Annotated in this window: 110 protein-coding genes (1 of these 110 only partly in view); 50 read left to right on the forward strand and 60 right to left on the reverse strand. The window is 73.6% G+C overall.

From position 1 onward, the window contains the following. Positions 1-381: cation:proton antiporter domain-containing protein (locus EUS26_RS02480; protein ID WP_202865018.1), on the reverse strand; the 381-nt coding region annotated here is incomplete at its 3' end. A 77-nt stretch (positions 382-458) separates the two neighbouring features. On the opposite strand from EUS26_RS02480, the gene EUS26_RS02485 reads away from it, so the two are divergent. Together EUS26_RS02485 and EUS26_RS02490 are read left to right on the forward strand one after the other, a co-directional pair. Continuing rightward, positions 459-881, forward strand: coding sequence for an SAM-dependent methyltransferase (locus tag EUS26_RS02485; protein WP_130011610.1), 423 nt, complete (start codon positions 459-461; stop codon positions 879-881). A 10-nt stretch (positions 882-891) separates the two neighbouring features. Next, positions 892-1,863, forward strand: coding sequence for a hypothetical protein (locus EUS26_RS02490; protein WP_130011611.1), 972 nt, complete (start codon positions 892-894; stop codon positions 1,861-1,863). 13 nt (positions 1,864-1,876) lie between these two features. Here EUS26_RS02490 and EUS26_RS02495 read toward each other — a convergent pair whose 3' ends face one another. Next, positions 1,877-2,488 carry a biotin transporter BioY gene (locus EUS26_RS02495; protein WP_130011612.1) on the reverse strand — a complete coding sequence of 204 codons (612 nt, stop codon included), beginning with the start codon at positions 2,486-2,488 and terminating at the stop codon, positions 1,877-1,879. A 189-nt stretch (positions 2,489-2,677) separates the two neighbouring features. Here EUS26_RS02495 and EUS26_RS02500 point away from each other — a divergent pair, with 189 nt between their 5' ends. Next, a complete protein-coding gene (locus EUS26_RS02500; RefSeq protein WP_130011613.1) occupies positions 2,678-3,697 on the forward strand; it encodes a 6-phosphofructokinase in 1,020 nt (339 codons plus the stop codon). A 23-nt stretch (positions 3,698-3,720) separates the two neighbouring features. Here EUS26_RS02500 and EUS26_RS02505 read toward each other — a convergent pair whose 3' ends face one another. From EUS26_RS02505 to EUS26_RS02515, 3 genes are read right to left on the reverse strand one after another with little or no spacing between them, the layout of a single operon-like run. Then, entirely contained in the window at positions 3,721-4,566 is an 846-nt protein-coding gene (locus tag EUS26_RS02505) for a carbohydrate ABC transporter permease (protein WP_238148780.1), read from the reverse strand. Continuing rightward, positions 4,563-5,438, reverse strand: a complete 876-nt coding sequence (locus EUS26_RS02510) for a carbohydrate ABC transporter permease (protein WP_130011614.1) — start codon at positions 5,436-5,438, stop codon at positions 4,563-4,565. The genes EUS26_RS02505 and EUS26_RS02510 overlap by 4 nt, the downstream gene beginning before the upstream one ends. Beyond that, positions 5,435-6,709, reverse strand: coding sequence for an ABC transporter substrate-binding protein (locus EUS26_RS02515; RefSeq protein WP_165368478.1), 1,275 nt, complete (start codon positions 6,707-6,709; stop codon positions 5,435-5,437). Before EUS26_RS02515 ends, EUS26_RS02510 begins: the two co-directional genes overlap by 4 nt. A gap of 221 nt (positions 6,710-6,930) precedes the next feature. Here EUS26_RS02515 and ilvA point away from each other — a divergent pair, with 221 nt between their 5' ends. Then, entirely contained in the window at positions 6,931-8,253 is a 1,323-nt protein-coding gene (ilvA, locus tag EUS26_RS02520) for a threonine ammonia-lyase IlvA (protein WP_238148781.1), read from the forward strand. Between the two features lie 24 nt (positions 8,254-8,277). Here the strand turns inward: ilvA and EUS26_RS02525 are convergent, their stop codons facing one another. Next, a complete protein-coding gene (locus EUS26_RS02525) occupies positions 8,278-9,108 on the reverse strand; it encodes a siderophore-interacting protein (RefSeq protein WP_130011616.1) in 831 nt (276 codons plus the stop codon). A 103-nt stretch (positions 9,109-9,211) separates the two neighbouring features. Here EUS26_RS02525 and EUS26_RS02530 point away from each other — a divergent pair, with 103 nt between their 5' ends. The 5 genes from EUS26_RS02530 to EUS26_RS02550 all read left to right on the forward strand — a co-directional run bounded on the left by EUS26_RS02530 (position 9,212) and on the right by EUS26_RS02550 (position 13,842). Next, positions 9,212-10,276, forward strand: coding sequence for an iron-siderophore ABC transporter substrate-binding protein (locus EUS26_RS02530; protein WP_130011617.1), 1,065 nt, complete (start codon positions 9,212-9,214; stop codon positions 10,274-10,276). Then, positions 10,273-11,331, forward strand: coding sequence for a FecCD family ABC transporter permease (locus EUS26_RS02535; RefSeq protein WP_130011618.1), 1,059 nt, complete (start codon positions 10,273-10,275; stop codon positions 11,329-11,331). The genes EUS26_RS02530 and EUS26_RS02535 overlap by 4 nt, the downstream gene beginning before the upstream one ends. Continuing rightward, on the forward strand, positions 11,328-12,377 hold the full coding sequence (locus EUS26_RS17265) for a FecCD family ABC transporter permease (RefSeq protein WP_130011619.1): 1,050 nt from the start codon (positions 11,328-11,330) through the stop codon (positions 12,375-12,377). Before EUS26_RS02535 ends, EUS26_RS17265 begins: the two co-directional genes overlap by 4 nt. After that, positions 12,374-13,192, forward strand: a complete 819-nt coding sequence (locus tag EUS26_RS02545; protein WP_130011620.1) for an ABC transporter ATP-binding protein — start codon at positions 12,374-12,376, stop codon at positions 13,190-13,192. The genes EUS26_RS17265 and EUS26_RS02545 overlap by 4 nt, the downstream gene beginning before the upstream one ends. A 236-nt stretch (positions 13,193-13,428) precedes the next feature. Continuing rightward, the gene (locus EUS26_RS02550) at positions 13,429-13,842 is read left to right on the forward strand and encodes a hypothetical protein (protein ID WP_130011621.1); all 414 of its coding nucleotides are present in this window, start codon (positions 13,429-13,431) and stop codon (positions 13,840-13,842) included. A gap of 94 nt (positions 13,843-13,936) precedes the next feature. Here the strand turns inward: EUS26_RS02550 and EUS26_RS02555 are convergent, their stop codons facing one another. Further along, positions 13,937-16,276, reverse strand: a complete 2,340-nt coding sequence (locus EUS26_RS02555) for an MMPL family transporter (RefSeq protein ID WP_130011622.1) — start codon at positions 16,274-16,276, stop codon at positions 13,937-13,939. Between the two features lie 66 nt (positions 16,277-16,342). Here EUS26_RS02555 and EUS26_RS02560 point away from each other — a divergent pair, with 66 nt between their 5' ends. From EUS26_RS02560 to moaA, 3 genes are read left to right on the forward strand one after another with little or no spacing between them, the layout of a single operon-like run. After that, positions 16,343-16,894: a MarR family winged helix-turn-helix transcriptional regulator gene (locus EUS26_RS02560; protein ID WP_238148782.1), complete on the forward strand. Its 552-nt coding sequence runs from the start codon at positions 16,343-16,345 to the stop codon at positions 16,892-16,894. Between the two features lie 20 nt (positions 16,895-16,914). Beyond that, entirely contained in the window at positions 16,915-17,463 is a 549-nt protein-coding gene (locus EUS26_RS02565) for a MogA/MoaB family molybdenum cofactor biosynthesis protein (RefSeq protein WP_130011623.1), read from the forward strand. Further along, a complete protein-coding gene (gene moaA / locus EUS26_RS02570) occupies positions 17,457-18,488 on the forward strand; it encodes a GTP 3',8-cyclase MoaA (RefSeq protein ID WP_130011624.1) in 1,032 nt (343 codons plus the stop codon). The genes EUS26_RS02565 and moaA overlap by 7 nt, the downstream gene beginning before the upstream one ends. Before the next feature lie 54 nt (positions 18,489-18,542). Here moaA and EUS26_RS02575 read toward each other — a convergent pair whose 3' ends face one another. The 6 genes from EUS26_RS02575 to EUS26_RS02600 all read right to left on the reverse strand — a co-directional run bounded on the left by EUS26_RS02575 (position 18,543) and on the right by EUS26_RS02600 (position 25,005). Continuing rightward, positions 18,543-20,348: a purine-cytosine permease family protein gene (locus tag EUS26_RS02575; RefSeq protein WP_202865019.1), complete on the reverse strand. Its 1,806-nt coding sequence runs from the start codon at positions 20,346-20,348 to the stop codon at positions 18,543-18,545. Between the two features lie 5 nt (positions 20,349-20,353). After that, complete coding sequence (locus tag EUS26_RS02580) at positions 20,354-21,769, reverse strand: ABC transporter substrate-binding protein (RefSeq protein ID WP_130011625.1); 1,416 nt, start codon at positions 21,767-21,769, stop codon at positions 20,354-20,356. Between the two features lie 219 nt (positions 21,770-21,988). Then, positions 21,989-22,228: a MoaD/ThiS family protein gene (locus EUS26_RS02585; RefSeq protein WP_130011626.1), complete on the reverse strand. Its 240-nt coding sequence runs from the start codon at positions 22,226-22,228 to the stop codon at positions 21,989-21,991. 65 nt (positions 22,229-22,293) lie between these two features. Then, a complete protein-coding gene (gene mobA, locus EUS26_RS02590; RefSeq protein ID WP_130011627.1) occupies positions 22,294-22,878 on the reverse strand; it encodes a molybdenum cofactor guanylyltransferase in 585 nt (194 codons plus the stop codon). After that, entirely contained in the window at positions 22,878-24,107 is a 1,230-nt protein-coding gene (locus tag EUS26_RS02595; protein ID WP_130011628.1) for a ThiF family adenylyltransferase, read from the reverse strand. The genes mobA and EUS26_RS02595 overlap by 1 nt, the downstream gene beginning before the upstream one ends. Before the next feature lie 31 nt (positions 24,108-24,138). Beyond that, positions 24,139-25,005, reverse strand: a complete 867-nt coding sequence (locus tag EUS26_RS02600) for a glycosyltransferase family 2 protein (RefSeq protein ID WP_130011629.1) — start codon at positions 25,003-25,005, stop codon at positions 24,139-24,141. A 119-nt stretch (positions 25,006-25,124) separates the two neighbouring features. On the opposite strand from EUS26_RS02600, the gene EUS26_RS02605 reads away from it, so the two are divergent. Beyond that, complete coding sequence (locus EUS26_RS02605; RefSeq protein ID WP_130011630.1) at positions 25,125-25,817, forward strand: response regulator transcription factor; 693 nt, start codon at positions 25,125-25,127, stop codon at positions 25,815-25,817. Here EUS26_RS02605 and EUS26_RS02610 read toward each other — a convergent pair. Together EUS26_RS02610 and EUS26_RS02615 are read right to left on the reverse strand one after the other, a co-directional pair. Continuing rightward, the gene (locus EUS26_RS02610) at positions 25,802-27,538 is read right to left on the reverse strand and encodes an alpha-amylase family glycosyl hydrolase (protein ID WP_238148783.1); all 1,737 of its coding nucleotides are present in this window, start codon (positions 27,536-27,538) and stop codon (positions 25,802-25,804) included. The two genes, EUS26_RS02605 and EUS26_RS02610, sit on opposite strands and share 16 nt — an antisense overlap. Positions 27,539-27,640: 102 nt before the next feature. Then, on the reverse strand, positions 27,641-28,438 hold the full coding sequence (locus tag EUS26_RS02615; RefSeq protein WP_165368479.1) for a VOC family protein: 798 nt from the start codon (positions 28,436-28,438) through the stop codon (positions 27,641-27,643). Positions 28,439-28,536: 98 nt separating this feature from the next. Between EUS26_RS02615 and EUS26_RS02620 the strand changes: the two genes are divergently transcribed. Further along, the gene (locus EUS26_RS02620) at positions 28,537-29,835 is read left to right on the forward strand and encodes a multidrug effflux MFS transporter (protein ID WP_130011632.1); all 1,299 of its coding nucleotides are present in this window, start codon (positions 28,537-28,539) and stop codon (positions 29,833-29,835) included. Positions 29,836-29,896: 61 nt separating this feature from the next. Here the strand turns inward: EUS26_RS02620 and EUS26_RS02625 are convergent, their stop codons facing one another. The 4 genes from EUS26_RS02625 to EUS26_RS02645 are packed head-to-tail and all read right to left on the reverse strand — an operon-like array spanning position 29,897 to position 35,431. Next, positions 29,897-30,295, reverse strand: a complete 399-nt coding sequence (locus EUS26_RS02625) for a formate dehydrogenase subunit delta (RefSeq protein WP_130011633.1) — start codon at positions 30,293-30,295, stop codon at positions 29,897-29,899. Then, the gene (gene fdhF, locus EUS26_RS02630) at positions 30,292-33,420 is read right to left on the reverse strand and encodes a formate dehydrogenase subunit alpha (RefSeq protein ID WP_202865020.1); all 3,129 of its coding nucleotides are present in this window, start codon (positions 33,418-33,420) and stop codon (positions 30,292-30,294) included. Before fdhF ends, EUS26_RS02625 begins: the two co-directional genes overlap by 4 nt. Beyond that, the gene (locus EUS26_RS02640) at positions 33,417-34,952 is read right to left on the reverse strand and encodes a formate dehydrogenase beta subunit (RefSeq protein ID WP_130011634.1); all 1,536 of its coding nucleotides are present in this window, start codon (positions 34,950-34,952) and stop codon (positions 33,417-33,419) included. The genes fdhF and EUS26_RS02640 overlap by 4 nt, the downstream gene beginning before the upstream one ends. After that, entirely contained in the window at positions 34,949-35,431 is a 483-nt protein-coding gene (locus EUS26_RS02645; protein ID WP_130011635.1) for an NADH-quinone oxidoreductase subunit NuoE family protein, read from the reverse strand. Before EUS26_RS02645 ends, EUS26_RS02640 begins: the two co-directional genes overlap by 4 nt. A 197-nt stretch (positions 35,432-35,628) precedes the next feature. On the opposite strand from EUS26_RS02645, the gene EUS26_RS02650 reads away from it, so the two are divergent. After that, entirely contained in the window at positions 35,629-37,149 is a 1,521-nt protein-coding gene (locus EUS26_RS02650) for an HNH endonuclease signature motif containing protein (protein WP_130011636.1), read from the forward strand. Between the two features lie 139 nt (positions 37,150-37,288). Here EUS26_RS02650 and EUS26_RS02655 read toward each other — a convergent pair whose 3' ends face one another. The 3 genes from EUS26_RS02655 to EUS26_RS02665 form a co-directional block, all read right to left on the reverse strand. Continuing rightward, a complete protein-coding gene (locus EUS26_RS02655) occupies positions 37,289-37,843 on the reverse strand; it encodes a DinB family protein (RefSeq protein ID WP_130011637.1) in 555 nt (184 codons plus the stop codon). A 74-nt stretch (positions 37,844-37,917) separates the two neighbouring features. Then, on the reverse strand, positions 37,918-38,328 hold the full coding sequence (locus EUS26_RS02660) for a hypothetical protein (protein WP_130011638.1): 411 nt from the start codon (positions 38,326-38,328) through the stop codon (positions 37,918-37,920). Next, the gene (locus tag EUS26_RS02665; RefSeq protein WP_130011639.1) at positions 38,325-39,194 is read right to left on the reverse strand and encodes an MOSC domain-containing protein; all 870 of its coding nucleotides are present in this window, start codon (positions 39,192-39,194) and stop codon (positions 38,325-38,327) included. Before EUS26_RS02665 ends, EUS26_RS02660 begins: the two co-directional genes overlap by 4 nt. Before the next feature lie 78 nt (positions 39,195-39,272). On the opposite strand from EUS26_RS02665, the gene EUS26_RS02670 reads away from it, so the two are divergent. Together EUS26_RS02670 and EUS26_RS02675 are read left to right on the forward strand one after the other, a co-directional pair. Next, positions 39,273-40,541 carry an Nramp family divalent metal transporter gene (locus EUS26_RS02670; RefSeq protein WP_130011640.1) on the forward strand — a complete coding sequence of 423 codons (1,269 nt, stop codon included), beginning with the start codon at positions 39,273-39,275 and terminating at the stop codon, positions 40,539-40,541. Positions 40,542-40,677: 136 nt separating this feature from the next. Next, the gene (locus tag EUS26_RS02675; protein WP_130011641.1) at positions 40,678-41,109 is read left to right on the forward strand and encodes a pyridoxamine 5'-phosphate oxidase family protein; all 432 of its coding nucleotides are present in this window, start codon (positions 40,678-40,680) and stop codon (positions 41,107-41,109) included. Here EUS26_RS02675 and EUS26_RS02680 read toward each other — a convergent pair. Next, complete coding sequence (locus EUS26_RS02680; RefSeq protein ID WP_130011642.1) at positions 41,051-41,965, reverse strand: sulfite exporter TauE/SafE family protein; 915 nt, start codon at positions 41,963-41,965, stop codon at positions 41,051-41,053. The genes EUS26_RS02675 and EUS26_RS02680 overlap by 59 nt on opposite strands. Before the next feature lie 138 nt (positions 41,966-42,103). On the opposite strand from EUS26_RS02680, the gene EUS26_RS02685 reads away from it, so the two are divergent. After that, entirely contained in the window at positions 42,104-42,580 is a 477-nt protein-coding gene (locus tag EUS26_RS02685; protein WP_130011643.1) for an RrF2 family transcriptional regulator, read from the forward strand. Positions 42,581-42,689: 109 nt separating this feature from the next. Here the strand turns inward: EUS26_RS02685 and acs are convergent, their stop codons facing one another. Next, complete coding sequence (gene acs, locus EUS26_RS02690) at positions 42,690-44,663, reverse strand: acetate--CoA ligase (RefSeq protein ID WP_130011644.1); 1,974 nt, start codon at positions 44,661-44,663, stop codon at positions 42,690-42,692. A gap of 257 nt (positions 44,664-44,920) precedes the next feature. Between acs and EUS26_RS02695 the strand changes: the two genes are divergently transcribed. Continuing rightward, entirely contained in the window at positions 44,921-45,724 is an 804-nt protein-coding gene (locus tag EUS26_RS02695; RefSeq protein WP_165368480.1) for a SurA N-terminal domain-containing protein, read from the forward strand. A 12-nt stretch (positions 45,725-45,736) separates the two neighbouring features. Here EUS26_RS02695 and EUS26_RS02700 read toward each other — a convergent pair whose 3' ends face one another. The 8 genes from EUS26_RS02700 to EUS26_RS02735 are packed head-to-tail and all read right to left on the reverse strand — an operon-like array spanning position 45,737 to position 56,170. Then, positions 45,737-47,248 carry a sodium/solute symporter gene (locus tag EUS26_RS02700; protein ID WP_130011646.1) on the reverse strand — a complete coding sequence of 504 codons (1,512 nt, stop codon included), beginning with the start codon at positions 47,246-47,248 and terminating at the stop codon, positions 45,737-45,739. 2 nt (positions 47,249-47,250) lie between these two features. Next, positions 47,251-47,637 (reverse strand): hypothetical protein, encoded by a 387-nt coding sequence (locus EUS26_RS02705; protein ID WP_130011647.1) that lies wholly within the window; start codon positions 47,635-47,637, stop codon positions 47,251-47,253. Continuing rightward, entirely contained in the window at positions 47,634-48,401 is a 768-nt protein-coding gene (locus EUS26_RS02710; protein ID WP_130011648.1) for a LytR/AlgR family response regulator transcription factor, read from the reverse strand. The genes EUS26_RS02705 and EUS26_RS02710 overlap by 4 nt, the downstream gene beginning before the upstream one ends. Positions 48,402-48,422: 21 nt before the next feature. Next, positions 48,423-49,640, reverse strand: coding sequence for a GAF domain-containing sensor histidine kinase (locus EUS26_RS02715; RefSeq protein ID WP_202865021.1), 1,218 nt, complete (start codon positions 49,638-49,640; stop codon positions 48,423-48,425). A 52-nt stretch (positions 49,641-49,692) separates the two neighbouring features. Beyond that, positions 49,693-50,748, reverse strand: coding sequence for an ABC transporter ATP-binding protein (locus EUS26_RS02720; protein WP_130011649.1), 1,056 nt, complete (start codon positions 50,746-50,748; stop codon positions 49,693-49,695). A gap of 16 nt (positions 50,749-50,764) precedes the next feature. Continuing rightward, positions 50,765-52,405: an ABC transporter permease gene (locus tag EUS26_RS02725; RefSeq protein ID WP_130011650.1), complete on the reverse strand. Its 1,641-nt coding sequence runs from the start codon at positions 52,403-52,405 to the stop codon at positions 50,765-50,767. After that, the gene (locus EUS26_RS02730; RefSeq protein WP_337590206.1) at positions 52,389-53,414 is read right to left on the reverse strand and encodes an iron ABC transporter substrate-binding protein; all 1,026 of its coding nucleotides are present in this window, start codon (positions 53,412-53,414) and stop codon (positions 52,389-52,391) included. Before EUS26_RS02730 ends, EUS26_RS02725 begins: the two co-directional genes overlap by 17 nt. Continuing rightward, a complete protein-coding gene (locus tag EUS26_RS02735; RefSeq protein ID WP_165368481.1) occupies positions 53,411-56,170 on the reverse strand; it encodes an AMP-binding protein in 2,760 nt (919 codons plus the stop codon). The genes EUS26_RS02730 and EUS26_RS02735 overlap by 4 nt, the downstream gene beginning before the upstream one ends. A 51-nt stretch (positions 56,171-56,221) precedes the next feature. Here EUS26_RS02735 and EUS26_RS02740 point away from each other — a divergent pair, with 51 nt between their 5' ends. After that, on the forward strand, positions 56,222-56,821 hold the full coding sequence (locus tag EUS26_RS02740; protein WP_130011652.1) for a 4'-phosphopantetheinyl transferase family protein: 600 nt from the start codon (positions 56,222-56,224) through the stop codon (positions 56,819-56,821). A 34-nt stretch (positions 56,822-56,855) separates the two neighbouring features. Beyond that, positions 56,856-57,860, forward strand: coding sequence for a phosphotransferase enzyme family protein (locus EUS26_RS02745; RefSeq protein WP_165368482.1), 1,005 nt, complete (start codon positions 56,856-56,858; stop codon positions 57,858-57,860). A gap of 39 nt (positions 57,861-57,899) precedes the next feature. On the opposite strand, the gene EUS26_RS02750 is transcribed toward EUS26_RS02745, so the two are convergent. Together EUS26_RS02750 and EUS26_RS02755 are read right to left on the reverse strand one after the other, a co-directional pair. After that, entirely contained in the window at positions 57,900-59,540 is a 1,641-nt protein-coding gene (locus tag EUS26_RS02750) for an MDR family MFS transporter (RefSeq protein ID WP_238148784.1), read from the reverse strand. A gap of 61 nt (positions 59,541-59,601) precedes the next feature. Next, positions 59,602-60,039: a MarR family winged helix-turn-helix transcriptional regulator gene (locus tag EUS26_RS02755; protein ID WP_130011654.1), complete on the reverse strand. Its 438-nt coding sequence runs from the start codon at positions 60,037-60,039 to the stop codon at positions 59,602-59,604. 100 nt (positions 60,040-60,139) lie between these two features. Between EUS26_RS02755 and EUS26_RS02760 the strand changes: the two genes are divergently transcribed. Further along, the gene (locus EUS26_RS02760) at positions 60,140-61,156 is read left to right on the forward strand and encodes a sigma-70 family RNA polymerase sigma factor (protein ID WP_130011655.1); all 1,017 of its coding nucleotides are present in this window, start codon (positions 60,140-60,142) and stop codon (positions 61,154-61,156) included. 153 nt (positions 61,157-61,309) lie between these two features. Then, positions 61,310-62,422 (forward strand): ScyD/ScyE family protein, encoded by a 1,113-nt coding sequence (locus tag EUS26_RS02765; protein ID WP_130011656.1) that lies wholly within the window; start codon positions 61,310-61,312, stop codon positions 62,420-62,422. A gap of 9 nt (positions 62,423-62,431) precedes the next feature. Here EUS26_RS02765 and EUS26_RS02770 read toward each other — a convergent pair whose 3' ends face one another. Next, the gene (locus tag EUS26_RS02770) at positions 62,432-63,034 is read right to left on the reverse strand and encodes a DUF5701 family protein (protein WP_130011657.1); all 603 of its coding nucleotides are present in this window, start codon (positions 63,032-63,034) and stop codon (positions 62,432-62,434) included. 117 nt (positions 63,035-63,151) lie between these two features. Here EUS26_RS02770 and EUS26_RS02775 point away from each other — a divergent pair, with 117 nt between their 5' ends. Together EUS26_RS02775 and EUS26_RS02780 are read left to right on the forward strand one after the other, a co-directional pair. Next, on the forward strand, positions 63,152-64,156 hold the full coding sequence (locus EUS26_RS02775) for an aldo/keto reductase family protein (protein WP_130011658.1): 1,005 nt from the start codon (positions 63,152-63,154) through the stop codon (positions 64,154-64,156). Positions 64,157-64,250: 94 nt separating this feature from the next. Further along, positions 64,251-64,874 (forward strand): hypothetical protein, encoded by a 624-nt coding sequence (locus EUS26_RS02780; protein WP_130011659.1) that lies wholly within the window; start codon positions 64,251-64,253, stop codon positions 64,872-64,874. 19 nt (positions 64,875-64,893) lie between these two features. Here the strand turns inward: EUS26_RS02780 and EUS26_RS02785 are convergent, their stop codons facing one another. After that, a complete protein-coding gene (locus EUS26_RS02785) occupies positions 64,894-66,090 on the reverse strand; it encodes a glycoside hydrolase family 32 protein (protein WP_165368483.1) in 1,197 nt (398 codons plus the stop codon). A 106-nt stretch (positions 66,091-66,196) separates the two neighbouring features. Here EUS26_RS02785 and EUS26_RS02790 point away from each other — a divergent pair, with 106 nt between their 5' ends. Further along, a complete protein-coding gene (locus EUS26_RS02790; protein WP_130011661.1) occupies positions 66,197-67,348 on the forward strand; it encodes a MalY/PatB family protein in 1,152 nt (383 codons plus the stop codon). Between the two features lie 150 nt (positions 67,349-67,498). On the opposite strand, the gene EUS26_RS02795 is transcribed toward EUS26_RS02790, so the two are convergent. The 3 genes from EUS26_RS02795 to EUS26_RS02805 all read right to left on the reverse strand — a co-directional run bounded on the left by EUS26_RS02795 (position 67,499) and on the right by EUS26_RS02805 (position 71,423). Beyond that, a complete protein-coding gene (locus tag EUS26_RS02795) occupies positions 67,499-68,419 on the reverse strand; it encodes a matrixin family metalloprotease (RefSeq protein WP_130011662.1) in 921 nt (306 codons plus the stop codon). Positions 68,420-68,491: 72 nt separating this feature from the next. Then, positions 68,492-69,760, reverse strand: coding sequence for an MFS transporter (locus EUS26_RS02800; protein ID WP_130011663.1), 1,269 nt, complete (start codon positions 69,758-69,760; stop codon positions 68,492-68,494). A gap of 52 nt (positions 69,761-69,812) precedes the next feature. Then, entirely contained in the window at positions 69,813-71,423 is a 1,611-nt protein-coding gene (locus EUS26_RS02805) for an SLC13 family permease (protein WP_130011664.1), read from the reverse strand. Between the two features lie 101 nt (positions 71,424-71,524). Here EUS26_RS02805 and EUS26_RS02810 point away from each other — a divergent pair, with 101 nt between their 5' ends. Beyond that, complete coding sequence (locus tag EUS26_RS02810) at positions 71,525-72,562, forward strand: saccharopine dehydrogenase (protein WP_130011665.1); 1,038 nt, start codon at positions 71,525-71,527, stop codon at positions 72,560-72,562. Between the two features lie 166 nt (positions 72,563-72,728). On the opposite strand, the gene EUS26_RS02815 is transcribed toward EUS26_RS02810, so the two are convergent. From EUS26_RS02815 to EUS26_RS02830, 4 genes are all read right to left on the reverse strand, one after another. Then, positions 72,729-73,301, reverse strand: a complete 573-nt coding sequence (locus EUS26_RS02815; RefSeq protein ID WP_130011666.1) for a LiaF domain-containing protein — start codon at positions 73,299-73,301, stop codon at positions 72,729-72,731. Positions 73,302-73,374: 73 nt separating this feature from the next. Continuing rightward, positions 73,375-74,610, reverse strand: coding sequence for an acyl-CoA dehydrogenase family protein (locus EUS26_RS02820; protein ID WP_238148785.1), 1,236 nt, complete (start codon positions 74,608-74,610; stop codon positions 73,375-73,377). A 32-nt stretch (positions 74,611-74,642) separates the two neighbouring features. Continuing rightward, complete coding sequence (locus tag EUS26_RS02825) at positions 74,643-75,437, reverse strand: PIG-L deacetylase family protein (protein ID WP_130011667.1); 795 nt, start codon at positions 75,435-75,437, stop codon at positions 74,643-74,645. Between the two features lie 94 nt (positions 75,438-75,531). After that, a complete protein-coding gene (locus tag EUS26_RS02830) occupies positions 75,532-77,304 on the reverse strand; it encodes an AMP-binding protein (RefSeq protein WP_130011668.1) in 1,773 nt (590 codons plus the stop codon). A 132-nt stretch (positions 77,305-77,436) separates the two neighbouring features. Between EUS26_RS02830 and EUS26_RS02835 the strand changes: the two genes are divergently transcribed. Beyond that, positions 77,437-77,721, forward strand: coding sequence for a DUF3072 domain-containing protein (locus EUS26_RS02835; protein WP_130011669.1), 285 nt, complete (start codon positions 77,437-77,439; stop codon positions 77,719-77,721). Positions 77,722-77,739: 18 nt separating this feature from the next. Here the strand turns inward: EUS26_RS02835 and EUS26_RS02840 are convergent, their stop codons facing one another. The 4 genes from EUS26_RS02840 to EUS26_RS02855 all read right to left on the reverse strand — a co-directional run bounded on the left by EUS26_RS02840 (position 77,740) and on the right by EUS26_RS02855 (position 81,917). Beyond that, positions 77,740-78,648 (reverse strand): LysR substrate-binding domain-containing protein, encoded by a 909-nt coding sequence (locus tag EUS26_RS02840; RefSeq protein WP_130011670.1) that lies wholly within the window; start codon positions 78,646-78,648, stop codon positions 77,740-77,742. A gap of 696 nt (positions 78,649-79,344) precedes the next feature. Then, positions 79,345-80,055: a matrixin family metalloprotease gene (locus EUS26_RS02845; RefSeq protein WP_130011671.1), complete on the reverse strand. Its 711-nt coding sequence runs from the start codon at positions 80,053-80,055 to the stop codon at positions 79,345-79,347. A 30-nt stretch (positions 80,056-80,085) separates the two neighbouring features. Continuing rightward, on the reverse strand, positions 80,086-80,733 hold the full coding sequence (locus tag EUS26_RS02850) for a CE1759 family FMN reductase (RefSeq protein WP_130011672.1): 648 nt from the start codon (positions 80,731-80,733) through the stop codon (positions 80,086-80,088). Positions 80,734-80,765: 32 nt separating this feature from the next. Beyond that, the gene (locus tag EUS26_RS02855; protein WP_130011673.1) at positions 80,766-81,917 is read right to left on the reverse strand and encodes an LLM class flavin-dependent oxidoreductase; all 1,152 of its coding nucleotides are present in this window, start codon (positions 81,915-81,917) and stop codon (positions 80,766-80,768) included. 294 nt (positions 81,918-82,211) lie between these two features. On the opposite strand from EUS26_RS02855, the gene EUS26_RS02860 reads away from it, so the two are divergent. After that, a complete protein-coding gene (locus EUS26_RS02860; protein WP_130011674.1) occupies positions 82,212-83,144 on the forward strand; it encodes a LysR substrate-binding domain-containing protein in 933 nt (310 codons plus the stop codon). 54 nt (positions 83,145-83,198) lie between these two features. On the opposite strand, the gene EUS26_RS02865 is transcribed toward EUS26_RS02860, so the two are convergent. Both EUS26_RS02865 and EUS26_RS02870 read right to left on the reverse strand, forming a co-directional pair. After that, positions 83,199-83,600: an ankyrin repeat domain-containing protein gene (locus EUS26_RS02865; protein WP_130011675.1), complete on the reverse strand. Its 402-nt coding sequence runs from the start codon at positions 83,598-83,600 to the stop codon at positions 83,199-83,201. Positions 83,601-83,632: 32 nt separating this feature from the next. Continuing rightward, a complete protein-coding gene (locus EUS26_RS02870; RefSeq protein ID WP_130011676.1) occupies positions 83,633-84,574 on the reverse strand; it encodes a cation diffusion facilitator family transporter in 942 nt (313 codons plus the stop codon). A gap of 203 nt (positions 84,575-84,777) precedes the next feature. Between EUS26_RS02870 and EUS26_RS02875 the strand changes: the two genes are divergently transcribed. Together EUS26_RS02875 and EUS26_RS02880 are read left to right on the forward strand one after the other, a co-directional pair. Continuing rightward, positions 84,778-85,557, forward strand: a complete 780-nt coding sequence (locus tag EUS26_RS02875) for a HEAT repeat domain-containing protein (protein WP_130011677.1) — start codon at positions 84,778-84,780, stop codon at positions 85,555-85,557. Between the two features lie 62 nt (positions 85,558-85,619). Continuing rightward, the gene (locus EUS26_RS02880; protein WP_130011678.1) at positions 85,620-86,843 is read left to right on the forward strand and encodes an AAA family ATPase; all 1,224 of its coding nucleotides are present in this window, start codon (positions 85,620-85,622) and stop codon (positions 86,841-86,843) included. 87 nt (positions 86,844-86,930) lie between these two features. Here the strand turns inward: EUS26_RS02880 and EUS26_RS02885 are convergent, their stop codons facing one another. Both EUS26_RS02885 and EUS26_RS02890 read right to left on the reverse strand, forming a co-directional pair. Further along, on the reverse strand, positions 86,931-87,755 hold the full coding sequence (locus EUS26_RS02885) for an SGNH/GDSL hydrolase family protein (protein ID WP_130011679.1): 825 nt from the start codon (positions 87,753-87,755) through the stop codon (positions 86,931-86,933). 158 nt (positions 87,756-87,913) lie between these two features. Then, on the reverse strand, positions 87,914-88,186 hold the full coding sequence (locus EUS26_RS02890; protein WP_058892695.1) for an HU family DNA-binding protein: 273 nt from the start codon (positions 88,184-88,186) through the stop codon (positions 87,914-87,916). A gap of 176 nt (positions 88,187-88,362) precedes the next feature. On the opposite strand from EUS26_RS02890, the gene EUS26_RS02895 reads away from it, so the two are divergent. The 15 genes from EUS26_RS02895 to EUS26_RS02965 all read left to right on the forward strand — a co-directional run bounded on the left by EUS26_RS02895 (position 88,363) and on the right by EUS26_RS02965 (position 102,543). After that, entirely contained in the window at positions 88,363-88,893 is a 531-nt protein-coding gene (locus EUS26_RS02895; protein ID WP_130011680.1) for a hypothetical protein, read from the forward strand. An 8-nt stretch (positions 88,894-88,901) separates the two neighbouring features. Next, positions 88,902-89,798 carry an aminotransferase class I/II-fold pyridoxal phosphate-dependent enzyme gene (locus tag EUS26_RS02900; RefSeq protein ID WP_130011681.1) on the forward strand — a complete coding sequence of 299 codons (897 nt, stop codon included), beginning with the start codon at positions 88,902-88,904 and terminating at the stop codon, positions 89,796-89,798. Between the two features lie 328 nt (positions 89,799-90,126). Then, positions 90,127-91,158 carry an ABC transporter substrate-binding protein gene (locus EUS26_RS02905; protein WP_130011682.1) on the forward strand — a complete coding sequence of 344 codons (1,032 nt, stop codon included), beginning with the start codon at positions 90,127-90,129 and terminating at the stop codon, positions 91,156-91,158. Between the two features lie 14 nt (positions 91,159-91,172). Continuing rightward, positions 91,173-92,252 carry a FecCD family ABC transporter permease gene (locus EUS26_RS02910; protein WP_130011683.1) on the forward strand — a complete coding sequence of 360 codons (1,080 nt, stop codon included), beginning with the start codon at positions 91,173-91,175 and terminating at the stop codon, positions 92,250-92,252. Next, positions 92,249-93,175 carry an ABC transporter ATP-binding protein gene (locus EUS26_RS02915; protein ID WP_238148786.1) on the forward strand — a complete coding sequence of 309 codons (927 nt, stop codon included), beginning with the start codon at positions 92,249-92,251 and terminating at the stop codon, positions 93,173-93,175. The genes EUS26_RS02910 and EUS26_RS02915 overlap by 4 nt, the downstream gene beginning before the upstream one ends. Further along, on the forward strand, positions 93,172-93,783 hold the full coding sequence (gene cobO, locus EUS26_RS02920; protein ID WP_130011684.1) for a cob(I)yrinic acid a,c-diamide adenosyltransferase: 612 nt from the start codon (positions 93,172-93,174) through the stop codon (positions 93,781-93,783). The genes EUS26_RS02915 and cobO overlap by 4 nt, the downstream gene beginning before the upstream one ends. Further along, on the forward strand, positions 93,784-95,349 hold the full coding sequence (locus EUS26_RS02925; protein ID WP_130011685.1) for a cobyric acid synthase: 1,566 nt from the start codon (positions 93,784-93,786) through the stop codon (positions 95,347-95,349). Then, on the forward strand, positions 95,346-96,134 hold the full coding sequence (locus EUS26_RS02930) for an adenosylcobinamide amidohydrolase (RefSeq protein WP_130011686.1): 789 nt from the start codon (positions 95,346-95,348) through the stop codon (positions 96,132-96,134). Before EUS26_RS02925 ends, EUS26_RS02930 begins: the two co-directional genes overlap by 4 nt. Then, the gene (gene cbiB / locus EUS26_RS02935) at positions 96,131-97,117 is read left to right on the forward strand and encodes an adenosylcobinamide-phosphate synthase CbiB (protein ID WP_130011687.1); all 987 of its coding nucleotides are present in this window, start codon (positions 96,131-96,133) and stop codon (positions 97,115-97,117) included. Before EUS26_RS02930 ends, cbiB begins: the two co-directional genes overlap by 4 nt. Next, positions 97,114-97,638, forward strand: coding sequence for a bifunctional adenosylcobinamide kinase/adenosylcobinamide-phosphate guanylyltransferase (gene cobU / locus EUS26_RS02940; protein ID WP_130011688.1), 525 nt, complete (start codon positions 97,114-97,116; stop codon positions 97,636-97,638). The genes cbiB and cobU overlap by 4 nt, the downstream gene beginning before the upstream one ends. Before the next feature lie 4 nt (positions 97,639-97,642). After that, positions 97,643-98,818, forward strand: a complete 1,176-nt coding sequence (gene cobT / locus EUS26_RS02945; protein WP_130011689.1) for a nicotinate-nucleotide--dimethylbenzimidazole phosphoribosyltransferase — start codon at positions 97,643-97,645, stop codon at positions 98,816-98,818. 18 nt (positions 98,819-98,836) lie between these two features. Continuing rightward, complete coding sequence (cobS, locus tag EUS26_RS02950; RefSeq protein ID WP_165368484.1) at positions 98,837-99,574, forward strand: adenosylcobinamide-GDP ribazoletransferase; 738 nt, start codon at positions 98,837-98,839, stop codon at positions 99,572-99,574. Between the two features lie 29 nt (positions 99,575-99,603). Next, a complete protein-coding gene (locus EUS26_RS02955) occupies positions 99,604-100,527 on the forward strand; it encodes a phosphodiesterase (RefSeq protein ID WP_130011691.1) in 924 nt (307 codons plus the stop codon). Positions 100,528-100,595: 68 nt separating this feature from the next. Further along, positions 100,596-101,558, forward strand: a complete 963-nt coding sequence (locus tag EUS26_RS02960; RefSeq protein WP_130011692.1) for an aminoglycoside phosphotransferase family protein — start codon at positions 100,596-100,598, stop codon at positions 101,556-101,558. Positions 101,559-101,664: 106 nt separating this feature from the next. Continuing rightward, positions 101,665-102,543 carry an aldo/keto reductase gene (locus EUS26_RS02965; RefSeq protein ID WP_130011693.1) on the forward strand — a complete coding sequence of 293 codons (879 nt, stop codon included), beginning with the start codon at positions 101,665-101,667 and terminating at the stop codon, positions 102,541-102,543. Between the two features lie 12 nt (positions 102,544-102,555). Here the strand turns inward: EUS26_RS02965 and EUS26_RS02970 are convergent, their stop codons facing one another. Next, a complete protein-coding gene (locus EUS26_RS02970) occupies positions 102,556-103,923 on the reverse strand; it encodes a cryptochrome/photolyase family protein (RefSeq protein ID WP_130011694.1) in 1,368 nt (455 codons plus the stop codon). 109 nt (positions 103,924-104,032) lie between these two features. Here EUS26_RS02970 and ald point away from each other — a divergent pair, with 109 nt between their 5' ends. Next, positions 104,033-105,148, forward strand: coding sequence for an alanine dehydrogenase (ald, locus tag EUS26_RS02975; protein WP_130011695.1), 1,116 nt, complete (start codon positions 104,033-104,035; stop codon positions 105,146-105,148). 116 nt (positions 105,149-105,264) lie between these two features. On the opposite strand, the gene EUS26_RS02980 is transcribed toward ald, so the two are convergent. Beyond that, positions 105,265-105,624 (reverse strand): type II toxin-antitoxin system death-on-curing family toxin, encoded by a 360-nt coding sequence (locus tag EUS26_RS02980; RefSeq protein ID WP_130011696.1) that lies wholly within the window; start codon positions 105,622-105,624, stop codon positions 105,265-105,267. Positions 105,625-105,627: 3 nt separating this feature from the next. Then, positions 105,628-105,762: a hypothetical protein gene (locus tag EUS26_RS17515; protein WP_269087266.1), complete on the reverse strand. Its 135-nt coding sequence runs from the start codon at positions 105,760-105,762 to the stop codon at positions 105,628-105,630. Between the two features lie 180 nt (positions 105,763-105,942). On the opposite strand from EUS26_RS17515, the gene EUS26_RS02990 reads away from it, so the two are divergent. Next, the gene (locus EUS26_RS02990) at positions 105,943-106,746 is read left to right on the forward strand and encodes a hypothetical protein (RefSeq protein ID WP_130011698.1); all 804 of its coding nucleotides are present in this window, start codon (positions 105,943-105,945) and stop codon (positions 106,744-106,746) included. A 393-nt stretch (positions 106,747-107,139) separates the two neighbouring features. On the opposite strand, the gene EUS26_RS03000 is transcribed toward EUS26_RS02990, so the two are convergent. Beyond that, complete coding sequence (locus tag EUS26_RS03000; protein ID WP_130011699.1) at positions 107,140-107,454, reverse strand: hypothetical protein; 315 nt, start codon at positions 107,452-107,454, stop codon at positions 107,140-107,142. 167 nt (positions 107,455-107,621) lie between these two features. Between EUS26_RS03000 and EUS26_RS03005 the strand changes: the two genes are divergently transcribed. After that, complete coding sequence (locus EUS26_RS03005) at positions 107,622-107,924, forward strand: hypothetical protein (RefSeq protein ID WP_130011700.1); 303 nt, start codon at positions 107,622-107,624, stop codon at positions 107,922-107,924. A gap of 98 nt (positions 107,925-108,022) precedes the next feature. On the opposite strand, the gene EUS26_RS03010 is transcribed toward EUS26_RS03005, so the two are convergent. Continuing rightward, positions 108,023-108,571 (reverse strand): hypothetical protein, encoded by a 549-nt coding sequence (locus tag EUS26_RS03010; protein WP_130011701.1) that lies wholly within the window; start codon positions 108,569-108,571, stop codon positions 108,023-108,025. A 62-nt stretch (positions 108,572-108,633) separates the two neighbouring features. Between EUS26_RS03010 and EUS26_RS03015 the strand changes: the two genes are divergently transcribed. Next, on the forward strand, positions 108,634-109,044 hold the full coding sequence (locus tag EUS26_RS03015) for a VOC family protein (protein WP_130011702.1): 411 nt from the start codon (positions 108,634-108,636) through the stop codon (positions 109,042-109,044). A 12-nt stretch (positions 109,045-109,056) separates the two neighbouring features. Here EUS26_RS03015 and EUS26_RS03020 read toward each other — a convergent pair whose 3' ends face one another. The 4 genes from EUS26_RS03020 to EUS26_RS03035 form a co-directional block, all read right to left on the reverse strand. Beyond that, positions 109,057-110,364 carry a DUF418 domain-containing protein gene (locus tag EUS26_RS03020; protein ID WP_130011703.1) on the reverse strand — a complete coding sequence of 436 codons (1,308 nt, stop codon included), beginning with the start codon at positions 110,362-110,364 and terminating at the stop codon, positions 109,057-109,059. A gap of 112 nt (positions 110,365-110,476) precedes the next feature. Next, on the reverse strand, positions 110,477-111,031 hold the full coding sequence (locus tag EUS26_RS03025; protein WP_202865022.1) for a GNAT family N-acetyltransferase: 555 nt from the start codon (positions 111,029-111,031) through the stop codon (positions 110,477-110,479). Positions 111,032-111,061: 30 nt separating this feature from the next. Next, entirely contained in the window at positions 111,062-111,475 is a 414-nt protein-coding gene (locus EUS26_RS03030) for a VOC family protein (protein WP_130011704.1), read from the reverse strand. Between the two features lie 86 nt (positions 111,476-111,561). Beyond that, a protein-coding gene (locus EUS26_RS03035; RefSeq protein WP_130011836.1) for a succinylglutamate desuccinylase/aspartoacylase family protein crosses the window boundary here: on the reverse strand, positions 111,562-111,771 show its end. It continues 783 nt past the right edge of the window; 210 of the gene's 993 nt are visible here — the last part of the coding sequence; its start codon lies off the right edge, out of view; it ends in the stop codon at positions 111,562-111,564.

Genomic DNA, 111,771 nt, shown 5'->3' on the forward strand with positions numbered 1-111,771 from the left:
GGTCGGGCCGGTGACCACGAGCAGCGCGCCGATGAGCAGCGCGAGCTGCCACTCGACCCCGGCCACGATGGCGGCCAGGGTGGTCAGCCCCCACGCCAGGAGCACCGTGACCGAGCAGAGCCGGACGACGGCTGTGCTCAGGCCCCGCAGGTCGCGGAACCGCAGCGACAGCGACCCCTCGAAGAGGATGACGCCGACGGCCAGGTTGACCCCGGCGAAGAGCAGGTCGCGGCCGAGCACGCTCTCCGGGCTGACGAACTGCCCCAGCCCGAAGCCCACCACGAGCAGCAGCAGGATCGAGGGCACCCGCAGCCGGTATGCCGCGAGCTGGCACACGATGGCCACCCCGAGCACGAGGGCGAGGTACGGGGCGGGGGGCACGCTCGCAGTCTGCCAGCCCCGCGCCCCCTCGCCCCGTTCACCGGCGCGTCGGGATGCCTCGGCCCTAGGCTGGCCGGATGGCGCTGTCACCACGACTTGCCGCGGTCGTCGACGCCCTCCCGCTGCGCCCGGGGATGCGCGTCCTCGAGATCGGAGGGGCACCGGGGGCGGCGGCGCGCGAGGTCGCGCGGCGCATCGGCGCGGGCCACGTGCACGTCGTCGACCGGTCACCCGCGGGCGTCCGCCTCGTCGAGCGCACCTGCGCGGTCGAGATCGCGGCGGGGCTGCTGTCCGTGCGCTGCGTGGACGCCGCCGACCTCGACCTGGGCGGGCAGGCGCCCTTCGACCTCGCCTTCGCCTGCCGGGTCGGGGTCTTCGACGGTCGCCACCCGGGGGATGCGGCGCGTCGGCGGGTCGCGGCCGTGCTGACCCCGGGCGGCCGCTTCCTGATCGACGGGGGCGACCCGCTGCGCGAGGTCGACCTGGGCGACGCTGGCTAGCGTGGGCCCCGTGGACGAGCACGCGGACGAGGCCGACGAGGCGCTGCGCGAGGCGGTCTCCGCCGTGTATGCCGTCCCACCCGCCGAGTTCGTCGCGACCCGCAAGGAGTGGGTCGCCCGGCTGCGGTCGCAGGGGCGCAGGGACCTGGCCACGCAGGTCGGGGCGCTGCGCAAGCCCAGCGTGTCGGCGGCGGCGGTCAACGCCCTGGTCCGCGCGGAGGACCCGGCCGCCGAGAGGCTGCGCGAGGTCGGGGCCCGGCTGCGGCACGCCCAGTCGGCGATGGACGTGACCGGGCTGCAGGAGCTGCGCGCCGAGCGCGACACGGTGCTCGCCGACTGGGTGGCGGCCGCCCGACGGCACGCGCCGGCGCCGCTCACGGCGGGCGGCGAGAGCGAGGTCCGCGACACGGGGGTGGCGGCCCTGGCCGGGGCGGACGCGACCGAGGTGGTCCTCGGGGGGACGTTGACCCGGGCGCTGGCCTACAGCGGCTTCGGCGAGGTGGACGTCGCCGACGCGGTGGCCCGCACCAGCACCGGGGTCGTGCTCACCCGCATCGAGGGTGGTGGCGCCGGGGCTGACGCGCACGCGGAGGAGCGCGACGAGGCGGGCAGTGATGACGAGGCGGGCACGCACGCTGTCGATGACTCCGGGCCCGGGTCGGACGACGAGGCCGACGCCGTGCTGGGACGGCTCCAGGAGGAGCTGGAGAACGCCGAGGCGCAGGTCGGCCGGGCGCGCGAGGCCCGGAAGCAGGCAGCGGCGGCGGCGGGGCGGCGGCAGGACGAGCTGGACGTCGCCCGGTCCGGGGTGGAGCAGGCCCGCCGCCTGCTGGCCCAGGCCGAACAGCACGAGGCCACCGCGCAGGAGCGCGCGGACGCCGCGCAGGAGCAGCAGGAGGCCGCCGACCAGGACCTGGACGAAGCCCGCGCCGCCCGGGACGAGGCCCGGCGCCGGCTCGAGGAGGCGCAGGACGCCGGGTGACGGCGCAGGTCGCTCAGTCGCGCCCGGAGTCCAGGCGACGCACGAGCGCCCACACGGCCGGGAAGATCGCCGCGGCGACCCCGGCCTTGATGATGCCCGGGACGATGAACGGGGTGATGCCCGCCGCGGCGATGACGGCCGGGTCGGTCATGCCGAGGATGCCGGCCATGTAGGGCACGCCGACGAGGAAGGGGGCGGCCGTGGCGAGCAGGAAGCCGACCATGGCCAGCCCGACGTGCCGGTCCCAGGCGCGCTCCGCGGCCCACCCGGCGATCGCCGCGGCGGCGACGAAGCCGATGATGAAGCCGAAGGACGGGGCCAGGAGGTAGGCCGGGCCGCCCGCACCGCCGGCGAAGATCGGCGCCCCGGCCAGGCCCGCCAGCATGTAGGTCGTCAGGGCCGCGGCGCCGCGGCGCATGCCCAGCGCCGACCCGACGAGCATGACGCCCAGCGTCTGCCCGGTGATGGGGACCGGCCCGATGCGGAGCTCCACCAGGGCCAGCAGCGAGACCACCACCACGCCACCGGCGACGAGCCCGATGTCGGTGAGCACCCCTCGCCGCGGCAGCAGCCGGTCGGCGAGGACGAGCGAGGGGGCGTGGGAGGAGGCGGAGGCGGTCGACATGGGGCACAGGATGCCACAGCCGCGTCCGCGCGGCGGGACGTCGTGACGGCACGCGGAGCCCCGTGGGTGACTGGCACCCGGGTGACGTCACGTCATACCCTGGGACCCGCACTGGCGCCGGTCACCGCCCCCTGGGGTGGCCGGCGCGATGTCGTTGCCGCCCTGTGAGACCCCGACGAAGGACACTGCATGAAGATCGGCCTGCTGACCTCGGGCGGCGACTGCCCCGGCCTCAACGCCGTCATCCGCGGGGTGGTCCTCAAGGGTGACCGCATCTACGAGCACGAGTTCGTCGGCATCAAGGACGGGTTCCGCGGGCTGGTCGAGGACGACGTCGTCCCGCTGCCGCGCAAGCGGGTGCGCGGCCTCTCCAAGGTCGGCGGCACCATCCTGGGCACCTCCCGGATCAGCCCGATCCGCACCGGCGGCATCGACCGGGTCAAGGAGGTCATGGAGAAGCACGAGATCGACGCCCTGGTGGCGATCGGCGGTGAGGGGACGCTGACCGTGGCCCGGATGTTCCACGACGAGGGCATCAACGTCGTCGGCGTGCCCAAGACCATCGACAACGACCTCTCCGCGACCGACCGGACCTTCGGCTTCGACACCGCCGTCTCCATCGCGACCGAGTCCATCGACCGGCTGCGCACCACCGGCGAGGCCCACTCCCGGTGCATGGTCGTCGAGGTCATGGGCCGCCACGTCGGGTGGATCGCCCTGCACGCCGGCATCGCGAGCGGGGCGCACGCCATCCTCATCCCCGAGGTGCCGGTCAGCACCGACCAGCTGTGCCAGTGGGTGCAGAGCGCCATGGACCGCGGCCGCGCCCCGACCATCGTGGTCGCCGAGGGCTTCACCTTCGCCGGGGCCGAGCAGGTGGCCAGCGACCGGGTCGACGGCTTCGGCCGGCCGCTGCTCGGCGGCATCGGCGAGGCCGTCACCCGGGCCATCGAGGAGCACACCGGCATCGAGACCCGCAACACCACCCTCGGGCACCTGCAGCGCGGCGGCGTGCCCAGCTCCTACGACCGGGTGCTCGCCACCCGTTTCGGCACCGCGGCGATCGACTCGGTCAGCGCGAAGAAGTGGGGCACCATGGTCGCGCTCTCCGGCATGGACATCGTCAACGTCAACCTGCGCGACGCCACGAGCGAGCTCAAGCTCGTGCCGCGCGACCAGTGGGACGAGGCCGCGATCATGTTCGGCTGAGGCCCCTCAGCCCGCGGTGTGCCTCACTTGAGCCCGCTGCGCGCGAGGCCGGCGACGAAGAACCGCTGCGCCACGACGAAGAGCAGCAGGATCGGCAGCATCGACAGCAGCGCGCCGGCCATGAGCGTCGGGTAGTCGGTGGCGTACTGCCCCTGCAGGAAGGCCAGTCCGACCGGCAGGGTGTAGAGGTCCGGGTCGCGCAGCGCGACCAGCGGCCAGGCGAACTCGTTCCAGCGGTACATGAAGGTCATGACGACCAGGACCGCGACCAGGGGCCGCGCCAGCGGCAGGATCACCCGGGTGAAGACCTGCCACTGGTTGGCGCCGTCCAGCCGCGCCGCCTCGAGCAGCTCGTCCGGGATCGACATGAGGTACTGCCGGGCCAGGAAGATGCCGAAGGCCTCCGCCGACCGCGGCACGATGACCGCCCAGTAGGAGTTGACCCACCCGAGCCGGGCCACCAGCTCGAACTGCGGGATGAGCAGGACCTGCACCGGGATCATCAGGGTCGCGACGATCGCCATGAGCACCACGGCCCGACCGGGGAAGCGCCGCTTGGCCAGCACGTAGCCCGCCAGCAGGTCCACCACGACGGTGAGCACGACGGCGACGACCGCGATGGCGAGCGAGTTCACCGCCCACGTGGTCACCGGGTAGGTGGCGACCGCCTCGCGCACCGTGGTGAGGCCCAGGTCGCCGAGCCGTGGCAGGCCGCCGCCGACGAGGCTGCCCGGCGGGGATAGCGCGGTGAGGGTCATCCACACCAGCGGGAAGAGCCAGACCAGCGAGATGAGCAGCAGCGCGGCGAAGCGCCAGCGGCGCCCCGTGCGCTCCCGGCGCTCGGTCGGGGTGGCGGTCGTGGTGCTCACAGGGACTCCTCCGCATCACGCTGGGCCCGCCACCACAGGACCGTGGCGGCGAGGATGACGACGAAGACGACCACGCCCAGCGCCGTCCCGTAGCCGAGCTGGCGGGCCTCGAAACCCTCGGCGTAGGCATACGTCACGAGCAGCTCGGTCGCCCGCCCCGGGCCGCCGCCGGTCATCACCCACACCAGGTCGAAGACCTGGAAGGTCTCGATGACGAGGATGACCGTGAGGAAGAAGGTCGTCGGCTGGATCTGCGGGACGGTCACGTGCCGCAGCCGATGCCACCATCCGGCGCCGTCGAGGGCGGCCGCCTCGTGCAGGTTGTCGTCGACGTTCTGCAGCGCCCCGAGGTAGATGATCGCGGCCAGCCCGACCCGTGACCAGGTGAGCATGAGCAGGACGACGAGCATGGCCGGGCCACCGCCGGACTGCCACGACACCGGCCCCAGGCCGACCCAGCCGAGCGCGGTGTTCACCACGCCGACGTTCTCGTCGAAGATGAACCGCCCCGCCATCGCGACGACGACACCTGAGATGACGACCGGCGCCAGGACGATGCTGCGGAAGAGCGCCCGGCCCCGGACCTCGCCCTGCAGCAGCATGGCGATGCCCAGCCCGAGCCCGAGCGCCAGCGGCACCGAGACTCCCGCGAGCAGGACGGTGTTGAAGGACGCCCGCCAGAAGGCGTCGTCGTCGAGCATCCGGCGGTAGTTGCCCAGCCCGACCCACTCCGGAGCCCCCACCCCGCTGTCGGAGGTGAAGCTCGTGACGACAGCGCTGACGAGCGGCGCGAAGAGGAAGACGCCGAAGAGCACGAGCGCCGGGAGCAGCATGGCGTAGGACGTGAGGTGCTCCCGGACGCGCGCGGTCACCGGGCCACCTCCGCGGCCACGGCCCGGAGCAGGTCGTCGGCGACCTGGTCCGCGGGGCGCTCCCCGGCGAGGAACGCGAGCTCGAGCTGGTCGACGAGGGTGCTGTTGACCGCGTTGAACTGCGGCACCGTCACCTGCCGGACCAGGTCCGGCTGCACGACCGTGACCTGCTCGACGTACTGCTGCATCACCTCGGGGTAGGCCGGGAAGTCCAGCCCGGCGGCGTCGACGTCGGTGCGGGTCGGCAGCACCCCGGTGGCGGTGCAGAAGTCCGCCTGCTGCTGGGCGCCGACGCAGTATGCCGCGAACGCGGCCGCGGCCTCGGCGCGCGGCCCGTCGACGACGGCGAGGGCGTTGCCGCCCAGGTCGGCGCTGGCCCGCCGCTGCCGTGGCAGGGGGGTCGCGACCCAGTCGAAGGGCACCTCGAGGCCCGGCAGCGTGAAGCTGCCGACGAACGCCATGGCGACGGTCTGCGCACCGAAGAGCTGGTCGGTGTACTGGCTGCTCTTGGGCAGCGCCGAGCTGGGCGTCAGCCCCTCCCGGAAGAAGGTGCGGGTGACGTCGAGCGCTGCGACGACGGCGGAGGGGTCCGGGGCGGCGTCGTCCAGCCCCTCGGAGAGCAGCCGCCCGTCGGCCTGGTCGACCCAGTTGAGCCACCGGTACGCCCCCGCCTGCTGCCAGTTGACGGCCAGCGCGGTCCGGCCTGCGCCGGCGCTGTCGGCCACCCGGCGGGAGACGTCGAGGAACTCCTCCCAGGTCCAGGCGTCGTCGAGCCTCTCCGGCACGTCGGTGACGCCGGCGGCCTCGGCGGCCGCGGTGTTGACGAGGACCATCGAGGTGTCGGTGTGGTGCGGCACCCCGAAGGTGCCGTCCTCGTCGGTCACCGCCGCCCAGAACTGCTCGGCGACCGCAGGCTCCAGCTCGGCGGCCACCGAGGGGTCCAGGGCGCGCAGCACGCCCTGGCTGCGGTAGAGCCCGATGTCGTTGTAGGTCACCCGGAACAGGTCGGGCGGCGCGCCGGTGCGCAGGCCGGTGTCGACGGTGGTGAGGGTCTGGGAGAACGGCACGATCTGCAGCCGCACCTCGACCCCGGTCTCCGCGCGGAAGCCGTCGGCCAGGGCGCGGAAGGCGGCCTCCTCCTCGGGCCCGGCCCACAGGGTCAGCTGCAGCACGTCGGTGGGCCGGTCGGCGCCGGAGTCCGGCAGCCGGAACCCGGTGCAGCCGGACAGGCATGCGGTGGCGGCGCCCAGCAGAGCGGCCCTGCGTGTCACGCGCAGGGATCGTCCGGCCGGCGCCGTGGTGCCGTCCCTCACCTCGGTCTGGGAGTCGCGAGGAGTCGGACGGTGTCGTGTCGTGTCATGTGCGCTCCAGGGGTCGGTCCGGAGCGGGGCACGGTCACGGTATGCGAGCCCCGGGGCGGGGGCGACTCCAAGCGGCCACACCCGACGCAATGCCTGCCTGACGTCACGTCAGCCGGGCTTAGGATCGGGGTATGCCCTCCCCCACCTCAGCCTCGAGCCCGGCCGGTGGGTCGGCGGGCGCCCGGACCGCACCGGCGGCCGCGACTCTCGGGCCGCTGCCGACCGCGGCCGACATCGAGGAGGCCGCGCAGCGGATCGCCGACCGGGTGGGCCGCACGGCTCTCGAGCGCAGCACCCGGCTGTCGGAGCAGACCGGTGCCAGCGTATGGCTCAAGCGGGAGGACCAGCAGCCGGTGCGGTCCTACAAGGGCCGCGGCGCCGCCAACCTCATCGGCCAGCTCGACAGCGAGCAGATCTGGGCGGGGGTCGTGTGCGCGAGCGCCGGCAACCACGCCCAGGGCGTCGCCCACGCCTGCGCGACCCTGGGCGTCGGCGCCCGGATCTACCTGCCCGCCACCACGCCCCGGCAGAAGCGCGACCGGGTGGCCGACATCGGTGGCGACTGGGTGGAGGTCGTGGTCGGCGGCCGGACCTACGACGAGGCCGCGGCGGCTGCGCTGGCCGACGCCGAGCGGACCGGCGCCACCCTCGTGCCGGCCTTCGACCACCCGCACACCATCGCGGGACAGGGCACCATCGCCCGCGAGATCAGCGAGGACCTGCCCGGACCGCCGGACGTCGTCGTCGTGCCGTGCGGCGGCGGCGGGCTGCTCGCCGGGTGCCTCACCTGGTTCGGGGAGCAGGCGCCGGGGGTCCGCGTCGTCGCGGCGGAGCCGGCCGGCGCCGCGAGCATGATGGCGGCGACCCGGGCCGGCGAGCCGGTCGCCCTGGCGGAGATCGACCGCTTCGTGGACGGGGCCGCGGTGCAGAAGGTCGGGCGGCACACCTTCGAGGTGGTGCGACGGCATACCCCCGAGCTCGTCGCGGTCCCCGAGGGCCGCATCTGCACGGAGATGATCCGGCTCTACCAGAGCGAGGGGATCATCGCCGAGCCCGCCGGCGCGTTGGCCCCCGCCGCGCTGGACGCCCTGGGCGACCTCGGCGGGCTGACCGTGGTGGTCGTGGTGTCCGGCGGCAACAACGACCTGTTGCGCTACCCCGAGGTCATGGAGCGCTCGCTCATCCACGAGGGCCTCAAGCACTACTTCCTCGTCGACTTCCCGCAGGAGCCGGGGATGCTGCGGCAGTTCCTCGACGAGGTGCTCGGGCCGGACGACGACATCGCGCTGTTCGAGTACGTCAAGCGCAACAACCGCGAGACCGGGCCCGCGCTGGTGGGCATCGAGCTCGGCGCGCGCGACGACCTCGCGCCGCTGCTCGACCGGATGCGGGCCAGCTCGCTGCAGATCGAGCCCATCCAGCCGGACAGCCCGCTCTTCCGCTTCATCCTCTGAGCCCCGACGCGAGGCGCCGGCGGGTCAGTGGCTGGTGCCGGCCTTCCAGTAGCCGCAGAAGCTGATGTGCGACTTGGGTATGCCGTGCCGTACCCAGTGGCGACGCGCGGCGGTCGCGAGGTCGGACTCGCCGGCGACCCAGGCATACACGGGCCCCTCGGGCACCGGCACGTCCCGCAGCGTCGCGAGGACGGCGGCGCCGGGCCTGCTCCCCGCCGGCCGCACGACCCAGCGGACGTCGATGCCCTCCGGCGCCGCGAGCGCCTGGCGGTCGTCGGGGTGCGGCACCTCGACGACGGCGGTGCCGCGGGCGTCGCTCGGGGCGTCCCGCAGGATGCCGGCGAGCGCCGGCAGGGCCGACTCGTCGGCGGCGAGCAGGAGGGCCGCGTCCTCGACCGGGTGGTAGATCGCCCCCTCGTCGATGACGGCGACCTCGTCCCCCACCTCGCACCGCTGCGCCCACAGGGACGCCGGCCCGGCGTCACCGGCCGCCTCGCTGCCGTGGACGACGAAGTCGACGTCCAGCTCGGGCCCGTCCACCCCGTGCTCGCGGTAGGCCCGCACCGTGTAGTTGCGGATGACCGGGCGCTCCGCGGCCGGGACGAGCATGAAGCGGGCGTAGGCCGCCGTGCTCAGCTGATCCGGCACGTGGCGCAGCGACTCCGGGCCCCCGGTGGGCAGGAAGAGCCGGAACCACTGGTCGTCACCCATCGGCTCGAAGTCGGCCAGGTCGTCCCCGCCCAGGGTGATCCGGGCGTAGGTCGGGGTGGGCCGGTACGCACCGCGCACCCGCAGGCGCAGCGCCCGCGCGGCCCGGGGCTTGCGCCGGGTGGCCTGGAGGTTGCTCTTCGCCATGCGGATCCTTCTCCTGCGGTGTGGGCGACGGGGCTGGTGGTACCGACCACCGGGGCCAGCATATACATTAGGTTCGCCTTGCCTAACTCGACTAAGGAGATCCATGCGTTCCTCTCGCGGCCGTGTCCTCGGCGCCGCCTCGGCGCTCACCCTCGCCCTGGCGCTGTCCGCCTGCGGTGACTCCAGCGGTTCGGACGACCCCGGCGACGGAGCGGGCGGTGAGACCTCCGGCAGCACCGGCGAGGCCTCCGACAGCGCCTTCCCGGTCACCGTCGAGCACGCCTTCGGCGAGACCACCATCGAGGAGGAGCCCGAGCGGGTCGCCACCGTGGCCTGGGCCAACCACGAGGTGCCGCTCGCCCTCGGCGTGGTGCCGGTGGGCATGAGCGAGGCGACCTGGGGTGACGACGACGGCGACGGCGTGCTGCCGTGGGTCGAGGACGCGCTCGCCGAGATGGACGCCGAGACCCCGGTCCTCTTCGACGAGACGGACGGCATCGACTTCGAGGCCGTGGCCGACACCCAGCCCGACGTCATCCTGGCCGCCTACTCCGGCCTGACCCAGGAGGAGTACGACACCCTCAGCCAGATCGCGCCGGTGGTGGCCTACCCGGAGCTCGCGTGGGGCACGACCTGGCAGCAGATGGTCGAGCTCAACAGCCAGGCGCTGGGCATGGCCGACGAGGGCGACGCGCTCGTCGAGGAGCTGGAGGGCTACGTCTCCGACACCGTGGCCGACTACCCGGAGCTGGAGGGCATGAGCGCGATGTTCAGCTCGCACAGCACCGACGACCTGAGCCAGGTCGGCTTCTACACCACCCACGACCCGCGGGCGCTGTTCCTCGAGGAGCTCGGGATGACGACCCCCGAGCTGGTCGCCGAGCGCTCCGCCGAGAGCGAGACGTTCTACGAGACGGTCAGCGCGGAGAACGCCGACCTGTTCGGGGACGTCGACCTGCTGGTGACCTACGGGGACGACGCCCTGCTGGCCCAGCTGCAGGACGACGCCCTCGTGTCGGAGATCCCGGCCGTCGAGGACGGCGCCGTCGTCATGCTGGAGAACGACACCCCCCTCGCCGCCGCCGCGAACCCCTCGCCGCTCGCCCTCGAGTGGGGTCTGACCGACTTCCTCGACCTGGTCTCCGCCGCCGCAGAGAAGAGCCGGTGACCGACACCCTCACCGCCGCCCCGCCGGACGCGCCTGCCCCCGCAGCGCGCCGGCGGGTCGGCACGCGCGCCTACCGCGTCACGACCCTGGTCGTGGCGCTCGGCGCGCTGCTGGTGGCCGGCATCCTGTCGGTCACCTTCGGCGCCCGGGAGATCGCATATGCCGACCTCGTCGCCGCCCTCGGCGGCGCGCAGGACAACATCTCACAGGCGGCCGTCGCCCAGCGCATCCCGCGCACCGTCCTGGCCATGCTCGTCGGCGCCGCGCTCGGCCTGGCCGGCGCGGTCATGCAGGGCGTGACCCGCAACCCCCTCGCCGACCCGGGGATCCTCGGGGTGACCTCCGGCGCCTCCCTGGCGGTCGTCATCGGCATCGCCTTCTTCGGTCTCGGCACCGCCACCGGCTACGTCTGGGTGGCGATCGTGGGCGCCGCGCTCGCCGCGGCCGTCGTCTACGCCATCGGCTCGATGGGCCGCGGCGGTGCCACCCCGCTCAAGCTGGCGCTGGCCGGCGCGGCCCTGTCGGCCGCCTTCTCCTCGCTGGTCAGCGCGATCCTGCTGCCGCGCATCCAGGTGATGGACTCCTTCCGCTTCTGGCAGATCGGCGGGGTCGGCGGTGCGACCCCGGAGAAGATCCTCGTCGCCCTGCCCTTCCTCCTCGCCGGCACCCTCATGTCGTTCGCCGTGGCGCGCGGCCTCAACTCGCTGGCGCTGGGCGACGACCTGGCCGCCGGCCTGGGGGAGCGGGTGGCGCTGACCCGCGCGCTGGCCGCGGTCGGGGCGGTCACGCTCTGCGGCGCGGCCACCGCGGTGGCCGGACCCATCGGGTTCGTGGGGCTCGTCGTGCCGCACGCCTGCCGGCTCGTCGTCGGCACCGACCACCGGTGGCTGCTCCCGCTCTCGCTGCTGGTCGGCGCGGTCCTGCTGACGCTGGCCGACGTCGTCGGGCGCGTGGTGGCGCGGCCCGCGGAGGTCGACGTGGGCATCATCACCGCGCTCATCGGGGCGCCGGTCTTCATCGCCATCGTGCGCCGCATGCGGGCGAGGGCGCTGTGAGCACGGCATACACGACCCGTCCCGACCCCTCCCCGCTGCGCGCAGGCCGGCGGCGGCGCGCCGCGAGCCGCCGCCGCGCCGCCGGGCTCCTCGGCGTGCTGGTGCTCGTCCTCTTCGTCGTCAGCCTCATGGTCGGGCAGACGTTCTACGGACCCGGCGAGGTGTGGCGGGTCGTGCTCGGCCAGGACGTTCCCGGCGCGTCCTTCACCGTCGGCACCCTGCGGCTGCCGCGCGCCGTCCTCGGGCTCGTCGCCGGGGCCGCGCTGGGGATGGCGGGCGTGACCTTCCAGACCATGCTGCGCAACCCGCTCGCCTCCCCCGACATCATCGGCATCAGCGCGGGCGCGAGCGCGGCGGCCGTCGTCGGCATCGTCGTGCTGCGGGTGGACGAGGCGCTGGTGTCCGCGATGGCCATCGCGGCCGCCCTCGTGACGGCGCTGGTCATCTACCTGCTGGCCTACCGGGACGGGGTCCTCGGCACCCGGCTCATCCTCATCGGCATCGGCATCGCGGCGATGCTGGACTCGCTCGTCGCCTACGTCATCGTGCGCGCGGCCGCGTGGGACCTGCAGGTCGCGATGCGCTGGCTGACCGGCAGTCTCAACGGCGCCACCTGGGGCATCGTCCTGCCCCTCGTCGTGGCCGCGCTCGTGCTCATGCCGGCCCTGCTCTCCCAGTCCCGTCAGCTGGACCTGCTGCAGCACGGCGACGACACCGCCAGCGCCCTCGGGGTGCGCGTCGAGCGCACCCGGCTGACGGTCATCGTGGCGGCGGTCGCGCTCATCGCGTTCGCCACGGCGGCCGCCGGGCCCATCGCGTTCGTCGCCTTCCTCGCCGGGCCGATCGCCGCGCGTGTCGTGGGACCCGGCGGGTCGCTCATGGCCCCTGCCGCCCTCACCGGCGCGCTGCTCGTGCTCGCCGCCGACCTGGCGGGCCAGCACCTCTTCGGCACCCGCTACCCGGTCGGGGTCATCACCGGGGTGCTGGGTGCGCCCTACCTCGTCTACCTGCTCGTCCGCACCAACCGCGCCGGAGGCTCGCTGTGACCGACTCCCACACCCTCGTCGCCGAGCACGTCAGCCTTGGCTACGGCGACCGCACCGTCGTCGACGGCCTCGACCTCACCGTCCCCCCGGGCCGCATCACGACCATCGTCGGCGCCAACGCCTGCGGCAAGTCCACGTTGCTGCGCGCGCTGTCGAGGCTTCTCGCGCCGACCCAGGGCCACGTGCTGCTGGACGGCAAGGCCGTGCACACCCAGCCCACCAAGGCGGTGGCCCGCACCATGGGGCTGCTGCCCCAGAGCCCGATCGCGCCCGAGGGCATCGCGGTCGCCGACCTCGTGGCCCGCGGACGCAGCCCGCACCAGCGGATGCTGTCGCGGTGGGCGGTCGCCGACGAGCAGGCGGTCGAGGAGGCGCTCGAGCTCACCGGGACGACCGACCTGGTCGACCGGTCCGTGGACGAGCTGTCCGGGGGCCAGCGGCAGCGGGTCTGGATCGCCATGGCCCTGGCCCAGCAGACCGACATCCTGCTCCTCGACGAGCCGACGACCTTCCTCGACATCTGTCACCAGATCGAGGTGCTCGACCTGCTCACCGACCTCAACCGCACCCGCGGCACGACGATCGTCATGGTGCTGCACGACCTCAACCTCGCCGCGCGCTACGCCGACCACCTCGTCGCGATGTGCGACGGCCGGCTGCTCGCGGGCGGGCCGCCCGAGGAGGTGCTCACGACCGAGACCGTCGAGCGGGTCTTCGGCATGCGCAGCCAGGTGGTGGCCGACCCCGTCTCCAGCAAGCCGATGGTCCTGCCCATCGGCCGCCACCACGCCGCCCAGCCCGTCGGGCACGCCTGAACCGCACAGGACGCGCGGTCAGGACGCACAGGACGCGCAGTCAGGACACACAGGACGCGCGGTCAGGACACACAGGACGCGCAGACAGGACGCACAGGACGCGCGGTCAGGGCGCACAGGACGTGCGGTCAGGACGCACAGGACTCACGGTGCGCACCAGACCCGTCTCGTGGGCATGCCTGGCGCGGACGATGTGACGGCAGGAGCAGCGGCGTCGTGACTGTCACGATGGGGGTATGCCGCGCGTCCAGATCCCTCCGACCCGCACCTGGTACTGGTGCACGGTCGGCCTGTGGTCCCTCCTCCTCGCCGGGAACGTGCTCCGCCTGGCCGGCGGTGGTCGGGACGGCACCGTCTGGACGGTCCTGGACCTCGTCTTCGTGCTGGGCACGGCCGCGCTGCTCGTCCTGACGCTGACCGGTGCGCTGACCGTCACCGCCGATTCCGAAGGCCTGCACCGCCACTGGTTCTACGGCCGTCGCCTGGTCCCGTGGAGCGAGGTCACCGAGATCCGGCCGGCTCCTAGCTACCCGGAGCGCCTGGTCATCCGCGGTGAGGCCCGCAGGACCCTGGTCGAGGGGATGAAGCCGGCCGACGACGAGGTGGCGCTGCTGCATACCTGGCACGAGAAGGCGATCAGCGGCCCCTGACCATCCTCACCGCGCGTCCTGTGCGGCCCTATCGCGCGTCCTGTGCGGCCCTACCGCGCGTCCTGTGCGGCCCTACCGCGCGTCCTGTGCGGCCCTACCGCGCGTCCGGTGCGCCGGCGGGGGCCAGCTCGGCCCCGCCCGCATCCCCGGCCGCCGGGCCCGTCTCCTCGTCGGGGCGGTGCCGGCCGGCGTGGTCCACCCGCCGCGGCCACCAGAAGCGCTCCCCGAGCACCCGGACGATCGCGGGCACGAGCACCGTCCGCACCAGCAGCGTGTCGAGCAGCACACCGATGCAGATGACGACACCGATCTGGGCCAGCACGACGAGCGGCAGCACGCCGAGCACGGCGAAGACCGCCGCCAGCAGGATGCCGGCCGAGGTGATGACGCCGCCGGTCGCGCCCAGCGCGCGCAGGACCCCGTCGCGGGTCCCGTGCACACCGGCCTCCTCCAACGTCCGGGTGATGAGGAAGATGTTGTAGTCCACGCCCAGCGCGACGAGGAAGAGGAAGGCCAGCAGCGGCATGCTGGCGTCGATCGCCCCGAAGCCGAAGACCCCGGTGAACAGCCACCACGAGACGCCGATGGCGGCGCAGAAGGTCGCGACGACCGAGGCGACGAGGATGATCGGCGCCAGCACCGAGCGCAGCAGCCCCATGAGCGCCAGCAGCACCAGCGCGAGGATGAGCGGCATGACGACGAAGCGGTCGCGGACGTTGCCGTCGGACTCGTCGAGCGCCGAGGCGTCTCCGCCGGTGACGTGGGTGTCGGCATACCCGTCCAGCGCGGCGCGCACCTCGCCCACGGTCTCCTGCGCGGCGTCGCTGCCGGGCTCCGCCTCCAGCACGACCTGCACCTGGCCGATGCCGTCGACCGGCTCGACCGGCGTCACCTGGGTCACGCCCTCGACGTCCTCGACCGCAGACGCGAGCTCGTCGACCTGCTCCTGGTCGCCTCGCGTGACGACGACGAGCGGGTCGGAGGTCCCGGCGGGGAAGGACTCGCCGAGCCGCTCCGCCGCGGTGATCGCCTCGGGCGTCTCGAGGAACTGGTCCTCCGGCGCCAGCCCGCTGCTGATCTGGGTGATGCCGAAGGCGAGGGCGGCGAGCAGCGTGAGGGTCCCGGCGATGTATGCCGCGGGCGCCTTCGCGACCGCGTCACCGATGCGGCGCCACAGCGAACGGGACTCGGCGAGGACCGCCTGCCCCTCGCGCGGCACCTGCGGCCAGAAGACCCACCGCCCGAAGACCACCAGCGCCCCGGGCAGCACGAGCAGGACGAAGGCCATGGCCACCAGGACGCCGACGGCGCAGGCCAGGCCCAGACCGCGGGTCGAGGGGAAGACCGAGAGCAGCAGGCAGAGCACCCCGACGACCACCGTGCTGGCGCTGGCGATGATGGCCTCGGAGGCCCGGCGCAGGGCCAGGGCCATGGCCTCGTGCCGCGAGGAGTGGGTGCGCAGCTCGTCGCGGTAGCGGCTGATGAGCAGCAGGGCGTAGTTGGTGCCGGCACCGAAGACGAGGACGGACAGGATGCCGATGGTCGACTCGTCCCACGGGATCCCGAAGAGCTTGAGCACGTGCGTCGCGGCGCTCGCCGCGGTCTGGTCGGCGACGCCGACGACGAGCAGCGGGATGATCCACAGCACCGGGCTGCGGTAGGTCACGATGAGCAGCAGCGCCACCACCGCGGCGGTCGTCCCCAGCAGGGTGATGTTGGCGCCGTCGAAGACGGAGGCCAGGTCGGCCTCGATCGCCGCCGGCCCGGTGACCTGGGCGGTGACCCCGTCGGGCACCCCGTCGGAAAGGTCCGTGCGCAGCTGGGTCACGACCTCCTGGGTGTCGGTCGCCGTCGGGGCGTCCAGCGCGATGACGCTGATCGCGGCCGTGCCGTCCTCGGACGGGATGACGGGGAACTCACCCGCGAGCCCCGGCGGAGGACCACCGGCCTCCTGCCCCGCACCCTCGGGCGCACCGGCCCCCTCGGACCCCTCGGGCGCACCGGCCCCCTCGGACCCCTCGGGCGCACCGCCTCCCTCGGCACCCTCGGGCGCACCGGCCCCCTCCGGCGCCGCGGTCGCGTCCACGCCATCACCGGCCGGGGCCCCCTCCCCCTCGCCGGACCCCCCGGTGGCAGGTGGCTCGGCCCCCTCGGGAGCGACGTCCTCCATGAGCCCTGCGAGGTCGGGCAGCTGCTCCTCGATCGCGGAGTCGGCCGTGAAGAGCACGATCGCGGTCTTGCTGCTCTCCTCGGGCAGCTCCTCCAGCAGCTCCTGGCCCTGCGTGCTGTCGAAGCCGGCCGGCAGGGTGTCCAGCGGCGAGGCGGTCCGCTCGGCCTGGCCCACGCCGGCGATGAGGAACACGCCGAGCAGCAGCCCGACCAGGGCGATGATCCAGGACCGGGGAGCGGTCAGCGTGGTCACGAGGCGAGACATCGGGTGTCCTCCGGCGTAGGCTGGGGCTCGGTCGTCAGGCAACTACCTAACTAAGTGAGCAATTTCGTGACCGAACGTAGCACGGACCGCCCGGCGGTGACGAGCCCGAGCACCGCATCTGCTGCCGGGCCGAGCACCGGCGAGGCCGTGGGCACACCCCCCGCTCTCGGCCCGCAGAGCCAGTGGGTCGACGCGTGGCAGCCCGGTCCGGTGCTCGACACCCTGCGACGCCTGCTCGACAGCGGCCGCCGCGCGACCCCGGCGCTCGCCCGCCGGGCCGGGCTCACGCATACCGAGCTGGCGGTGCTGGAGCACCTCATGGAGGACCCGGCCGGCCCGAGCGAGCTCGCCCAGCGGCTCGGGGTCACGACCGCCGCCGCGAGCGGCATCGTCGACCGGCTCGTCGCCCGCGGGCACGCGCAACGGCAGCCGCACCCGACGGACCGCCGCCGCACCGCCGTCGTGGCCACCCCCAGCGGTCGCGAGGAGCTCATGGGCCACCTCATGCCGATGTTCGCCGAGCTCGCGCAGGTCGAGGCCTCGCTCACCGAGGCCGAGCGCGAGGTCGTGCTGCGCTTCCTCACCGACGCGGACCGGGCCGTCGGGCGCCTGCTCTGACACGCACCTAGACTGGGCAGATGAGCCAGCAGGCTGGCGAGCACACGCAGGACGAGCTGCCCGGGCGCCCGGGGGCCGTGGCGATCACCGTCTCCGACCGCAGCTCCGACGGGCGCCGCGAGGACGAGAGCGGGCGACTCCTGGTCGCCGCGTTGCGCGACCTCGGGTATGCCGTCTCCTCCTCGGTCGTCGTCCCGGACGGCGTCGAGTCGGTCGCCGGGGCGCTGCGTGACGCCGTCGCCGACGGGGCCCGCCTCGTGGTGACCACCGGTGGCACCGGCATGGGCCCGCGTGACCTCACGCCGGAGGGGACCCGCCAGGTCATCACCCGGGAGAACCCCGGGATGGCCGAGCTTCTGCGCCGGGAGGGCTCCCGGCAGACCCCCTTCGCGGCGGTGTCCCGCGGCGTGGTGGGGGTCGTCGACTGGCCGCAGGAGCGCGGTGTCGGCGGCACCCTGGTCATCAACCTGCCCGGTCGCCCCGCGGCCGTCACGGAGGGGATGGACATCATCGGACCGCTGCTGCGGCACGTGCTGTCCCAGGTCAGCGGGGGTGACCACACGTGGTGACCCGTGAGCCCCTGGTCGACGGCTACGGCCGGGTGCACCGCGACCTGCGCATCTCGGTGACCGACCGCTGCTCGCTGCGCTGCACCTACTGCATGCCCGAGGACGGCGTGCCCTGGCTGCCCCGGGCGACGATGCTCACCACCGAGGAGGTCGTGCGCCTCGCCGGCGTCGCGGTCTCCATGGGCATCGAGGAGGTCCGGCTCACCGGCGGGGAGCCGCTGCTGCGCCGCGACCTCGTCGACGTCGTCGCCGGCATCTCCGCGCTGGACCCGGCGCCCGAGGTGTCCATGACGACCAACGCCATCGGCCTCGCCAAGAACGCCGCAGCTCTGCGCGAGGCCGGCCTAACCCGGGTCAACGTCAGCCTCGACACCCTGCGCCGTGACGTCTTCATCGCGCTCGCCAAGCGGGACCGCCTCGCCGACACCCTCGCCGGCATCCACGCGGCCGCCGAGGCCGGGCTCGTCCCGGTGAAGATCAACACCGTCCTCATGCGCGGGATCAACGACGCCGACGAGGACGTCGTGGCGCTCCTGACCTTCGCCCTGGAGCACGCCTACGAGCTGCGCTTCATCGAGCAGATGCCGCTGGACGCCCAGCACGGCTGGGACCGCTCGCAGATGATCAGCGGCGCGGAGATCCTCGCGAAGCTGCGCACCGGCTACGACCTCACCCCGCAACCGGACGAGTCGAGGGGCAGCGCACCGGCCGAGCTCTTCGACGTGCGGCCGTGGGGGGCCGGCCCCGAGGTCGAGCCGCTGGGCACGGTCGGCGCCATCGCCTCGGTGACCATGCCCTTCTGCGGCAGCTGCGACCGGGTGCGGCTCACCGCCGACGGCATGATCCGCAACTGCCTCTTCGCCGCCGGGGAGACCGACCTGCGCACCCCCCTGCGCGCCGGCGCCTCGGACGACGACCTCGCGGCGCTGCTGCGGGCCTCGATCACCGCCAAGCTGCCCGGGCACGGCATCAACCAGCCCGACTTCCTGCAGCCGCCCCGGCCGATGAGCGCCATCGGCGGCTGAGCACCTCTACGTCCGGGCGGGACCGAGGACACCACGCCACCGTGGCCGGCCGGGTCAGACCGCCGCGCCGACCGGCTCCTTCTCGCCGCCCTCGCCCCCGTCGCCACCGCTGCCGGCGTCGGCCCGGGCCTTCTCGTGCGCCCGCCGGTCGAGCGTCTTGCCCCGCCGCAGCTCCCAGTAGGCGGCCACGAAGTAGACCACCGTGCCGGTGATGGCGATGGTGTAGAACGTGTTGCGCTGCGTCAGGTAGGTGTAGATGTCCGGGCTGGCGAGGAAGACCACCAGGGCGTCGACGAGGATGACGGCGAGCGCGAGCATCCAGACCCCCCGCAGCACCCGGGTCAGCGTGGACGTGTCCTTGACGTGCCCCGGCAGGGACGTGGCCAGCTCGCGCTTGAACGCCTGGGCCCGTTCGAGGAACAGCTCGTTGTCCCTCACCTCGTCCGTGTAGTCGTCGGCTGCCCCGGCCCGTCGGGCCAGGGCGACGTAGAGCAGGCTGGCGACGATCCACGCGGGCACGAAGGCGAAGTAGGGCGAGATGATCTGGGTGATGTTGAGCACGGCCCCCAGGCCGAAGGCGGTGGCCCAGGCGATGATGGCGGGCACGTTGGTGACCCCCTTGAAGCGTGCCCAGTACTCCGTGAGGCCGAAGCGCGGGAACAGCTTGTGCTCGGCATACACGATGCCGCCGACCGGCGCCAGGAGGACCCCGGCCCAGGTGACCAGCGGCGCGTAGTTGCGGTAGACGAACGGGAAGCACGCGACGACCACGACGATGACGCCCACGATGAGGGTCGCCCGCCCGCGCGACATCGACGGGAAGACACCCTGGGTGGCCAGCCCCGCGCGGTAGAGGTTGGCGTTGGCGGTCGTCCAGCCCGCGACGACGACGGTGACGTAGCCGGCCCAGCCCAGCGCCACCCAGGAGACGTCACCCGGGGACAGCACGGTGATGCTCGTCAGCGTGAGCGCGGCGGTGGCGGCGCCCATGAGGCCGGCGGAGAACCAGGCGACGTAGTGTCCGAAGAGCATGCCGGTCGAGGTCATCAGCCCGTGCCACCCCTTCCGGGCGTAGCGCAGCAGCGCCATGTCGATCATGCCCGCGTGCGCGAAGCTGTTGGCCGCCCAGGCTAGGCCGGCCACCTCGATCATCCCGATGCCGGGCTCCCCCTCCGGCGTGACGCCGGTGAAGACCGTCGCCCCGGCGATGTCGACGAACTCGCCGAAGCTGCCGATCGTGGTCACCCCGGTGACGGACTCGGCGACGGCCGGCAGCAGCACGAGGCCACCGACGGTGAACATCGTCGCGAGCCAGGGCCCGCAGATGGTCGCGAACTCCGCGAGCGCGTTGAACCCGAAGACCGCGACGAGCACGGCGACGATGCTGAAGGCCACGACGAGGATGACGAATCCGAGGTGGGTGGGGTATGCCTCCGCCTGCGTCGGGATGCCGATCACCCGTTGGACCGCGGTCGCCGACACGGTGAGCATGGCGGCCGAGATCACGGCGAAGACGATGGCGTTGGCCAGGTTGTAGATCCGCGATATGGCGCCTCCCCCGAACCTCAGGAGGTAGGTGTAGACGCTCAGCCCGACCTCCCGTGCGACCGGGGTGGTGATGAGCCAGAAGGTGAGGACGGCCAGGGCGTTGCCGATGAGCAGGCCGATGAGGACGTCCCAGATCCCGGCGCCGAGGATGACGAAGGTGGCGCCGAAGACGAACTCGGTGCCGGCGACGTTCTCGGCGGCGTAGAGACCGGCGAAGTGCTTGGCCCCGTGCTTCTCGTGCTCGCCGACGGGCAGCAGCTCGGGGTCGGTGTTGGCGATCTGGCGGTCGATCTGCTCGGTGGTCCGTGCCATCGTCGTCAGTCCTCGGTGCTCTCGGAGTCGGCCGCGGCGTCTTCCTGGTCGGCGAGCAGTCGGGTCTGCTCGATGGTCTGGTCGGCGACCCACTGGCTGCGCTCCAGCGCCTCCTCCAGGTCGAGGTCACCGGTGATGGCCTGGGTCAGCTGCTGGCCGACGGCGTTGCCCAGGCTCTGGAAGGCCGGCACGTCGACGTACTGCATGCCGACGTAGGGCACCGGCTGGGTGCTCGGCTCCGCGATGTCGGAGCTGCGGATCGCCTCCAGGGTCAGCTCGGCGTAGGGCTCGGCCGCCTCCAGGTAGTCGGGGTTGTCGTAGAGGTCGACCCGGCTCCCCGGCGGGACCGCCGCCCAGCCCCGGTCCTGCGCGACGAGCGCGGCATACTCGCTCGACGTCGCCCAGGTGACGAACTCGCGCGCGAGCTCGGGGTTGTCCGAGGACGCGGGGATCGCCAGCGCCCACGACCACAGCCAGTTGCTCGGACGACCCTCGTCCGTGCCGGGCGCCCGGGCGAAGCCGACGTCCTCGGCGACGGACGAGGCGTCGGGGTCGGTCACGAATCCCGCGGCCGAGGTGGCGTCGACCCAGATCGCGCACTCACCCTCCTGGAACAGCGCGAGGTTCTCGGCGTAGCCGGCCTCGGCGACGCCGTCCGGGGCCAGCGCCGCGAGCGCGAGGTAGGTCTCGGCGGCCGAGCGCCACTGCTCGCTGTCGAGCTGTGCACGCCAGTCCTCGTCGAACCAGCGGGCGCCGTAGGAGTGGGCCATGGAGGTGAGGACGGCGCCGTTCTCACCCCATCCGGCCTTGCCGCGGATGCAGGCCCCGGCGGTGCCGGTCTGCTCCTCGACGGCGGTCGCGGCGGACACGACGTCGTCCCACGTGGGCTCGTCGGGCAGCTCGACGCCGGCCTCCTCGAGCAGGTCGGTGCGGTACATCGTCATGCTGGACTCGCCGTAGAACGGCGCCGCCTGCACGGCTCCGTCCGCGCTGAGCGCCTCGCGCACCTCGGGGACGAAGGCGTCGGGGTCGAACCCCTCCGGCATGTCCGTCAGCGGGGTCAGCAGCTCCTCACCGGCCCAGACCTGCGCCTCGTAGGTCCCCACCGAGGCGACGTCGAAACGGCCAGCCCCCGTCCCGACGTCGGTCGAGACCGTCTCGCGCAGCTCGTTCTCGCTCTCGCGGACCCACTCGATCTCGATGCCGGGGTGCTCGTCGAGGAAGGCCGTGCTGAGCTCCTGCAGCACGTCGAAGTCGCCGTTGTCGACGACGGCGACGGTGAGGGTGTCGGGGCCGGTGTCCTCCTCGCCGCTGCACCCGGCCAGCACCAGCAGCGTCAGCACGCCGACCAGGCCACCGGTCCGCCGCGCCGGACGCGGGAGGGCTCGCCGCCGAGCGGGTGAGGTCGGCCGTGGTCGCATGTGTCGACTCCTTCGTCAAGGACACCCGCACCGGCGGGAACGGATGACCGGCACCCCGGGCCTGGGTACCTACACCCCGCCCCGAGCTGACGGCACCAGCGCTCAGACGAGCATCATGCGATGCACAGATGAGACTGAGTCCAGCCAACGCCATAGGGCTGGGCGTGTCAACAGGGGGCGGATCGCGCCCGTGCGGCGACCGCGGTGGGGTGTGCGGGCTCAGCCACCGGCGAAGGGCGGCAGCACGTCGAGCACGTCGTCGTGGCCCAGGGGCAGGGCCGGGTCGGAGACGTACTGCCCGTCGTGCAGCACGGTGCTCAGCCCGAGGACCCGGGCCAGCTCGGCACCGTGGCGCTCGCGGAGCTCGGCGAGCAACGAGCCGAGGTCGTCGGCATCCACGCGCTCGCTCTCGGTGCCGGCGGCCTCGGCGGCCGCGGCGAAGAACCTCACCGTCGCCATGCCGCCAGTGTCGCAGACGGTCCTGCGGCAACGGTCGCGCGGATCCCCGTCGGGCTGACCGGGCGCTACTCCCAGCGTCGGAGGTCCTCCCGCGTGTCGATGTCACCCAGACGACCCGGGTCGACCTCGACCTCGCCCCACCGCAGGTCGGCGACCAGGGAGCGCACGGACGCGTGCCGTGGCGCTCCGAGGCGGCGCAGGGCGGCCTCGAGCGAGGCGCGCCGGTAGACCGCCAGCAACCACTGGCGGCGCCCGGTGCCGTCGGACGGGCACAGGGCGTCGACGCCACGGCCCACCCCGGGCAGCTCGGCCCTCAGCCGGGCGAGGACACCGGCGGCGTGTGGCTGGTCGACCGCGCAGACCGCGACCCAGGCCGTCTGACGGCGGGCCGGACCGATGAGCGCCGTGAGCCCGGCGGCGATCCCGGCCACCGGGCCGCCGCCGGGAGGGTCCTCCAGGGTGCGCCCGACACCCTCCGGGACGGGGGTGTCGCCGACCACGACGACCCGGCCGCCGAGGTCCACGTCGAGCACGCGGTCCAGCAGGCTCCGGCCCCCGACGACGAGGGCCGCCTTGTCGGCACCGCCGAGGCGGTCTCCCCGGCCCCCGGCGAGGACCAGCAGGTCGACGGCCGGCAGACGGGGAGCCATCAGTAGCTCGGCAGGCTCGGGTCGACCTGCTCGATCCACCCCAGGATCCCGCCGGTCATGACGGCCACGTCCGCGTGCCCGAGACGGACCAGGTGGGCGGCCGCCCGCTGGGCCCGCGGCCCCGCCTTGCAGTACACGACGACCGGCCCCGGCGGCAGGTGGTGGTCGAGGTCCTCCCAGCTGAGGACCTCGCCGACCGGGACGAGCAGGGCGCCGGGGACGGTGCCCAGCTCGTGCTCCGCCGGCTCGCGCACGTCCAGCACCACGGGTGCCACCGCACGGCCGTCACCCGTCGGGCACGAGCCGATGACGCCGGGGGCGGTGGGGGGCTCGCCGCCCGGCGCTGCTGGCGGCGCGACCGCGACGTCGGGCGCGCCGAGCATCGCAGCGACCTCCCGCGGGCCGACCTCGGGCAGCGGCACGACCGGCCGCAGCTGCTCGCGCTGCTCCGGCTGCACCACGGCACCGACCGGGCGCAACGGCACCTCCCGGGTGCGCTGTGTGAGCGCGTCGACCAGCAGCACCCGCCCGACCAGCGGCTCCCCGAAGCCGCAGACGAGCTTGACCACCTCCGCGGCCATGATCGAGCCGACCTGACCGACGAGCGCCCCCAGCACCCCCGCCTCGGAGCAGCTCGGGACGTCCTCCGCGCGGGGCGGGACCGGGAAGAGGTCTCGGAGCGACACGGCGTCCTCCACGCCGGGCACGAAGGTCGAGAGCTGGGCGTCGAAGCGCAGCACGGCCGCCCACACCAGCGGCAGCCCGAGCGCGACGCAGGCGTCGGACACGGCATACCGGGTGGGGAAGTTGTCGGCCCCGTCGAGCACCACGTCGTGCCCCCGCAGCAGCTCCTCCGCGTTGGCCGCCTCGATGCGGGTATGCCGCACCTCGACCTCCACGTCGGGGTTGAGACCGCGCACGAAGGCCGCGGCGGAGGCCCCCTTGGGGGTGCCCACGGACTCGGCGCGGTGGATGACCTGCCGCTGCAGGTTGGTGACGTCGACGTCGTCGTCGTCGATGACGGTCAGGTGACCGACGCCGGCGGCGGCCAGGTAGGCCAGGACCGGGCTGCCGAGGCCGCCCGCCCCGACGACGGCCACCCGGGCGGCCAGCAGCCGCCGCTGCGCGGCCATGCCCAGACCCGGCACCAGCAGGTGCCGCGAGTACCGCGAGACCTGCTCGGGCGTGAGCGGGGGGCCGGGCTCGACCAGCGGCGGCAGCGGGGTCATGCACCCAGTGTGCACGGCCGGGCCGGGGAGCTCAGCGCCGCGCCGGGACGGGGATGCGTCCGGAGGCGTCGCGCTTCACCACGCCCTCGGCGACCAACCGGGTGAGCCACGGGTGGTCCGGCTCCGAGCCCCACCGCTCCCGCCAGACCACGGCGTGGGCGCGGGCGTACTTCGCCTCCTGCTCGGGGGTCAGCGGCTCGGTGGGCTGCCGGTACGCCTCCGCGCCACCCACCCAGACCAGCGACCCACCCGCGCGGTCCACGACCCGGGCGAAGTCGTAGGCCTCCAGACCGGGCCCGACGTAGTCGGCGCAGAACCCACCCACCTCGCGGAAGTCCTCGGCGGTCAGGGCGAAGCAGGTGGGCGCGAAGAGGTGCAGCCTGTCGGTGACCCGGGTCTCGCCGGGCGCCAGGGCGGGGGCGCCGGGCGCGCGCAGGCTCAGCTCGTGCATCTGGCGCAGGGGGTAGCCCCGCGCCGGGTCCTCCAGCGCCGGCAGCCGCAGGACCGGGGCGCTCCACAGCACCGGGCCGGAAGGGCTGCCCGACTGCTGCTGATCGGTGATGGCGGCGACGAACCGCTCCAGGGTGCGCGGGCCGGGGATGACGGCCGCGTCGACGAAGACGAGGACGTCGGCCCCCTCCGCCATGGCGAGCTCCGCGGCCCGGTTGCGGGCGGCGGCGTAGGGCAGGGCGCGCCGGTCGGTGGCGACGGGCTTCACGATCGTCGTCCACCGGTCGGTGCCGAGCGGCAGGCGGCCCCGCGTGAGGTCGCGGTCGCCCATGGACATGACGACGTGCACGGCGGGGGGCGCCGAGCCCACGGACAGGCCGTCCACCTGGGCCAACAGGTGCTCATGATGCCCGCGCGTCATGGTCAGAACAGCAGGAGTCACGGGCACGGGGGGAGTATAGGCAGCCCTCCTCCGACGTCAATACCCCCGAAAGGGTGTACCCGCACGTCAACTGCTGCGGCAGTTCGCCGTGCCAGGCCCCCCGTGCCAGGCGTATCGTGCTGCGCATGGCTGGGACGGAGCCGCTGCGCGTGGCCCTGATGAACGACTTCGAGGTCGTCGTCCGGGGCCTGCAGGCGATGCTCGAACCCTTCGAGCACCGGGTGTCCGTCGTCGAGCTGGACGCCCAGGTGGAGGTCGCCAGGTCGGTCGATGTCACCCTCTACGACACCTTCTCCGAGCCGCAGGTCGACGGCGACGAGTTCGACAACGTGCTGGACAGCGACGACCCCGGTGCCGTCGTCGTCTACACGTGGAACGTCGACCCCGCGCTGGTGGAGATCGCGCTGGCCAAGGGGTGCCGCGGGTACATCGGCAAGACGGTGGGCGGCGCCGAGCTCGTGGAGTGCCTGGAGCGGGTGGCGTCCGGCGAGGTGGTCGTCGAACCGGCCACCAGCCGGGTCCCGACCCCCGAGTTCCACTCCCCCGGCGACTGGCCCGGCCGGGTGGAGGGCCTGTCCGCGCGGGAGGCCGAGATCGTCACGCTCATCACCCAGGGCCTGACCAACGTCGACATCGCGGCGCGGACCTTCCTGTCCATCAACTCGGTCAAGACCTACATCCGCACGGCCTACCGCAAGATGGGGGTCACGCGACGCTCGCAGGCGGTCCGGTGGGGCCTTCAGCACGGGCTGACGCCCGACACCATGCGCAAGCCCGGCAAGGACGCGGACGCCGGCACGGCTCAGACGGGCACGTAGACGACGACCGACCAGGGCCCGACGTCGAGCACCGCGACTCCGTCCTGGACCTCCGCGTCGGGCGTCTGGTGGTCGCCGAAGAGCTGGCTGTAGGTCCGGGCGTCGCTGTTGAAGAGGACCCGCCAGCGTCCGCCCGAGAGCTCGACCGGTCGGCGCACCGGCTGGGACGACAGGTTCACCGCCACCAGCACGTGCTGGTCGTCGTCGGTGGAGCGCACGTAGGTCAGCAACCCGGTGTCCTCGTCGGAGGTCACGACCGTGGTGTGCGGGCCGGCGAGCCCGGCGGTGGCGCCGTCCCGGTTCAACCGCATCCGGATGAGGTCGCGGAACAGCTGGGTGATGTCGCGGAACCTCCAGGCGCGTTCCCAGTCGAGCGGGACGTCGTCACGGAACCACTCGTCCTCGAGGAACTCCTGGCCCTGGAAGAGCATGGGCAGACCGGGTGCGGTGAGCACGAGGGCGGCGCCGAGGGTGGCCCGCTTCTGGGCGTCCCAGCCACCGGGGTCGTCCTGCTGCACCTCGGAGGGGATGCGCGACTTGCCGTTGGACACCTCGTCGTGGGACTCGGTGTAGACGACGCGGTCGAAGGCGTGCTGGTAGGTGTGCGTGACGGCCTGCGCGACCGCTCTGACGGAGCGCTGGTCGTCGTCGGCGACGAGGGCCTCCCGCACCGGGTGGACGAACTGGTTGTCCCACTGGGCGTGCATGGCCGCGCCCCCCGGTTCGGTGGAGGTGACGGCGGCGACGCCGTGGAGGTCCTCGGCGATGACGAGATGACGGGGGAACTCGGTGCGCACCATCTCCCCGATCTCACGCATCATGTCCCACCCCTCGGGGATCTCGTCCCCGTGCGTCCCGTCGACCCGACGCATGTAGGGGGTCATGTCCAGCCTCAGGCCGTCGGCGTGGAAGTCGCGCAACCACATCCGCGCGTTGTCGAGGATGAAGTCACGCACCTCCTGGCGCCCGTAGTCCGGGCGGGTGTCCCCCCAGGGGGTGGCGCTGCGGTGGTCGTTGTAGAAGTAGATGCCGCCCTTGTCGTTCTCCGACCAGCCGTCGAACTGCCAGGTGGGCAGGTCGCTCGGGCCGAAGTGGTTGTAGACGACGTCCACCAGGACCGCCAGACCGCGCCGGTGCGCCTCCCGGATGAAGGTCTTGAGGGCGTCCGGGCCGCCGTAGCTGGACTCCACCGCGAAGATGTGCGCCGGGTTGTACCCCCAGGAGTAGTCGCCGGCGAACTCCATGAGCGGCATGAGCTCGATGGCGTTGGCGCCCAGCTCGACGAGGTAGTCGAGCTTGCCCATGAGGTCGCCCAGGTCCGCCGACCCGCCGTGGTCGGTCGCCACGAAGGACCCGATGTGCGTCTCGTAGACCACCGTCTCGTGCTGGCGCGGCGGGGTGAAGTCGTCACCGTCCCAGTCGAAGGCGCCGTGGTCGTACAGCAGCCCGTTGCCGACCGAGGTGGTGACGGCGAGCGCCCGCGGGTCGATCCGGTGGAAGGTCTGCTCGCCGTTGGTCACCAGCAGCTGGTACTCCTGCCCGGTCTGCGCGCCCGGCACCTCGGCATACCAGTGGCCGTTGCCCTCGGACGTCATGCCGTGCGCCCCGGGGTCCCACCCGTTGAAGTCGCCCACCACGCTCACCGCGGTGGCGTGCGGGGCCCACACGCGGAAGGCGTAGCCACCCTCCATCGGGACGGCTCCCATGCCGGTGACGCTCACGAGGACTCCTTGCTGCAGGCGGACACGACAGAGGGCGCAGGTGCTGTCGTGCCCCGCGCCCAGGCTCTCGATGGTAGCCGTCGGGCGCCGATGGGACCTCGCTCAGTCCTGCGGCACCGGCTGCATGAGCATGAAGACCCCTCCCTGCGGGTCGGAGACGGTCGCCATGCGACCGACCCCGGCCATGTCGTCCGGGCCGTGGACCAGCGCACCCCCGAGCTCCTTGACCCTCTCGACGCTCGCGTCCAGGTCGGCGGTGGTGAAGTAGACCGTCCAGTAGCTGGGGATGTCGTCCGGGACGTTCGGCGGCATGGACATGAGGCCGCCGAGACCGCCCTCGTCGCCGCCGCGCACGACGCGGTAGGTGCCGTAGGGCATGGGCATGTCGTCGTACTCCCACCCGAAGACCGCGGAGTAGAACGCCGAGGCGGCCTCGAGGTCGCGCGTCATGAGCTCGTTCCAGGACCAGGTGCCCGGCTCGTTGCAGACCTGCGCGCCGCGGTGCGACCCGGCCTGCCAGGCACTGACCACCGCGCCGGCCGGGTCGCCGTAGATCGCCATGCGGCCGACGTCCATGACGTCCATCCCGGGCATCATCACCGTGCCACCGGCCTGCTCCACCCTGGCGGTCGTCGCGTCGACGTCGTCGGTCGCGACGTAGGTGGCCCAGGTCGGCGGCATCCCCGCCGCGGTCATCTCCTCCGGCTGCCGTCCGAGGCCCGCCGCGACCTTCCCGTCGAGCAGGAAGTTCGTGTAGATCCAGGTGTCGTCGTCGTCGTGGCTGTCCTCCGCCGTCCAGCCGAAGAGCGAGGTGTAGAACCTCGTCGCTGCCTCGACGTCGGAGGTCATCAGGTCGATCCAGCAGGGCGTCCCTGCCGCATATCCGTCACGGGTGGACATGGGTGCTCCTTCGCTCGTGGGCCACGTCCGGGTGGACATCCACGAATCTAGAACCGGCCACTGACGCACGTCCACCCTCGCGCGGCTACCGTGAGGCGGTGACCTCCCCCGACCGTGCCTCGCAGACCGGGGTGGCGGCATACCCCCGACGCGCGACCCTGCTGGTCACGACCACGCTCGCCGCCCTGGCGATGATCGGGCCGTTCACCATCGACACGATCTTCCCCGGGTTCGAGGCGATCGGCCGCGACTTCGACGCGGACGCGGCGGCGTTGCAGCAGATCACCAGCGTCTACCTCCTGAGCTTCGCGCTGATGAGCGTCTTCCACGGGCCGATCTCCGATGCGCTCGGGCGCAAACCGGTCATGATCGGCGGCCTGCTGGGGTATGTCGTGGCGTCCGTCGTCTGCGCGCTCGCGCCGACCCTGGGGGCGCTGCTCGTGGCGCGCGTCTTCCAGGGCCTGTTCGCCGGGGCCGCGACGATCGTCAGCCGCGCGGTCATCCGGGACCTCTTCTCCGGCGCCGAGGCGCAGCGGCTCATGGCCCGGGTCATGATGATCTTCGCCGTGGCCCCGGCCGTCGCACCGGTCATCGGCGGCGAGATCCTGCGCCTCGGGCCGTGGCACTGGATCTTCTGGTTCGTCGCCGTCTACGGGATCGGTGCCGCCGTGCTCACCGCCGTCGTGCTCCCGGAGACCCACCCGAGGGAGCGGCGCAGCCCGCTGCGGGTGGGCTCGGTGCTGCGGTCGCTGGGGCACGTCGCGCGGTCGGGCCGTTTCCAGCGGCTCGCCTTCTCCGCCGCCTTCGTCTTCGCCGCCTACTTCCTCTACGTCGTGGCCGCCCCCATCGTCGTCGTCGACCTGCTGGGACGGGGCGAGCAGGACTTCTGGATCCTCTTCGTGCCGATGATCGGTGGCATGGTCACCGGGTCGATGCTGACCAACCGGCTCGCCGGGCGGGTGGAGGGTCCCCGGATGGTCGACGTCACGATGGTCGGCCTCGTCCTGGCGGCGGCGCTCAACGTGCTGCTCTGCGCCGTCGCGCCGACGCTGCCGTGGGCGGTGCTGGGGCCGGCCGCGATGGGCGTGGCCATCGGTGTGGCCTTCCCGGTGCAGCAGCTGGCGATGCTCGACCTGTTCCCCGAGGCGCGGGGGGCGGCCGCCTCGATGGCCTCCTTCGCCGCGCTCGTCTTTAACGCGTTGCTGGCCGGCGTCATCAGCCCGCTGGTCACCGGCACCCTGCTCACGGCCGCGCTGACCAGCGCGTTCTTCGCCGTGGTGGGTGCGGCCCTCTGGGTGTGGCACCGCCGGGCGACGAGCGAGACGGCCACGGAGGCACCGACGCCGGCGTCGGCCGACGCACCGACCGGCGGGGCCGCCTCGGCGGACGCCGGCTGAGCCGACGCGGGGGCGAGACATGGCCCTCGGGAGGGCTCGGCGACCTCGGCGAGGCGGGACCTCAGCCGCCGGAGGGCTCGGCGACCTCGGCGCGGTCGATCTCGCCCTGGCGGTAGAGCTCGACCCCGGCCCGGAGCAGGTCGTCCATGTCCTCCCCGGCCTCGACTCGACCGACGATCGAGGCCCGCATCCGCGGGTCCCAGAACTTGCGCAGGTGCGTGGCGATCTCCTCGGCGGCCCGCTGCGGCGGGTGGTGCGCCATGGCGCGGGCGATGTCCTCGCCCAGCCGGATCTCCGAGGGCAGCTGCTGGCGGGCACGCGCGTCGGCGGACTGCCCGGTCGGCGGCCCCTGGGCGGGGACCGGGTCGGCGTCGGTCGGCGCGTCCAGGTCCGGCTCGTCGCGGTCGCGGCGCCGCCAGTCCTCGGGCAGCCCGCCCGAAGGCTCACGCGCCCCGCTCACCGGCGTGCCCCGACGACCTCGACCGCCGGGTCGACCGGGTCGTGACCGTCGCTGACCTCCTCGGCGACCTCCCGGCCGCGCCCGGCGTTGGCGACGCCGACCTGGACGGCGGTGACCTTGTACTCCGGGCAGTTGGTGGCCCAGTCGGAGTTCTCGGTGGTGACGACGTTGGCGCCGGTGACCGGGTGGTGGAAGGTCGTGTAGACCACGCCGGGCTGCATCCGGGTCGACACCAGCGCGGTGAGGGTCGTGGTCCCCACCCGGCTGGACAGCTCGACCCGGTCCCCGCTGCGGATCCCCCGCACCTCGGCGTCCGCGGGGTGCAGCTCGAGGACGTCCTCGGGGTGCCACGTGGAGTTGGCGGTGCGGCGGGTCTGGGCCCCGACGTTGTACTGGGTCAGGATGCGCCCGGTGGTGAGGATGAGCGGGTAGCGGCGGTTGGTCGTCTCGGTGGTCGGCACGAAGACGGTCGGGATGAGCCTGCCCTTGCCGCGCACGAACTCGTCGACGTGCATCGTCGGGGTCCCGTGCGGCGCCCGGTCGTTGACCGGCCACTGCATCGAGCCCTCGGCGTCGAGCCGCGCGAAGCTGACCCCCGCGAAGGTGGGGGTCGTGGCGGCGATCTCGTCCATGATCTCCGAGGCGGAGGCATACTCCATCGGGTAGCCCATCGCCGTGGCGATGTCGCACACCACCTTCCACTCGTCCTTGCCGACCCGGCTCGGCATGACCGGCCGCACGCGACCGAGGCGACGCTCGGCGTTGGTGAAGGTGCCGTCCTTCTCCAGGAAGCTGCTGCCGGGCAGGAAGACGTGGGCGTAGCGGGCGGTCTCGTTGAGGAAGAGGTCCTGGACCACCACCATCTCCATCGATGTCAGCGCCGCGCGCACGTGCCGCAGGTTGGGGTCGGACTGGGCGATGTCCTCGCCGTGCACGAAGAGCCCCTTGAAGCTGCCCCCGATCGCGGCGTCGAACATGTTGGGGATCCGCAGCCCGGGCTCCGGGTCGAGGGTGACGCCCCACCGGTCCTCGTAGATCGCCCGCGCGTCGGGCAGCGAGATGTGGCGGTACCCCGGCAGCTCGTGCGGGAAGGACCCCATGTCGCAGCTGCCCTGGACGTTGTTCTGGCCGCGCAGCGGGTTGACGCCGACGCCGGGCCGACCGATGTTGCCGGTGACCATGGCGAGGTTGGCCATGCCCATGACCATCGTCGAGCCCTGGCTGTGCTCGGTGACGCCGAGGCCGTAGTAGATCGAGCCGTTCGGTGCGGCGGCGTAGAGCCGGGCCGCCTCGCGCACGCGCTCCGGGTCCAGCCCGGTCGCCCCCGCGGTCGCCTCCGGCGAGTTCTCCGGCGCGCGGATGAAGTCGAGGTAGGCCTCGACGTCCTCGCAGCGCTCCTCGAGGAACCCCTTGTCGTGCAGGCCCTCGGTGACGATGGTGTGGGCCATCGCGTTGACGAAGGCGACGTTGGACCCGGGCAGCAGCGGGAGGTGGTGCGCGGCCTCGACGTGCGGGGAGCGGACCAGGGCGATCTCGCGCGGGTCGGCGACGATGATCTGCGCCCCCTCGCGCAGCCGCTGCTTCATCCGGGAGGCGAAGACCGGGTGGGCGTCGGTGGGGTTGGCCCCGATGAGCAGGACCACGTCGGTGTCCTCGACGGAGGCGAAGTCCTGGGTGCCGGCGGACGTGCCGAAGGTCTGGTTGAGGCCGTAGCCGGTGGGGCTGTGGCAGACCCGCGCACAGGTGTCGACGTTGTTGTTGCCGAAGGCCGCGCGCACCATCTTCTGGACGACGTAGACCTCCTCGTTGGTGCACCTGCTGGAGGAGATGCCGCCGATCGAGCCGACGCCGTGCCGCTCCTGGATCCCCCGGAAGCCCTCGGCCACCCGCGAGATCGCCTCCTCCCAGGAGACCGCGCGCCACTCGTCCTCGATGCTGTCGCGCACCATCGGGGACAGCTGGCGGTCCTCGTGGTCGGTGTAGCCGTAGGCGAACCGTCCCTTGACGCAGGAGTGGCCCTCGTTGGCCTTGCCGGCCTTGAGCGGCGTCATCCGGACGACCTGGGTCCGGGTCTGCCCCGTCTGCTCGTCCCGCGTGTCGGTGACCTCGGCGCGGAAGGAGCACCCGACCCCGCAGTAGGCGCACGTGGTCTCGACGGTGCGCTTCGGCATACCGAGGCTGACGACCGACTTCTCGGTCAGCGCGTCGGTCGGACAGGCCTGCACGCAGGCGCCGCAGGAGACGCACTCCGAGCTGAAGAAGTCGGTCGGCCCCGGGGCGATGCGCGAGGCCAGCCCGCGGCCCTCGACGGTGAGCGCGAAGGTGCCCTGGATGTCGGAGCAGGCGCGCACGCAGCGGGAGCAGGCGATGCAGGCGTCGGGGGTGTAGTCGAAGTAGGGGTTGGACGTGTCGACCGGGCCGCGCCCGAGGACGGGGCCGTGCCCGGCGCTGACCCGCTCACCGCTACCCCCGGCGGGGTCCTCCTCCTGGACCCCCCCGGACGGGACCTCCGCCTGCCTGCGCAGTGCGGGGGACCCGTCCCTCCGGGGGGTGGGAAGACCGTAACGTACCTCGGCGACCCCCGCCTGGTGAGCGAGCGCGGCCACCTGGCAGCTGCCGCGCGCGCAGCCCGCGCAGTCCGTCGGGTGGTCGGACAGGTAGAGCTCCATCACCCCACGACGGACCCGGCGGACCTCCTCCGTCTGGGTGCGGACGACGGCGCCGTCCGCGCAGGGCGTCGTGCACGAGGCGGGCGTGCCCTTGCCGCCCTCGACCTCGACGAGGCAGAGGCGGCAGGAGCCGAAGGCCTTGAGCGAGTCGGTCGTGCACAGGCTGGGGATCTGCACCCCGGCCTCGCGGGCCGCCCGCATGACCGACGTGCCCTCCGGCACCGTGACCTCGAGGTCGTCGATGGTGAGCGTGACGGTGGTGTCGCTGCGCACCGCCGGGGTGCCGAAGTCGGGCTCCGGCAGGTATGCCGCACCTGTCGCCCCGCCGGGGGCGCCGGTGGCGGCCCCCGGCATACCGGTGCCGTCGCCGTCCCGGCTGGCCTGGCCGAGCCGGCTGGCGACCTGCTCGGCGGTGGGGATGGTGGCGGTGGGGATGGTGGGGGTGGTGGCGGTCATCGCGGGCTCCCTCCGAAGTCCTCCGGGAAGTGGGTGAGCGCGCTGCGCACCGGGACGGGGGTGAGCCCGCCCATGGCGCACAGCGACCCGGTGGTCATGGTGGCGCAGAGGTCCTCGAGGAGGACGAAGAGCTGCTCACGGCCCTCGGTGCCGGCCGGTGTGCTGGTGATGCGGTCGATCGTCTCGACGCCGCGGGTGGAGCCGATGCGGCACGGGGTGCACTTGCCGCACGACTCGACGGCGCAGAACTCCATGGCGAAACGGGCCATCCGGGCCATGTCGACGGTGTCGTCGAAGACGACCAGACCCCCGTGCCCGAGCATGCCGCCGGCCTCGGCCAGCTCCTCGTAGCCCATCGGGACGTCGAGGCGGTCGGCCGGCAGGTAGGCGCCGAGGGGACCGCCGACCTGGACCGCACGCACCGGGCGTCCGCTGCGGGTGCCGCCGCCGACGTCCTCGACCAGCTCGCGGAGGCTGACGCCGAGCGGCGCCTCGTAGACGCCGCCGCGGGCGATGTTGCCGGCCAGCTGGAAGATCTGGGTGCCGCGGGACCGGCCGACGCCGCGTGCGGCATACGCCTCGCCCCCGTCGGCCAGGATCATCGGGATCGCGGCGAAGGACAGCAGGTTGTTGACGACCGTCGGGCTGTCCCACAGCCCGCGCAGGGCCGGGATCGGCGGCTTGGCGCGGACCTCCCCGCGACGGCCCTCGAGAGACTCCAGCATGGAGGTCTCCTCGCCGCAGATGTAGGCGCCGGCACCGACCCGGACCTGCAGCCGGAAGGACCGGCCGCTGCCGGCCACGTCGTCCCCGAGGTAGCCGTGCTCGGCGGCCACGGCGATGGCGTCGCGCAGCCGGGCCACGGCGTCCGGGTACTCGCTGCGGCAGTAGATGTAGCCCTCGGTCGCTCCGACGGTCACCGCGGCGATGGTCATGCCCTCGACCAGGGTGAACGGGTCGGCCTCGGCGAGGATGCGGTCGGCGAAGGTGCCCGAGTCGCCCTCGTCGAGGTTGCAGGCGACGAACTTCTGCTCCGCCTCCGCCTGCAGGACGGTGCGCCACTTGACGCCCGTGGGGAAACCGGCACCGCCACGGCCGCGCAGCCCGGACGCCACCACCTCCTCGACGACGTCGGCGGGGTCCAGCTCGAGCGCCCGGCGCAGTCCGGCCCACCCGCCCTGGGCCTCGTAGGCGCTGAGGTCGGTGGGCTCGGCCAGGCCGATCCGGGCCAGGCTGACCCGGTCCTGCGCGGTGAGCCACGGGTCCTCGTCGACGACCCCGATGCAGGACTCGTGCTCGGAGCCGACGAGCAGACCTGCCTCGAGCAGGGACGGGACGGCCTCCGCCGTCACCCCGGCGTAGCCGACCCGCCCCCGGTCGGTCTCGACCTCCACGAGCGGCTCGCGCCAGAGCATGCCGCGGGTGCCGTTGCGCCGGACCGTGACGCCGTCGACCGTGGCCAGCACGGCGGCCACCTCGTCGGCGCCGACGGCGCGCGCCGAGGAGTCCTGGGGCACCCACACGGTGGTCATCGGGACCAGCCTGACTCCGCCGCGGCGATGTCGTCAATGGTCACCCGGGCCCGCAACCGGCCGTCGATGCTCGCGCTGGGGCCGAGGGCGCAGTTGCCGAAGCAGAAGACCTCGCGGACCTCGACGTCCTCCCGGTGGGCGAAGTGGTCCTGGGCCGCGTCGAAGAGGGCTGCCGCACCGACGGACTGGCACGCCTCGGCGCGGCAGATCTGGACCTGGTGGTCGGGCGCGGGGCGCCGACGGAAGTCGTGGTAGAAGCTCACGGTGCCGTGGACCTCGGCCACCGAGAGGTTGAGCACGTCGGCGATCTCGCTGACGTCCTCGTCGGCGAGGTAGCCGTGCTCGGCCTGGACGGCGTGCAGGATCTCCAGGAGCGGCCCCCGCTCCCCGGCATACCCCTGCGCGACCTCCCGGGTGACCTCGGCCCGGGCCGACCTGGGGGTCAGCTCCTCCGTCTGCTGCCGACCTGCACGCGCCACGTCGCGCCTCCCGTCGTTGGGTGATGCACCAACTCTACGACGGCGGACCGACAGTGAGCAGGACCGAGATCCCGCGCCGTGCGCGGTGGGCACCGCGCTGGGGTCTGTGAGCAGGTGGGCCGGCTGGCCGACGTGGTCCTGGAGGAGGATCGCCGCAGGTCAGCAGGTATGTCGGTGGTCACTGGTTGAGTGTCGTCATGGAGAGGCGAGGGGGAGAGCAGCCGGGCCTGGAGGACGCGTGGTCGGCCGGGTCGCTCGCCGCTGCGGCCCCGCCAGAATGGGTGGGTGCGCCGTCGTGGGAGTCGGTGTCGCGGGAGGACGGGGCCCTCCGTGTCGTCGGTGGCGGGTGGCGTCACGGCGACGAGGGCGAGGACAGCGAGGACGCCGGGTGGTGGGACCCCGAGGACGAGATCGACGGTCTGGGTGCGGAGGCGTACGCCGCGTTCATGGCGGAGGTCTACGACGCGCTGGACGGGCGGGGTCGGGACCTGCCGGCGCGGGAGCTGCACGGTGGTCTGGTCGAGGCGCGGTCCGCGGTGGGGCGGGCGGCTCTGACGCCCGAGGAGGCCGTCACCGTCCTGGACGACGCCCTGGTGGAGGCGATCGAGTCGGTCGGGCGGTTGCACACGCAGCTGGGGGCGGTGGGGTTCACGCTGGCGAGGGAGGCCGCCGCCCGGGGCCTGCACCGGGAGGTCGCGCTGTCGTTGACGGACTGGTTGCGGGTGCGCTGCCCCTGGCTGAGCACGCAGGAGGCCGCGCAGGTCACCGATGTGGTGCGGGCGTGCGACTCACCGGTCACGGCGCAGATCGGTGACGCGGTCGCCGGCGGGACCGTGCCGGTGCACCGGGCGGCTCTGGTCGCGCGGACCATGAGGCGGCTGGAAGGGTGCCTGGACGTCGACCAGCGGGAGGCCTATGCCGAGATCGCCACCCGGGCCGCGGCGCGCCGGGACCTGCCGGACAAGGACCTGGCCCGGGTCTGCCACCAGCTCGTCGAGGACCTGCTGCACGAGGCGAGGCCAGGGGAGCGTGAGCGGGCCGCGCACGAGCTGCGGTCGGTCACCGCGCGTCGGGTCGGCCCGGGGCTGACCCGCTTCACGGTCGACGCCCCCGACGGCGTCGCCGCCACGATCAACGGGGTGCTGACCTCGGCGCTGGCCGCGCCTGCGCCCGTCAAGGACGACGGGGGCAAGGTCGTCGAGCCCGACGTCCGCACCCCCGCCCAGCGACGCTTCGACGCGCTGGCCACCACCATCGGACGAGGCATCGGCAACCCGGGGGCACCGCCCTCGACGGCACGGGCCACGGTCCTGCTCGTCATCCCCTTCGACCCCGCCCGCGGGGTGCCCTCCGGTCCGGCCACGACGGCCACCGGTGACTACGTGCCGCCCCGGCAGGCCGTCGAGATCGCGTGCGGTGCCGACGTGACGCCGGTGTGGCTGTCCGCCGACGGCGCTCCGCTCGCGCTCGGCCGCGACGCCCGCTATGCCACCCCCGCGCAGTGGAAGGCCCTGGCCGTGCGGGACGGAGGCTGCTCCTTCCCGGGGTGCAGCGCGCTCCCGCAGTGGTGCGACAGCCACCACGTCGACCACTGGGCCCGAGGCGGCCAGACCGACGTGGACCGCATGGCCCTGCTGTGCGGACGGCACCACACCCACGTGCACCAGCACGACCTCACCGCCACCATCAGCGGCGGCACCGTCACCTGGCACGTCTGACCACCCCGCCCCGCAGCCGACCCGAGCGGATCGGCGGCACGGGGGTGTCCGACGACAGGTCCAGGGCTCATGCGCCAGCCCGGCGCTGGCCCACTCACCCCTTGGTGCGTCGGCCGCCAGAAGCCCGGCGCTGGCCCACTCACCCCATGGTGCGTTGCCCGTCGATCGCCTCCCGGATGATGTCGGCGTGCCCGGCATGCTGGGAGATCTCGGCGATCAGGTGCAGGGCCACGCGGCGCACGGACCACGAGACACCCTCCTCGAACCACGGCGCGGCCGGGAGCGGGTGCGACAGGTCCAGGTCCGCCTCCTGCAGGAGGCGCGCCGTCTCTCGTCCCACGTCGAGGACCCGTTGCCGCAGGAAGGTCAGCGTCTCCTCGTCGGTCAGGTCGAAGCGGTGGTCCTCCCACTCGCCCCAGTCCTCACCGCCCTCCGCCGCGACGGCGTCGACCGCGTCCCAGTCGACGTCCTGGTCGTACGAGGCCCCGAACGCCTCGCCGCCGCGCAGGGCGAACTGCATCCACTCCGCCTCGGTGTCCGCGACGTGCTTGAGGATCGAGGCGATGCTGAGCGCGCTGACCGTGCTCGCCGTGCGGGCCTGCTCCTCCGTCAGCCCCTCACTGGTCTGCAGCAGAAAACCTCGGTGCCGGTCCAGCGCGGAGATGAGGTCGCTCCGCTCGGTGTGCGATGCCATGACCCGAATCTAGAGCTCCGCGGGGATGGTGACCAGGGCTCGGGTGACGGTGACCACGTCGGCCGGGGCCTGCGTCAGCCCTGCACCCGCCTGGGTGGTCGGTCGGCTCCGACCACCTTCTCAGGACTCCTGAGCAGCAGCGCGACGGTCAGCACGAAGCCCACCGGCCAGGCCGCCAGGAGCAGCAGCAGGATCAGGTCGGTGCCCGACCCGCCGAGGGTCGACCCCGGCTGCTCCAGCTCGGCCAGCCGTGAGCCGACGAGATGCACCCCCAACGCGACGCTCGCGAAGGCGAACAGCGCCGGGGCCCATCCGAGGGGGTGTCGAGGCGCCAGTGCCGTCACCACGAGCGCGACGGACGCTCCCCCGACCAGTCCGGAGGCCGTGGCGCGGGACGCGAGATGGTCGTCCACGAGCACCCACACGACACCGAGCACCACCAGGGTCGCGTAGCCCCACGTCGCCCAGACGACCCCTGACCTCATCGGCCGTCCGCCGCCCCCGCCGCCCGCGTCGTCTCAGTCGTCTCCGCCCTCTCCGGCACGAGCTCGTCCCCCACGGCGACGGTCCCCCGTCCACCGGTCAGTCCCACGGGCACCAGGCGGATGCCGAACCATGTCGAGCCGTCCCACCTGCGGTGCCGAGCGAGGGTGCGGATCGGCTCCTTGCCCGTCTCCAGCGTCTGCGTGTCGATCTGCGTCATGACGCAGCGGTCGCACAGCTCGGTGCGGCGGTAGCGGACCTCGCCGACCGTGACGAACGCCCAGGTGTCCTCGACGAAGGGCTCGACGCCCGGACCGTCGACGACGAGGTTAGGACGGAACCGGCTCATCGGCACCGGATCGCCACCGCCCTCGAGGATCCAGTCGCCGAGTCGGGCGAGCGACGCCTCCGTCGTCAGCAGCAGTGGCCCGGTGTCGGCGAGCGACACCGACTCCCCCTCCTGGCCGCCGTGCGCGCCGGAGATGCGGCGGACGGTGGGGTCCTCCTGCCACACCAGCCGCAGAGCGCGGCCCGCCCTGTCGCTGACCCACTCGCTGACGTCCTGGTCGGCCGGCGGCGCGAACCCCTGCCTCGAGTGGCCGACCGGCACGGGGGGCACCCCCAGCGGCGTCTCCACCAGGATCGACTCACCGTCCCGCGCGGCGATCCGGATGGTCTCCTCGTCGACGGTGGTGGCGGTCAGCCCCAGCAGCTCGTGGCACTCCCGCGCGGTCACCGGGAAGCCGTCCGGCCCGACGACACCCCACCGCCGGTCGCCCTCCAGCCCCCACGGCTCGACGACGGCCTCGTCCACCGCCTCCCCGCCGAAGGACTTGACCGGGTACCTCCACAGCTCGCTGACGCGCATACCTCAGCCTGTCACGACACCGGACCGCCTGCGCCGCAGCGCCACGGTCCCGCGCTCCCCCTCGTGTAGACAGGACCCATGACACCCCAGTCGCAGACCACCGAGGGCACCCGTGCGGGCTGGAGCCTCGTCGGCCCCGGCCTCATCGTCGCCGCCACCGGCGTGGGCGCCGCCGACCTCGTCGCCACCGTCATCGCCGGCCAGAAGTTCGGCTACGCGCTGCTCTGGGCGGTCATCGTGGGCTGCCTCCTCAAGGTGGTCCTCGTGGAAGGTGCCGGCCGCTACTCCCTCGCCACCGGCAACACGATCTACGAGGGGTGGGCGACGCTCGGCCGGTGGACGACCTGGTACTTCGCCCCGTACATCGTCATCTGGGGCTTCGTCTACGGCGCCGCCGCGATGGCCGGCACCGGACTGCCGCTGGCGAGCCTCTTCCCCTGGCTGTCGGTGACCGCCTGGGGCATCCTGTCCGGCCTGATCGGCGGCGCGCTGGTGTGGTTCGGCCGGTATGCCGTCTTCGAGAAGGTCTGCGCCGCCCTGGTCGGCATCATGTTCGTGACGATGTTCCTCGCCGCGCTGCTGACGCTGCCCAACATCCCCGAGCTCATCACCGGTCTCGTCCCCCGCATCCCCGAGGGTGGCCTCATCAACGTCCTGTCGGTCGCCGGAGGGGTCGGTGGGACCATCACGCTCGCCGCCTACGGCTACTGGATCCGGGAGAAGGGCTGGACCACCCCGGGCCACATGCGGGTCATGCGCCTGGACAACACCGTCGCCTACACCGTCACCGGCATCTTCGTCATCTCCACCCTCATCGTCGGTGCCGAGCTGCTCTACTCCGCCGGCATCGCCGTCGACACGGGTGACGAGGGGCTGCTGGACCTCTCCGAGGTGCTCCGCGACCGGTATGGCGCGTGGGCCGGCACGGTCTTCCTCGTCGGCTTCTGGGCGGCCGCCATGAGCTCGCTCGTCGGTGTGTGGAACGGCGTCTCGATGATGTTCGCCGACTTCGTCGGCCACGCCCGCCAGCTGCCCAAGGACCACCCCAGCACCCGGCTCGGCGGCACCTGGTACAAGGCCTACATCCTCTGGCTGACCTTCCCGCCGATGATCATGCTCTTCCTCGGCCGTCCGGTGTGGCTCATCCTGGCGTACGGCGTGCTCGGCGCCTTCTTCATGCCCTTCCTCGCCGTCACCCTGCTCTGGATCCTCAACACCGCCCGGACCCCGGAGGAGTGGCGCAACGGCCCGGTCGTCAACGTGCTCATGGGCGTCTGCGCCCTGCTGTTCGCCTGGCTCGCGGTCACCCAGGTCCAGGGCGCCGTCGAGCGGGCCCTCGGAGGGTGACCCCGCGCGCGACCGGCCGGGGCTCCGAACGGGGGCCGTCCGGTCGCCGGCCACGGCGTGAGGTCCGTGACGTACGGCCGGGCGACGTACGACCGCAGGTAGTAGCATGGTCCTACCCGGACGACAGGAGCAGATGATGAGCGACTCGCCCACGACCACCCTCTCCGAGCGGGAGTGCTGGGACCTCCTCGGCCAGCACGAGTTCGGCCGTCTGGCCTACCACCTCACCGACGAGGTGCACATCGCCCCGGTCAACTACGCCGTCGACCGGGACCGCCTCGTCTTCCGCACCGCGGAGGGCTCCAAGCTGCTCGGGGTGGTCATGGACTCCGACGTCGCCTTCGAGATCGACCAGGTCGACGACGACGCGGAGACCGCCTGGAGCGTCGTCGCCCGCGGCACCGCGGGGATCCTCGAGGGGCAGGAGGCCCGCGAGGTCGACAACCTGCGGCTGCGGCCGTGGGTCGGCACCGAGAAGTTCAACGTCGTCGCGATCACCGTGACGGAGGTCAGCGGGCGGAGCTTCGCTCTGAGCCGGCCGTGGAGGCATCTGCGGCGGCACGGCTGACCCGCAGCGCCGCCACGACGTAGCTCACCGCGCCCAGCCAGACCGCGACGATCACCGCATACACCAGCGAGCGGGTGACGTCGCCGGCGTCGATCGCCTCGGACCGCAGGAGCGTCCGCGCGTTGGTGAGCACGATGAGGCCACCGACGGCGACGCCGAGCAGACGCGCCGGCACGATCCGCACCAGGAAGGCGGCGATGGGCGCGGCCACGACGCCGCCCGCCAGCAGCGCCAGCACCCAGGTGGGGTTGATGCCCTGGTGGCCGAGGCCGATGAGGAATCCCAGGCTGGCCGCGAGGGCGACGAGGAACTCCGAGGCGCTGATCGAGCCGACCACCTTCCGGGGCTCCATGCGACCGCTCGCGAGCAGGGCGGGGGTGCCCACCGGACCCCAGCCGCCCCCTCCGGTCGCGTCGAGGAATCCCGCGAAGAGGCCCAGCGGCGCGAGGAAGCGGCGCCGCAACGGCTGACCGAGGCGGTCGGTCCGCATGCCGGTGCGGGTGAACCGTGCGAGCAGGTAGACCCCGAGCACCAGCAGGATCGTCGCCGTGATCGGTCGGGCCACCTCGGCGTCGATCGAGCTCAGCACGGTGGCGCCGAGGAAGGCGCCGACCGCGCCGGGCACACCCACCCGCAGCACGACCCTCCAGTCGACGTTGCCGAACCTCCAGTGGGCCGTGCCGGAGGCCAGGGTCGTGCCGATCTCGGCGAGGTGGACGGTGGCCGAGGCCGCCGCCGGGTTGGTGCCGAGCATGAGCAGCAGCGTGGTCGTCGTCACGCCGTAGGCCATGCCCAGGCCCCCGTCGACGAGCTGCGCGGCGAGGCCGACGAGGCTGAGCAGGATGAGCTGGCGCATGGGTCCCCTCCTGGGGGTCGAGCGGCACGGGGCAGGGCGTGGAGCGCCCTATTCCTGCTAATCCTGTCGGGTCAGTAGGATTAATGTCAAGCGCCGGTATGCCCGACCTCGCCCGGGCCGGTGCGAGACACTGGGGTGGTGGACATCTCGGCGCGCTCGGACTACGCGGTGCGGGCGATGCTGGCCCTGGCCGCCGACCACGACGACCCGGGCGCGGAGAAGCCCGCGCCCGTGTCGGTCGACCGGCTCGCCCAGGCGCAGGACCTACCGGTGAAGTTCCTGGAGGCCATCGTCGCCGACCTTCGACGGGCCGGGCTCGTCGCGTCTCGCCGCGGCGCCCGCGGCGGCTACCTGCTGTCCCGTCCTGCGGACCAGATCGCCGTCGGCGACATCATCCGCGCGGTGGACGGCCCGCTCGCCGAGGTGCGCGGCCTGCGCCCGCACGACACGGCATACCCGGGGGAGGCGGAGCACCTGCCCGCGCTGTGGGTCGCCACCCGGGCGGCGCTGCGCGCCGTGCTGGACGGCACGAGCCTCGACCAGCTGCGCCGCGGCGCCTGGCCGACCGAGGTCACTGCCCTGCTGCGCCAGCCCGACGCGTGGGAGAGCCGCTGAGCCGTCGCCGGGCTCCTGACCGAGCCGGCGCCACCCCCGACGAGGACGGCTCAGGGGCGCACGTGCGTCCCTGAGCCGTCGGCGACCGGCGCGTCCCCGGCCGGGCGGGTCAGCCCTCGCTCATCCCCTTGGTGATGAGGTCCATGACCGAGGAGTCGGCGAGCGTGGTGACATCGCCGACCTCGCGGTTCTCCGCGACGTCCTTGAGCAGGCGGCGCATGATCTTGCCCGACCGCGTCTTGGGCAGCTCGGGCACCACCATGATCTGTCGCGGCTTGGCGATCGCGCCGATCTCCTTGGCCACGTGCTGGCGCAGCTCGGCGACGAGGTCCTGCCCCTCGCCCTCCTCGTCGGCCTGCTCGACGGCCTCCTCGCGCAGGATGACGAAGGCGCAGATCGCCTGGCCGGTGGTCTCGTCGGCCGCTCCCACGACCGCCGCCTCGGCGACCTTGGGGTGGCTGACCAGCGCCGACTCGATCTCGGCGGTCGACATCCGGTGGCCGGAGACGTTCATGACGTCGTCGACGCGGCCGAGCACCCAGATGTTGCCGTCCTCGTCCAGCTTGGCGCCGTCACCAGCGAAGTACATGCCGTCGAACCGGCTCCAGTAGGTCTCCTGGTAGCGCTCCGGGTCGCCCCAGATGCCGCGCAGCATGGAGGGCCACGGGTCGGTGACGACGAGGTAGCCGCCCGACCCCTTCTCCACCGGCTGCCCCATGTCGTCGACGACGACCGCGTTGATGCCCGGGATGGGGTGCTGGGCCGAGCCCGGCCGCGTCTCGGTGACGCCCGGGATGGGGCTGATCATGATGGCGCCGGTCTCGGTCTGCCACCAGGTGTCGACGATGGGGCACCGGCCGCCGCCGATGACCTCGCGGTACCACATCCACGCCTCGGGGTTGATCGGCTCGCCCACCGACCCGAGCAGCTTGAGGCTCGACAGGTCGAACTTCTCCGGGATCTCCTTGCCCCACTTCATGAAGGTCCGGATCGCCGTGGGGGCGGTGTAGAGGATCGTCACCTTCTTGTCCTGCACGATCTCCCAGAACCGGCCCTGGTGCGGGGTGTCCGGCGTGCCCTCGTACATCACCTGGGTGGCCCCGAGGGTCATCGGACCGTAGACGATGTAGGAGTGGCCGGTGACCCAGCCGACGTCGGCGGTGCACCAGTAGACGTCGGTGTCGGGGTGGATGTCGTGCACGACGTGCGAGGTGTAGGCCGTCTGCAGCAGGTAGCCGCCGGTGGCGTGGAAGATGCCCTTGGGCTTGCCGGTGGTGCCGGAGGTGTAGAGGATGAACAGCGGGTGCTCGGCGTCGAAGGCCTGCGCCTCGTGCGTCGCGTCAGCGGCCTCGAGCGCCTCGTGCCACCACGTGTCGCGCCCCTCGGTCCACTCGACGTCCTGCTCCGTGCGGCGGACGACCAGCACCGTCTCGACCGGGTGCTCGCCGCTCTCGAGCGCGCCGTCGACCACGGACTTCAGGCCCGACGGCTTGCCCCGCCGGTAGCCCCCGTCCGCGGTGATGACGACCTTGCTGCCGGCGTCGGCGATGCGGCTGCGCAGCGCGTCGGAGGAGAAGCCGCCGAAGACGACCGAGTGCGGCGCGCCGATGCGGGCGCAGGCGAGCATGGCCACCGCGGCCTCGGGGATCATCGGCAGGTAGATCATGACCGCGTCCCCCTCGCGCACGCCGATGTCGGTGAGCGCGTTGGCGGCCCGCTGCACCTGCTCGTGCAGCTCGGCATACGTGATGTCGCGGGTGTCGTCCTCGGGCTCCCCCACCCAGTGGATCGCGACGCGGTCGCCGTGCCCGGCCTCGACGTGGCGGTCGACGGCGTTGACGCAGGCGTTGAGCCGGCCACCGAGGAACCACTTGGCGAACGGCGCCTCGCTCCAGTCGAGGACCTGGTCGAAGTCGGTCTCCCAGTCGAGGTACTGCCGCGCCTTCGCGGCCCAGAAGCCCTCGCGGTCGGCCTCCGCCTGCTCGAACAGCTCGGCCGTGCCGTTGGCCTGGGCCACGAACTCCTCGCTCGGCGCGAAGGTGCGCTCCTCGTGCAGCAGGTTGGACAGTCCCTCGTCGGACATGGGTTCTCCTCGCGCTCGGGGTCGTCCTGCCGAGTATGCCGTGCCCTCCCCCGGGCGCGCAGGTCCGGTCGGGCGGTCGCGGCGGATCCTGCGACGAGCGGTTCCCGAGGTGCGCCCGGCGGCGGAGCCGCGCTCCTGACCGGAACCTGGGAGCTTCCCGGACGGGGCACCCACGCGGGCGTGCTACGTTCGCCCGCTTGTCCACCCGAACCCGATGAGGGAGATGGAACATGTCCGCCACGAAGAGGCTCGCCGCCGTGAGCCTGAGCGTGACCCTGAGCCTGGTCGGGCTCACCGCCTGCGGCGGCTCCGACGACACCACGGACTCGGACGCGGCGAGCAGCAGCGCCCCCGCCGGGTCCGACGACGCCGCCGCCAGCAGTGCGCCCGACCCGGCGGCGCCCGACGCCATGCCCGAGCCCGACCTGGAGGAGATCCCGGACCCGGTAGCCACGGTCAACGGCCAGGACGTGACGAAGGAGGAGTTCGTCACCTACTACGAGAGCCAGTTCGCCAGCGCCGCCGGGCAGGCGCAGATGAGCGGTGAGGAGGTCGACGAGGAGCAGCTCCAGGAGGACACCCTCGAGGTCGTCGTCGACAGCGTGCTGCTGCGCCAGGCCGCCGAGGAGGAGGGCCTGGAGCCCTCCGACGAGGAGGTCGACACCCTGCTCGAGGAGCTCGCGACGGGCAACGGTCTGGAGTCGGTCGACCAGTTCCTCGAGGTGCTCGAGCAGCAGGGCATGGACGAGGAGACCGCGCGCCGCGAGGCGGCCAGCCAGCTCGCCATCCAGGCCTACGTCGAGCAGGAGGCCCCGGTCGAGGAACCCACGGACGAGGAGCTGCGCGCCTACTACGACGAGCTCGTCGCCCAGCAGGAGGACGCCGGGGGCAACGAGGACGACGCCTCCGGGACGGCGGCCCCGCAGCAGCCGGAGATCCCCGAGTTCGACCAGGTGCGGGACCAGCTCGCCCAGCAGCTGCAGTCCGAGGAGCAGGCGGCGGCCACCGACGAGCTGGTGGCCGGGCTGCGCGAGGACGCGGAGATCACCAGCCACCTGTGAGCCGGGACCGGCTCAGGCGGTGAGGTCCTCCGGGGTGTGCAGCCGCACGAGCGTGCGTGCCGCACCCCGGGGGATCCCCTGGGGGGTGGCCAGGGACACCCCCACCATGACCGCGCCGACCAGCGGCACGATCCAGGCCGCCGGCTGCGCCAGCAGCGCGGCGCTCCAGCCGCCCTGGTCGCCGGCCAGCACGGTCACCGCGACCGCGCCGATGGCCAGCACCGCCCCGGTGAGCAGCCCGGCGGTGGCGCCCTGCACCGACAGCCGCGGCCACCACACCCCGAGCGCCAGCAGCGGGAAGAACGTCGAGGCCGCGATGACGAAGGCCAGGGTGACGAAGGCCGCCAGCGGCACCTCGGGGAAGATCCCGACGCCGGCGAAGGGCACGAGCACCGCCACCACGGCGGCGATGCGGAAGCCGGCCACCTCGGAGGAGTCGCCGGGCACCGCCCGGGCGAGCAGCGGCCGGACGACGTCCTGGTTGAGCACCCCGGTCACCGCGAGCGCGAGCCCGGAGGAGGTCGAGAGGAACGCCGCGAAGGCCCCGCCGGCGAGCGCCGCGAGCAGCACCTCCCCGCCGAGGCCGGGCAGCACCTCCGCGGGCAGCCGCAGGACGACCGTGTCCGGCCGCACCCCGGGCTCCAGGGTGGGCAGGTAGGCGCGGCCGAGCACGGCATACACCACCGTGACGACGTAGAAGAGGCCGAGGAGCACGAGCACCCGCACGGTCGTCGCCCGCGCCCCGGTGCCGTCCGGGTTGGTGTAGTAGCGGACCACGACGTGCGGCAGCCCCATCGTCCCCAGGGCCAGCGCGAGCACGAGCGACAGGGTGCGGTAGAGCCCGTGACCGTCGCTCTGCGGGCCGCTGCCCGGCAGCACCCACGACTCGGCGACCTGGAGCCCCGGTCCCTGCGTGCCCCACCACACGGCCAGCAGCACGCCGGCCGGGACGGCCAGGGCGGACAGCTTGATCCAGTACTGGACCGCCTGCACGAGGGTGATCGAGCGCATCCCCCCGGCCGCCACGGAGAGCACGACCACCCCGACCACGAGCACCGGCCCGAGCCACAGCGGCGCACCCGACACCAGCCGGAGGGTGAAGCCGGCGCCCTGCAGCTGCGGCAGCAGGTAGAGCCAGCCGATGAAGACGACGAGCACCGAGCACAGGTGCCGGACCGAGCGGGACTCCAGGCGCGCCTCGGCGAAGTCGGGCAGCGTGTAGGCGCCGGAGCGGCGCAGCGGGGCGGCGACGAGCACCAGCAGGACGAGGTAGCCGACGGTGTAGCCGACCGGGTACCACAGCGCGTCCACGCCCTGGTCGTAGATGAGCCCGGCGACGCCGAGGAAGCTGGCGGCCGAGAGGTACTCCCCGCCGATGGCCGCGGCGTTGCGCTGCGGGGTCACGGCGCGCCCCGCGACGTAGAAGTCGCTGGTCCGGCGGGAGAGGCGCAGCACGAACACGCTGAGGGCGACGGTGACGAGGCAGACGAGGAGTACCGCTGCGCCGGCCAGGCTCGGGGCCACCCTCAACGCTCCCGGGCGACCGCGGTGAGCCGCTGCTCGATCCGGGTCGCGGCCCGCGTGTACCAGGCCGCGACCCCGACGAGCGCGGGGTAGACGAGCACGGCGAGCACGGGCCACACGACCGGCACCCCGGCGACCTGGACGGACCGGGCGGCGGGGAGCACGGCATACAGGACGGGTATGCCGCCCAGCACCACCGCGAGCCCGGCCAGGACCGCGAGCGCGAGCCGCAGCTGCGCGCGCAGCAGGCCGTGCAGGTAGAGCTCGCCGGCGCCGGTCTGCTCGACCAGCGCGGCCGCCATGGGGCGGCGGCGCGCGGTCGCGGCCTCGCGACGGGCCGAGGTCACCCGCACCCGCGCCTCGTACCGCGCGGGCGCCTCCTCGCTCACGCGCCCTCACCGAGGACGCGCTCGCGCACCGTCCGTGCGTGGCGGCGGGCCACCGGGAGCTCGGGCCCGTCCGGCAGCAGCCGCAGGCTGAGCCGACCCTGTGCCTGGCGCACCTGGCCGACGTGGGCGAGGTTGACCAGCGTGGACCGGTGGATCCGGACGAAGCCGGCGGCGGCCCACCGCTCCTCCAGCGTGGTGAGCGGCAGCCGCAGCAGGTGCGACGCCGACCCGGTGAAGAGGCGCACGTAGTCGCCCTGCGCCTGGACGTAGCGCACCGAGGAGCGCTGCACGAAGCGGGTGACGCCGCCGAGCTCGACGGCGATCCGCTCCTCGGGCGGCTCCGGCGCCGGTCCGTGGCCGGGGCGGGCGGCCTCCGGGGGGTCGACGACGGTCGGGCCGCGGCGCGCCAGCGCGGCGACGACCCGGTCGACCGCCTGGGCGAGCCGGGCCGGCGGCACCGGCTTCATGACGTAGTCGACGGCCTGCACCGCGAACGCGTCCACCGCGTGCTCCTCGTGCGCGGTGACGAAGACGACCAGCGGCGGCGTGGCGAAGCGGTTGACCACCCGGGCGAGCTCCATGCCGTCCAGGCCCGGCATCGAGATGTCGGAGAAGACCACGTCGACGTCGCCGTCCTCCAGCGCCCGCAGCGCGTCGGTGCCCGAGCCGACCGGGTGCACGCTGCCCAGCCGGCCGTCCTGCTCCAGCAGGTAGGTCAGCTCGGACAGGGCCGGCGGTTCGTCGTCGACGACGAGGGCACGCATGGGGTCATGGTAGGGCCGGGTTCAGCGGTCCGGGTGGACGCCGGGGGCGTACTTCGGCACCCGGAAGGTCACCTTGGTGCCCAGGCCGGGCGCGGTCTCGACGACCAGGCCGTGCTCGTCGCCGTAGACCTGCCGGAGCCGGGCGTCGACGTTGCCCAGGCCCATGCTGTGCCCGTCGTGCGCGGCGGCCTCCCCGCTGCGGTCGCCGTCGAGGGCGCGTCGGACCAGCTCGGGGTCGGAGCCGACGCCGTCGTCCTCGATGGCGATCTCGGCCAGGTCGCCCAGGTCGGTGCCGGTGATGGTGACCGTGCCGACCCCCTCCTTGCCGGCGAGCCCGTGCCGCACGGCGTTCTCCACGAGCGGCTGCACCGAGAGGTAGGGCACCGCCACCGGCAGCACCTCGGGGGCGATGAGCAGGTTGACCCGCAGCCGCTCGCCGAAGCGCGCCTGCTCGAGCACGAGATAGCGCTCGATGTTGCGCAGCTCGTCGGCGAGGGTGGTGTAGGCGCCGCCGCGGCGCAGGGCATACCGGGTGAAGTCGGCGAACTCCAGCAGCAGCTCACGGGCCCGGTCGGGGTCGGTGCGGACGAACGAGGCGATGGCGCCGAGGGAGTTGTAGATGAAGTGGGGGCTGATCTGCGCGCGCAGGCTGCGCAGCTCGGCCTCCATGGCGCGGGTCCGCTCCCGGTCCAGCTCGCCCAGCTCCAGCTGGCCGCTCACCCACGTCGCGACCTGCTCGGTCGCCCGGGCGAGACCGGCCGACGGACGCGGGGAGTATGCCGCGAGCGCGCCGATGACCCGGTCGTCAACCACGAGCGGGGCGACCACGCCGGCGCGCACCGGGCACTCGGGCACCTCGCAGGGCAGGTCGGCCCGGGTGAGGACGACGACGTCGCCCCCGCGCAGCACCCGGTGCGCGTGGTCGGCCGCCTGCTCGCGGTGGTGGTCGCCCAGCCCGCTCCAGGCCAGCGTCTGCTGGCTGTCGCAGATGGCCAGGGCGGTCCCGCCCAGCATCATCCGCAGGTGCCGGGCGGCCGGCTCGGCGTGCTCCGGGGTCAGCCCGGCCCGCAGGTTGCGGCCCGCCTGCGCACCCGAGCGCAGCGTCTCGTAGGTGATCCGGTCGGTCTCGGAGAGGAAGCCCCGGGCGGCCCGCCGCCGTCGCCACCAGGCCAGCAGCCAGACCAGCAGGCACGCCCCCAGGACCAGCAGCGCGGTCGGCAGGTGGAGGTCTCCGGGCATGGGCGGAGGCTACTCCTGCCGCCGCTGCCGGCCGGTCGGCGGAGGTGCTCCCTCAGCCGGGGAAGACCCGGACCGGGCCGACCACCCACAGGCCGACGGTGTCGCCGACCGCGGGGGCCTCCGGCCCGACCACCCGGGCCCGCAGCCCCTTGAGCGGGGTGCCGCTCACCAGCTCGAGGTCGGCGACCGAGTCGTGGCCGAAGTAGGTCACCCGGGACACCCGGGCGTCGACCGAGCCCTCCCCCGGTGCGACGAGCCGCAGCTGCTCGGGCCGCAGGATCGCGACGACCGCGCCCCGGGTGACGAAGCCGGCCGCCTCCAGGTTGCCGAGGGCGCACCGGAACTGGTTGTGGCTGGCCAGCCCGTGGATGGGGATGGCCTCGCCCATGAAGGACGCGATGTGCGCGTCGACCGGCTCGCCGTAGATGGTCCGCGGCGGCGCGATCTGGCCGAACGCGCCCTGCCGGAGCACGGCGATCTCGTCGGCGAAGGACATCGCCTCCCCCTGGTCGTGGGTCACGAGCAGGGTGGTCGCCCCCGAGGCCTGCAACGCCCGCGCCGTCGCCTCGCGGGTCGCCGTCCGCAGCGCGGTGTCGAGGGAGGAGAAGGGCTCGTCGAGCAGGACCAGGTCGGGCCGGGGGGCGAGCGCCCGCGCCAGGGCGACGCGCTGCTGCTGCCCCCCGGAGAGCTGGTCGGGGCGCCGCTCGGCCACGTCGGCGGGCAGCTCGACGAGGTCGAGCAGCTCGAGCACGCGGTCCCGGTGCGCCCGGCCGCGCCGCGCGATGCCCGTGCGCGGCAGCCCGAAGGCGATGTTGCCGGCGACCGACAGGTGCGGGAAGAGGCCGCCGTCCTGCCGGACGTAGCCGACGCCGCGGCGCTCCGGCGCGACCCACGCGTCGTCGCCGGCGACCGTCCGGCCCCCGACCTGGACCTGCCCCGCGTCCGGTCGCAGGAAGCCGGAGATGACCTTGAGCAGGGTGGTCTTGCCGGAGCCGGAGTCGCCGAGCACCGCGGTGGTGCCGCCGGAGGGCACGGCCAGGTCGACGCCGTGGAGGATCTCCACGTCGCCGTAGCCGGCGCGCACGCCGGACAGCCGCACCTCGCTCATCGGCCCGCGTGCTCCCTCAGCTCGTGATCTGGCGCCGCAGCAGGACCGTCAGCGGGACCGACAGGGCGATCATCATGGCGGCGAAGGGCGCTGCGGCAGCGTAGTCCAGCTCCGCGGTGGCGCTCCAGAAGGCCAGCGCCAGCGTCTCCACCCCGGTGGGCGCGAGCAGCAGGGTCGCGGTGAGCTCGGTGCTGATGGCCAGCGCCACGAGCACGAAACCGGCGAGCACCGAGGGCGCGGCGAGGGGCAGGACCACCCGGCCGAGCACGCCGGCGCCGTTCTGCCCGAGCGAGCGGGCGGCCTCGGCCAGCTCCGGCGGCGCGGCGGCCAGCCCGGAGCGCAGCGCCACCATGGCGCGGGGCAGGAAGAGGATGGCGTAGGCCAGGAGCAGCAGCAGCGCGGTCTGGTAGATCCCGGGGACCAGCGAGATCGACAGCGTGATGAGGGCCAGGGCGACGACCACGCCGGGCAGCGAGCTGGCCAGGAAGGTGAGCCGCTCGACGAGCACCGCGAACGGGCCGGGGTGCCGGTCCAGCAGCACCGCCCCCGGCAGCCCGAGCGCGACCGCCAGCAGACCGCCGAGCACGGCGAGCCCCACGGTGGATCCGGTGACGAGGAGCAGGTCACCCAGCCCGGCACCCTCGACCCGGATGCGGGTGCCGACGAGCAGCCAGCGCGCGACCACCGCGACCGGGACGACGACGGCCAGCGCGACCACCGCGCCCAGGGCCGCGACCGCAGGCACCGTCCACCGCCCCAGGGGCAGCGGCAGCGGTCGACGCCCGGCGCCGGCGCCGAGCCGGGCCACCCGGGCCCGGCCCCGGGCCGCGACCTCGACGGTGAGCACCAGCAGGCACAGCACGAGCAGGACCGTCGCCAGCAGCGAGCCGCGCACGTCGCTGAACCCCACGGCGTACTGCTGCAGGATGGCGGTGGTGAAGGTCTGGTAGCGCATCATCTCCAGCACCCCGAACTCGGCGAGCAGGTGCAGCGCGACGAGCAGCGCCCCACCGCTGACCGCCGGGCGCAGCCGGGGCAGGACGGTGCGGAAGAACGCGCCGACCGGCCCGACGCCCAGGGAGCGGGCGATCTCCTCCTCGCCGGCGTCGAGGGTCCGCAGCAGCGCGGCGACCGGCAGGAAGACGAAGGGGAAGTAGGCGAGGGTGGTCACCAGCACCGCTCCCCCGAGGCCCACCAGTCCCGGGCGCACCGAGATCCAGGCGTAGGCGCTGACGAACGCCGGCACCGCCAGCGGCGCCAGCATGAGGGTGCGCCACAGCCCCGGCACCGGCAGGTCGGTGCGCTCGACCAGCCAGGCCGCCCCGACGCCGAGGACGACGGTCGCCGGCACGGTCAGCACCATGAGCCAGCCGGTGTGCGCGAGCAGCTCGCCGATCCGGGGCCGCACCAGGTAGTCGAGCGCTTCCCCCGGCGGTCCCGAGCCGGCGCGGACGAGGATGACCGCCACCGGCAGCACGGTGAGCGCCGCGACCAGGGTCGCGAGGGTGGCCAGCACCGGGCTGGCCGGGCGGCGCGGGCGCCGGCGGGTCGGCGCCCGCTGTCCCGGCGCCCGCTGCCGGTCGGGCTCCGGACCCGGGCCGCCGGCGGCTCCGGCCGCCGCGGCGGCGCGCAGCGTGCCGCTAGAGGAGACCGACATCGGTCATGAGGTCGGTGACCTCGTCGCTGTCGAGGGTGAACGGGTCGACCGGCGGCGCGTCGAGGTCGGCGAGCGGCGGCAGCGCCGGGTCGGAGTCGACGCCCTCGGCGACCGCATACTCCATCGACCCGGAGTCGACGAGCACCTGCTGCCCCTCCGGCGAGGTGATCCAGGCGAGGAACTGCTGCGCGGCGTCCGGCTTGGCGGCGTTGGCCAGGACCCCTCCGGCCGAGAGCGACACGAAGGCGCCCGGGTCCTGGTTGCCGAAGTAGTGCAGCCGGGTGCTGCCGGACTGCTCCTGCGTGCCGGCCTGGTCGCGGTACCAGTAGTAGTGGTACATCACCCCGACCGGCACCTCGCCGGCGTTGACCGCCTGCATGGTGGCGATGTTGTTCTGGTAGATCTCCGCCCCGGACTCCAGCGCCTCCAACCAGGCACGGGTCTCCTCCTCGCCCCGGTCGGCCAGCATCCCGGCGACGATGGCCTGGAAGTCGGCGCCCCCCGGGGCGCAGCCCCAGCGTCCCGCCCAGGCGGGGTCGGCCAGGTCCATCATCGAGGCCGGCAGCTCCTCCTCGGAGATCTGCTCGGGGTTCCAACACAGGACGGTCGAGCGGGCGGCGATCGCGGTCCAGTCGCCGCTGGAGGGCGCGCGGTCCTCCGGCACCTGGGCGAGGGTCTCGTCGGCCACCGGGGCGAGCAGCCCGGCGCGCTCCACGACGGTCATCGCCGGCGAGTTCTCGGTGAGGAAGACGTCGGCCGGGCTGGCCTCCCCCTCGGCGACGATCTGGTGCCCCATCGAGGAGTCGGTGCCGCGCCGGATCTGCGTCGGGATGCCGGTGGCCTCGGTGAAGGCGTCGGCCCACGCCTGGGTGACCCCCTCGTGCTGGGAGGAGTAGATCTGGAGCGCCTCGGGGTCCGGGACGTACTCCTCCTCCCGGCTGCAGGCGCTCACCACCAGCGGGGAGGCGGCGAGGGCGGCCAGCAGGGCGCGGCGGGACAGGGTGCTCACGGACGGGTCCTCTCGGGGGACGGGGCGCTGGGGACGGGGGTGGCCGGTTCGGCCCGCGTCGCGGACGGGGTGTGCCGGGGGTCGAGCAGCCGTTGCAGCCGCCGGACGGGGGCGTCGGAGAGGCGCCACAGCAGCACGCCCGCGGCGAGCGCCGCGACGGTGGCGAGCAGCGGGGTGGGCACCCAGCCGAGGATCTGGAACTGGATGAGGTAGATGTGCAGGCTCGCGGCCGCGAGGACGGTGAGGACCGGCACCAGGCGGGCAGGCACCCGCAGGGTCGGCACCAGGGCGAGCAGCAGGACGCCGGCGAGGATGGTGGCGTTGCGGACCGGGTCGTCGGGGAAGAACCACGCGACCCCGAGGGTCATCGCGCCCAGGGTCCACCACCGGCGGGCGGGGGTGTCGGCGTGGGCGAGCGCGAGACCGACGGCGAAGAGCCAGAAGACGGTCGGCATCATGCCGCGCAGCACGCCGTCGGCGAGGCTGAGCACGAGGAAGCGCGGGACGAGCGCGACGAGGAGCAGCCCGAAGGCCACCCGCCAGGGGTCGGTGCGCCAGGCGCGGGCCACCGGTGGCAGCGAGAGCACCGCCGTGGTCAGCAGCAGGCAGGCGACGAGGGCGTCGACGAACCACAGCTCGTTGTGCTTGCCGTAGGCGATGTCACCGACGAGCCAGTTGGCCAGGACCACGTTGTCCCAGCCGTAGCGACCGTAGGACAGCCCCAGCAGCGCCACCGCCATCGTGGGGACGGCGATGCCGACCAGCAGCCGGGCGGTCCCGCGCCAGCGCGCGGCGACGCCCGGCGCGGACAGCCCGAAGGTGGCGGCGCTGAGGCCGGCCACGACGAGCAGGGTGTGGGCGCCGCCGAGGACGCGGAACAGGTCGGCGTGCGAGCCGCAGATGATGACGACCGCGACCGCCCGCAGCACGACCGAGGTCTCCAGCGGGACACGGGCACCGTGTCCCCCTCGCGTCCGGCCCTCCCCGGCCGGGCGGGGGGTCCGCAGGCGGCGGAACCGGCGCCTGCCGCCGGGCTGGCCCCCGCCGTCGTCCCCGCCGTCGGTGGGCCCTCTCTCCGGCTCGACCAGCTGTGCGGCGGCGACCAGCTCGGTGAGCGGCCGGTGCTGCCAGCCACGGGGCAGCTCGCCCAGCAGCGCGGTCAGCCGGGTGGAGGCCAGGACGTGCGACAGGGAGTCGCCACCGAGCTGCACGAAGGACTGCTGCAGGTCCACCTCGTCGCGCCCGAGGACGCCGCCGAGCACCTCGGCGACCCGCACGGGCAGGCTCGGCGCGTCGACCCGCTGCCGGGTGTCGGCGCACTCGTCCGGGTCGCCCCCGCGCACCAGGACGTCGCAGCCGGGGCGGTCGACCTTGCCGTTGGCCAGGCGCGGCAGCGGCAGCACGGCGACCCGGACGTGGCCCACACCGACCCCGCTCGCGTCCGCCGCGACCCGGCGGGCCCGGGCGGCCAGCTGCTCGGCCGGGACGCCTCCGGCCGGCTCGACCGCCACCCGGAGGCTCTCGTCGTCGCCGGTGACGCAGGCGTCCAGCCCCTCCGCCTCGAGGGCCTGCTCGACCCGGGCGAGGTCGATGCGCAGCCCGAGGATCTTGACGAACCCGGAGCGCCGCCCCACGATCCGCAGCAGTCCCGACGCGTCGACCCGCCCGAGGTCACCGGTGCGCAGCTCCTCGACCATCCGGCCGAGCGCCAGGTCCTCCGGGGACTCGGCATACCCGAGCATCACGCCCGGCCCGCGGACGACCACCTCGCCCACCCCGTCGCCGGACGCCTCCGGCACGGTGCGGTCCAGCACGACGGTGGTGCCGGGCACGGGGCGCCCCACCGCGTCCGGCGCCCCGGCCACCTCGCGCGGGTCGTGGACGCAGATGCGCGCGGTGGCCTCGGTCTGCCCGTACATCACCGCGAGCCCGAAGCCGTGATCCCTGCCGAGTCCCGCCAGGCGGGTGACCTGGTCCGGCGACAGGCGGCCCCCTGCCTGGGTCAGCAGCCGCAGGGACGGATGACGGCGCCGCAGCCTTCCCGACCGCTCGAGGAGGTCGACCTGGTGCGGCACCAGGGCCAGCGTGCTCACCCCTGCGTCGACGCAGGACCAGAACTCGTCGTCGAGCACGGACGCCCCGGTGAGCGCGACGGCCGCGCCGGCGAGCAGGTGGCTGTGCAGGACCGAGAGGCCGAAGCAGTAGTGCAGCGGGAGGCTGGTCACGCCGCGGTCGGCGGCGGTGAGCCCGAGCGCCTGGCCGATCGCCCGGGCGTTGGCCAGCAGGCCGTCGCCGGAGAGCCGGACGAGCTTGGGCGACCCGGTCGAGCCGGAGGTGCTCAGCAGCAGGGCCAGCTCCGGGTGCAGCAGGTGCCGCGGGGCGGGCGCGAGGTCGGTGCGCGGAGGCTCCTCGACCTGCCCCCCGGCACCGAGCACGAGGTCCGGCTCCCAGGTCGCGCCGAGCCCGCGGTCCCCCTCGGGCACCAGCAGCACCACGTGACCGGCCTCGAGCACGGCGAGGTAGGCCACCACGTCGTCGGGCCGGGGTCGCACCGACACCTGCACGAGCAGCCGCCCCCCGGACACCGGCGGCAGCGCGTCCGCGCGCTCCTCCACCCGCCGCCGCAGCTCGCCGTGGGTCAGCACCCCGTCCGCGGAGACCAGCGCCGGTGCCGCGGGGTCCACGGAGCCGGCCGGCGGCAGCGGCGCTCGGCCGGGGCGCGTCGACGCGGGGGCGACGGCGGGATGGACGGACACGCGACTTAGGCTAGCCTCAGCGAAAAAGGTGACCAAATCCATGGGTATTTCATGACCGACCCTCTCGTCGTCGACGTCTGGTGGGCCGACCTCACGGCCGCCGACCTCCGTCTGCTCACGCTGCTGCCGGAGCCCGAGCGGCTCCGGGTGCTCGCCGTGCCGCGGGACGCCGACCGTGGTCGCTCGCTGGTGGCGGCGGCGCTGCTGCAGCACGCGGTCGCCCGTCACCGGCGTCGGGCGGCCGGGTCCGCCGGTGCCGCGCCGGCGGACCTCACGCCGGTCCAGGTCGACCGCACCTGCGCCGGGTGCGGCGAGCAGCACGGCCGCCCGGTCGTCGACGGCGGGCCGCACGTGTCGGTCGCCCACGCGCACCTGCTCGTGGCCGTCGCGACCTGCGCCGGCGCGTCCCTCGGCGTCGACGTCGAGCGGCTCGACCGCGACCTGCCCGACGGGTCGGACCCGCTGGGCTGGACGCTGCGGGAGGCCCGGGTCAAGGCGGGCGTCGAGGTGGGAGCGGCTGCGTGCGAGACCCCGCTCACCCCACCGCTGCCCGGGTATGCCGCGGCTCTGGTCCTCGCCCCCGTCGCCGCCGGGTCGGCCGCCGACGACGTCGACCTCGAGGTGCGCGAGCACCGGTGGCACCCGGGCTGAGGCGGGGCGGGCGACGAGCGTGGGAGGCTGGGTCATGCCCACGGCGTACCGGGACCTGGACGAGCTCTCCCAGGTCGAGCTCCTGCACGACGTCGCCGAGCGCGCCGCACCGTTCTTCGGGCTGGCGCCGACCGCGGTCGATCTGGTCCTGCACGGCTTCAACACCACCTTCCGGGTGCAGACGCCGGAGGCCACGGTGGCGGTGCGGGTCAACACGAACTCGCTGAGCTCGGCCGCCACCGTGCAGGCGCAGCAGGCCTGGCAGCACGCGATCCGACGGGACACCGAGGTGCTCGTGCCGGACCCGCTGACGGTCCTGGGCGGGGGTTACCTCGCGCTCGTCGGCTCCCCCGAGCTCGGGCGGGAGGTCATGGTGACGGCCAGCAGCTGGCTCGCGGGAGACGACCTGGGGACGGTGAGCACCCTCGAGCAGTGCCGTGCGCTGGGCCTGCTGATGGCGGAGCTGCACGAGCACGCGGAGTCCTGGGAGACCGAGGGCCACGACCGGTTCCCCCGGTTGGCGGGCACCCTCTTCGGCGATCCCGACCTGCTGACCTCCGCCGTGGCGTCCGACCCCGGTCTCGCGGCCCTGGTGGCCGAGGCCGGCCGGCGGTGCGGGGCCGCCTTCGACCTGCTGGCCGGCCAGCCGGCCATCCCGCTGCACGCCGACCTGCACGGCGGCAACCTCAAGTGGCACGACGGACGGCTCGCCGTCTTCGACTTCGACGACAGCGGGCTCGGCCCGCCGGTCCTGGACCTGGCGATCTGCGCGTTCTACCTGCGTGGCGGCGACGACGAGCAGGGGCCGGAGGCGGCCGTCCGGGAGGGCTACGCCACCCGGCGACCGCTCCCCGACCTGCCGGCGGAGGCCTTCGAGGCCCTGGTGGCGGCCCGGCAGCTGCTCCTGGCCAACAGCATCCTCGCGAGCACGACCGCGGGCCAGCAGGCGGAGGCGGCGGCCTACCTGCAGATCACCGGTGAGCGGCTGCGGCAGTGGTTCGACACCGGACGGTTCACCCGGGTGGTGCCCAGCCGCTGAGCAGGCGGCGCCGCGGGACCGCGGGCGCCACCTGCTCGGTCAGCCCTGGTCGGCCGGGGCGTCCTCCAGGGTGTCCTTGAGCGGCACGTGCTTGATCATGGCCGTGGCGAGGAAGACCAGCGCCAGGATCGGCAGCCCGATGAGGAAGGCCCCGTGCAGCTGGTCGGCCAGGCCGGCGCGCAGCGCCTCCTGGACCACCGGCGGGACGTCGCCGATGGCACCGGGGTCGAGGACCGCGCCGACGTCCAGGCTGCCCGCCTGCGCGGCGGCCTGGTCGCGCAGCTCGGCCGGCAGGTGCGAGGCGACGGCGGCGCCGAGCCCGCCGGTCATGATCGAGCCGTAGACCGCGATGCCCACCGTCGAGCCGATGTTGCGGCTGAACTGCGTCGTCGCGGTGGCGACCCCGAGGTCGCGCCGGGCGACGACGTTCTGGACGACGAGGGTGAACTGCTGCATCGCCATACCGAGACCGACACCGACGACCGCCATCGACCCGAACAGCTCCCACGGGCTGGAGGTCTCGGACAGCAGGGTCAGCAGCCACACCCCCGAGGCCATGATGGCCACGCCGGTGAGCATGAACGGCTTGTAGTGCCCCGTCCTCGTCACGAGCAGGCCGGTGAGGATGCCCATGACGATGAGGCCGAGCATCATCGGCATGAGGATCAGCCCGGACTGGGTGGCGTCGACCCCGAGCACGCCCTGCGCGAAGACCGGGATGTAGATGATCGACCCGAACATCACCATGGCCAGGCCGAGACCGGCGACGTTGGCCCAGCTGAAGACGCTGCTGCGGAAGAGGCGCAGCGGCAGCAGCGGCTCGCTCGCCCGCAGCTCGACGACGACGAAGGTGACCGCGGTGGCCAGACCGAGGGCGTAGAGGCCGAGCACCTGGGTGGAGACCCAGGGGTAGGTCGTGCCGCCCCAGCTGGTCGCGAGCAGGATGGAGACCATCGCGACCGACAGCGTGACGATGCCGGCGACGTCGATCCGCGCCTCGCGCCGCTGGTGCGGCAGGTGCATGTGCCGCAGGACGAACCACAGGGTGAGCAGCCCGACCGGCAGGGTCGTGAAGAAGAGCCAGCGCCACCCGAGGTGGTCGGTGATGAGACCGCCGGCGAGCGGGCCCGCCACCGACGTGACGCCGAAGACCGCACCCATGAGGCCCTGGTACTTCCCGCGCTGCCGGGCCGGGATGATGTCACCGATGATGGTCTGCGAGAGGGGCATGAGCGTGCCCATGCCGGCGCCCTGGATGGCGCGGCCGGCGACGAGCATCCAGAAGCTGCCGGCCAGGCCGGAGACGACCGAGCCGACCATGAAGACGACGAGCCCGGCCAGGTAGAAGGTCTTGCGACCGTACAGGTCGGACAGCTTGCCGACGACGGGCACGACGACGGCCGACACGAGCATCGCCGCGGTCGCCACCCACGAGTAGTGGCTCATCCCGCCGAGGTCGGCGACGATCTGCGGCAGCGCGGGGCCGACGATGGTCTGGCTGATCGAGGCGACGAACATGCCCATCATCAGGCCGGCGAAGACGATCTTGTGCTCCCGGCTCAGCCGGAAGGCGGGGGCGGCCGAGGCCGTCGGGTCGACGGCGGTGGCGGTGGTCGAGGGGGTGTCGTCCGTGGTCCGGACCGGCTGGGCGTCGGTCGTGGTGCTGGTGCTGGCGGTCATCAGGTCCTTGCTCGATGGGGCGGTCAGGAGGTCTGGGTGGCGGGCGGACCCGCCGGGGGCGTCAGGGGGACTGCCCGGAGGTCGGCGTGCCGCGGGCCGACTCGAGGGAGTCGGCCAGCCGGCCGAGCAGGTCGGCGAGCTGCTCCTTCTCCGCCTCCGGCCAGTCGGCGAGGGTGTCGGTGACGAGGTCGACGCGACGAGCCCGTTCCTGGGTCAGGGCCTCCCGGCCGGCCTGCGTGAGGCCGAGGACCTGGGCCCGCCGGTCGGCCGGGTCGGGGTGGCGATCGACGAGCCCCCGCTCGGCGAGCGACGCCAACCGGCGGCTCATCGTGGACGGGTCGAGACCCTCGGCACGGGCCAGGTCGCGCGACCGGGTGCACTGCTGACCGGCGAGCCGGACGAGGACGGCGACGTCGGTGGGCGCGAGGTCCCCCTCCCGCTCGCGCAGGAACCGGCTCATCGCCGTAAAGGTCCGTGCCAGTTCCTCAGATAGTTGCATGATGCATGCATCATACACCCGCAAGGCCCGATCCAGCACGTCCGTCGGTGCGGGGCACTAGCGTGTGGCCCGACAGGTCGCACAGGTCGAGGGAGTCCGTATGTCCGTCGCGCTCACCCCTGAGCAGGAGCGGGAGTTCGAGGAGCTGACCGCGCCGTTGCGCGGGGAGCTCATCGCGCACTGCTACCGCATGCTGGGCTCCGCCGGGGAGGCGGAGGACCTCGTGCAGGAGACCTACCTGCGCGCGTGGCGGGCCTACGACCGGTTCGAGGGCCGCTCCTCGGTGCGGACGTGGATGTACACCATCGCCACCAACTCCTGCCTCACCGCGCTCAAGGGCCAGGCCCGCCGGCCGCTGCCCAGCGGGCTCGGCCAGCCGCCCGGCGACCCGAGCGTCCCGGTGGTCGAGGACCGCTCCCGCGACTGGCTCGAGCCGCTGCCGGACCGCGTCGTGTGGGGCCGTGACGCCGCCCCCGTCGACCCGGCCCAGGCCGTGGAGGCCACCGAGGACACCCAGCTCGCCTTCGTCGCGGCACTGCAGGAGCTGCCGCCGCTGCAGCGGGCCGTGCTCGTGCTGCGCGACGTGCTGCAGCTGTCCGCGGCCGAGACGGCCGGGGTGCTCGACACCACGGTCGCCTCGGTCAACTCCGCGCTGCAGCGCTCCCGCGCCAGGATCGGTAAGGGCCTGGACCGCGCGGGCCGCCGGGTCAGCGAGCTCAGCCACGCCGAGCGGGAGGTGTTCGCGGCCTTCTGCGACGCCTTCGAGCGCTACGACGTCCCGGCCGTCGTCGGAGTGATGACCGAGCAGGCCGTCTGGCAGATGCCGCCGTACGACCGCTACTACCTGGGCCCGGACGACATCGCCGCGCTCATCGGCGGCCAGTGCCCGGCGACCGGGCCGCGGGACCTGCGGATGGTGCCGACCGTCGCCAACGGCCAGCCCGCGGCGGGGATGTACCTCCGCCGCGAGGACGGGACCTACGAGGCCTTCCAGCTCTGCGTCGTCGACCTGCGCGACGGGCAGGTCAGCGGCGTCGTCGGCTTCTTCTCGGCCGACGCCTTCCGCCACGCCGGGCTGCCCCTCGTGCTCGGCGAGGACGCGACGACGACGCTCTAGCACCACCCGCACCCTCCGCCACCGAGCCTCTTGACACCACGTCAGGGCAGCAGGACCATGCGAGCAGTGGCGGCCGGGTGTGACGCAGGGGCCGTCGCATCTGGACGAGCCCAACCGAGCCCGCCCTCCCCATCGTGAACCGGAGGTCTGGACATGCGTCGTTCCACCCTTGCCGTGGCAGCCAGCGTGCTGGCGCTCACGGCGTCTCTTCTCACCGCACCGGCACAGGCCCGCACCAGCGAGCCTCGTGTCGTCGTCGACGGACTGGTCGGGCCGCTGAGCCTGGCCGTCGGGTCCGGACACGTCTATCTGACCCAGAACTTCAGCGGTCAGCTCTCCAAGGTCAAGCGGGGCACGGTCAGCACCGTGTACCAGGTGCCGGAGACCGGCGGCCTGGGCGGCGTGGCCATCAGCCGGGGCAGGACGTACCACCTGGAGAGCGACTTCTCCGGGGAGACGCCGACCAGCCATGTGGTGCGGACCTCCCGGGACGGCACCCGGACGGTCGTCAGCGACGACCTGTGGCAGCACGAGATCCAGAACAACCCGGACGCCGGGGTCAGCTACGGCTTCGTCGGGCTCAACTCCTCGTGCGCCGAGGAGCTCGCGGCCTGGGAGGACGCCTCCGATTCCCCGCCCCTGTCGGAGTACACCGGCATCGTGGAGTCCAACGCCTACCAGCTCGAGGTCCGCGGGCACCGTGCCTACGTGGCCGACGCGGCGGCCAACGCGGTCCTCGAGGTCGACCTGCGCACCGGTGACATCTCGACCGCGGCCGTGCTCCCCGTGTTCGACATCCCCTTCACCGAGGAGCTCAAGGCGGGTCTCGAGGCGTCGCTGCCCCCGGGTGCGGACCCGCTCCCGGACTGCGTGGTCGGCGAGGCCTACACGCCCGAGTCGGTGCCCACCGACGTGGCGGTGGACCACAAGGGCAGGCTCTACGTCACCACCCTGGGCGGTGCCGCCGGCGAGATCGTCCCGCTGAGCCGCGTCTACCGCATCGACCGGCACGGGCACGCCACCACGGTCGTCCGCGGCCTCCACGGCGCGACGGGCCTGGAGCGCTCACGCGACGGCCACCTCGTCGTGGCGGAGCTGTTCGGGGGTGAGGTCTCGGTGGTCCGCCCCGGCACCGGGAAGGCCCGCACCCTGTTCACCGCCGACTCCCCGGCGGACGTGGCCCTCTCGGGCAAGCGGGTCTACGCCACCACCGGAGCGTTCGGCAACGGGGCACTGGTGACGTACGACCTCGGCCGGCGCCGCTGACCCGGTGACTCAGGCGGTGCTGCGGCCGGCGACCGAGGCGATGCCCAGCCAGGTATGCCGGTTGCCGGCCCAGCACCAGCCCAGCTTGGGCGCGCCCCGGCGGTCGCGGCCGTCACGGCCGGTCCCGTTGCTGATCCACAGCGCCGGGACGCGCGCGTCGAGCCCGGGACGTCCCGCGGCCCGCGGCCGGCGGGACCCGGTCGTCATGAAGCACCGGTTGCGCTCCAGGACCTCGGGCCGCTGCAGCACCCAGGCGACGCCCTCGGCCACGGTCATGAGGTCGCGCCCCCGCGACCGGATCTGCGGGTCGACCTCGTCGGGGCTGCGGTCGGCGTGCTCGTCACCGCGCTCCGGCGCGTGCACGGCATACAGGTCGGCGTCCGGGACCTCGACCCCCGGCGCCGGGCCGAACTCCGCCAGGTCGGTCATGTCCTCGACCACGAACCCGGGCCGGTCACCGCGCCGCAGCAGCGGCACGAGGTCGCCCACCGGGGCCAGCCGGGGATGCACGACGAGCAGGTCGCCGACGAGTCCCGGTGGGAGGTCAGGGACCGGCACCCCCAGCTCGGCGAGGCGTCGGTGCTGGGCGGTCAGGTCGGGCAGCGGGTGCACGGTCCTCCTGGGTGTCCGGGGCGTCCTTCAACGCCGGCGCGGCCCATCCCATTCCCGTCGCGGCGGCCATGGGGGCCGGGCAGGACGAGCCCGGGAGAGCGGCATACCGTAGGAGGAATGGAGTTCAGATACCTCGGAAACAGCGGCCTCAAGATCAGCGAGATCACCTACGGCAACTGGCTCACCCACGGGAGCCAGGTCGAGAACGAGGTCGCCCACCAGTGCGTGCGCGCGGCCCTCGACGCCGGCATCAGCACCTTCGACACGGCGGACGTCTACGCCAACACCAAGGCGGAGTCGGTCCTCGGCGAGGCCCTCAAGGGCGAGCGCCGCGAGAGCCTGGAGATCTTCACCAAGGTCTACTGGCCGACCGGCCCGGGCGGCAAGAACGACACCGGGCTGTCTCGCAAGCACATCATGGAGTCCATCGACGGCAGCCTCTCCCGGCTGCAGACCGACTACGTCGACCTCTACCAGGCCCACCGCTACGACACGGAGACGCCGCTCGAGGAGACCATGCAGGCCTTCGCCGACGTGGTGCGGCAGGGCAAGGCGCACTATATTGGCGTGAGCGAGTGGACCGCTGACCAGATCCGGGCGGGGCACACGCTGGCCCAGGACCTGGGCATCCAGCTCATCTCCTCCCAGCCGCAGTACTCCATGCTGTGGAGGGTCATCGAGCCCGAGGTCGTGCCGACCTGCGAGGAGCTCGGCATCTCCCAGATCGTCTGGAGCCCGATGGCGCAGGGCGTGCTCTCCGGGAAGTACCTGCCCGGTGAGCAGCCGACCGAGGGCCGCGCGGCGGACGAGTCCATGGGCAAGGGCATGCAGGGCTTCATGCGCGACGAGACGCTGCGCGCCGTGCAGGAGCTCAAGCCGCTGGCCGAGGAGGCCGGGCTGACCATGCCGCAGCTCGCCGTCGCCTGGGTGCTGCAGAATCCCAACGTCGCCGCCGCCCTGGTGGGCGCGTCCAAGCCCTCGCAGGTCGAGGACAACGTCAAGGCCGCCGGCGTGACCCTCGACGCCGACCTCATGGCCAAGATCGACGAGGCCGTCGGCGGGGTCGCCGAGAAGGACCCGGGCAAGACCGCGGAGAACGCCCCGCAGACCCGCGTGGCCTGAGCCCACCCGCGTCACCCACGGCTCGCGCCGCGTCCGGCCCCCGGACGCGGCGCGAGCCGTTGTGCCGTGCCGTGGGCGGTGGCAGTCTTGGACCATGAGACTGGACGAGGTCTTCGCCCGCCACAGCGACGGCAGCTCTGACCAGCCGTTGCTCGTCACCCCCGCCATCCGCCCCTCCGCGCGGGAGCAGCTGGCGACCCTGGAGCGCCTGGGCCTCAGCGCCCAGGACGGGGTCACCGAGGCCGACCTGCTCGCCGACCGCGAGGTCGCGCAGGCCATCCGCCAGCATCCCTACGTCGCGCTCCTGCACTGCCTGGCCCGCGACGCCGACGGGGAGCTGACCCACCACCCGCACGTCACGACCGTCGACCTCGAGCACGTCGTCGGCCCGGACTCCTACCCCGACCTGGTGCGCAAGCTGGCCGCCGCCGCCGGGTCGACCGAGGAGCTCGGGGAGGTGCACGGCGGGGTGGACCGCGAGCGCAACCGCTGGGTCGTCCGCTTCCGGGTCGGGCGCATCACCCGCGAGCTGCACCCGCGCCTCGACCACGACTACGCCGACATGGCCGTCCTGCCGTGGATCTTCGACGCCGTCTGCCTGCCGGGCCAGGCCAGCGCCTTCGTCCGGCACGGCCAGCGCATCACCGTGGCCTACGTGCCGCGGTGGCACGTCGACGAGCTGCAGCGGGTGCTGGACCGCTGGGCGTCCCTGGCCTGAGCCGGCGGCGGTCCCGGGCTCAGGCCAGGGCCGCACCCTCCCACCGCCACGGCACCGGGTGCCGGAACGTCGCGGGCGCTCCCGTGGGCGGGTAGACCTCCAGCACCGACCCGTCCACCAGGACGCGGGTGCCCTCGACCAGAGCCAGCCGGCCGAGGTCGGGGTGGACCAGGCCGGCACCGGCCCCACCGACGTCGAGGCCGAGCTGCCCCTCCAGGGCCGCTCCGTGCACCGGCTCGGCCGCCCCCCACGGCAGCCCCGCGGCGGCCAGCGGGTCCAGCACCAGCCGGGGACGGCTGTCCTCGAGCACCAGGCGCCGCGGCACGGTCATGCAGCCGGCGTGGTCCCCGCCGCTCTCCTCCGGGCCGTCCTCACGGACCCAGCCCATGAGCCAGTAGCCCGCGCGTCCGTCGGCCGCGAGCTGCGGGGCGTAGAAGTCGGCGCCCTCGTCGAGCAGGTCGACCCGGTCGACCTCGAGCGCGGGCCGCCCGGCATCGTCGCTGCCGAAGGCCCCGGTGCACGCCACCACCTGGCCGAGCACGCCACGGTCGTGCAGCGACACGACCAGCGTGGCCCGCCCGTCCCAGACCGCCAGCTGCGGACACTCCCACACGTCGGCGGGCAGGGCACCGGCCAGCGCGGGGTCGTCACCGGTCAGCCAGACACCGAGGTAGTCCCAGGCCAGGAGGTCGTCGCAGCCGTAGAGCAGGATCGCCGGCGTGCCGTCCCGGAGCCCGGCGCCGAGCACGGCATACCGGTGCCCCTCGTGCTCGAGGACGAACGGGTCGCGCATGACGGCGACGTCGTCCACCTCGGGGGTCTGGGCGACGACCACCGGGTCCGACCAGGTGTCGAGGTCCGCGTCCATCGACCAGCGCAGGCACACGGTGCTGCGCCCGTCCGCGCCGGTCACCCCGGAGTAGACGGCCGCGGGCCTCTGCGGCCCACTGACCAGGACGCCCGACCAGCAACCGAAGCTGTCGGGTCCTCCGTCCTGCGGGGTGAAGGCCACCGGGTGCTCGCGCCAGCGGAGCAGGTCGGTGCTGCTCGCGTGTCCCCAGGCGATCTGCCGGTGCCACGGACCCTGCGGGTTGTGCTGGAAGAAGACGTGCCAACGGCCCTCGTGGAAGACCATGCCGTTGGGGTCGTTCAGCCAGCCGCGGGCGGGGCGCAGGTGGTAGGCCGTGGGCGCTCCCCCGGTCGTGGACAGGCTCATCGGTGCTCCTCGTTCGGCACGGTCCGGCGGCCACCGGCCGCGACGATCCCGCCCACTGTGCGAGAGGCCGCGAGGGCTGTCAACCTGCACCTGAGAGGGTGGGCCCATGGCCTCTCCCTTCGACCTCTCGCTCGAGCAGATGCGGACCCACCGCAGCGCCAAGTGGAGCCGCGTCCCCGACGACGTGCTGCCGGCGTGGACCGCCGAGATGGACGCCGTCACCGGCCCCGCGATCAGCTCGGCGCTGCACACCGCGATCGAGCGCAGCGACCTGGGGTATGCCGGTGAGCCCGGTCCGGTCGTCGACGCCTTCGCCGGCTTCGCGCGGGACGTGTGGGGCTGGGAGACCCAGGGCACGCCCGGCCGGGCGCGGCTCTTCGCCGACGTCGGCCAGGCCGCCAAGGAGACGTTGCGCGCGCTCACCTCGCCCGGCGACGCGGTCGTCCTCAACCCACCGGTCTACCTGTCCTTCTACCCCTGGCTGCGCGAGCTGGGCCTCGAGCCCCTCGAGGTGCCCATGCTCGACGTGGCCGGGGGCGGCCGGCTCGACCTGGGGGCGATGGGCCGCGCGGTCGCCGGCGGCGCCCGGGTGGTGCTGCTGTGCAGCCCGCACAACCCGCTGGGCTACGTCTACCCGCGCGAGGAGCTGGCCGCGCTCGCCGACCTGGCGGCCGAGCACGACGCCGTGGTCATCGCCGACGAGATCCACGCCCCGCTCGTCCACCCCGGCAGCCCGCGCCCGTTCGTGCCGTTCCTCACGGTGAGCGAGGCCGCGCGGCAGGTCGGCATCGCCCTGCACTCGCCGTCCAAGGCGTGGAACACCGCAGGGCTCAAGCTGGCGCTGGGCGTCACCGCGGTGGAGGGGAGGTGGCCGCAGCGCCAGCCGGAGACCGACTGGGCGCCGAGCATCCTGGGGCAGTACGCCGCGATCGCCGCCTACACCGAGGGCCGGGAGTGGCTGGCGACCACCGTGGCCGAGATCGAGGCGCGCACCCAGGCCCTGCCCGCCCTGCTCGCCGAGCACCTGCCGGGGGTCCGGTTCACCCCTGGCACCGCCTCCTACCTCGCCTGGCTCGACTGCCGCGCCCTCGACCTCGGTGACGATCCCGCGCAGACCTTCCTCGAGCGCGGGCGGGTGCTGCTCTCCCCGGGCCCGGCCTTCGGCGCCGGCGGCGCCGGCTTCGCCCGGCTCAACATCGGCACCAGCGAGGACCTCGTGCGCGAGGCCGTCCGCCGCATGGCCGCTGCCCTCCCCTGACGGAGCACCCGCCCGACCCGGCCCGACCCGACCCGGCCTCCCCCCTTCCTGCACCGGACGCGTGCTCCGGCCACACCGGACGCGCCCTCAGACCACACCGGACGCGTGCTCCGGCCGCACCGGACGCGTGCTCGACGGCCGCAGGCCCGATCAGCCGCAGTCGATCGCCCCGAGCCGCGCCAGCCCCTCCAGGTCACCGGGGCCGAAGCCGGGCTGGCCGGTGTTGACCGCCGCCATGAGCTCGCCCGGGTCGTCCACGTGGTCCAGGCCCAGGACGTGGCCGAGCTCGTGGTCGAGCACCAGCGCGGTCTCCCTGGTGCCGACGAGGTCCTGGCGGTCCAGGACGACCGAGCCGCTGACCAGCGTCCTGCGCCCCGACACCGCGTCGGTCATGACGAGCGGGCCACCGAGCCCCGCCGTCCGCCCGGTGAGCGCCGGCACCTGCGCCGCGGTGGACCAGGCGACGAGCACCGGGTCCCGGGCCGTCCTCGGCTGGTCGAAGGTGTCCTCGCTCTCGCCCACGAGCTCGAGCAACAGCCCGGAGGCCGCGGAGACGCGCGCCAGCGACCCCTCCACGACGTCCTCGTAGCCCGCAGGTGCGCCGTCCGGGTTCACGACCACCTCGACCGACCGGCACGGTGAGAAGCCGACGGGCTCCTCCGACGCGGGCTGCGTGTAGAGGAAGGCGTGCTCGCCGGTCCGGGCGACAGCCACCTCTGGCAGCAGCCGGGAGGACTCCCCGGCGAGGCCACCCAGCGGGTCGTCCAGCGGGGTGGACTCCTGCACCACGGCAGCGACCTCGTCCGCCCACGCCACCCGCTGGTCGTCATCACGGCCGGTGACCAGGTCGACCGCCCGGCCGAGCAGCTCCGACGACTGCGTCGGGAAGAGGGCGACGGCGGCGACCCCCGCGATCACGACCACCCAGCCCGTGCCGGAGCGACGACGTCGCCGGCGGGGCGGGGAGGACGGGATGCCGCCCAGGCCGTAGAGCTCGTCCCAGCGGTCGAGCTCGGCGAGGCGGCGTTCCATCTCGCGCGCCCGGCGGCGTCGCGCCATCGGCTCGAACATGGGCTCATCCTGCCGCACGCCGCGGCATACCGCTGCCCGCTGCGCACCGCTCCCGACCGGGTATGCCGTCCCTCAGGCCTCGCGCGGTGGCGTCACCTTGGTGCGGGCGTAGCGGAAGGGCTCGCGCGGGGGCCGGGTCAGCAGGTCGGCGGTGAAGCGCCGACGGGCCAGCAGCACGAGCAGGCCCGCGGTGGCGAAGCAGGCCGCGGCCACCGCCCAGGTCACCGGGAAGCCGACGGCCTGCGAGAGCCCGCCCAGGAGCGCCGGGCCCAGGGCACCTCCGGCGAACGCCCCCGCCTGGACCGCGCCCGAGGCCTGGGCCGGGTTGTCGCGCCCGAGGCGGGCGACGGCATACAGCAGCAGGCCGGGCCACGACCAGCCGATGCTGAAGGCCAGCAGCCCGAAGGCCCACACCGCCCACGGCTCGGCCATGGCCAGGCCCGCGCAGGCCAGTGCCCCGACCCCCATCTGCGCGGCGACGACGGGCAGGTTGGCCCCGTGCCGGTGGTCGGCCCGCCAGCCGGAGAAGATCCGGACCGCGATGGAGCCGCCCGAGCCCAGCGCCATGAGGATCCCGGTCTGCGACGGGGTGAGCCCGACCTCGAACCCCCAGGAGGCGGCGAAGGCACCGACGAAGTTGGCGGCCGCGCTCGCGAAGGTGATGGCCAGCGCCGCGAGCACCAGCGGCAGGGTCGGCGGCGACTCCAGCAGCTCGGGCAGGGAGACGGCCCCGGCCGACCCCCGCCGGGCGCGGTGCCTCCGCTCCCGGACCAGCAGCACCAGCGCCCCGCCGACGACCACCAGCCCCAGGGCCGCGGTGATGAGGAACGTGGACCGCCACCCCCACACCGCCCCCGTGGTCGGGACCGCGAGCCCCCCGAGCATGATCGCGAGCGGCACCGCCGACTGCTTGACCCCGAAGCCGAGGCCGCGGCGCCCCGGCGGCAGGGTGCGGGCCATGAGCAGGTTCGCGGTGGCCTGGGACGCGGCGTTGCCGAGCCCGAGGGCGACCATGACGAGCAGCAGCGACCACCAGCCGCTGACCAGCACCGTCATCGCCACCCCACCCCCGGCGACGAGGGTGCCCGCCGCGAGCAGCAGCCGGCCGCGGCCCCACCGGTCCACGACGCCGGAGGTCGACAGGGTCGCGACCGCGGCGGTCGCGAAGAAGACGCTGACGCCTACCCCGAACGCGCCGAGCCCCAGCCCGAGGTCCTCCCGGATGCGCACCGCCTGGGCACCCAGGAGGAAGGGCGGGATGGCGCCGAGCGTGGTGACCGCCGAGGCGAGCACCATGACGAGCGCGGAGCGACCACGGCGCGGGGCTGCTGGCCTGACCACGCGGGCGCCTCGCCCCCTCCCTGCCGTCGAGCGGTATGCCGTCCGCCGGCCCCTAGAGCACCATGCCCAGGGCGAACGGCCCGATCAGCACCGTGAAGAGGGTGATGAGGAGCACGCCGACGACGTTGAGGACGATTCCACCACGCGCCATCTCCTGGATTTTCACCGCCCCGGTGCCGAAGACGATGGCGTTGGGCGGGGTGCCCACCGGCAGCATGAACGCGCAGGTCGCGGCGAGCGCGGCCGGGATGAGCAGGGTGATCGGGTCGACCCCGATGCCGACCGCGACCCCGCCGAGGACGGGGATGAAGGTGGCGGCGGTCGCGGTGTTGCTCGTCACCTCGGTGAGGAAGAGCACGATGGTGACGACGGCGGCGAGCAGCAGCACGATGGGCAGGGCGCCGAGCCCGGTCACCTGGGTGCCGAACCACTCGTCCAGCCCGGTGCCGGCCACCGCGGCCGCCAGGCTCAGGCCACCACCGAAGAGCAGCAGCACGCCCCAGGGCAGGCCCTCCTCCGCGTCGTCCCACTCCAGCGCCATCCGGCCCTCCCGGTCCCCGGGGATGAGGAAGAGCGCCAGGCCTGCGCCGATGGCGATGGCGGTGTCGTCGAGCTCGCCGAGCCACGGGGCGGCCTCGGCGAGCGCCGGGATGTTGAACAGCAGCCCGGGCACGATCCACAGGAAGGCCGCGCCGCAGAAGACCGTGAGCACGACCTTCTCGCCCTGGCTCATCGGGCCCAGCTCGTCGATCTCGGAGTTGATGAGCTCACGGCCGCCGGGGATCTCCTGCAGCTGGAAGCGGAACATGAGCCGGGTGATGAGCAGCCACGCGAGGCCGATGAAGACCACCACGATGGGGACACCGAGGAGCATCCAGGCGAGGAAGCCCACGTCGGTCCCCACCTCGTCGGCGAGGTAACCGGCGACGATGGCGTTGGGTGGGCTCCCGAGCAGGGTGCCCAGGCCGCCGATCGAGGCGGCCCACGCGATGGACAGGACGAGCGCGACGCCGAAGAGCCGCACGTCCGGGTCGTTGACGACGTCGCTCACCGCGCGCCCCTGACCGACCTCCTCGGCCACGTCGCCGTCGGCCACGCTCGAGGCGGCCTGCCGGCTGTTCTCGACCACGAGGGCGAGCACCGAGATGCCGATGGGCAGCATCATCAGGGTGGTCGCGGTGTTGGAGACCCACATCGACAGGAACGCCGTGGAGATCATCATGCCGAGGATGATCCGGCGGGGGTGGGTGCCGACCCGCCGCAGCGTGAGCAGGGCGATGCGGCGGTGGAGGTTCCACTTCTGCATGGCGATGGCGATGAGGAAGCCACCGAGGAAGAGGAAGACGATCGAGTTGGCGTAGGGCGCCGTCGCGTCCGCGACCCCGAGCCCGGTCAGCGGCGGGATGAGGACGATCGGCAGCAGCGAGGTCGCCGCCAGCGGGATGGCCTCGGTCATCCACCAGGTCGCCATGAGCACGGCGACCGCCGCGACGAAGCGGGCGTCGCCGGACATGTCCGCACCGCCCAGCAGGAGGTAGACCAGCGCCGCCAGGCCGAGCCCGCCCAGCCGGAACGTCCAGGTGCGACCGGCCGGCCGGGGTGGCTCCCGGTCGCTCGCCTCGTAGTCGTACTCGCCCTGTTCCCGAACGACCTGTCCGCTCATCCGCCCAGCCCCTCTCACGTCGGTGTGACCGGCTCAACCTAGCGCACGCCCTGTCCTGGTTGACGCAGGGAGAAGACGGGACTCGTCATACCCTGGACCGCATGAGTCGTCCCCACCTGTGGATCCGCGCCGAGGCCCGCCCGGGCGAGCAGCGCGTGCCCATCGTCCCCGCCGACGCCGCCCGCCTGGTGGCCGACGGGTATGTCGTGACCGTCGAGGAGTCGCCCAGCCGCGTGGTGGACCTCGAGGAGTACGTCGAGGCCGGGTGCTCGGTCGCGCCCTACGGCTCGTGGGTCGACGCGCCCGAGGGCGCCGTGGTCGTCGGCATCAAGGAGCTGCCCGAGGACCCCGCCGACCTGGCGCACACCCACGTGTTCTTCGCCCACGCCTACAAGGGCCAGGAGGGCGCCGACGTCACCCTGGAGCGCTTCCGACGCGGCGGTGGAGAGCTGCTCGACGTCGAGTACCTCACGCTCGACGGACGGCGGGTCGTCGCCTTCGGCTTCTGGGCGGGGTATGTCGGTGCGGCGCTGTCCGTGCTCCGGCACCGGGGTCTGCTCGACGGCGGGGTGGCGCCGATGGCGCGCGAGGACCTGGACGCGCAGCTGCGCGGCAGCGCCGAGGGCCGCGAGCCCGAGCGGGCGCTCGTCATCGGCTCCCGCGGGCGCTCCGGGCGCGGCGCGGTCGAGGCGCTGGAGCTGGCCGGGTGCACGGTGACGCGGTGGGACCGCGTCGACACCGTCGACCTCGACAAGGCGGCGCTGCTCGACCACGACATCCTCGTCAACTGCGTCGTCAGCAGCACCCCGCGCGAGCCCTTCGTCGGTCCCGCCGACGTCGAGGCGCCCCGTCGGCTCCGCACGATCGGCGACGTCACCTGCGACGTCACCTCGGACAACAACCTGCTGCCGATCAACACCGCCATCACCACGTGGGCCGAGCCGGTGCGCGACGTCGGCACGGCGCAGGCCCCGCTCGACGTCATCGCCATCGACAACCTGCCCTCGCTGCTGCCGCTGGAGTCCTCGGTCAGCTTCTCCGCCGAGCTCACGCCGCTGCTGGAGGACCTCGCCGAGCGGCGCGGCCCCTGGGCGGCCAGCCTGGAGTGGTTCCGCCGGCACGTGCCGCTGGGGGGCTGACGCAGCCGGTCCGCCGCCCGCACCGAGCGCCGCGAATGGTTGCCTGACCACCCACCGAGCGCCGCGAATGGTTCCCTGACCACCCACCGAGCGCCGCGAATGGTTGCCTGACCGCCCACCGAGCGCCGCAGATGGTGGTTGGACACGGCGACCCGTCGCCGGCGGCTCAGCGCTTCTGCGTCCAGCGCCACCCGCGCGGGGGCTTCGACCCGTCGTCCGGCAGCATGGTCCGCACCCGTACGTCACCCAGCAGACTCGTCGCCGTCACCCGCACGAGCGCCCCGGTCTCCGGCACTCCCTGGGCGTCCGGGTCGACGTCGTGGCGCAGGTCCCCCATGAGGGTGAAGCCCTGCAGCTCGACCCGGGTCCCGGCCGGCACCGCGATCTTGACGTCGCCCATGCCGGTGTAGGTCGAGATCTCCAGGGTCTCCCCGGGTCGGAGCACCTCGCGGAGGTCGAGCTTGACGTCGCCGAGGAACATCATCAGCGTCGTCCGCTCGGCCACCTGCCAGGACCCGGTGCGGGTGATGTCGCCCAGGAAGGTGCCCAGCGTCTGGCTCGGCTGGCGGAGCGGGCGTGGGAGGTCCGACGGGGGCCGGGACAGCCCGGAGGTGCGCCCGTCCGGGACCTCCTCCCGCGGCGCCGGCCGGTCCCCCGGTCGTGGGATCTCGGGTCGCCACTCGGGGGGGACCTCGGACGGCCCTCCGGCAGAGGGGTCGGGAGCGGTGGGGTAGGCCATACCCCCTGAGCGTAGCGAGGGCGCAGCTCGGCCGCCGGTGACACCTGTCACGCGGCGACCCGCGGGGCCGGGGTCAGCGGAAGGCGCTGGTGCCGGTCACCGCGCGCCCGACGAGGAGGGACTGGACGGTGCGGCTCCCCTCGTAGGTGTAGGTCGCCTCGAGGTCGGCGAAGTGCCGGGCCACGTGGTGGTCGAGCAGGATGCCGTTGCCGCCCAGCATGTCCCGGGCGGTGGCGACCACCTCGCGGGCGGCCGTGGTCGTGTGCAGCTTGGCCATCGCGGCGTGCTCGATGGTGCAGCGCCCCTGGTCCTCGAGCTGGCTCATCCGCGTGCACATGAGCTGCATCGACGTGATGAGGGTGACCATGCGGGCGAGGTCGTCCTGGATGAGCTGGTTCTTGGCCAGCGGCCGGCCGAACTGCTCACGCCGCAGCGCGTAGGTCAGCGCGCCCTCGTAGGCCGCGACCGCGTGCCCGACGGCCTCCCACGCCACCGCCTGCCGGGACCGCGCCAGCACCCGGTTGGTGTCGGCGAAGGTGCGCGCCTCGGCGAGCCGGTTGCCCGCCGGGACCCGGACCCCGTCGAGCCGGATGTGCGCCTGCCACACCCCGCGGTTGCTGATCTTGCCGTCGATGACCTGGGCGTCCCACCCGTCCAGCTGCTGCGGGGACTCCACGACGAAGCCACCCACGTCGCCGTCGTCGTCCCGCGCCCAGACCACGACGAGGTCGGCGACCGAGCCGTTGCCGATCCACCGCTTGGCGCCGTCGAGCACCCAGTGGTCGCCGTCGCGCCGGGCCCGGGTCTCCATGCTCACCACGTCGGAGCCGTGGGTGGGCTCCGTGAGGGCGACCGCACCGACCGTCTCGACCCGGGCCATCCCCGGCAGCCAGCGCTCCCGCTGCTCCTCGTCGCCCAGCAGGTGCACCGAGGTCATCGCCAGCCCGGAATGGACCGCGTTGAAGGTCGCGATCGACCCGTCCCCGCGGGCCAGCTCGGCGCACATCATGCCGTCGGCGAGCGCCGACACCCCGGCGCACCCGTAGCCCTCGATCGAGGCCCCCGCGACCTGGGTGGCGGCATACCCCGGCACCATCTCGGCGGGGTACCGAGCGGCCTCCCACCACTCCTGCGCGGCCGGCACGACCGCCTCGTCGCACCACCGGCGCACCCCGTCGCGCAGCGCCCGCTCCTGCTCGGTGAGCAGCTCGTCGAGCTGCAGGAAGTCGGTCCCGCGGGCCAGCCCCAGGTCGGCGCCCTCCGGCACCCCCCGGTCGGACTCGGGCATCGGCTCCGGTGCGTCGCTCATGACCCGAGGGTATGCCGCGGGCCCGACAAACCTCAGCCCAGGGGATGCCCGTGGGTCAGGCCGGGGGCGCGCCCCGGCTCGATGAACCACTCGTCACCGAACATGGCCGCGAACTGCTCGGTGGGCATGCCGAGCATCCACCCGACGTCCTCCTGGCTGGCGTGCGCGGCGAGGGCCGCGCGCTTGGTGGCGAGCACCTCCTGCACGTCGACGTGCCAGTGGATCTCCGCCTCCGGGGTGCCCATCGGGTTGCCGTCGTCGCCGAGGCCGTCCGGGTCCCAGTCCTCCTCGCCCGTCGTGCCCGCCTCCCGGGCCGCCTCGATCATGCGGCGCACCTGGTCGCGGTTCATGGTGTTCTCCAGCAGCCGAGGACGGCGGGCGGCGAGCTCGGCCGCCCGGTGGGCCACGGCGTGGACCTTGACGTGGTCCGGGTGCCCGTAGCCGCCGTGCCAGTCGTAGCCGACGAGGACGTCGGCGTCCTCCTCGTCGAGGATCGTCGCGAGCCGGTGCGCCGCCTCGTCGGTGTCGGCGACGTGGAAGGACTGCTCGTGGGAGTTCTGCTCCCAGCCGGTCATGCCGGAGTCGGCGTAGCCCAGCCAGGCGATCCGGTGCGTGCCGAGGACCCGCCCGGCGGCCTCCGCCTCGACGCGTCGTCGGTCGACCACGGTCTCGCCCTCGCGAAGGTCACCGGGCGGCGTGCCGTGGTCGCCGTGGGTGGCGAAGACGCAGACCACCCGGTGGCCGGCGTCGACGGCCAGCCGGATGGTGCCGGAGGTGCCGCTGGCCTCGTCGTCGGGATGGGCGTGCAGGAGGACGATCGTGCTCACGGGCTCACGATAGGCCCCGGTCCCGACAGACCCGGCCCGTCGACCGGCAGCAGACGCGACCGGCGACGGCCGGCGTGACCAGAGAGGGCCGGCGTCACCCCCGCAGGTCGGGGAAGTCGCTGTCCCGCCACTCGGTCGCCTCGGCTCCCGGTGCAGCACCGCTCGTCGGGGCGGCGTCGGCACCCTCCCCGCCGCCGGCCAGCTGCTCCTCGCGGGCCCGCAGCTCGACCCGCCGGATCTTGCCGCTGATCGTCTTGGGCAGCTCGTAGAACTCGACCCGTCGGACCCGCTGCCACGGCTGCAGGTGCTCGCGGGCGTGCGCGAGGATGGAGCGCGCCGTCTCGGCGGTCGGTGCGTGCCCGTCGACCAGGGCGACGTAGGCCTTGGGCACCGACAGCCGCAGCTCGTCGGGCGCGGGCACCACGGCCGCCTCGGCGACGGCCGGGTGCTCGATGAGCACCGACTCCAGCTCGAACGGGCTGATCTTGTAGTCGCTGGCCTTGAAGACGTCGTCGGTGCGGCCGACGTAGGTGATCATGCCCGCCGCGTCCCGCTCCGCGACGTCCCCGGTGTGGTAGAAACCACCGGCCATCGCCTCGGTGTTGCGGCCCTCGTCACCCTGGTAGCCGGTCATCAGCGCCACCGGCGACGCCGACAGGTCGAGGCAGATCTCGCCCTCCCCGGGGCCGTCGACCCGCTCCCCCGACTGCGGGTCGACGAGCACCGAGGGGATGCCGGGCAGCGGCATACCCATCGACCCGGGCTTGACCCGCTCGCCCGGGCAGTTGCCGATCTGCGCGGTGGTCTCGGTCTGGCCGTAGCCGTCCCGCAGGGTGAGCCCCCAGTGCCGCTGCACCTGGGTGATGACCTCGGGGTTGAGCGGCTCACCGGCCCCGATCACCTCGCGCAGCGCGCCGGGGCCACCGGACAGGTCGGCGTTGATGAGCATGCGCCAGACCGTCGGCGGCGCGCACAGGCTGGTGACGCGGTGCCGGCGCACGACGTCGAGGAGCACGGCGGGGTCGAACCGCCGGTAGGCGTGGACGAGGATCGTCGCCTCGGCGATCCAGGGGGCGAAGAAGCAGCTCCACGCGTGCTTGGCCCAGCCCGGGCTGGAGATGTTGAGGTGGACGTCGCCGGGGCGCAGGCCCAGCCAGTAGGCCGTCGACAGGTGCCCGACCGGGTAGCTGACCTGGGTGTGCTCGACCAGCTTGGGGCGGTTGGTGGTGCCGGAGGTGAAGTAGAGCAGCAGCCGGTCGTCCGGTCCGGTGCCGGGGTGGTCGACGCGGGGGGCGTCCTGCCGGTATGCCGTGCGCAGGTCCGTCCAGCCGTCGACCTCTCCCACGGACACCCGGACGTAGTCGCCCGGCACGTCGTCGAACGTCGGCGTGTCCACGGCGTCGACCACCACCGCCCGGGCCGCGCCCCGCTCCAGCCGGTCCCGTAGGTCGGAGGGGCCGGCCGCGGTCGTGGTGGGCATGAGCACGGCCCCGAGCTTCATCACCCCGAGCATGGTGTCCCAGAGCTCGACCTGGTTGCCCAGCATGATCATCACGCTGTCGCCGCGGCCGATGCCCTGGTCGGCCAGCAGCGCGGCGACCTGGTCGGACCGGGTCGCGACCTCGTCGAAGGTCAGCGTCTGGTCCGAGCCGTCCTCCTGCACGACCACCAGCGCGGGCGTGTCGTTGCCTCGCGCGATGGCGTCGAACCAGTCCACCGCCCAGTTGAACTGCTCCCCCACGTCGGGGTAGCGGAACTCCTCCCGGGCCCGCGCGGGCTCACCGTAGAGCTCCAGCAGCTGGTCGCGGGCAGCCCGGTAGGCCTCGTAGGCCGGGGTGGTCGGCTGGTCGGTCGACATCGGCGTCATGCCCCCATGCCTACACCGCCGCGGGTATGCCTGTCAGCCGGGGGCCGCCCCCGCCGCCGGCCCGGGTCGGGCGTGGTCGGCGTCGCCGGCTTGGGCGCGCCACTGTCGGACGTGCGTCCTAGAGTCGGGTCCATGACGAACCCCATGGACGACCAGACCCAGCCCGCCCCTCCCGACACCGACGGCGAGGTGCTGGGCGCACCCAGCCCGCAGTCGCCGGACGACCAGCTCGAGCGCGACCCGCAGAACTGGACCACCGGGGACGACCCGGCGACCGAGGCGCAGAAGTCCTACCTCGACCGCCTCGCGAGCGCCGCCGGCCAGCAGATCCCGGCCGAGGGGCTCACCAAGGCCCAGGCCTCCGAGCACATCGACCGCCTCCAGTCCGAGACGGGGATGGAGCCGCGCGAGTCCTGAGCCTCGCACCGGCCTGCCTCAGGAGGCGTCGGGCGACCAGACCCGTCGCACCTCGGCCGCCACGGAGGCGACGGCGGGCCGACGCTCGCTGGAGTCCCGGTGGACGAGCATGACGCGCCGGGTGGGCGGGTCCGTCACCGGCAGCGCCACGACGTCGTCCGGCAGCTCCGGACGCCCCAGCCGCGGCATGAGGCCGATGCCGAAGCCGGCCTCGACGAGGGCGATCTTGCTCGGGTGGGTGTCGGCGGTGGCCGCGATCCGGTAGTCGAGGTGTCGCTCGCGCAGCGCCGTGAGCAGCCAGTCGCTGAACACCCCCGGTGAGTCGTCGACCCAGTCCCGGCCACCGCAGTCGCGCAGGTCCACGATGCCGTTGCGCCCGACCCGCAGGTCGTGGTCGTGCCGGGCGATGAGGTCGACGACGTCGTTGCCGAGGACGTCCGAGACCAGGCCCTCCGGGAGCGCCTTGTGGTAGTCCGTCCAGTCGTGCACCACCGCGAGGTCGACCTCGCCGCGGCGCAGGGCCCGGAGCGAGCCCTCGGGGGTGAGCTCGCGCACGGTGAGGCGCAGCAGGGGGTAGAGGTCGCGCAGCGTGGGCACGGCCGGCGCGAGCAGGCCGACGATGCCGGTGGGGAAGGACGACAGCACCAGGGGGCCCGAGACGTCGCTCGTCAGGTGCTCCAGCTCGGCCCGGGCGGCCTCGTCCAGCTGCTCCACCTGGGTGGCGAGGCGCACCAGCACCTCGGCGGCATCGGTGGGCACGACGTTGCGCCCCCGCCGCACCAGGACAGGCTGCCCGACCTCCCTCTGCAGCCGGGTCAGCTGCTGGCTGACCGCCGAGGCGGTGAGGCCCAGCCGGTCGGCCGCGGCGAGCACCGTGCCCTCCTCGACGACGGCCTTGAGACTGACCAGGTGCTCGGGAGAGAACATGCAGCACACCTTACACGTACGTATAAGAAATGTTCGTTTGTGCTAATGCAAGAATCCTGTCAGAGTATTCAGTGTCAGACCCCGACGCGAAGAAAGGTGGCCATCATGACCGCTCTGTCCAAGGCTTTCCGCAGCAGCACCCACGTGATCCTCGAGATCGGTCGCTCCTGGCGGCCGATCGAGCACATCCGCGGCTGACGCCCACGACCTCGACGAGCCGCTCTGGGAACCATCCCCCGGGGCGGCTCTTCGCATGTCAGACGGGGAACGAGGCCCTCACCCGGGGTGCCGGACCGGGCAACCCGGGTCGACGTGGAACCGGGCGGGACCGCGCCCTGCGGGACACCCCCGGGACGGCGGTTCGACCGTTCAGCCCCGCTTATCGGTATTAGTAAGCAATGTCAGTTTGTGCTAAAGCAAGAAGAACGTCAGAATAGAACCTGTCAGACCCCGACACGAAGAAAGGTGGCCATCATGACCGCTCTGTCCAAGGCTCTCCGCAGCAGCACCCACGTGATCCTCGAGATCGGTCGCTCCTGGCGCCCGATCGAGCACATCCGCGGCTGACCCCCACGACGTCGAGGAGCCGCCCCCGGGACACCCCGGGGGCGGCTCTTCTGTGTGCGACTGGTGCCACCCGTCGGCTCGTCGGCCCCCGGCCCGCGACGGGTCACCCTCACCCGTGGCTCGCCCGGCTCACCCGCAGGCGGCCTCCTGGAGCGCATCCAGCCCGTCCAGGTCGGCCGCGGTGAACTCGTCCTGACCGGAGTTCTCCGCGGCCATGAGGGCGCCGGGGTCGTCGGAGTGGCCGAGCCCCAGGACGTGCACGAGCTCGTGGACGAGCACGGTCTCCTCGTCCAGGCCCCCCAGCCAACCGGTGGGCATGTCCGTGTCGAGGACGACCATCCCGCCGACGGACCGCGCGCCGCCGCCGGGCCCGATGACGTAGGAGGCACCACCGAGACCGGCCGTGGGGCCGGTCAGCTCGCGCACCTCCTCCTCGTCGGCCCAGCCGATCAGCACCGGACCGCGCTGGCGGCCGGTGAACTCGCGGTCGTCGGTCTCGCCGGTCACCACGAAGGTGAAGCCGCTGACGTCGTTGACCCGGCCGACCGCCGAGGCGACGAGGTCGGCATACCCCTCGGGCGCCCCGTCGGGGTTGACCTCCACCTCGATGCGCGCCTGGCACCCCCAGGTGATGGGGCTGCCGTCCTCGGTGACCTGCATGAAGGTGTAGCCCTCCCCACCCGAGCCGACGATGCCGGCGGAGCTGTCGGAGTAGACCGCCCGACGCAGGTTGCCGAGGTCCAGCCCCGGGGAGAGGTAGACGACCATGCTGATGACGAGACCCAGGACGAGCAGCATGCTGAGGACGCTCGTGCACCCCCCGCCACGCCGCTCGCTCATGCGTCCAGTCTGCCCGGGGAGCCTGGAGGGCTACTGACCGAGCCCGGCCAGCAGGTCCTCGAAGTCGGGGACGTCCTGCTGCGCCGCCGACCCGCCACGGCCGGCGGGCTCCTCGGAGGCGAGGCCGACGACGCCGGCGGCGACGACCGCCGTGGCCAGCTCACCGGCGGCCCGGCGGATGCGGGCTCCGAGCTCGTCCGACCCGGCGCCACCGAAGTCATCGGTCGCGGCGAACACGCCGGTCGGCACCACGGCGGCGCGCAGGTAGGCGAACAGCGGGCGCATCGCGTGGTCGAGCACCAGCTGGTGCCGGGCCGTGCCCGCGGTGGCGGCGACGAGCACCGGCGTCCCTGCGAGCGCCTCGGGGTCGAGCACGTCGATGAACATCTTGAACAGCCCCGAGTAGCTCGCGGCGAACACCGGGGTGACCGCGACGAGGGCGTCGGCGCCGGCCACGAGCTCGCGCGCGGCCTCGACGGCGGGCGTCGGCATCCCGCCCGTGGTCATGGTCGTGGCGAGGTCGTGCGCGAGCTCGCGCAGCTCCAGCACCTCGACCGTCGCGGCCTCGCCGCGCGCGCTCACCTGGGTGGCGACGGCGTCGGCGAGGCGGTCGGCGAGCAGCCGGGTGGAGCTGGGCTGCGAGAGCCCGGCGGTGAGGACGACGATGCGGCGGGTCATGGCGTGCTCCTTCGGTATGCCGTTGGGGCGGCTCAGGCGGAGGCGCGGGCGGGCGAGGTGGTCGCCGTCGCGGCGCCCCGGGCCGGGGCCACGAGGTGGTGCGGGGCGTCCGGGCCCTGCGCCACCAGGGAGGCGTGGGTGGGCGGGTCGCTCGGCACGTGCGCGGGGCGGCGCGCCTCGAACTCGCGACGCAGCACCGGCACCACCTCGCGGCCGAGGATCTCGATCTGCTCCAGGACGACGTCCTGCGGCAGACCGGCGTGGTCGATGAGGAAGAGCTGGCGCTGGTAGTCGCCGACCGCGTCCGCGAAGCCCAGCGTGCGCTCGATGACCATCTCCGGGGTCCCCACGGTGAGCGGGGTCATCCGGGTGAACTCCTCCAGGCTCGGGCCGTGACCGTAGACCGGCGCCACGTCGAAGTACGGCCGGAAGGCCCGCTTGGCCTCAGCCTCGCTGCCCGCGATGAACGCCTGGCCGCCGAGGCCGACGACCGCCTGGTCCGCGGACCCGTGGCCGTAGTGCTCGAACCGGCGGCGGTAGAGGCCGACCATCTGCGCGGTGTGCTCGATGTTCCAGAAGATGTTGTTGTGGAAGAACCCGTCGCCGTAGTAGGCCGCCTGCTCGGCGATCTCGGTGGACCGGATCGAGCCGTGCCACACGAACGGCGGGGTGCCGTCGAGCGGGCGCGGCGTCGCGGTGAAGCCCTGCAGCGGGGTGCGGAACTTCCCCTGCCAGTCGACGACCTCCTCGCGCCAGAGACGGCGCAGCAGGTGGTAGTTCTCGATGGCCAGCGGCACGCCCTGGCGGATGTCCTTGCCGAACCACGGGTAGACCGGGCCGGTGTTGCCGCGGCCCATCATCAGGTCGACGCGACCACCGGACAGGTGCTGCAGGAAGGCGTAGTCCTCCGCGAGGCGCACCGGGTCGGTCGTCGTGATGAGGGTGGTCGCCGTCGACAGCTGCAGCCGCTGCGTCTGCGCGGCGATGAAGGCGAGGTGGGTGGTCGGCGCGGAGGAGATGAAGGGCGGGTTGTGGTGCTGCCCCGTGGCGAAGACGTCGAGCCCCACCTCCTCGGCCTTGAGCGCAGACGACGTCATGGCGGCGATCCGCTCGCCGTCGGTCGGTATGCGGCCGGTCGTGGGGTCCGGCGTGATGTCGCCGACGCTGAAGATGCCGAACTGCACCTGACTCACCCTCCTGGGTCGTTGATGTATCAACTATATCAACGCAGAGACCCCCGCGATATTCCAGGAGGCGTCCGGGGTGGCCGCACCACCGGGCGGGCGGTCGCCCCGGGCCGCCGCCAGGGCGTCAGCGGGTGACGCGCTGGGTGGCGACGGGCAGCGAGTGGACGTCGTGCTGGGAGCGGTTCATCATGAGCGAGAGCAGGAACTGGGTCATGCAGGCTACGATCCTCCGTCAGGACTCATGCGTCCAATGTCTGCTTGATATGTCACCTATGCGCTAAGGTCATAGGTATGGAGGTCCAGACGCTGCGCTGGTTCCAGCTCGTCGCGGACGGGGCGACCGTCACCGAGGTCGCGGACCTGGAGATGGTGTCCCAGCCGGCCGTGTCCCGCGCGCTGGGCCGGCTGGAGCGCGAGATCGGCACCCCCCTGCTGCACCGAGAGGGACGTGTGCTGCGGATGACCCACGCCGGGACGATCTTCAAGCAGCACGTCGACGTCGTGCTGCACGAGCTGGACGACGGGGTCGCCGCGGTGCAGCAGCTCCTGGACCCGGAGACGGGGACGGTGGCGGTGGCCTTCCAGCCCTCGCTCGGGACCTGGCTCGTCCCCGACCTCATCACCAGCTTCCGGGCTCGGCACCCACGGGTACGGCTCGACCTGCGCGGGAAGGACGACGAGACGGTGCCCGCCGTCGGCCCGCGCTCCGACGTCGACCTCGAGCTGTCCACGCTGCGGCCGCGGCGAGGCGAGGACCAGCCGCGCTGGCGGGCGCTGGTCGCCGAGCCGTTGCGGCTGCTCGTGGGGCCGGAGCACCGGCTCGTCGGACGGCCCCGGGTCCTGCTGCGCGAGGTGGCCGGGGACGCCTTCGTCGTCATGACGCCGACCTCGGTGCTGCGCCGGCACACCGAGCAGCTGTGCGCCGACGCAGGGTTCGTGCCGCGCATCTCCTTCGTGGCCGCCGACCTGCCCACGCTGCGGGGGTATGTCGCCGCCGGGCTCGGGGTGGCCGTGGCCCCCACGCGCTGGGGCGGGTCGGTGGCGGCACCGGTGGTGGGGCTGCACGTGCTGGCGCTCGAGGACCCCACCGCCACCCGGGACGTGGGGCTGTCCTGGTCACCCGCGCGCCGCCTGCTGCCGGCCGCGCAGCTGTTCCGTGAGCACGTGCTGCAACGCGCCGACGCCGGGCTCCTGCCCGACCCGGTGCCGTCGACGGAGGGGTGAGCGGTCCAGGCACACCCGAGGGTGCGCCGCCGAGAGGCCCGGACGGCCCTGGTCTCAGGCCTCGGGGGCCAGGAGGTCCTCGCGACCGAACATCGCGGCCGTCTCGCGGGCGGTCGGCTGCCCGGCGTCCGGGCTGGCGCCGTGCTGCAGCAGCACGTCGACGACCTCCGGCTCGCCCTTGAAGACGGCGCCCGCCAGCGGCGACTGACCACGGTCGTTGAGCCGGTCGACGGCCGCCCCGCGGCGGGCCAGCCGGGCGACGGTCCGGGGGTGGCCGTGGTAGGCGGCCAGCATGAGCAGGGTGTTGCCGGCCGGGTCGGTGAGGTCGACCGGCGCACCCGCGTCGACGTAGGCCGCGAGGCGCTCGCCCTCTCCCGCCCGGGCGAGGTCGAAGAGCACGTGCGCGAGGTCGACGACCTCCGGCGCGGGGGTCTCGGGACCGAGCGGGTCGTTCATGCTCGAGAGCCTAGCGCCGACGCGTCGGGGGGTCAGGGGTGGTGGGCGTGCTCGTGGCCGCCGTGCTGCCGCGGCTCCAGCTGGAAGGTCGAGTGCTCCACACTCACGTCGAAGTGCTCCGCCACGCACTCCTGCAGGGCGTCGAGCATCTGCGGTGCGTGGCCGTCCCGGAAGCACCCGTCCTCGACGACCACGTGGGCGCTGAGGACCGGCGTGCCGGTGCCGATCCGGGAGACGTGCAGGTCGTGCACGTCCACGACGTGGTCGACCTCCAGCAGGTGCTCGCGCAGCTCGGGCAGCGACAGCCCCGGGGGGACCGACTCCAGCAGCACGCTGCCCGCCTCGCGCAGGATCGTCACGGCGCGGGGCAGGATGAGCAGCGCGATGAGCGCCCCCGCGACGGCGTCGGCCCGGGTCCACCCCAGCGTCTGGATGAGCACCGCCGAGACGATCACCGCGACCGACCCCAGCGCGTCGAACCCGACCTCGAGGAAGGCCGCCCGCAGGTTGAGGTTGTCCTGCCGTGCGCCGGCGAGGACCAGCAGCGAGACCACGTTGCCCAGCAGGCCCACGACACCGAAGACGAGCAGCAGGCCCCCGGCGACCTGCACGGGCTCGTCCGCCAGCAGCCGGCGGACGCCCTCGACGAGGGCGTACCCGCCGACCCCGAGCAGGACCGCGGCCTGGGCGCCGGCGCCGAGGACCTCCGCACGGGCATACCCCCAGGTGCGCCGCTCGGTGGGCGGCCGCGCCATGAGCCGCGCGGCCGTGAGGGCGATGAGCAGGCCACCGGCGTCGGTGAGCATGTGCCCGGCGTCGACGAGCAGCGCGAGGCTGCCCGTCACGACGGCACCGACGACCTGGGTGACGAGGATGACGGCGGTGACGGCGAAGGCGACGAGGAGCCGGGTCGTGCTCGCCCCGGCACCGTGGTCGTGGCCGTGCCCGCGCCGGTCCGCTCGCCCCGTGCTCATGCCCCGATCGTCCCACCGAGCGCCGCGGATGGTTGCCCCCACCCCGACCGAGCGCCGCGGGTGGTTGCCCCCACCCCGACCGAGCGCCGCGGATGGTTGCCCCCACCCCGACCGAGCGCCGCGGATGGTTGCTCGACCCTCACGCCGGGGAGGAATGAGCGTGGTCCTGCACGCGTTGCCCACCAGAACCCGAGGAGAGAGCTGTGAGCACGCTGGAGCAGGCGCGTCGCGCCGTGTATGACGTCGACCCCACCGTCCGCCAGGAGGCGGCGGTGCACCTGGGGACCTACGGGGACGAGTCGCTGACCCCCGAGCTCGTCGCGCTGCTCGTGGCCGAGCCGGACCTCTTCGTGCGCGAGACGTTGACGTGGGCGGTCGTGCGCCGGCCCGAGGCAGCGCTCCCCCACCTGGTCGACGCGCTGACCGGGGCGCCGGAGGCGAGGGTGCAGGTGCTGCACGCGCTGAGCAAGATCCAGGCCCCGGACGCGGTGCCGCACATCCTGCCCTTCGCCGACGACGCCGACCAGCGGGTGGCGATGAAGGCCTGGTGGGCGCTCGGCCGCACCGGCACGCCCGAGGCGGCGCCCGCGCTCCTGCCCCACCTGGGCCGCGGCGACGAGGAGCGGCGGCGCGAGCTCGCCCGCGCCTTCGAGCAGCTCGGCGACCCGGGGGTGCCCGGGCTGGCGGAGGCGGTGGCCGACGGTGACGAGGCCGTCCGCCGGCACGCCGCCCAGACGCTCGTGCTCGTCGGCGACCCTGCGGCCCGTCCCGCCGCTCCCGCCCTGGCGACGATGGCCGAGACCGATGAGAAGGACAACGCCCTCGTGGCGCTGGAGGCCCTGGCCGCCCTGGACGAGCCGTGCGTCGAGCCGGCCCTGGAGCGGCTGCGCGACGGCGAGGACCGGTTCCGGTCCATGACCGCCCAGTGGCTGCTCGCCGACCGGGCCGAGCGCGGGCTCGGCGGGGCCACGCGGGCGGGCTGACGGCATACCCGTCCGGGGGCGCGGCGACCGGGTGTGTCGGTGACCATCCCTAGGGTGGCGGCATGTACGCGACGGTCGCGGTCCACGGCTACCGCTCGCTGCGGGACGTGGTGCTGCCGCTGGGGCGGCTGACCGTCGTCACCGGGGCCAACGGGTCGGGCAAGAGCAGCCTCTACCGGGCGCTGCGCCTGCTCGGGGCGTGCGGCCGCGGTGACGCGGTGCGGGCGCTCGCGGGCGAGGGCGGCCTGGAGTCGGCGTTGTGGGCCGGCCCCGAGTCGCTCGCGCAGGCGCGGCGCGGCCACGAGGTGCAGGGCACCGTGCGCTCGGGTCCGGTCGCCGTCCGCCTCGGGGTCGGCGGTGCCGGATCCGACCTGTCCTACCTGGTCGACCTCGGCATCCCCGTGCCGGGCAGGTCGGCCTTCGACCGCGACCCCGAGCTGAAGCGGGAGGCCGTGTGGCGCGGACCGGTCATGCGGCCGGCGACCCTGGCCGCCCGGCGCAGGCACCACGCCGTGGAGCTGCGCGACGAGGACGGCCGGTGGGGGAAGGCCCCGGTCTCCGTGCCGCCGTGGTCCAGCATGCTCACCGACGTCGTCGACCCGGTCGAGGCGCCCGAGCTGTGGGCCGTCCGAGAGGAGCTGCGCACGTGGCGGTTCTACGACGGCTTCCGGGTCGACGCCGGGGCGCCGGCCCGGCGGCCGCAGGTCGGCACCCGGACCTGGGCCCTGGCCGAGGACGGAGGCGACCTGGCGGCGGCCCTGCAGACGATCCGCGAGGACTCCGCGGCCGAGCTGGCCACGGCCGTCGAGGACGCCTTCGACGGCGCGAGGCTGAAGGTCGCCGTGACCGACGGCCTCTTCGACGTGGCGCTGCACCAGCCCGGCATGCTGCGGCCGCTGCGCTCCGCCGAGCTGTCCGACGGGACGCTGCGCTACCTGCTGTGGCTCGCAGCCCTGCTCACGCCGGTGCCGCCGCGGCTGCTGGCGCTCAACGAGCCCGAGACGAGCCTGCACCCGAGCCTGGTGCCGGCTCTGGCCCGCGCGGTGGCGCGGGCGTCCCGGCGGGCCCAGGTCGTCGTGGTCACCCACTCGGCGTCCATGGTCGAGGCGCTGGCCGAGGGGGTGCGGGACACCCACGCGCTCGGCGCGGACCCCCGCGACCTCGAGCCCGACCCCGGCGAGGTGCCGGCGATGCGGCTGCACGAGCTGGAGAAGGACCTCGGTGAGACCCGCGTGGTCGGGCAGGGGATGATCACCCGACCCAGCTGGGAGTGGGGGCGCCGCTGAAGGCCGGGCAGAGCTGCAGGTCGATGGCAGGCCCGTCGGAGGCGCGGCTCGTCGACGGGGGCGGGTGCACGACCGGGCCGGCCGTCGTCAGGGGGTGGGGCTGGCGAGCGGGCTGAGCTGCGGCCGCTTCGGCACCCGGCCGTCGCCGGAGCTCTCGCGGCGGATACGGCGACGGAGCCAGGGCCGCAGGTGGTTGGCCACCCACTCCCGGTCGGCCTGCAGCGACTCGATCCGGGTCAGGTGCGGCGCAGGGTCCAGCGGCGTCGTCCAGTCCTCGTCCTGCTCCAGCCCCAGCGTCCACAGCGCCTGCCCCGCGACACGGGTATGCCCCTCGCTGCTGAGGTGGATGCGGTCCGGCGCCCACAAGCGGGCGTCGTGCAGGGCCCGGAGGGTGTAGATGTCGACGACGAAGGCCCCCGTGCGCTGGGCGACGCCCCACAGGTTGGCGGTGTACTCGACCATCCGCGGGTGCACCCGGTTGACCAGCGGGGCCCAGGACACGTCCGGGGCGGTGACGAGCAGCACGTCGGCCCCGGTGTCCCTGAGGTCGACGACGGCCCCCTCGAGGCGCTCCATCACGGCGCGCATCGACACGCGGGGCCGCAGCACGTCGTTGCCGCCTGCGGACAGGGAGACGAGGTCGGGTCGCAGGGCCAGCGCGGCCGGCAGCTGCTCGCTGACGACGGCATCGATGAGACGGCCCCGGATGGCGAGGTTGGCGTAGCCGAAGGGCACCCCCAGCTCGGCGTTGCGGGCGGCCAGAGCGGCAGCGACCCGGTCGGCCCAGCCGACGTAGCGGTCCTCGGTGGGCGCGCTCGGGTCGGGATCGTCCAGGCCCTCGGTGAAGGAGTCCCCCAGGGCCACGAACCGTTCCCACACGCGCGTCTGCGGTGCGTCAGGACGGACGGGCATACCTGCAGCATAAGCAGGCCGGCGCCGCTGCGGGAGACCCGTCGCGCATCCTCTGGGAGGCGGTCGAGCGCCTCGCGCCAGTCGCGTCGGGCACCCGGACACACCGACGCCCGGCCGGCCACGAGGGCCGACCGGGCGTCAGAGAAGAGAGCCTCGGCTCAGGAGACGCGCTCCTTGAGCTTGGAGCCGGCCTTGAACGCCGGGGCCTTGCTCGCGGCGATCTGGATCTCCTCGCCGGTCTGCGGGTTGCGGCCGGTGCGGGCCGAGCGCTCGCGGACCTCGAAGGTGCCGAAGCCGGGGAGGGAGACCTTCTCGCCCTTGGCGAGCTCGGCGGAGATGGCCTCGAGGACGGAGTTGACGACCTTGTCGGCGGCGGCCTGGGTCATGCCCGCCTCGCGCGCGACGGCCTCGACGATAACCTTCTTGCTCATGGGTGACTACCTTTCGTAGAGCCAGTGGATCGGCCACACCGTAGGCAGACGGTCGCGCGTTTTGCCAACTACGAAGCCCGGCGCGTCGCGGAATTCGGGGCCTCGACGGGGTGTCGGAGGGGGTCGCCGGCCCGACCGACGCACCTTCCCCGCCGCCCGCACCTAGGGTCGTGGTCGTGATCCACCCCTACCGCATCGGCAGCATCATCGGTCTCGTCGGCGCCACCGTCTTCGTCCTCGTCAACCGTGGGGCCCTCCCCGGGGCGTGGTCGGCGGCGGCCCTGGTCGGCTACCTCGTCGCGCTGGCGTTCTACGTCTGGGCGGTGTGGGTGCGCCCGGCGTCGAGCCTCCCGGCCGGTCAGCCGCCGCGCCGGTACGCCGGCCTGGTCTACCTCGCCTCGGTGGCCGGCATGCTGCTCGTCTTCGCCCTCGGTCGGCTCGTCCTGGCCCAGGCCGACCGTGAGGAGCTCATGCCCGCCCTGGTGGCCGCGGGCGTGGGCCTGCACCTCGTGCCCTTCGCCGCCGCCTTCCGCGCACCGGTCTTCCTGACCCTGGGGTGGCTGCTGGCGGCCATCGGGCTCGTCGGCCTCCTGGTGGGCTGGCTGGGCGCGGGTGCCGTCGCCGCGGCCGCGGCGGCGGTCGTCGCCGGGGTGGTGATGCTGGTCGTCATGGGTGCCGGCGCGCTCACCGGGGGACGTCGGGCGTGAGGCCCGGTATGCCGTCCGTCCCGTCCGCGGGGGCCCACGGCGGGGACGGGGCGGCCGTGGCGCGGGCGTTGGGTCTGGACCCGGCCGAGCTGCTCGACCTGAGCCAGACGATGAACCCGCTCGCGCCGGCCGTCGCGCCGCTGCTGGCCGGGCACCTGGACGCGCTGGGCCGCTACCCCGACCCTGCTGCGGGGACCCGGGAGCTCGCCGCCGTGCTGGGGGTGGAGCCGGAGCGGGTGCTCCTCACCAACGGTGGCAGCGAGGCGATCCACCTGGTCGCGTCCGAGCTCGGCGGCGGGGTGCGCAGCGAGCCGGACTTCGGCCTCCACCCGCGCTCCCCCGACGGTCCCCGGTGGCGCAGCGACCCGCACAGCCCCAGCGGGGTCCTCGCCGCCTTCGGCGAGCAGGCGGACGTCTGGGACGAGGCGTTCTACGCGTTGGCGACCGGCCGCTGGACCGCGGGACGGGACGGCGCTGCGGCCACGGTCGGCTCGCTCACCAAGACCTTCGCCTGCCCGGGGCTCCGGCTCGGGTACGTCGTCGCCGAACCTGGCCTCGTCGACCGGCTCCGGGCCCGTCAGCCCCACTGGTCGGTGGGCAGCCTCGCCCTCGCCGTCCTGCCCGACCTCCTCGCCGGCGCAGACCTGCCGGGGTGGGCGGACGGCATACGCGCGCTGCGCCGGGAGCTGGTCGACCTTCTCGCCGGGCACGGGTTGGAGGCGGACGCGGCCGACGCGCCCTGGGTCCTCGTGCACCGGGACGGGCTGCGCGAGGCGTTGGCGCCGCACGGCGTCCTCGTCCGCGACTGCACCAGCTTCGGTAGGCCCGGCGTCGCCCGGGTCGCCGTCCCGGGCACCGAGGGGTTGAGCCGCCTCGAGCAGGCCCTGGGTGCCGCCGGCGTCTGAGCGCGCGTCCGGTGCGGGCCGAGCACGCGTCCGGTGCGGGCCGAGCGCGCGTCCGGTGGGGGCTGAGCACGCGTCCGGTGCGGGGTGGGGGGCGGGTGGCGTAGTCTGGCGCGCGTCGTGCAGACGAAGTCCGGTGAGAACCCGGCACTGTCCCGCAACGGTGGAGCCGTCAGGGCGCTGTCCTTCCAGGAGGCGCGTGGCGGCCGAGTCCGGTCGAACTGCCCGATGATCCGACACCACATGCCCTCGAGGACCTAGGGCCGGTTCGGACGGCGGACGCCCGTCCCGTCGCTCGAGCGGAACCTCCCTCGACCGACAGGAGACCTCCATGAGCACCCGTCCCCCCTTCCGCCTGGCCTGCGCCCTCGTGCTCGGCCTCACCCTCGCCGCCTGCGGCGGCGACGGCACCGACAGCGCCTCCGAGGACACCGCCGCCGAGCAGACCGACGACGCGGAGGCCGGCGACGACGACGCCATGACCGACGACGCCGCCGCCACCTCCGACGGCATGGGCGAGATGGCCGACCCGGGCAGCTTCCCGGTCACCGTCGACACCGTCGCCGGCGAGGTCACCATCGAGGAGCAGCCGCAGCGCATCGTCTCCCTCTCCCCCTCGGCCACCGAGATCCTCTTCGCCATCGGCGCCGGCGACCAGGTCGTCGCGGCCGACGCCTTCTCGACCTACCCCGCGGAGGCGCCGACCACCGACCTGTCCGGCTACGAGCCCAACGTCGAGGCCATCGCCGGCTACGAGCCCGACCTCGTGGTCATCTCCGGCGACACCGCCGACCTCACCGCCTCGCTCGAGGCGCTGGACATCCCGGTCATCGACAACCCGGCCCCCACGACGATCGAGGACGGCTGGGACGGCATGGCCATGCTCGGCATCGCCACCGGGCACCCCGACGAGACGGCTGACACCGTCGCCGACCTGCGCCAGCAGGTGGAGGACGCCTTCGCCGACGCCCCCGAGGGCGTGGAAGGGCTGCGGGTCTACCACGAGCTGGACGACACCTTCTTCTCGGCGAGCAGCAACAGCTTCATCGGCGACGTCTACGACCAGTTCGGCGCGGTCAACATCGCCGACGAGGCGGACGCCGACGGCACCGGCTACCCGCAGCTGACCGAGGAGGCCATCATCGAGGCCGACCCGCAGCTCATCGTCATCACCGACCAGGTGTCCTACACCGCGGAGGACGTCGCGAACCGTCCCGGCTGGTCCGAGGTCGCCGCCGTGCAGGACGACAACATCGTCACCGTGTCGGCCGACATCTCCTCCCGCTGGGGCCCGCGCCTGCCGCAGCTCGTGAGCACCCTGGCCGACGCCATGTCGCAGGTGGACGAGCCGGCGAACGGCTGAGACGGCATACCCCGATGACGACCCGCGCCCACGCGCCCACCGACGCGCTCGACGAGGCCGCCGACCGCGCCTTCCGGCTGTCGGTGCCCGCGCTGCTGGGGTGCACGGCCCTGCTGCTCCTCGCGATCCTGGCCTCGGCCACGCAGGGGGCGGCAGGGCTGCCGGTCGAGGGGGTCGTCCGCGCGCTGGTCGGCGCCCTGCCGGGGGTCGACCTGACCCAGACGCTCACCCCCGCCCAGGAGGCGGTCCTCTGGCAGATCCGGCTGCCGCGCACCGTCCTGGCGGCGCTCGTCGGCGCCAGCCTCGCCATGGCAGGGGCCGGCTACCAGGGGGTCTTCCGCAACCCGCTGGCCGACCCCTACCTGCTGGGCGTCTCCGCCGGGGCCGGGCTCGGCGCTGTCCTGGCGCTCGGCTTCGGGCTCGACCTGGCGTGGGGCCCGATCGCGGCCCTGCCGATGGCCGCCTTCGTCGGCGCCGTGCTCGCGGTCACCGGCTCGGTGCTGGTCGCCCGCGGCTCGTTCCGCGACCCGGCGACCCTGCTGCTGGCCGGTGTCGCGATGGCGGCGCTCTTCTCCGCCACGCAGACGTATGCCCTCACCCGGCTCGACGAGACCCGCGCCCGGGAGGTCCTCTCCTGGCTGTTCGGCCGGCTCGCGACGCACGGCTGGGGCCCGGTGACGCTGCTGCTGCCCTACGTGCTGCTCGCGGGGGCGGTGCTGTGGCTGCACGCGCGGCACCTCGACGTGCTGCGCCTCGGCGACGACGAGGCCCGTTCGCTCGGCCTGTCCCCCGCGCGCTCCCGGCTCGTCGTGGTCGCCGCCGCGACGCTCATCACCGCCGCCGCGGTGTCGGTGAGCGGGCTCATCGCCTTCGTCGGGCTCGTCACGCCGCACCTGGTCCGCCTGCTCGTGGGCCACTCCTACCGGCTCATCGTGCCGCTGTCGGCGATCCTCGGCGGGGCCTTCCTCGCCACGGTCGACATCGGTGCCCGCACCCTCGTCGCGCCCGCCGAGCTGCCGGTCGGCGTCATCACCGCCTTCGTCGGCGCCCCCTTCTTCTGCGTCGTCCTGTGGCGCCGGAAGGCCGACTCGTGACCACCCACCGGCTCCACCCCGCGCACGCCCTGCGCACCCGCGACGTGCGGGTCTCGTTCGCGGGCACCGAGGTCGTCGCGGGCATCGACCTGGACCTGCGGGCGGGCGAGTGGCTGGGGCTCATCGGCCCCAACGGCTCGGGCAAGTCGACCTTCCTGCGGTCGCTCGTCCGGCTCGTGCCGCGCACCGGCAGCGTCGAGCGCGGCGACGGCACCCCGCCCGGCCCCACCGACCTCTCGCTCATGCCGCAGTCGCCCGAGCTCCCGCCGGGGATGCCCGTGATGGAGTACGTCCTGCTCGGCCGCACCGCCCACCTCGGCTGGCTCTCGATGGAGTCCCGCGCCGACCGGCGCATCGCCACCGACGTGCTGCGCCGGTTGGGGCTCGCGTCCTTCGCCGGGCGGCCGGTGCGCAGCCTGTCCGGCGGGGAGGCGCAGCGGGTCGTCATCGCGCGCGCCCTGGTGCAGCAGAGCCCGGTGCTGCTGCTGGACGAGCCGACCAGCGCTCTCGACGTGGGCCACCAGGTCGAGGTGCTCGAGCTGGTCGACGAGCTGCGCCGCGAGGACAGCCTGACGGTGGTGGCGGCCATGCACGACCTCGGGATGGCGGCGCGGTACGCCGACCGTCTCCTCCTGCTCGAGCGCGGCGCCCCGGTGGCGCTCGGCACGCCGGACGAGGTCCTCGACGACACCCTGCTCAGCCGGGTCTACCACCACCCGGTCCGGGTCCACCGGCTCGACGGCCACCTGGTGGTGCTCCCGCAGGCGCGGGCATTGCATACCCCGGCGTCGGCGCCCATCCCCCTGCCCGACCGGTCCACCCCGGCCTCACCCCGTTCTGGACAGAGAGATCTGGGCGACGGGTCCCAGAAACCTAGGTCCAGGAAGCTGGGCTCGGCAGGTCCCCACGAGGAGGTCTCATGAGCGAGAACGGCAGCGACGCGCAGACGGGCACGAGCGGCGAGCACGACGAGCCGCGGACGAGGCGGCCCTACGACCGGCGCGAGCTGCGCTCGGCGCCCTCGCTCGTGCTGGTCAACACCGGCCACGGCAAGGGCAAGTCGACCGCCGCCTTCGGGACGCTGCTGCGCAGCCGGGGGCGTGACTGGCCGACGGCGTGCGTGCAGTTCCTCAAGTCCGGGAAGTGGCGGACCGGGGAGGAGGCGATGCTGCGCCAGCTGGGGGTCGAGTGGTTCAGCGCGGGCGACGGCTTCTCCTGGGACAGCACCGACCTCGACGAGAGCCGGGCCAAGGCGGTCGCGGCGTGGGACTTCAGCGCCGGGCTCATCGCCGCGGGCGAGCACCGGATGGTCATGCTCGACGAGATCTCCTACCCGATGAACTGGGGGTGGATCGAGGTCGACGCCGTCGTGCAGGCGCTGCGCGACCGGCCGCAGGACGTCAGCGTCTTCCTCACCGGCCGGGAGATGCCGCAGCCGGTCGTCGACGTGGCCGACACGGTGACCGAGATGGTGGCGGTCAAGCACGCCTTCCAGCAGGGGATCCGGGCGCGCCGCGGGATCGACTACTAGGTGGGCGCGCTGCTCGTCGCCGGTGCCACGAGCGGCGCCGGCAAGTCCACGGTCACGGCGGCACTCTGCCGCGCCCTGGCCCGCCGCGGCGTGGACGTCGCGCCGTTCAAGGCGCAGAACATGTCCAACCACAGCGCCGTGACCCCGGACGGCGGCGAGATCGGCCGGGCGCAGGCGATGCAGGCGCTGGCCGCGCGGGTCGAGACCGACCGCCGCATGGGGCCGGTGCTGCTCAAGCCCGCCGGCATGCGCTCGCACGTCGTCGTGCTCGGCGAGGAGGTCGCCGTCGACGACGCGGTGGGGTATGGCGCCCGTGCCCGTTCCCTGCGGCCGACCGTCTTGGCGGCGCTCACCTCGCTGCGGCGCGAGCACGCGGTCGTCGTCGCCGAGGGCGCCGGCGGGGCGGCGGAGACGAACCTGCTCGACCGTGACGTCGTCAACCTGCCGCTGGCCGCGGCCGCCGGGATGCCTGCGGTGCTCGTGGTCGACATCGACCGGGGTGGCGCGTTCGCCGCGGCCTACGGCACCTGGGCGCTGCTGCCGGAGCGGCTGCGCTCCTGCCTGCGGGGGGTGGTCCTCAACGGGATGCGCGGCGACGTCTCCCTCCTGGAGCCGGCGGTGCGCGACCTCGAGGCGCGCACCGGCATCTCCGTCCTCGGCGTGCTGCCCCATCTCGGCGAGCACCTCATGCTGGGCGTCGAGGACTCGTTGGACCTGCGTGCAGCCGGTCGGCCCTCGCCCGAGGAGGGGCCGGGCGAGGGTCGGCCGCTGCGCGTGGGGGTGGTCGCGCTGCCGCACCTGGCCAACCCGTCCGACCTGGACCCGCTCGTCCTCGAGCCCTCCGTCGAGCTGCGGTGGGCCTCGCGCCCCGGCGACCTGCTGGACGTCGACCTTGTGCTGCTGCCCGGCACCCGGTCCACGCTCGCCGACCTGGCCTGGCTGCGGGAGCGCGGCCTCGCCGACGCCGTCGTGCGGCTGGCCCGGGAGGAGGACGGGCCGCACGTGCTCGGGATCTGCGGGGGCTACCAGATGCTCGGGACGCAGATCGAGGACGACGGGATCGAGGCCGCGTCCACCCACCCCGACCGAGCGCCGGATGTGGTTGCTTCCGCGGCCGGGGTCGTGCCCGGCCTGGGTCTGCTGCCCGTGTCGACCCGTTTCGCCCGGCCCAAGGTGGTGCGCCGGGTGGCCGGCAGGGTCGCGGGCGGGTCCTCGGTGGTCTCCGGCTACCAGATCCACCTCGGCCGGGTGACCCCGCACGAGGGCGCCGCGCCCTGGCTGGACCTCGACGGCATCGGCGACGAGGGGTGCCTCACCCCGGACCACCGGGTGCGCGGCACGACGGTGCACGGTGTGCTCGACGAGGACGGGCTGCGGCACGCCCTGCTCGGCGCGGTCGCCGCCGTCCGCGGGCGGGACGTCCGCCCGTCGCCGGTGCCCTACGCCCACGCCCTCGACGCGCACCTGGAGCATCTCGCCGACTGGGTCGAGGCGCATCTCGACATCGACGCCGTGCTGGCGCTGGCCGGGGAGGCCTGGCCGGTCGGGCAGGAGCCGGGCTGGTGAGCGCCGCCGGGGCAGGCGCCGACGGGCCCGGCTGCCGCGTCGAGGACGCCGCGCGGGCGCTCGTCTGGGACGTGCCACCCGGCTGGCTCGCCCTGAGCTCGGCGGCGGTCGGCGGCGGGCTGGTGCGGGCGCGGTGGGTGACCAACCTCATGGTGGACGACGGCTTCGACCGCGTGGACCTCGAGGCGTATGCCGACGAGCGGGCCGGCGAGCTCGGGCTGACCGGTCCGGGGACGACCCTGCTGACGGCGGCGGACGTCCGGCAGGTCGAGCACGCCGAGGTGGAGGGGGTGCGGTGCTGGGCCACCGTGGGGGTGACCAAACCCACCTGGGCGGCCGCGCCCGCGTGGGCGGCGGACACCATGCGCGAGGATCGCCTCCCACGACCGGACGAGCCCGACCAGGGCCGGCGCCGCACCGCCGGCACACGTCGACCCGGCGATCCCGGTGCGGCGGCACCACCCCCGGGGACGATCAACATCGTCGTCGCGCTGCCGGCGGCGCTCAGCACCTCGGCGCTGGTGCAGGCCGTCGGGACCATCACCGAGGCCAAGGCCCAGGTCCTGGTGCACGCCGGGGTGCCGGGCACGGGCACCGCCAGCGACGCCGTCGTGGTCCTGTGCCCGGAGGGGGGCCTCGGCAGTCCCGACGGGCCGGCCGAGGCGTTCGCCGGCGTGCGCTCCGTCTGGGGGCAGCGGGTCGCCCGGGCCGTCTACGCCGCGGTGGCGGCCGGACTGGCGGCGCACCCCTGGCGGCCGGACGACGGTGCCGGGGTGGTGTGGTGAGCGACGCCGCCAGCAGACTCGCGCGCCGCGGTCGCGGCGTCGCGGCCGGGCTGCTCCTGGACCGGGCCCTCGGCGAGCCACCGGACGCCTGGCACCCGGTGGCGTGGTTCGGGAGCACCATGGGCCGGGTCGAGCGCGCCACCTACGCCGACCGCCGCGCCGCCGGGGCACGGTATGCGCTCGCCGGCGCCGGCCTCGGCGCCCTCGCCGGTGCCGTCCTGACCCCGCTCGGGCCGGCCGGTCTGGCGACCGCGGTGGGGGTGGCCAGCGCCGGGCGGATGCTGCGGCATACCTCGACCCAGATCGAGGCGCTCCTGACCGCCGGTGACCTCGAGGGCGCACGGGAGCGCCTGCCGTGGCTCGTCGGCCGCGACCCCAGCGGCCTCGACGAGGCCGGGGTCAGCGCCGCCGTCGTCGAGTCGCTCGCCGAGAACACCGTCGACGCCGTCGTCGCGCCGGCCTTCTGGGGGCTGGTCGCCGGAGCGCCCGGTGTCCTGGTGCACCGCGCCGTCAACACGATGGACGCGATGGTCGGGCACCGCAGCCCCCGGTATGCCCGGTTCGGCACCGTCGCCGCGCGGGCCGACGACGTCATGGCGTGGGTGCCGGCGCGGCTCCTCGCCGGTCTGGTGGCCCTGGACACCGGGCTCGGCGCCGGCTTCCGTCGGCCGGGGCCGCGACAGCCCTCCGCGCGCAGCGTCCTGGCGACGGTGCGGCAGGACGCACCAGCGCACCCTTCTCCCAACGCCGGCGTCGCCGAGAGCGCGGTCGCGGCGGCGCTGGGCGTCGAGCTCGGCGGCCCGCTGGTGTATGCCGGCCACCTCGAGGACCGACCGACGCTCGGCTCCGGCCCTCGCCCGGGTCCGGCGGACATCGCCCGGGCGCGCCGGCTCGTCGACCGGGTGGAGGGTGCCCTCGTCGTCGCCGGCGTGGCACTGTGGGTGGCGAACCGTGGCCGAGCCTCGACGAGGAGACCCCGATGACGCTCACCTTCCTCACCGGTGGCGCACGCAGCGGCAAGTCGGCCCTCGCCGTCCGTCGCGCCCGGCGCAGCGGCCGCCCGGTGGTCTTCGTCGCCACCGGCCAGGCCGGTGACGACGAGATGGCCGACCGCATCGCCCGCCACCAGGCCGAGCGCCCCGAGGGGTGGGCCACGGTCGAGGCGCCGATCGACCTGGTCGGGGCGTGCGCGGCCCTCGAGCCGGGGGCCTGCGTCGTCGTGGACTGCCTGAGCCTCTGGGTCTCCAACCTCATGGAGCACGGGGACGACGAGCCGGCCACCCTCGACCGGGCACGGGCGCTGGCGGGGTGGGCGACGGCATACCGGGGCAGCGTCGTCGTCGTGACCAACGAGGTCGGCCTCGGGATCGTCCCCATGCACCCCGTGTCGAGGGGATACCGTGACCGTCTGGGTCGGGTCAACGCCGTCCTGGCCCGGGAGGCCGATCTGGCCCAGCTCGTCGTGGCCGGACGCACCCTGACCCTCGACCCGCAGGAGGACTGACCCCATGGCCGACACCGAGCAGAGCGCCGACCGCGCCCTGATCGAGCGCACCATCGCGGCGATCGGGGGCCCGGACCACGAGAGCTCGGCCGCCGTCGCCCGCGCCTTCGACGGCAAGGTCAAGCCGCTGCGCAGCCTCGGGCAGCTCGAGACCCTCGCCGCGCGCGTCGCGGGCATCCAGCGGACCACCACCCCCCGGGTCGACTCCCCGGTCGTCCTCGTCTGCGCCGCCGACCACGGGATCGCGCGGACCGGCGTCAGCGCCTACCCGCAGGAGGTCACCGCGCAGATGCTCGCCGCCTTCGCCGGCGGGCGCGCGGCCGTCTCGATCCTCGCGCACCAGGCCGACGCACAGCTCGTCGTCGCCGACCTCGGCGTCGTCGAGCCGCCGCAGCTGCACCCCACCCACGCGTATGCCCCGGTGCTGGACCGGCGGGTCCGCGCCGGGACCGACAACAGCGCCGAGGGGCCGGCGATGACCCGCGCCGAGGCCGAGCAGGCGGTCGCGACGGGCATCCGGCTGGCCGAGGAGCTCATCCAGGGCGGCGCCGACCTCATCGCCCTGGGCGAGATGGGCATCGGCAGCACGACCACCGCCAGCGTGCTCACCTCCGCCATCCTCGACCGCGACCCGGCGCGCGTCGTCGGCGCGGGCACGGGCGTCGAGGGGGAGGCGCTGGCGCACAAGGTCGAGATGGTCGACGCCGTCCTCGCCCGCCACGAGGACGTCGAGGCCCCCTGGGACGTGCTGGCCGCCATGGGCGGCCTGGAGATCGCCGCGCTGGCCGGGGTGGCGCTGGGGTGCGCGGCGCACCGGGTGCCGGCCCTGCTCGACGGCTTCATCAGCACCGCGGGGGCCCTCGTGGCCTGGCGGCTGGCCCCGGCCGCCGCCGACGCGATGATCGCGGCGCACCGCTCGACCGAGCCGGGCCACAGCATGCAGCTGCAGGAGATGGGGCTCACCCCGCTGCTCGACCTGGAGATGCGGCTCGGTGAGGCCAGCGGCGCGGCCCTGGCCATCCCGCTCATCCGCTCGAGCCTCGCGCTGCTGCAGGACATGGGCGAGCTCGCCGACCTCGGGCAGGACGACGCCGGGCCCGACGACGCGCCGACGCACGGTGCGCCCGACGCCGCACCGCGGCACAGTGCAGGCGACGACGCGCCGCCCCACGGCGGCTGACCACCGATGATCGGCAGGTTGCGGGATGCGACGAGCTTCCTCACCCGGGTGCCGGTGCCGGCGCGTCAGGGCTTCGACCTGGCCGGGGCGGCGTGGGCCTTCCCGGTCGTGGGGGCAGGCGTCGGTGCGCTGGTGGGTCTCGTCGCGTGGTCCGGCCACCTGCTGCTGCCGACCCTCGTGGCGGCGACCCTCGCCGTGCTCGCCGAGGTCGTGCTGACCGGGGCGTTGCACCTGGACGGCCTGGCGGACTGCGCCGACGGGTGCGGCGGGCACGACCGGGCCACCCGGCTGCGGATCATGAAGGACCACGCGGTCGGGGTCTACGGCGCCGCGGCGGTCGTGCTGGCCCTGCTCCTGCAGGTCGCCGTGATCGACGCGCTGCTCGGGGCGATCGACGGGTGGGGGGTCGTCGCGGTGCTCGCCTCGGTCGGCGCGCTGTCCCGCTCGGCCATGCTCACCGTGGCGCTGCGGCTGCCGTCGGCCAGACCCGAGGGGACGGCGGGCACGCTGGTGCGGGGGCTGCTGCCCGGTCAGGTGCTGGTCGCCGCCGGCCTGGGCTCGGTGTCGACGTTGCTGATCTGGCCGGTGGGGGTGTGGGTCGCCGTCGGCGTCCTGCTCGCCGCCTTCGTCGCCCCGGTGCTCGTCGAGGTGTGGGCGGACCGGATGCTGGGCGGGGCCACCGGCGACGTGCTGGGGGCCACGGCGGTGATCACCCAGGTGGCCGGGCTGCTCGCCGCGCTGGCGGTCCTGGGCTGAGCCTGGCCGGCACGGCATACATTGGCGGCGTGAGCACTCCCCAGTTCGGCCAGCACCCGGCCCCGCTGCGCACCATCGCGCACGTCAGCGACACGCACCTGCTCGCCGACGGAGCGCCCCAGTTCGGCGCGATCGACACCACGGCCCACGCCCGGGAGGCCCTGCAGCGGCTCACCCGGCTCGACCCGGCGCCCGACGCGATCGTCGTCACCGGCGACCTGGCCGACCAGGGCGAACCCGGGGCGTACCGAGAGCTGCGGGCGATGACGGAGCCGCTCGCGACCGACCTCGGCGCGCAGGTCGTGTGGGTCATGGGCAACCACGACGAGCGCCCGGCCTACGCCGCCGAGCTCTTCGGCCGCGAGGCGGGGGTCGACGAGCCGCAGGACGCGGTCTACGACGTCGGCGGGCTGCGGGTGGTCTCGCTGGACACGACGGTGCCCGGCTACCACCACGGCGAGCTGCGCGAGGAGCAGCTGCGCTGGCTGGCCGAGGTGCTCGCCACCCCGGCCGAGCACGGCACGATCCTGGCGCTGCACCACCCGCCGATCCCGGTGCCCATGGTGCCGGCCGCCTCCATCATCGAGCTGCTCGACCAGGACCGGCTGGCCGCCGTGCTCGAGGGCACCGACGTCGTCAGCATCCTCGGCGGCCACTTCCACTTCTCCTCCCACTCGACCTTCGCCGGGATCCCCGTGAGTGTCGCGGCGGCGACGTGCTACCTCGAGGACCCGGCGCCGCTCGGCCGCTTCACCTCGGCGGTCGACGCGCACCAGTCGGTCAACGTCGTGCACGTGTATGCCGACCGCGTCGTCCACACGGTCGTCCCCGTCGCGCAGGCGCCCGAGGTCAAGGGCCACCCGGCCGAGGTGGTCGAGCAGCTGGCGGCGATGAGCCCGGAGCAGCGGCGCGAGCTGATCTCCCGCAAGGGCACGCGCAGCACCGAGGGCTGACCTGCGGGCCGGACGCGGCGGCGGTCCGGTCGACGGCGTGCACCGATCACGCGACCTAGGGTGGGCCGGTGCCCGACCTCATCCCCGCCGCCTTCGCCGACCTCGTCCGCGACCGGCCTGCCGACGAGGTGCTCGCCGGGCTGCCCGACCGGGCCGGGCTGCCCCGCGCCGTCGACGGAGCGACGTGGCTCGACGGCCTGCCCGGTCTGGTCGACCGGCTGCTGCACGACTGGCGGCTGACGACCACCGGGGCCAGCCGGCACGGTGAGCGCGCGCTGGTGGTGCCGGTGCGACGGCATACCGGTGAGACGGCCGTGCTCAAGGTGACCTGGCCGCACGCGGAGGCCCGGCACGAGCACCTCGCGCTGCGCGCCTGGGACGGGCGGGGCGCGGTGCGGCTGCTCGCCGCCGAGCCGGTCTCGGGCACGCTGCTGCTCGAGCAGCTGGACGCCGACCGGTGCCTGCGCGAGCGGCCGCTGCTCGAGGCGTGCGAGGTCGTCGGCCTGCTCATGCGCCAGCTCGACCGGCCGGCCCCAGCACGCATCGACACGGTGGCGACGAAGGCGGAGCGGTGGGCCGAGCAGCTCGCCCGCCCCACGCCCAGCGTGCCGCGCCGGCTCACCGAGCAGGCTGCCTCGACGCTCCCCGACCTGCTGGCCGACCCACCCACACCGTCCCTCGTGCACGAGGACCTGCACGACCTCAACGTGCTCGCACCGCTCTCCGGCTTCGCGGACCGGGGCGACTGGCTGGCGATCGACCCCAAACCGGTCGCCGGGGAGTGGGAGTATGCCGTCGCCCCGGTCGTCTGGAACCGCGCCGAGGAGGCGACCCGGGCCAGCAACCTGCGCACCCACGCCCGGCTGCGGGCCGATGTCGTCGCCGAGGCCGCCGGGCTCGACGAGGACCGGGTGCGGGCCTGGACCTTCGTCCGGCTGGTGCTCAACGCGGTGTGGGCGGCCCCCTTCGCGCCCGCGTCCGACGACTTCAGGGCGCGGATGATCGCGCTGGCGAAGGCCTTCACCGACTGAGCGGCGACGCCGCAACGGTCCGGACGGCAGGGCCGTGCCGCCGGGGGCTGAGCGCTCCCGGGTGACTGACTGAGCATCCCCGCGGCCACCGGCCTAGGCTCGAGGGATGCATACACGCACTATCGGCAACCCCACCGTCGGCGAGCACCAGGTCGGCGCGATCGGCCTCGGGCTGATGACCTTCGACCAGAGCGGGGAGCAGCCCCGTGAGCAGCTCCTCGACACCGTGCGCGCGGCGCTCGACGCCGGCGTGACCCTCTTCGACACGGCGGACGCCTACGGCCCGGGCGACAAGGGAGCCGCCGCCCAGGGCGAGAACGAGCGCCTCATCGCCTCGCTGATGGACGAGCTCGGCGTGCGCGACCAGGTGCTGCTCGCGACGAAGGGCGGGCACGTGCGCACCGACGGCGGCGACTGGGCGACCGACAGCAGCCGCAGCCACCTCACCTCGGCGGTGGACGCCAGCCTCGACCGGCTCGGGGTCGAGCAGATCGCGCTCTGGCAGCACCACCGGCCGGACCCCGACACCTCGGACGAGGAGACCTTCGCCACGCTCAAGGAGATCGCCGACTCCGGCAAGGTCGCGATGGTCGGGCTGTCGAACGCGGACCCCGCCCAGATCCGGGCGGCGCACGAGATCCTCGGCGACGCGCTGGTCAGCGTGCAGAACCAGTTCAGCCCGAAGTTCCGCAGCAGCCACCCCGAGATCGAGGTGTGCGAGGAGCTGGGCCTGGCCTTCCTGCCCTGGTCGCCGCTGGGCGGGCTCAACGACGCCAAGCAGCTGGCCGACCACCACCCGGCCTTCGCCGAGGTCGCCCAGGAGCGCGGTGTGAGCCCGCAGCAGGTGGCGCTGGCCTGGGAGCTGGCGCAGTCGCGGGTGGTCATCCCCATCCCCGGGGCCAAGCGGCCCCAGTCGGTGCAGGACTCGGCCGCAGCGGCCGACCTGCAGCTCAGCGACGAGGAGCTGGCGCGCCTCGACGGCTGACCGGGACGGCGCTCAGCGGCGCGCGGCTTCGTACCTGCTGAGCGCCTCCTTGCGTTCCTCGGCGTGATCGACGATGGGCTTCGGGTAGTCGTGCTCGTAGCCGTCGTCGGCCTTCCACGGCTGGTGGGCCGACTTGCCGGAGAGGTGGCGCAGCTCCGGCACCCAGCGCCGCACGTAGTCGCCGCTCGGGTCGAACTTCTCCCCCTGGGTGACCGGGTTGAAGACGCGGAAGTAGGGCGAGGCGTCGGTGCCCGTCCCGGCGACCCACTGCCAGCCGTGGTTGTTGCTGGCGATGTCGCCGTCGACGAGCCGGTCGAGGAACCAGCGGGCGCCCGTCGGCCACCAGACGTGCAGGTCCTTGGTGAGGAAGCTCGCGGTGATCATCCGCACCCGGTTGTGCATCCACCCGACCTCGCGCAGCTGGCGCATCCCCGCGTCGACGATCGGGTAGCCGGTCCGTCCGTCCTTCCACGCCTGGATCGCGTCCTGCGGCTCGTCGTAGCGCATGCCGGGCAGCGCGTCGCGCAGGTCGTGCCAGGCGCTGCGCGGGTTCTCCGCGAGGACGTCGCCGTAGAACTCGCGCCACGCGATCTCCTGCTCGAAGGTCTGTGCCCCCTGCGAGCGCTTGTCGGCGAGGTCGGCCAGGATCGTCCGCGGGTGGATGGCGCCGATCTTGAGGTAGGCCGACAGCCGGCTGGTGCCGTCGATGGCCGGCTTGTCGCGGTCGCCGTCGTAGTCGTCGAGCGCCTCGTCGCGGAAGTCGCGCCACCGGGCGAGCGCCGCCTTCTCCCCCGCCTCGGGCATCTGCGGCAGGTCGTCCTCGCCGAGTGCCTTCTCGAGCATGTCGAGCGCCTTCTGGTGGCTGTCGGCCTCGACGAGGTCGAGCGAGCGAGGGTATGCCGCGGGCTCGGGCCACCCGTGCTCGCGCCAGGCGCGGTGGAACGGGGTGTAGACCTTGTAGGGATCCCCGGAGCCGTTGCGCACCAGGCCCGGGCCGACGGCATACGGCGTGCCGGTCTCGACCCACTCGACGTCCTTGCCGGCCAGCGCGTCCTGCACCTTCTTGTCGCGGCGCCGACCGGAGGGGGTGACCTCGCGGGTGACGTGCACCGAGCCGGCCCCGACCTCCGTGGCGACCGCGGGCACGACCTTGGCGGGGTCGCCGTGCCGGATGACGAGGCGCCCGTCGAAGCCCTCCTGGGCGGCCTGCAGGCTCGCGGCGAGCCAGGCGCGCCGGACCGGGCCGCCGCGCTCCCAGAGGTAGGGGTCGACGACGAAGATCACGCAGACGGTGCCGTCGTCGGAGGCGTCGCGGGCGGCGAGCAGGGCGGGGTGGTCGCCGCGGCGCAGGTCGCGCCGCAGCCAGAGCAGGGCGGTCATGTCGTCACCGGTGCCGAGGTCATGACTCGACCCTAGATCGGCTCACCGACAGTGGCGACTCGCGCGCAGGCAGGATGCGGGGGACCTGCGAGGACGGCATAGTGGCCCCATGAAGATCGCCGTGCCGACCGAGGTCAAGAACAACGAGTTCCGGGTGGCCATCACCCCGGTGGGGGTGGACGAGCTGGTCCGCCGGGGGCACGAGGTCTTCGTCCAGCAGGGGGCGGGCATGGGGTCCTCCATCAGCGACGAGGAGTACGTCGCGCAGGGCGCGACCATCGTCGAGGGTCCGGACGCGACGTGGGCGGCCGGTGAGATGGTGCTCAAGGTCAAGGAGCCGATCGAGAGCGAGTACGCCTACCTCCGCGACGACCTGCTGCTCTTCACCTACCTGCACCTGGCGGCCGACGAGCCGCTGACCCGGCGCCTGGTGGAGGCGGGCACGACGGCGGTGGCCTACGAGACGGTGCAGCTGCCCAGCGGCATGCTTCCGCTGCTCTACCCGATGTCCGAGGTCGCCGGCTGCCTCGCGCCGCAGGTCGGGGCGCACACGATGATGAAGGCGCAGGGCGGGCGTGGCGTGCTCATGGGCGGCATCGGCGGTGTCGCGAACGCGAAGGTGCTGGTGCTCGGTGGCGGTGTCGCGGGGCAGAACGCCGCCAACATCGCTCTCGGCATGGGCGCCGACGTCACCATCCTCGACACCGACCTCGACAAGCTGCGCACCCTCTTCTGGCGCTTCGACAACCGGGTCCGCCAGCTCGCGTCCAACCACCTGACGATCACCGAGCTCGTGCCGCAGGCCGACATGGTCATCGGCACGGTGCTCATCCCCGGCGCCAAGGCGCCCAAGCTGGTCACCGACGACATGGTCGCCACGATGAAGCCGGGCTCGGTGCTCGTGGACGTCGCCATCGACCAGGGCGGCTGCTTCGAGGGCTCGCGCCCCACCACGCACGCCGAGCCGACCTTCCCCGTGCACGACTCGCTCTACTACTGCGTCGCCAACATGCCCGGCGCCGTCCCCCACACCTCCACCTGGGCGCTCACCAACTCCACCCTGCCGTATGCCGTGCAGCTCGCGGACAAGGGGTGGGAGCAGGCCTTGCGCGACAACGCCTCCCTGGCGAAGGGGCTCAACACCCACGCGGGCCAGCTGACCTACGGCGCTGTGGGAGAGGCGTTCGGTATGGAGTCGGTCACCGTCGAGGAGGTGCTCGGCTGAGGCTGGGCGCCTGGGCCACACCTCTCTGGGATATGTAGGTGCTCGCGCAGCTCCATCGGATGGCAGCGGTTGGGGCTGCGCACCCCAGGTGTCATCTGATCGTGCAGCAGTCCCAACTAGTGCCATCTGGCCGATTCGCGGGCTGCTGCGCGGTGGTCGGCCGCGCCGCTGGCGACGGCGATGACCAGGTCGTACGCGTCGTCGTCGGGTGCGTGCAGATCGATGTCGTTGAGTCCGTAGAACACGACTACGGCGAGCCATCCCAGGCGCTTGTTGCCATCGACGAGCGGGTGGTGGACGACGATGGACTCCAGCAGCGCGCCCGCCTTGACGTCGATGTCGGGGTAGGCGTCACGTCCGAAGACACTGGAGCTGGGGCGGTGGGCCGCCGAGTCCAGCAGGCCAAGGTCCTGGATCGGACCTACGCCCAGGTCCGTTGCCAGGGTGAGCAGGTCCTCGGTCGTCAGGTACTCCAAGGATCAGCGCCCCAGACGCTCGAGCAGGTCGGCGTACCGCTCTCGGCCCCGTGCGGACAGCTCGCGTACCTGCTCCTCATGCCCGCGCCGTGCAGCCGCCTCCCGGATCGCCCGGACGGTCGCCTCCTGCTTGCTCACACCCTCAGCCTCGGCCAGAGCCGCCAACGCTCGCTCATCGTCTGGAGACAGTCGCAGAGTCATCGCCATGCGGCCGTGGTACCACTTTGGTATCTAGCGCTCTTGCCAACGTTCATGCAGTGGGCTGCCACCCGTCGCGTCGGGAGGCGGACGGAACTGGCCGCTTCCTACACTCTTCCCGTGAACGGACAACTGGCCCTCGTAGCGGCGCTGGCAGCGATCGGAGGGCGCTGGCTCCGGGGAGGTGCGAGTGCACCCATACCCGACTTGTCGGGCGGCAACTCAGCCTTCCAGTACGTGGGGTCGTTCACCGCCACACTGCCCCCGCGCGGCTTCCTGAGGCGCACGTCGGTGGCGACGGGTCCCGAGGAATGGCTCACCGGCCTTCAGTCCCGGGGAGTCACGGATCTCTCGTTGGTCACCGACCTGCCCACCACAGGTCCACTGCCTGCGCATGTCGCCTCGGGATTCTCCAACTCCGGCACCTGGGCCCTCCTCGCCACGGGCACGTCAGCGCCGACGCTATGGGCGTTCGGCTGGCAGGTCGGCGACCGCACCGCCCCGGACTCCCGGATCTGGTCAGTGTCTGCGCACGGCTCGTCGGCGGAGGGCCTCGGAGCACCACGGGTCGGCGTGACAGAGGCCAGGACGGCGCTACGGGTCGCGCTGCACGCCATCGGGGGCTTCGCCCAGCAGTTCGACGAACTCCACAGGTGGGCGTCGTGGTTCACGAAGGCCGAGAGCCTCCTCACCGACCCGACCCCGGTTGCCCCCTACCACCAGGACCTGCTTCCGCCCGATGCCGACCTCGAGCGTCGCCAGCTGGCAGCCGCGGTCGTGCAGGGTTGGGTGTTCGGCGGGATGGGGTCGTGGAACGACGGCGGACCTGTGGATCGCGGGGCGCAGCGAGAGTACGAGCGCGTCGGCGCGCACTTGTACTCCGCTCTGCTGACCGCGCTTCCGGCCGCGACCAACGGTGCGTGACGCCCGCCCTGCCTCGCCCGGAGGTCACGCCGCGACGAGCAGCAGTCCGCCCCTCAGAGCTTCTCGAGCTTGTGGAACGGGCTCGGGATGCGCATCGTGCGAGTGCCGAAGTTCACCGTGACCGCCGCGCTCTCCGTGCCCACGACACGTCCTAGACCCAAGGCCTGGTGCGAGACCCGGTCGTCGACCTCGAAATGCTCGATGTCCGGCTCGACCCGTGGCTTGAAGGGGCTGGAGGCAAGGTGGCGCCGCTGGGATCCGGACCGGGTTGATGTGATCACCCCTCAGTATGCGCCCCCAGAGCCATGCCAGCCACACCCGCTGCTCACGGTGCGTCCAGGGCGCGGGGCCGGCTCGTGGTTGCCCTGCCGTGGCAGGTGGCGACGGAGGGCGTCACCGGCCCGCGGGTCCCTCTTCGGGCTCGCGGATGAGCCGCAGGTGGCGCTGCAGCCAAGGGCGGGCCTCCTCGAGCACCGCGTCCAGGCCGCGCACCGCTGGGTCGGGGTAGAACCCAGAGGTGTCGTTGGCGCGGTAGTAGAGGCCGGCTGGACGGTCGGCACCGTCGACCTCGTGCGGCCACGGGAGATAGATGACGGTGACCGGTTCGCCCTCGAGGTCGACCTCCCGGCTGCGGGGGGCCTCCTGCTCCGTGGGGAAACTCAGGATGGTGGCATCCTCGTCCCCGGTCCCTGGGCCCTGCTCCGTCATGTCGTTCACCGTACCGCTCCGGTGAGGGTCCCGCCGGATGCTGCCGGCCCAGTTGCGGGTGGGGAACCGCATGGCCAGGATGAGCATCCAGGACGACGTGAGTCTGCTGCGAGCACGGCGTAGGACAGGGACGACCAGGGAGGCCGACGATGCGCTGCTACCGACGTGTGCTCTCGGTCGTTGTCCTCGTCTGTGCTACTGCTTGCTCCGAGTCGGAGGGGCAGGACTACATGCTCGACACCCACTGCGGGATCGACGAGCTCCACGTCGAAGGACAGTGGTACGAACGCGCTCAGGGTCTTCTCGATGACGGCTCCGGGAACCCGCCCGACGATTGGGACAACCCGGAACAGACGGGCACCATCACCCGGGTCGACGAGACCACCCTCGTCTTCACCGACGAGGTCGGACACCGAGAGGAGTTCGTCCTCCGTCCGGGGGCGAGCGAAGCCAAGCGGGCCTGCGACTGAGCGAGCATCGCCGTGTGCCGCTCGGTCCTCTCAGGCAGCCAACATCCCTCGCGCGTATGCCCCTGACCGCTCGTCTGCGGCATCGCCAGCGCGCACGATCAGCCGAGGGAGGACCCACCAGCGAGGTCGACGTCGACCTCGAGAAGGACGCCGGTGCGCTGTTCTGTCCTCCGTCCCCGAGGGAAGAGGTCTCGATCACGACTCAAGCCACACTGCTCGACCTCCTCGTACCGTGCGCTCGGGGACTCGAACACCCACGTCCCGTCCCCGGCGGGGTCCTGGACGTACCGGCGGTGCTCGGTCCACATCCGGACCACGACCCCCGTCGTCCTCGGCCAGTCAGGCGGGGCGACGTAGGTGTCGAGCGACAGCACCCCGGTCACCACCCCAGGACCAGGGTCCATCTGCTCAGGCCATTCGCAGTAGACCGGGACCGGGCCGATGTCCAGGCGGTAGGCGTGGTAGCCCGACGCCAACCCCTCCCACGGCTTCAGCGGGGTCACGACGGCCTCGTACGTCGCCCGCAGGCCAGCGGGCCGACCCTCGTCATCGTCGAGCACCAACCATTCCGAGAACGAGTCCCCCACGGCCACCCCGTAGCCGCGATCACCCAGGACCCACTCCTCACAGTGCACCCTCAGCCGCATGACAAGACTCTGCCACGTCGGTGGACGTGCCGCCCCCGTCCGGGACCGCTACGGTCCACGTCATGGCCGACTACCCGCAGCTGCTGCATACCGTCCTCGACACCCCTGAGGTGCGACAGCTGGCCGAGTTCTACCGCCGGCTGCTCGGTCTGCAGTACCGGCCCGGCGACGAGCCCCCGGCGGACGAGAGCGATGACGCCGACTGGTTGGTCCTCACCGACGCGCAGGGCAACCGCACCCTGGCCTTCCAGGAGGTCGACCGCCTCGAGCGGACGACGTGGCCGCGGCCCGACGTACCGATGCAGATGCACCTGGACCTCACGGTGCCCGACCGTGAGACCCTCGAGACGCAGCACCGGCGGGCTCTCGACCTGGGCGCCGAGCTCCTCCTCGACCGCACCGACGACCCGGACGAACCGTTGTACGTCTACGCCGACCTCGCCGGTCACCCGTTCTGCATCTTCGTCGCCTGACAAACGGAACCGTCAGCGCGCCCCGCCGCCCACGGCGAAGGAACGGCCTCGGTCGCCGTAGGTCACGCGGCGCAGCACCACCTCCGCCGGGCCCGGACGGCCGGCGCGGTCCAGCCAGGCGCACAGCCCCACCGAGGCCAGCCAGATGAGGATCGCGATCGCCGCCGCACCCGCCGACCCGATGCGCCCGCCGACGCCGAGCCCCCAGGCCGCCATCAGGGGCGCCATGACGACCGACTGCCAGAGGTATGCCGACAGCGAGCGACGACCCACCGCCGCCAGCGCCCCTGTCACGGGCCCCGGCGCAGCCCCTTCTGCAGCCTCGCCTGCGGCGTCCGGCTCGGTCGCCCCGGACCGGGTCTGCAGGCGCGCGGCGACCAGGCCGAAGACGGCGGCATACCCGAGGCCGCCGGCCAACCCGGTGAGCATCTGCACGCCGATGAACATGAAGCTGAGCTCCGGAGTCAGCCAGACCCCGGTGTGGACCAGCATCAGCGGGACCCCGCCCAGCCAGGCCACGGGCAGCCCGACCAGAGCGGTGCGACGCAGCCGGGGCACGTGGTCCGCAGGACGGTCCAGCACTCCCTCCCGCGCCCACAGCCACCCGGTGAGGATCGCGGCCGGCACGCTGAACGAGAAGGCGGTGAACCCGAGGATGAAGGCGTACTCGCTGAGCCGCGGCAGGACCGACGCGGCGTAGGACGAGATCCCGTTCGCGTCCGTCGTCGCCGGCATCCACACCGCGGTGTCCCACGACTCCTGCGGCAACGACAGCAGCGAGACGCCAGATGCCACCGTGAACGCGGCGAAGAGTGCGAGCAGGCCCACCAGCACGCCGCGGACGACCTTGATGGCGCGGGTGCTGCGCCAGAAGAGCAGCGGCACGAGCACCAGCCCGAGGATCCCGTACGGCCCGAGCACGTCGCCGTACCAGAGGAGCGCCGCGTGCATCGTGCCGATGACGACGAGCGCGACGTGCCTGCGCCGGAGCATGGCCCGGAAACCGGCCAGGGGCGTGCCGCGGGCCTCCTGCGCGCGGGCGAACTGCACCATCCCGTAGCCGAAAAGCAGCGCGAACATCGGCAGCGCCCGCGCGTCGACGAGCACGATCATCAGCGTCTGCACCACCCGGTCCACCCCCGTCGCGCCGACCGGGTGGCCGACCGACAACCCGTGCTGAACGCCGTAGAGGAACCACGGGATGTTGGCCAGCACGATCAGCAGCAGCATGAAGCCCCGCGCCAGGTCCGGGGCCAGGGCCCGCGGTGGCCCCACCCGAGCGGTGTCGGCCACCCGCACCGAGTCTGGTGTGTCCGTCATGCGTCTCAGCGTGGCAGCGGCGGCGACCGCCCGGGACTGACGTCTGTCACGACCTCGACAGCGCAACCGCGCCGACCTGGCGGGTCGCCAGAGGCCGGTCCCAGCGTGGCCGTCAGAGCACGCGCTCGAAGAGGTGGAACTGGTCGAGGTCGGTGCCCTCGTAGTGCAGGGTGTGGACGCCCAGGTCGGTGAAGCCGCACCGGGGGTAGAGAGCTCGAGCGGCGGCGTTCTCGACGTAGGTGTCCAGGCGGACCGCGCGGCACCCCTCGCCTCTCGCCACCTCCAGGGCGGCGTCGACGAGGAAGCGCGCGACCCCCTGACGCAGGAAGGCGGGACACACCCCCAGGGCGTGCACCACGAGCACCTGCTCGGGCGGCGCGTCGACGGCCCAGGGCGCCTGCCGGTAGGCGTCGGGAGCGTCGTGGTTCAGCGCGACGACGCCGGCGACCTGCTCGCCACTCGGGTCGAGGGCCAGGTACAGCTGGCCGGCGTCGACCCACCCCCGGACCTCGGCCTCGCTCGGGCGGTTCTCGGTGTGCCAGTGCGGGAAGTCCGCGGTCGCGGCCAGGTGGTCGATGATCTGCCGGTATGCGTCCAGCGCCGCCGCGGTGTCAGCCGGCCCCGCCACACGGAAGTCCCAGCTGACCGGCACGTCGCGCTCACCCACCCGTGCACCGTGACCGGAGCGAGCTGGCCCTCACGACGCCTGGGGGCCGGCGATGTTGACCATCCAGGACACGCCGAACTCGTCGACGAGCATGCCGAAGGTGTCGCCCCACATCTGCGGCTCCAGCGGCATGGTCACCTCGCCTCCGCGCGCGAGACCGTCCCAGTAGCCACGCAGCTCCGCCTCGTCGTCCCCGCTGAGGCTGAGCGAGACGTTGCCGTCGGAGCCGGCCGCGGGCATACCCGGAGGCGTGTCCGAGGCCATGAGGACGAGACCGGCGGGAGTGACGAGCTGCGCGTGCATGATGCCGTCCGAGCCCTCGCCCTCCATGCCGTACTCGCCGAAGCTGTTCATCGTCAGGTCACCGCCGAAGACCTGCTGGTAGCGCTCCATCGCCGTCTTCGTGGTGCCGGCGAAGGAGATGTAGGGGTTGAGCGTGGACATGCCGAGACCTCCTGGGTCGCTGACGGCTCCTCCGTCAGGGTGAGGGCAACCTACTCCGGGCCCCCGACAGGGTCGACCGCGTCGCGTCAGGGGGTGTCGGTGTCCCGGGCGTCCTCGTCCAGGCCCGAGCGGTCGGGGGAGTCGACCTCCCCGATGTGGACCAGCGCGTCACCCCGGTTGACCAGCGGCGCCTCGGCGCGGCCGATGACGACGCCGTCGCGGTCGGCCTTGACGATGGCCAGCCGCTTGCCGAAGGAGTTGAACAGCTCGCCGAGCTTCTCGCCCTCGCTCACCCG

The sequence above is a fragment of the Serinicoccus sediminis genome (assembly GCF_004153545.1).
Lineage (GTDB): Bacteria > Actinomycetota > Actinomycetes > Actinomycetales > Dermatophilaceae > Ornithinicoccus > Ornithinicoccus sediminis_A.

What these genes read in the sequence shown, in the direction of transcription:
- cobO (WP_130011684.1), top strand. Translation starts at nt 93,172, where the DNA reads ATGAGCGAGAACGGCAGCGACGCGCAGACGGGCACGAGCGGCGAGCAC.
- EUS26_RS02550 (WP_130011621.1), top strand. Translation starts at nt 13,429, where the DNA reads ATGCCGCGCGTCCAGATCCCTCCGACCCGCACCTGGTACTGGTGCACG.
- fdhF (WP_202865020.1), bottom strand. Translation starts at nt 33,420, where the DNA reads ATGACCGCCACCACCCCCACCATCCCCACCGCCACCATCCCCACCGCC.
- EUS26_RS02575 (WP_202865019.1), bottom strand. Translation starts at nt 20,348, where the DNA reads ATGGCACGGACCACCGAGCAGATCGACCGCCAGATCGCCAACACCGAC.
- acs (WP_130011644.1), bottom strand. Translation starts at nt 44,663, where the DNA reads ATGTCCGACGAGGGACTGTCCAACCTGCTGCACGAGGAGCGCACCTTC.
- EUS26_RS02805 (WP_130011664.1), bottom strand. Translation starts at nt 71,423, where the DNA reads ATGAGCGGACAGGTCGTTCGGGAACAGGGCGAGTACGACTACGAGGCG.
- EUS26_RS02655 (WP_130011637.1), bottom strand. Translation starts at nt 37,843, where the DNA reads ATGGCATCGCACACCGAGCGGAGCGACCTCATCTCCGCGCTGGACCGG.
- EUS26_RS02740 (WP_130011652.1), top strand. Translation starts at nt 56,222, where the DNA reads ATGACCGACCCTCTCGTCGTCGACGTCTGGTGGGCCGACCTCACGGCC.
- EUS26_RS02555 (WP_130011622.1), bottom strand. Translation starts at nt 16,276, where the DNA reads ATGTCTCGCCTCGTGACCACGCTGACCGCTCCCCGGTCCTGGATCATC.
- EUS26_RS02615 (WP_165368479.1), bottom strand. Translation starts at nt 28,438, where the DNA reads ATGTCCACCCGTGACGGATATGCGGCAGGGACGCCCTGCTGGATCGAC.
- EUS26_RS02850 (WP_130011672.1), bottom strand. Translation starts at nt 80,733, where the DNA reads ATGACCCGCCGCATCGTCGTCCTCACCGCCGGGCTCTCGCAGCCCAGC.
- EUS26_RS02680 (WP_130011642.1), bottom strand. Translation starts at nt 41,965, where the DNA reads ATGCGCCAGCTCATCCTGCTCAGCCTCGTCGGCCTCGCCGCGCAGCTC.
- EUS26_RS02710 (WP_130011648.1), bottom strand. Translation starts at nt 48,401, where the DNA reads ATGCGTGCCCTCGTCGTCGACGACGAACCGCCGGCCCTGTCCGAGCTG.
- EUS26_RS02780 (WP_130011659.1), top strand. Translation starts at nt 64,251, where the DNA reads ATGAGACTGGACGAGGTCTTCGCCCGCCACAGCGACGGCAGCTCTGAC.
- EUS26_RS02970 (WP_130011694.1), bottom strand. Translation starts at nt 103,923, where the DNA reads ATGACCGCCCTGCTCTGGCTGCGGCGCGACCTGCGCCGCGGCGACCAC.
- EUS26_RS02840 (WP_130011670.1), bottom strand. Translation starts at nt 78,648, where the DNA reads ATGTTCTCTCCCGAGCACCTGGTCAGTCTCAAGGCCGTCGTCGAGGAG.
- EUS26_RS02675 (WP_130011641.1), top strand. Translation starts at nt 40,678, where the DNA reads ATGAGCGACTCGCCCACGACCACCCTCTCCGAGCGGGAGTGCTGGGAC.
- EUS26_RS02745 (WP_165368482.1), top strand. Translation starts at nt 56,856, where the DNA reads ATGCCCACGGCGTACCGGGACCTGGACGAGCTCTCCCAGGTCGAGCTC.
- EUS26_RS03015 (WP_130011702.1), top strand. Translation starts at nt 108,634, where the DNA reads ATGGCCGACTACCCGCAGCTGCTGCATACCGTCCTCGACACCCCTGAG.
- EUS26_RS02585 (WP_130011626.1), bottom strand. Translation starts at nt 22,228, where the DNA reads ATGGCGACGGTGAGGTTCTTCGCCGCGGCCGCCGAGGCCGCCGGCACC.
- EUS26_RS02765 (WP_130011656.1), top strand. Translation starts at nt 61,310, where the DNA reads ATGCGTCGTTCCACCCTTGCCGTGGCAGCCAGCGTGCTGGCGCTCACG.
- ald (WP_130011695.1), top strand. Translation starts at nt 104,033, where the DNA reads ATGAAGATCGCCGTGCCGACCGAGGTCAAGAACAACGAGTTCCGGGTG.
- mobA (WP_130011627.1), bottom strand. Translation starts at nt 22,878, where the DNA reads ATGGCTCCCCGTCTGCCGGCCGTCGACCTGCTGGTCCTCGCCGGGGGC.
- ilvA (WP_238148781.1), top strand. Translation starts at nt 6,931, where the DNA reads ATGCCCTCCCCCACCTCAGCCTCGAGCCCGGCCGGTGGGTCGGCGGGC.
- EUS26_RS02890 (WP_058892695.1), bottom strand. Translation starts at nt 88,186, where the DNA reads ATGAGCAAGAAGGTTATCGTCGAGGCCGTCGCGCGCGAGGCGGGCATG.
- EUS26_RS02525 (WP_130011616.1), bottom strand. Translation starts at nt 9,108, where the DNA reads ATGGCGAAGAGCAACCTCCAGGCCACCCGGCGCAAGCCCCGGGCCGCG.
- EUS26_RS02865 (WP_130011675.1), bottom strand. Translation starts at nt 83,600, where the DNA reads ATGAACGACCCGCTCGGTCCCGAGACCCCCGCGCCGGAGGTCGTCGAC.
- EUS26_RS02830 (WP_130011668.1), bottom strand. Translation starts at nt 77,304, where the DNA reads ATGACGCCGATGTCGACCGACCAGCCGACCACCCCGGCCTACGAGGCC.
- EUS26_RS02905 (WP_130011682.1), top strand. Translation starts at nt 90,127, where the DNA reads ATGAGCACCCGTCCCCCCTTCCGCCTGGCCTGCGCCCTCGTGCTCGGC.
- EUS26_RS02795 (WP_130011662.1), bottom strand. Translation starts at nt 68,419, where the DNA reads ATGTTCGAGCCGATGGCGCGACGCCGCCGGGCGCGCGAGATGGAACGC.
- EUS26_RS02775 (WP_130011658.1), top strand. Translation starts at nt 63,152, where the DNA reads ATGGAGTTCAGATACCTCGGAAACAGCGGCCTCAAGATCAGCGAGATC.
- EUS26_RS02650 (WP_130011636.1), top strand. Translation starts at nt 35,629, where the DNA reads ATGGAGAGGCGAGGGGGAGAGCAGCCGGGCCTGGAGGACGCGTGGTCG.
- EUS26_RS03030 (WP_130011704.1), bottom strand. Translation starts at nt 111,475, where the DNA reads ATGTCCACGCTCAACCCCTACATCTCCTTCGCCGGCACCACGAAGACG.
- EUS26_RS02605 (WP_130011630.1), top strand. Translation starts at nt 25,125, where the DNA reads ATGGCTGGGACGGAGCCGCTGCGCGTGGCCCTGATGAACGACTTCGAG.
- EUS26_RS02880 (WP_130011678.1), top strand. Translation starts at nt 85,620, where the DNA reads ATGTACGCGACGGTCGCGGTCCACGGCTACCGCTCGCTGCGGGACGTG.
- EUS26_RS03010 (WP_130011701.1), bottom strand. Translation starts at nt 108,571, where the DNA reads ATGCGGCTGAGGGTGCACTGTGAGGAGTGGGTCCTGGGTGATCGCGGC.
- EUS26_RS02785 (WP_165368483.1), bottom strand. Translation starts at nt 66,090, where the DNA reads ATGAGCCTGTCCACGACCGGGGGAGCGCCCACGGCCTACCACCTGCGC.
- EUS26_RS02660 (WP_130011638.1), bottom strand. Translation starts at nt 38,328, where the DNA reads ATGAGGTCAGGGGTCGTCTGGGCGACGTGGGGCTACGCGACCCTGGTG.
- EUS26_RS02845 (WP_130011671.1), bottom strand. Translation starts at nt 80,055, where the DNA reads ATGAGCGAGCGGCGTGGCGGGGGGTGCACGAGCGTCCTCAGCATGCTG.
- cobU (WP_130011688.1), top strand. Translation starts at nt 97,114, where the DNA reads ATGACGCTCACCTTCCTCACCGGTGGCGCACGCAGCGGCAAGTCGGCC.
- EUS26_RS03000 (WP_130011699.1), bottom strand. Translation starts at nt 107,454, where the DNA reads ATGACGGAGCAGGGCCCAGGGACCGGGGACGAGGATGCCACCATCCTG.
- EUS26_RS02760 (WP_130011655.1), top strand. Translation starts at nt 60,140, where the DNA reads ATGTCCGTCGCGCTCACCCCTGAGCAGGAGCGGGAGTTCGAGGAGCTG.
- EUS26_RS02500 (WP_130011613.1), top strand. Translation starts at nt 2,678, where the DNA reads ATGAAGATCGGCCTGCTGACCTCGGGCGGCGACTGCCCCGGCCTCAAC.
- EUS26_RS02565 (WP_130011623.1), top strand. Translation starts at nt 16,915, where the DNA reads ATGAGCCAGCAGGCTGGCGAGCACACGCAGGACGAGCTGCCCGGGCGC.
- EUS26_RS02860 (WP_130011674.1), top strand. Translation starts at nt 82,212, where the DNA reads ATGGAGGTCCAGACGCTGCGCTGGTTCCAGCTCGTCGCGGACGGGGCG.
- EUS26_RS02820 (WP_238148785.1), bottom strand. Translation starts at nt 74,610, where the DNA reads ATGAGCGACGCACCGGAGCCGATGCCCGAGTCCGACCGGGGGGTGCCG.
- EUS26_RS02755 (WP_130011654.1), bottom strand. Translation starts at nt 60,039, where the DNA reads ATGCAACTATCTGAGGAACTGGCACGGACCTTTACGGCGATGAGCCGG.
- EUS26_RS02715 (WP_202865021.1), bottom strand. Translation starts at nt 49,640, where the DNA reads ATGCCCGGAGACCTCCACCTGCCGACCGCGCTGCTGGTCCTGGGGGCG.
- EUS26_RS02720 (WP_130011649.1), bottom strand. Translation starts at nt 50,748, where the DNA reads ATGAGCGAGGTGCGGCTGTCCGGCGTGCGCGCCGGCTACGGCGACGTG.
- EUS26_RS02665 (WP_130011639.1), bottom strand. Translation starts at nt 39,194, where the DNA reads ATGCGCGTCAGCGAGCTGTGGAGGTACCCGGTCAAGTCCTTCGGCGGG.
- EUS26_RS02965 (WP_130011693.1), top strand. Translation starts at nt 101,665, where the DNA reads ATGCATACACGCACTATCGGCAACCCCACCGTCGGCGAGCACCAGGTC.
- EUS26_RS02835 (WP_130011669.1), top strand. Translation starts at nt 77,437, where the DNA reads ATGACGAACCCCATGGACGACCAGACCCAGCCCGCCCCTCCCGACACC.
- EUS26_RS02670 (WP_130011640.1), top strand. Translation starts at nt 39,273, where the DNA reads ATGACACCCCAGTCGCAGACCACCGAGGGCACCCGTGCGGGCTGGAGC.
- EUS26_RS02640 (WP_130011634.1), bottom strand. Translation starts at nt 34,952, where the DNA reads ATGACCACCGTGTGGGTGCCCCAGGACTCCTCGGCGCGCGCCGTCGGC.
- EUS26_RS02815 (WP_130011666.1), bottom strand. Translation starts at nt 73,301, where the DNA reads ATGGCCTACCCCACCGCTCCCGACCCCTCTGCCGGAGGGCCGTCCGAG.
- EUS26_RS02485 (WP_130011610.1), top strand. Translation starts at nt 459, where the DNA reads ATGGCGCTGTCACCACGACTTGCCGCGGTCGTCGACGCCCTCCCGCTG.
- EUS26_RS02530 (WP_130011617.1), top strand. Translation starts at nt 9,212, where the DNA reads ATGCGTTCCTCTCGCGGCCGTGTCCTCGGCGCCGCCTCGGCGCTCACC.
- EUS26_RS02790 (WP_130011661.1), top strand. Translation starts at nt 66,197, where the DNA reads ATGGCCTCTCCCTTCGACCTCTCGCTCGAGCAGATGCGGACCCACCGC.
- EUS26_RS02595 (WP_130011628.1), bottom strand. Translation starts at nt 24,107, where the DNA reads ATGACCCCGCTGCCGCCGCTGGTCGAGCCCGGCCCCCCGCTCACGCCC.
- EUS26_RS02495 (WP_130011612.1), bottom strand. Translation starts at nt 2,488, where the DNA reads ATGTCGACCGCCTCCGCCTCCTCCCACGCCCCCTCGCTCGTCCTCGCC.
- EUS26_RS02750 (WP_238148784.1), bottom strand. Translation starts at nt 59,540, where the DNA reads ATGACCGCCAGCACCAGCACCACGACCGACGCCCAGCCGGTCCGGACC.
- EUS26_RS02910 (WP_130011683.1), top strand. Translation starts at nt 91,173, where the DNA reads ATGACGACCCGCGCCCACGCGCCCACCGACGCGCTCGACGAGGCCGCC.
- EUS26_RS02725 (WP_130011650.1), bottom strand. Translation starts at nt 52,405, where the DNA reads ATGTCGGTCTCCTCTAGCGGCACGCTGCGCGCCGCCGCGGCGGCCGGA.
- EUS26_RS02900 (WP_130011681.1), top strand. Translation starts at nt 88,902, where the DNA reads ATGCCGTCCGTCCCGTCCGCGGGGGCCCACGGCGGGGACGGGGCGGCC.
- EUS26_RS02885 (WP_130011679.1), bottom strand. Translation starts at nt 87,755, where the DNA reads ATGCCCGTCCGTCCTGACGCACCGCAGACGCGCGTGTGGGAACGGTTC.
- EUS26_RS02870 (WP_130011676.1), bottom strand. Translation starts at nt 84,574, where the DNA reads ATGAGCACGGGGCGAGCGGACCGGCGCGGGCACGGCCACGACCACGGT.
- EUS26_RS02580 (WP_130011625.1), bottom strand. Translation starts at nt 21,769, where the DNA reads ATGCGACCACGGCCGACCTCACCCGCTCGGCGGCGAGCCCTCCCGCGT.
- EUS26_RS02810 (WP_130011665.1), top strand. Translation starts at nt 71,525, where the DNA reads ATGAGTCGTCCCCACCTGTGGATCCGCGCCGAGGCCCGCCCGGGCGAG.
- cobT (WP_130011689.1), top strand. Translation starts at nt 97,643, where the DNA reads ATGGCCGACACCGAGCAGAGCGCCGACCGCGCCCTGATCGAGCGCACC.
- EUS26_RS03020 (WP_130011703.1), bottom strand. Translation starts at nt 110,364, where the DNA reads ATGACGGACACACCAGACTCGGTGCGGGTGGCCGACACCGCTCGGGTG.